The following is a 115,343-nucleotide window of genomic DNA, read 5'->3' on the forward strand; positions in this document are numbered from 1 at the left end:
TGGGCGGCTTTAATGCACATGCGGTACACCACCTGCTTCCTAACGTATGCCATGTACACTACCTTGAGATTATTCCAGTTTTTAAAGCGCTGGCTAAAAAACACGGGCTTACTTATATGGAAGTGTCTTATGGCGAATCGCTGGCCTCTCATTTCAGGTTCTTGAAAATGATGGGCAGAAATGGAAACTTAATCCCGATGCGATATGAAGGATAAACATATTCATGTGGCGGCTGATAGTCAGTTGCTAAAAGCGATATACAAACGCGTTAGCGAAGAAGTGGTAGCTGATCAATCTGCATTTATTAGGATCATCGCGGTTAAATTTGTGGTGTATTTCTTACTCACCTTGTTGACCTATTTAGCTTTGTACCATATCGCTAATCCGACTGGTTTTGTGGGTTGCTTTGCGATCTATGGTTTTATCTCGCTGCTCTTTGCTTTTAACTTTTCACACGACTTTTCGCACAATACCATCTTTAAAAGCAAGCGACTTAACCACATTTGCTTTGTAGTTATTTATACATTGGTTGGGGCGCATGCTGAGGCTTGGAAACTGCGCCATGTTAATTCTCATCATTATGCGCCAAATGTAGAAGATTATGATTCAGACCTTAAAATATCGAAATTGATTCGCGTGGTTCCAGGCAGCAAACATTATTGGTTTCATGCGTACCAACACCTGTATGCGCCATTAGCTTATACAAGCTATTCGCTGTTCTGGATTTTCATTAAAGATTTTGTGATTCTATTTAGTGATGATGCTTATGGCGCCAAAAAGAACATGAGGTATTACTTGTCGTTTGTGTTCCAAAAAACTATCTATATCAGTTTGTTGCTCGTTTTGCCAATGATTTTTGCAATCCAGCCCTGGTATGTGGTGTTACTTGGTTTTTTAATGATGCACTTAAGCCAGTCGTTATTCTTATTGTTTACGTTTTTTATGACTCATCATGTAGAGGAAACACAATATCCGAAAGCTGATGCGCGGGGTTATATTAATGCCTCCTGGTTAATGAACCAGATCAGGAGTTCAAACGACATGCATCCTTTCAGTAAAACGGCAAACTTTATTTTAGGCGGTTTTAATAACCACATTGCCCATCATTTATTTCCGCACTATCATCATATGTATTATCCGCAGATCAGTAAAATATTGTACGAAATGTTAAACGAAAGTGGCATAACGCCTAATTGCACCAGTTATTTTGGGGGAATAAAATCTCATTTAAAGCTGTTGAAGAGAATGGGAGAGGCAGCGTTTTGAATGAGTGAAATAATTGAGTTTTGAATGAGAGAATGGTTTGGATTTTCTCATTCTGTCATTCACTTATTCAAAAAGTTGCCGCGCAGGTCTTTGAATTAACGGCACAGACCCTTGATAATAAACCTGATGGAAACGGCAGCCCGAGCTTTTTTTGCGAGGCTATAGTGTACAGCAGGGCTGACTATTTTTGCTTACACCTACTTTCATTTTCTAAAATTTAGCTGGCAACTCATTTTGAATGATTGAGTTTTGAATGAGAGAATGACTTGTATTTTCTTATCCACTCATGCAATCATTCTGTAATCCTCTCATTCAAAATTAATGAAAAGAAGTGACTGGTACTTTAACTTCTTCGGTTGCACCTTGATTGCTCTTAATCAGCCAGAAGGCAAAAAACGCACCAACCAAAGCCATTGCGGCACCAACATAGGCTGGCGAGGTATAATCGTAGCCATACACTAACGGAAGTCCGCCAAAGAATGCGCCTAAAGCATTACCAATATTAAAACTCGCCTGACTTGCCGAAGCCGCCAACATTTCGGAGCCTTTGGCACTCTGGATCATCAACATCTGGATGGGGGCCGCCAATGAAAAAGCTACGGCACCGGTAATAAAAGTCATGATTAAGGCCAGCGGCTGACTTGCAGACACAAAGTGAACGATGGTTAAGGTAACCACCATAGTGAGTAACAAAGCTGCAGATGCTTTTGCCGGGGAAAATTTATCGGCCAAGCGTCCACCAATGTAATTGCCGAACATCATGCCCAAACCCGCCAGCATTAATATATAAGTTACAGCATTTGACGAAAAGCCTGCAACATCTGTCATTAATGGAGCGATATAACTGTACCAGGTAAATAACCCGCCTGTTCCGATCGAGATCATGAAAATGATGATCCATGCTTCTCTTTTTTTGAAGAAACTTAATTCCGCTTTTAAATCGCGGTTTTTTGTCGCTTCTAAAGCGGGTAACCATAATTTTAAACTTAATAAGGTTACCAAACCTACAAATACCACCACGGCAAAAGATATGCGCCAGGAGAAATTGTGTCCAATATAGGTGCCCAATGGTACGCCTACAATATTGGCAATGGTTAAACCCATAAACATTAATGATACGGCCTGTGCGGCTTTCCCTTTCTCTGCAATTCTGCTGGCTACTACCGAGCCTACACCGAAAAATGCCCCGTGAGGTAAACCCGAAAGCAACCTGGCGATAAATAAAGTATTAAAAGTTGGGGCAAAGGCAGAGAAAGCGTTAAAAACGGTAAACATAACCATCAAAGCGATCAAGATCTTTTTTGGTGGATATTTGCCTGCAATCATAATTAATAAAGGTGCACCGATTACTACACCCAATGCATAAGCAGAGATTAAATGCCCGGCCTGCGGAATGGTTACTGCTAAATCTTTTGAAATATCGGGCAGCAGGCCCATCATTACAAATTCAGTGATCCCAATGCCTAAACCGCCTAAAGTAAGTGGAAGTAAGTTCTTGTTCATAGCGCCCTTAGTGTTAAAATTACACTATGCAAAGGTATGGCTTTTTATGGAAGGAGATTGTAAAAATTAGGACATTTATAGGGGGATGGAAGATGTGGGGTGGGAGAGGGATGAGTTAAGAGGTGGTAGGATGGTTCATTGTTGATAGACAATAGTTCATTGCTAGATTGCTTTATGGTTGAATTGTTCAGGGTTATAGTCAGATGGTTCATGGTTGATAGGCCATAGTTCATTGCTAGATTGGCTCATGGTTGAATTGTTGAGGGCTAGTTCATTTTTAGATTGCTTTGAATTGTTGAGGACTTATAGTCAGATGGTTCATGGTTGATAGGCAATAGTTCATTGCTAGATTGCTTCATGGTTGAATTGTTTAGGGCTTATAGTCAGATGGTTCATGGTTGATAGGCGATAGTTCATTGCTAGATTGCTTCATGGTTGAATTGTTGAGGGCTTATAGTCAGATGGTTCATGGTTGAGGCAATAGTTCATTGCTAGATTGCTTCATGGTTGAATTGTTGAGGGCTTATAGTCAGATGGTTCATGGTTGAGGCAATAGTTCATTGCTAGATTGCTTTGAATTGTTGAGGGTTTATAGTCAGATGGTTCATGGTTGATCGCCAAATAGTTTATGTCCTTATCGCTTAGGCCGTTCGCCAATGAACTATTAACCCATAACCCAGCGAGTTTACAATAACCAATGAACCAATGGCAAATTGACTAATGAACCATCTGGTCTTCCGTTGGTAATGACAAATGAACCAATGGCTAGTGAACCAATGAACTATCACCCATTTTCCATACACAAAAAAAAAGGTTGCCCCACCCTGTGGAACAACCTTTTTTAACTATTGTAAATTTTATAAGGACCTACTGTAAGCTAAAATCTTGCTGATGGTTTCATCTTTAGGATCTTTAGCCAGTCTATCTAACTTACCTTTTATTTGATCATAAAATAAGTCGATTTCTGCGTCCGATTCAATATCAGTTCTAGGCTGAAACATATTGGGTGTAGGTGAATTTACATTGTTTTGTGATGTAGAGGTTTTTGTCATAAGCAACTAAATGTGATAAGTTTTATAAACTTAACGATTGTTCAGATGCTTTATTTCAAGTCTTCAAAAAAACTATGTAACTTTTTTACTACCCTTTATAGGTCATCTCTTTTGTTTTAAGCATCTTACGTAAATTACTAAGGGCATAGCGCATGCGGCCCAAGGCTGTATTAATGCTGACATCAGTTAAATCTGCGATCTCTTTGAAGCTTAAATCTGCGTAATGACGCATAAGGAGCACTTCTTTCTGTTCATCAGGTAATAAATGGATCATTGCTTTTAAATCTTTATGGGTTTGATCGCGAAGCATTTTATCTTCTGCGCTCTCATCATAAAACTGTAGCATATTGAATACATCCATTCCATCAGCACTGGTGATGATTGGTGTTCTCTTTTCTTTTCGGAAGTAATCAATAACCAGGTTATGTGCAATGCGCATTACCCAAGGTAAAAACTTACCTTCTTCATTGTATCTTCCCGATCGCAGGGTATTGATAACCTTTATAAAAGCGTCCTGAAAAATATCCTCTGCCAGATATTGGTCTTTCACCAATAAATATATAGAGGTATAAATTTTACTTTTATGTCTTCTTAAAAGTTCCTGCAATCCATTCTCGTTCCCGGTAATATATACCTTCACCAGGTCCTGATCATTATATGATTGTAAATTCATAGGTTTACCTACACTAAATCCCGTACTATTTGCTAAAAATTAATTAGTAAATGTTTAATTTCTATAGCTGCTCTCCTATGTTTTTTGAAATGTGTTAGTTTGGTTTTGAGGTTGTTAATGTTCAAAGAAAGTTATTTTTTTATCAAAAAACAAAAAATAAAATGTTAAAAAATAAATTAACCGTCTTAGTACCCTATTTTTGTATCTTCTTAAAACCCTAACCACATTCTGGGGTTATACATTTATATTCGTTACCATACATGAGCAAAAAAGAGGCCGAAAAAGATCCGCATAAAAATATTATCATAAAAGGTGCCCGTGTGCACAACCTAAAAAACATTGATGTTGCCATTCCAAAAAATAAACTTGTGGTGGTAACGGGTATGTCTGGTTCGGGGAAATCCTCGCTTGCATTTGATACTTTATATGCAGAGGGACAACGCCGATATGTTGAAAGTTTATCATCGTATGCCCGTCAGTTTATGGGTAGGATGAATAAACCCGATGTTGATTATATTAAAGGTATTGCTCCGGCAATTGCCATCGAACAAAAGGTGATTACTTCCAATCCACGTTCTACCGTGGGTACCTCAACTGAAATTTACGATTACCTAAAACTGCTTTTCTCGCGGATAGGTAAAACCATTTCGCCTGTTTCAGGCAAAGAAGTAAAAAAGGACTCGGTAAGCACGGTGGTAGACTACGTAAATGCGATGCCTGAAGATACAACGGTCACTATTTTTTGTCCGTTATATCCGCATAACAACCGTACAATTAAAGAAGAACTGGCTATTTTATTACAGAAAGGGTTTTTACGTGTCCTGATTAATGATAAAATAGAAAAGATAGAAGCTGTTTTAGACGATGCTGATTTTAAAGATGCTGAGCTTACAGATGATAAAACTGTTCAGATCCTGATCGATCGTATTGTAACTAACCAGGAAGAAGAAACATTAAGCAGACTGGCCGATTCGGCCCAGACCGCTTTTTTTGAAGGTAAAGGCGATTGTTATGTAGAAGCCCAGGGTAAAACGAAACATTTTAGCGATCGTTTTGAACTGGATGGAATCAAATTCGAAGAACCTACACCAAACTTTTTCTCTTTTAACAACCCTTACGGCGCCTGTAAACGTTGCGAAGGTTATGGAAACGTAATCGGGATTGATGAAGATCTGGTTATTCCGGATAAGAGCAAAAGTGTTTACGATAATGCCATTGCCCCATGGCGAGGCGAAAAAATGAACGTTTGGTTGCAAAACTTTATTAAAGCAGCTCCGAAATTCGATTTTCCTATTCACCGTTCATATAGCGCGCTTACTGAAAAAGAGCAGCAATTGCTTTGGACGGGCAATAAATATTTTGCTGGTTTGGATGCTTTTTTCAAGGAACTGGAAGAGCAGACGTATAAAATCCAGTACCGGGTAATGTTATCACGCTACCGTGGAAAAACCACCTGTCCTGATTGTAAAGGCTCGCGTTTGCGTAAGGATGCATCGTATGTTAAAATTGCTGAAAAGTCAATTATCGATGTGGTACTGATGCCGTTATCAAAGGCACTGGTTTTCTTTAATGGCTTAAAATTAAGTGTGAACGACGCCAAAATTGCCAAACGTTTGCTCACAGAGATTGATAACCGTTTCCTGTATTTAAACAATGTTGGTTTGGGTTATCTTACCTTAAACCGTTTATCAAACACCCTATCAGGAGGAGAATCGCAAAGAATCAACCTGGCAACTTCATTGGGAAGTAGTTTGGTGGGGTCTATTTACGTTTTAGACGAGCCGAGCATTGGTTTGCACCCAAGGGATACGAATAAACTGATTGAAGTATTGATTTCGTTGCGTAATGTAGGTAATACGGTTATTGTGGTTGAGCACGAAGAAGAAATGATGCGCGCGGCCGATTACATTATTGATATTGGCCCTGAGGCCGGTACACATGGAGGTAACCTGGTTTTCAGTGGTAATTACGAGGAAATTTTAAAGGATAAAAATAGTTTAACCGGCCGTTATCTTTCTGGCATAGAAAAAATTGCCATTCCGGATAAACGCCGTAAGTGGAAAGATCATATCCTGATTAAAGGAGCAAGAGAAAACAATCTTCAGAATATTGATGTGAAGTTCCCGTTAGGTGTTTTTACTGCAGTAAGTGGGGTTTCCGGTTCGGGTAAAACCAGTTTGGTTAAAAAGATTTTATACCCGGCTTTACAAAAAGCGATCGGGAATTATGCTGGTGAACTAACAGGTGCTTACGATGGCATTTTCGGTAATTACGATCTGGTAAGTGCCGTAGAAATGGTTGATCAGAACCCGATTGGCCGTTCCAGCCGTTCAAATCCGGTTACTTATGTAAAAGCCTGGGATGATATCCGCGCACTTTTTTCAGGCTTGCCAGCTGCAAAGGCTGCCGGACTGAAGCCTGCTGCTTTCTCTTTTAACGTAGAAGGTGGCCGCTGTGATGTTTGTCAGGGCGAAGGTGAGGTGAAGATTGAAATGCAGTTTATGGCTGATATTTATCTGCCTTGTGAGGCTTGCAACGGCAAACGGTTTAAACAACAGGTGTTAGATATCACTTATAAAGAGAAAAATGTTTCCGAGATTTTGGACATGACCATCGATGAAGCAGTTGATTTCTTTAAGGATGAACAAAAAATCCTGAATAAATTAAATCCTTTGGTTGATGTGGGTTTAGGTTATGTGCATTTGGGGCAATCATCTAATACTTTATCGGGTGGTGAGGCGCAGCGGATTAAGCTGGCTTCTTTCCTGATTAAGGGCAATAATGCCAATAAAACGGTATTTATTTTTGATGAGCCAACTACTGGTTTGCACTTCCATGATATTAAAAAACTCTTGAAAGCATTAAATACACTTATTGAACAAGGGAATACCATTTTGGTTATCGAACACAATATGGATATGATTAAATGTGCCGACTGGGTAATCGATATTGGTCCTGAAGGAGGTGATGGCGGTGGTAATGTGGTGTTTGAAGGACTGCCTGAAGAACTGGTTAAAGTAGAAAATTCGTATACCGGAAAATATTTAGCATCGCATTTAAATTTAAATCCATAATTTCGGCAATGCTTTTTCTAACGTTTTTCATCGGCATCGCTCTCAATGCCATGGGGTATATTCCCCCGGGCAACATCAATCTTACTGTTGCGCAGCTGGCCATTAACAAGGGTATGCGCCAGGTTTGGTATTTTATTCTATCCTTCTCCTGCGTAGAAGTGTTTTTTACTTTCGGGATGATGCGTTTTGCGAGATGGGCCATGAGCGATATCAATCCAAATGAGGCCGTTAGCGAGGTGCGGCTGAGCACTTTGGTAGATTGTTTTATGATAGTAATGTTTCTGGTAATGGGCACCATTACCTGGAGAAACCGAAAGAAAGTACCTAAAACAAGCAATAAAAAAGAGGATAAACGCAGTGGAAGTGTTTTATACGGATTAATTCTGGGCGTTTTAAACCCTGTTCAGATTCCATTCTGGCTGTTTTTTGGTAATTACGTAATTTTACACCAATGGATCCAAACCGATTACCTTTCACTGGTAATATTTAGTTTGGGCTCGGGTGTAGGCTCTTCTTTGGCGCTTTATGTATATGCTCATTTTGCAACGTATATTCAGGAAAAATTTGCACTAAGCAGTTTGATTATCAATAAATCTATAGCGATATTTTTGTTCGCATTGGCCGCCTATCTGGTTGTCAAACAGGTAATCGTTATTCTATAAATCTAATTCAAGGTCTGTGTTTCCACAGGCCTTTTATTTTTGCCATTTTAAAGACTTTTTTCATTACGAAACTATATTTTCCGTTCTGTGAGGACACAGACCGGGGAATAATTAGGGGATTTGTCATCCTGAATGCAATGAAGGATCTTTCTCCTTTAGTAGCAATAGCAATAAAAAACTGGGCGCAAGGTTTCGGTAGTTTCAATCATTAATCCAAAGTCTGTGTCTCCACAGACCTTTTGTTTTAGGTTTTTTAATTAATTTGTTCATTACGACACTATTATTTTTCATTCTGTGAGGACACAGACCGAGGAATATTTTGGGGATTTGTCATCCTGAATGCAATGAAGGATCTTTCTCCTTTAGTAGCAATAGCAATAAAAAACTGGGCGCAAGGTTTCGGTAGTTTCAATCATTAATCCAAAGTCTGTGTCCCCACAGGCCATTTGTTTTTAGCCTTTTTAATTAATTTGTTCATCACGAAACTATTATTTTCAGTTCTGTGAGGACACAGACCGAGGAATATTTTGGGGATTTGTCATCCTGAATGCAATGAAGGATCTTTCTCCTTTAGTAGCAATAGCAATAAAAAACTGGGCGCAAGGTTTCGGTAGTTTCAATCATTAATCCAAAGTCTGTGTCTACACAGACCATTTGTTTTTAGCCTTTTGAATTAATTTGTTCATTACGACACTATTATTTTTCATTCTGTGAGGACACAGACCGGGGAATATTTTGGGGATTTGTCATCCTGAATGCAATGAAGGATCTTTCTCCTTTAGTAGCAATAGCAATAAAAAACTGGGCGCAAGGTTTCGGTAGTTTCAATCATTAATCCAAAGTCTGTGTCCCCACAGACCATTTGTTTTTAGCCTTTTTAATTAATTTGTTCATTACGACACTATTATTTTTCGTTCTGTGGGGACACAGACCGAGGAATATTTTGGGGATTTGTCATCCTGAATGCAATGAAGGATCTTTATCCTTTAGTAGCAATAGCAATGAAAAACTGGGGGCAAGGTTTCAGTAGTTTCAATCATTAATCCAAAGTCTGTGTCCCAACAGACCATTTGTTTTTAGCCTTTTTAATTAATTTGTTCATTACGACACTATTATTTTTCGTTCTGTGGGGACACAGACCGAGGAGTAATAATCTAATCCAAGGTCTGTGTCTCCACAGACCTTTTGTTTTTAAGTCTTTTTAATCAATTTTTTATTGCCAGACTATTGTTTTTCGTTCTGTGAGGACACAGACCATGGAATAAATAGTTGATCGTTATTTTATAATCCATCCAGTTTCTGTGCCAGCGATGCTGATGAATTGATAATTACCAAAAGTACCCAAAAGGTTTACGGTTTGTCCTTCTTTTAAAGTTGTTTTAACCGCTGCTAAACTATCGGATTTATCGTAAACTTTTTGCTGAAGTAAATTTATTTTAAGCTTTTTTAAAGGCTCAGCAATTTCTACAAGGCTGTTGCTTTGAATAAAACCAGTGCTTCCATCTGGCAGTTCTGCCTTGTAATAATTTCCTGTTGCAGCATTTACCTGTACAATTGTTCCTTTATTAATTGTGGCCAAAACAGTTGCTTTACCTTGTGGTGAAGAGAACATTTTAACGACAGATACGGTTCTTAAGGTTTTATTTAACTTACTGCTCGAAGCGGTAACGGCAGCTGGGGTTTTGGTTACAGGATCAATAAAAGGAAGTGGATTTACCGCACCATTAAAAGTATAAATGCCAAAATGTAAATGCGTAGGGGTAGTACGGGCATTGCCGGTGTTGCCCATAAGTCCCAAAGTATCGCCAATTTTTACTTCCTGTCCTTCTACCGCGATCTGTTCATCTAAATGGGCATAATATAACGTGTAATCTTTTCCTTTCGGGCGCATCCAAACCACTTTTCCACCCAAGTTGTTTTCGTTTACCCGAGTTACCGTTCCTTCCGAAATTGCCAGAACAGGTGTTCTGAAATTGCCGAAAATGTCTACACCTTCATGTTTTCTAGCATCATTATCCCTGCCATCTCCCCAATAGCCTTTTATATTGTTGGTGTTTTTCGATTTGATAGGAAAAGCAAGAGATGGGCCAGCGGTAATTTCTAATTCATATGATACATTCTGCAACAGTTCTGGTTGCAGCCTGATCAGATAAGTACCCGTTTCATCAATATCAAAAACAATCGGATTATTTAAAGTATCGGCAGAGGCAATAAGTTTTTGGGTTTGATCTGTGTTATACCAAACGTCAATATAAATCAAGGCAGTACCCGAAGGTGTTTTGTTTAGCTTAATATTCAGTTTTTGTCCTTTGGTTGCACTGAATTTATAAGCAGTAGCCGGAACTTTATCCGCAGCAAAATAACCGTTTTCTTTATAGGGGATATTAATGTTTAATGCTTTTTGTGTACTCATAGTGGCAGCATTTAACCATGCTGCACCCATTGCCGTTTTATCCAGACCAACATTTACTAACTTTTTTTGATATTGCTCATGTGGAGTAGCAGCCTTAAACAGATTAACAGATCCTGTTTTGCAGGAAAGTAAGCCCGTTGTAAAAGCAATGGAAAAAAGCCACCACAAGGATCGGAAAGTTTTCATTATGCTAAGCCTTTTTTAAGCGGTTAAAAACAGCTGCCGTTACCAGCCCGCCGATTACATACCACGCTACCGTTAATATTTTGGTTTTATCCGTTTTAGTGACAGGAGTATCATCTAATCCAACTTGATCAGGGATGTTTATTGCGCCCAAACCAGCGGTAACACCGGCGATTGCACCTTTCAAATAAATGTTTTTGCTGTCTCCAGCACCAATAGCACTATAATATAAACTGTTGCTTATGATGTCACCTGCCAGGGTGGCCAGATAAAGATTGTTTCCGACAGGAGCTTCAAGGTTTAAACGGTTCATCGATTTGGATAAGGCTTGTTTGCCTAAAAGATCAATCCTGGGTGCATCAGGATCAAGCCGCCTAACGCTTTCATGCAATATATTCAAGGCTGCAGCACCTGCAAAGCCAGCGAGTAAGGATTTAAGTACTTTCATAATAGAATAATCCCTGCAAGCGGTAAATTGTTTTATCAGTCTAAACATTATGCCTTGCATAGCTGTTTCCGGTCTTTTTCTGTTATAAAATTGATACACAGATAAGGTTCTGTTAACCTAATGATAACATAAAATTTATGTTTAAGAAGCTTGGTCACCCTAATATTGGGCTTTAATACAAAACATATTTTATCCTTATGTCTAACAGACGGTTTTTTCTGAAAAATAGTCTGGCTGCTGCGGTTGTGGCCAGTATTTCGCCGGTTTTATCCTCATTTGCCGATGAACAACATCCTGCTTCTGCTAAATCTGGTAAAGCACCCAAATTGCGTTTTGCCATCGCATCCGATGGTCACTATGGCCAGCCGGGGACCGAATATAAACTCCATCATGAAAATATTGTAAAATGGCTGAACGAAGCACACGATAAAAATCCACTGAACTTTGTGATCATCAATGGCGATCTGGTACATGATCGTCCTGATTTGTTGCCCGAAGTTAAAAAGGATTATTACGATAAACTTAAAGTTCCTTTTTATGCTATCCCTGGTAATCACGATCACGCCGACACCAAAATCTGGCAATCAGTTTTTGGATACGAGGACAATTTTTCTTTTGAAAAAAATGGAGTAGGTTTTGTTCTGGCCAATACTTCTGATACCAAAGGAACTTATTTATGCCCTAATAACGATTTTTTAAAACAGGAACTAGACAAATTTAAAAACCTGAAAACTGTTTTTGTGGTATTGCATATTCCACCACATTTTTGGGTGCCGGAAAGTCCGTTTGTCGATTGTCCGGACACCATTAAACTGCTGCATAGCCATGCTAATGTAAAAGCAGTATTCCATGGGCACGACCACAGTCTTGATGCTGTTTTTTATACCGATAAATTACCTCATTTTTTTGATGCACATATAGGTGGAAACTGGGGCACGGCTTATAAAGGCTACCGGATTGTAGAGGTTGATGAAAACGATAAGATCCAAACTTATCAGGTAAATGCAAGCCAGTCGCCATTATTAAATGAAACCAAATTTTAATTGATAGATCATCGCAATGAAAAAGACATTTTTGATACTCATTTTGGCGGGTGCCGTTTTAAATTGTGCCGCACAGAAAATAAATGAGACCACACCTGAAATTAAAATAGGAACTGATGCCGCTCAGCCCTTTCTGTTTTCGCTGAACACCTTAACGGCAGAAAATCCACGTTGGAATGTTCATTATTCGGGGAGTTATGGCGAAAGAACGAATGGACAATTCGGCTATGATGGCTTAGGGCAGCAGTTTGGTGTTAAAGGGTATTTAGGCAGCAGGCTTACCTTGTATGCAACAGCAGCAATCGGTTTTGCCAATTCAGGAGGTGTAACCTCTGCCGAACAGGCTGAAGTAATCAGAGATTTGGTGGGTGGTAAAGGCATTGCAGGCTTTAGGCTCGGTGCGGGATTAGGTCTAAGCAGAGACTGGTCTAACGTAGGCTCAGCGATTAGCCGGATTACTGCTTCATTTGACCGCACAAACTGGAGAATGGCGGGTAACCTTCGTTTCGAAAAAGCTTTTGATAAAAGCAGGGATAAGCTTGATTTTATCAGCAGTTTTGGCTATCAGCACCGTGTTTCCAGCGTGTTGTATCTTGGATTCGAAGCGTTAGGGCAGGATTTGGAAGGGTTTTGGGAAAAAGACGAGGCAGAAGGTGGCGCAAAAGTAATGATCGGGCCATCAATCAATCTGGAGCCGAACCATTCAAAACTTTCGTTCTCTATTTCTGGCGGACCTGTTTTTTACGCAACCCATAGTCAGGTTATTCCATCAGAGGCCATCCGCGAAATCGGTTCGGTAGCATCAGGCAATGGTTACACCATCAGGGCCCTGGTTAATTTTAATCTTCATCGCTAGTGCTACCACCTTCAATTTAAGAAAAATGAAAAAATCATATTTATTATTACTGCTGTGTTCCCTTTTTATCCGGAATGGATTTGCACAAAAGCCAGGCAAAAACGAAAGCACTCAACAGATTTTATTGCCCAATGGATGGAAGCTGAGTCCGGCGGGGCATTCGCTGCAACTGGGCGATTTGCCTTTGAATATGCAATTGAGTGCTTCGGGTAAATATCTTGCGATTACCAACAACGGACAAAGCACGCAGTCGTTGCAGCTGCTTGATGCCAGAACAGAAAAGATTATTGATGAAAAAGTGCTAAGCAAATCGTGGTATGGCATTGCTTTTAGTAAAGATGAAAAACACCTGTATGCCTCTGGCGGTAACGACAACTGGATTTTGGATTTTAATATCCAGAACAATAAACTTGGCAAAAGCGATACGATTAAACTTGGCCCGGTTTGGCCAAAAGGAAAAATCAGTCCGGCGGGGATTGCGGTTAACAAAAACAACAGTAAATTATATACGGTAACTAAAGAAGACAGCAGTTTATACATTATCAATCCTGTTGAAAAGCAGATCCTGAAAAAAATCCAGCTCCCTGCAATTGCCTACAGTTGTGTTTTATCGGCAGATGAAAGCAAACTTTATGTTTCACTTTGGGGTGGGAAATCGGTTGCGGTTATCGATCTGGCTGCTGAAAACATTGAAAGGCTCATTCCTGTAGGCGATCATCCAAACGAACTTTTACTCAATAAAAAAGGAAATACCTTGTTTGTGGCCAATGCGAATGATAATACCGTTTCAGTAATCAACACCCTAAACAATAAGGTAATCGAAACCATTGCCACTACACTTTATGCCACGCAGTTAACCGGTTCGACCACCAACGGTTTGGCTTTAAGCGCCAATGAGAAAACCTTGTACATCGCCAATGCCGATAACAACTGTTTGGCCGTGTTTGATGTGAGCAAGCCAGGTGTAAGCCAGAGCCAGGGTTTTATCCCGGTAGGCTGGTACCCAACAAGTGTTAAGGTATTGGGCTCGAAAATTTTGGTGACCAACGGAAAAGGCAATACCTCTATGGCCAATCCACAGGGGCCGCAACCCATTTCTAAGGTAGATAACAGTGGTTACCAGATGGGAAGTACCGCCAATAGCCGGCTGCAATATATAGCAGGATTGTTTAAAGGAACCTTATCTTTTATAGATGCGCCAAAACCTGAACAATTAAAAATATACACCAAACAAGTTTATGCCAATACTCCATTTACTGATAAACGCACGGCTACTGCCGATGGTGAAGCCGGAAATCCAATTCCGCGTAAACTGGGCGGAAAATCGCCAATTAAACACGTTTTTTATATTATTAAAGAAAACAGAACCTACGACCAGGTACTTGGAGATATACAAAAAGGAAACGGCGATTCTAGCTTAACACTTTTTGGGAGAAAAATTACACCCAACCAGCACGCCTTTGCCGAAAACTATGTTTTATTGGATAATTTTTATGTTGATGCCGAAGTTAGTGCCGATGGGCACAACTGGAGTATGGCCGCTTATGCCACAGATGTGGTAGAGAAAACCTGGCCTACCAGTTACGGGGCACGCGGTGGCAGTACATCTTTTGAAGGAGGTCGGCCAGTTACCTATCCAAAAGGAGGTTTTATCTGGGATTACTGTCAGCGGGCAGGCGTAAGCTACCGCAGTTATGGCGAGTTTGGCGATTATGGCAAAGCGAATATTAAATCGCTGCAAGGCCACATGTGTGCTGCGTCGCCAGGTTTTGATATGGACATTAAAGATCAGGTGCGGGTGGATGCCTGGCAGCACGATTTCGATTCCTTATTGGTGGCAGGTGTTGTGCCGCAGTTTAATACTTTAAGGATTTCTAACGACCATACCAGCGGACAAAAGAAAGGGAAATACTCACCTCAGGCCGCAGTTGCAGATAACGATTTAGCCGTTGGCCGGATCCTGGAACATTTATCAAATAGTAAAATCTGGAAAGAATCGGTTGTGTTTATTTTGGAAGATGATGCACAAAACGGTCCTGATCATGTTGATGCGCACCGTTCGCCAGCTTATGTGGTTGGACCTTATGTAAAAAGAAATACGCCTGTCCATACCATGTATTCTACATCAGGCTTTTTAAGAACAATGGAGCTTATTTTAGGTTTGCCGCCAATGAGCCAGTACGACGCTGCTGCCATGCCGCTGTATGAGTGTTTTACCGCTAAACCAGATTTTACGCCTTATAAAGTGATTCAGCCGCTTATTGATTTGGATACGCGGAATGTAGCGGTGAATGAAAGCAGCAAACGCTCTGAACTGTTCAACTTTGCCAAAGAAGATGCTGCACCAGATTTAGATTTAAATGAAGTAGTTTGGAAATCGGTTAGAGGGGAACAATCGGTAATGCCGGCGCCAAAGCGAAGTGCTTTCGTGATTTTGGAGAAGAAGAAAAAAGATGACGATGATTAGTCGTTATTTATAATGACATTTTTAGATTAATCGTCGTTGCTAGATACGAAGCAATCTTACAACGATCGCTATGCTAAAGCGTTAGGATTATTCATTTTTGCAGTTGTTTTTAAAGGCATTCATGAGCTCAATCGTTCGGTTATCTTCGTGCTTTATAATGATATTTATATAAACAACTGATATTTATTGTTTTTTTTGACCATATAAGACATTTAAGAACCACATAAGCTTACATGTTCTTTATGGTGTGAAAGCCTAAAGGATTATTTAATGAATTAGATGCTCTTAGGTGTCTAAGGTGGTTAATTAAACTGCCTAGTTTTTAATTTTTACAACCACCTTAGACATCTTAGCTCAATTGAGTTTTACAGGATGCAAATTTTAAGCCTACTAAGTTAGAAGGCGCATATAGGACGTCATTCCTGTTTTTTCCAGGCCACAGACGTGATGGTTACTCGCAACGACGGATTTTTTGAGCTGCTTTCTGGTCTGTGTCCTCACAGACCATTTTGTTTTTATACATTACATCAAGGATTTCTCCTCCACAGGAGCTCCTTTGGAGCAATGCGGTCTAAATGATGATCTGATTTAATACCAGTTGTTAATTCAATTTCCAGTCTGGTCTTTCGAAATGGCAGGTATAACCGTAAGGGTTTTTCTGTAAATAATCCTGGTGTTCTTCCTCAGCATTCCAGAAATCGGTTTCAGGTACCACCTCGGTTACAATTTTGCCCGGCCATTTGCCAGAAGCATCCAATTCTGCAATTAATGCATCGGCCGTATTTTTTTGTTCTTCACTATTGTAAAAAATGGCAGATCGGTACGAGGTGCCCACATCATTTCCCTGTCTGTTGCGTGTGCTCGGATCGTGGATCTGGAAGAAATATTCCAATAACTTACGGTAGCTTAAAACAGTGGGATCAAAGGTAACTTCAATGGCTTCGGCATGTGTGCCATGGTTCCGGTAAGTGGCATTGGGAACATCACCACCAGTATAACCTACAACTGTAGAAATTACACCTGGGTAATGACGGATGAGTTCTTCTACTCCCCAAAAGCAGCCGCCTGCAAGAATGGCTTTTTCAGTATTCATATGTCTTTCCTTTTTTTTGATTAATAAAGATACGACGAAGATGTGTAAAAGGAAAGTAAAGAAGGGTTGCTGTTTAGTTGTATGGTTTAGTAGATGATGACTCCATGATAGGATAAGCCGCTTAGTCATCCTGAGCGGAGTCGAAGGATCTTTTACTAGATCAACTTACATGATCTTATATTTCTTCTATGGTTAAACGTATCCAAGGATCTTCGACTCCGCTCAGACTGACAAAATGTGGTAAGTGCAAGCTTATGTTTTGGAGCGCAAGGCTTCTGCAACACAAAAAGTTTTCTCCCGTTTTACGCTTTTACGCTTCGCTTCCTCGTACCTCGTTGCTGCAGGGTAAACGCTTCAACCGGGGCTAGGTGGCTAAGGCAGTATTTCATTTGTAAGGTTGTAGGGAGCACAATCCGTAGTTTATAAACCCGATTGCAATGCAAAGCCCGTAAGCGAGGTACGAGTGCGGACTTGAAATGGAAAGCGGGACCACAATACCCCAAGAACCACAAGCCCTCCATTTCCTAATTTGAAGAAATAGTGAGTATGTTTATTTCGGTCGGTGAGACACCAACCGATAGGATAAATTTATTGCTGTATTGTTTTATTGTTGGGATTGTCGCTAATGGCTACCCGCCAAACGTGAAATCCATAAAACTCACATTATTTTTACGAGCAGAGCTTACGGCGATCCCTTTGTTGTCTTTATCAGTAAAGGTAAAACCTTCCAGTTCATCCAGTTTGTCGGTTTCTATCACTTTGATAACAGATTCCTGCCCGCTGGCAAGCGATTTTTCCAGATTTAGAAAGGTCAGTCGCCATTTGCGGCCTTCCACTTGGTTCTGGATTAAAACGAGTATACCTTTATCTGCTATCCAATGCAGGTTCTGTACCCATGGCGAGCAGGTGAATTTTTTAAAGAGAATTCCCTTTTCACTTGTTTTATTGGCTTTAGACAAGGCTTCAGGATTGTACAAACGCACTTCGTTAGCTCTATTGCCATAATCAGCTGTTGCTACAAACCATTTGCCTTTGTAATTTACATATTCTGGTCGCGTACCCTGGATACAGGCATCATCTTCAATGCTTTTAATCAGGTTTCCATCTAATTTTCTGGTTTTTAAAAAACCTTCCCAGTTAATGCAATTAATTACGGCTTTCCAGATGGTGCCTGCTGCATTTTGTTTAACCGAATTGCCCACAAATGTTGGTAAACCCTTATGGTAGGCAATGCCTGTAGGATGTTTGATGATATTTTCGCCTTTAACGGTAAATTGGTATTCCTTATCTAGGTAAATCAAGGAGTCTTTGCGGAGCTGATATTCGCGCATTACGCCTACTTCTCTGTCGCCGTAAAGAAAATAACGGCCATTCTGGTGAGAAATCCCCTGGCATGCACCTAATGAGTCGATTGTAACTGTTTTCGTAATTTTTCCTTCCGTTTTGCTGTACCTCGCTACAAAAAACATCATCATAAGGACTAAAACAGGATTTAATGTTTTCATGATTATGGATCTAATGGTTCATCAAAATCAATTTGTAAGGATGCTGTATTTAAGTAGAATTCTGATTCGGTATCACTTAAACGTTTTCCGTTTTTATAAGGATAGTACCCGAGTTCTTTTTTGCAGCGCTCGGGGAGGAGATTGGTGATATTATAACTTTGCGATTTTACGGTACAAACCATTCCAACTTTATCTATCGGCATACCGTACCTGAACATCAGTCTTGCGCAGTTACGCAGGTTGGTGGTGGTATGGCGGGCATGTGGTTCCATAATAATGGCACTTTCGGGGATTTGAAGCACTTCCATCAGGAATTTCTTCATTTCGTAGGCTTCACTGAATTTGGTTTTGTAGGGATGTACCCGTCCGCCCGAAACCACGATGAATGGGGCCATGCCTTTCTGGTATTGCAAAGCTGATAATCGGCAACGGATCATTCCGCCCGCACTTAAGGCTACTTCTTTTTCCTCCGGACCAGCACCAGGAACCAGTATTACGCTGTAAGGATATTTTTTCCAGTCTGTTTTTTTGATCTGGTTAATGGCGGCAAGGTTTACGCCTTTAGCCATCGGTTCGTAATCGGCGGCATCATTGCGTTCGTTCAATTCTAAAGCTTCCAGTGCAAATAACATGGCAGGTTCGAAAAAGAGCTTAGTATTGCCTTGTAGCGATAACAATGCACTGGCAGAGGTGAGTTCTGCATATTCTTTATCCCTTAAACTAAAGCTTATGGAATCTATTTTCGGGTAATTGGGCTTGTTTCCTTCTACGTAAACACCAATTGCATAATTTACGGCACTGGCATCTTGTTCCCAGGCCTTAACTAAAAGGGCTTTGTGTTGCTCTTTGGCAAACATGGAATAACACCCTGAGGGGATCAGATGATTGTTTGCCAAATCTCCCAATGGATTATTTTCTGTATAAAGCAGCGCCAAACGGTTTCCAATACGGGCTATTTCTTCATTGTTGAATTTTAAAGCGTCTGCATAACAACTAATATCTGTTTTGCAGGTTTTTACCGCTTCATTTACCTGCGTGGTTTTTGTTTTGTAGATGTTATTCAGTACCGTATCTGTACTAAGCATTTTGCGTAGTCCGGGCAATTGCTGAAAAAGCGTAAGCAGGTAATAATTTTTGTATTGTACTTCGTTTCTGGCCTTAATTAATTGATAAGATTGTTGCGGTGCATCCTGTGCAGCTAAACCTGTGCAGAACAGGCAGAGCATAAGGAAAGAATAGAGGGATTTCATCGAAAAGGTTTTGGAAGCAAATTTAAAGACCTCCCATTAAAGAAACATTAAGAGGGTGTTATGCTTTAATTCCTCAATAAACCGATTTAGGTGTCGTTTAATTTGGCTTAATGTTAATTTAAAGTATACGTCGTGATTGGTGTGAAGAGTTAACGCAGGGGATACATAGTGTTAAAAATACACTCATACTTTTGTCGCCGTAGAACGCTCCGCAAATTAACCTGTTAACGATAAAGGATAAGCCTATGTAAATGTGAAAATCTACGTTTCTACTTAAAAACACAAAACCCAATTATATTTCAAAACCATTACTAAGAACAAAAAGATGACATCATTTTTTTTAACCGCAGGTATAAAAAATACCTGCCGGAAATTGCTTTTGCCTTTAGGCTTACTGGCCATCTGTAATTCAGAAGCAATAGCCGTAAACCACTGTATGCTTGCCTCAGGATTACACCGTAAAACCTTTGCTTCGGTAAGTGGAACGGTTACCGACCAAAACAACCAACCTTTACCAGGTGTAAGTGTATTTGAAAAAAAGACCAAAAAAACAACGGTTACCGATGCTAATGGTAAATACGCTATTTCGGTTGAGGATGGGGCAATTTTAGTATTCTCTTATATCGGTTACGATAACCAGGAAGTTGCGGTTAACGGACGCCAAAATATTAATGTTACTTTAAAAGAAAGCAGCAACACCCTAAATGAGGTTGTGGCCATTGGTTATCAGAAGATCAGAAAATCGGACGTAACAGGTGCCATTAGCAGCGTTAAAGCCAGCGAAATGAATTTAACTTCTCCAACTGTTGGTCAGGCCCTGGTGGGTAAAGTTGCCGGTGTACAGGTATCGCAAACCAGTGGTGCGCCATATTCGGGCACTAAAATCAGGGTGAGGGGTATTGGTTCGATTAACGCCAGTTCTGATCCCTTATACGTAATTGATGGTTATCCGGCGGGAAACAACGTATCCATCAATCCGGAGGATATTGAAACCATCGACATTTTAAAGGATGCGGCCTCCGCAGCCATTTATGGTTCAAGGGCTTCTGGCGGGGTTGTGCTAATTACCACCAAAAGAGGTGCAGATGGAAAAGGAAAGTTTGAATACGATGTTCAGGGCGGTATTTCTCAGTTGGCTAAAAAAGTAAAGCTACTGGATGCCAATCAGTTTATCCAATTGTTAATTGATGGAAGGAACAATGCCTATAAAGATTTATGGGTAAACTCGGGCAAAACCTGGAATGATGCGATGTTTAGCGACAACAATACTACCCGTATTGCCAATGTAGGTAATGGAAGTAGCGTAAGCATACCAGGCGATCTTTATAATTTCAGCACGCAACAGGCTATTCCGGCTACCTATAATACCGATTGGCAGGATGAACTTTACCGCAATGCTGCTTTTCAACGTCATAACCTTTCCTTTTCTGGCGGTACCAAAGATGTAAAATACTTTTTAAGCGGTGGTTACCAGAACAACGATGGTATTGTAACCAACACCAATCAAAAGGTAACCAACTTCAGGGGTAATATTGATGGCAAGGTGAGCGAGCGTTTACGTGTAGGCGCGAATATTTCATATACGCAAAACGATAACCGCGAGGTGAGAGAAGGTCGTTACGATTTAAGTCCGATGATGTCGGCTTTGATTTACCTGCCTTACCTGCCAGCAAGGGATGCCAATGGAAATCCGATCCAGTTTGGCATGGGCGCATTAGCTTCCCAATACGGTATCCAGAACCCAGAGAATCCTTTGGCTACAGTTGAGCAAGTAAAAATTACCAGAAAAGGGGCGAGAAGTACCTATAATGCCAACGCTACTTATAAAATATTGGAAGGATTAGATTTTAAAGCCAATTTAGGTACGCAAACTTACAATGAAAAATATGATTTTTATCTGCCAACCAGTTTAAGTAATGGCAATAATCCGCCTTATTCTACTGCTGCGATATCGGCGGCGAATGCCATTGCACAAACGCTTAGTCAGGTTGATCAGCTTGGTGAGTTTACACTAAACTACAATAAAACCTTTGGTAAACATAAAATTGATGTGCTTGGAGGATATTCTGCTCAAAAAACAACCAGCGATCTGATCCGTATTTCTGCCAGTGGTTTCCAGAATGATAATATTGGTGAAATTACAGATAAAGGTGCTGATGCAGGATTTTTAACTTTAATAACAGATGGATCGAATAAAACAGCTAAAGCCACCAATACCTTACTTTCTTATTTCGGCCGTTTCAGTTATAACTATGCTGGCAAATATTTTTTAACCGGTTCATTTCGCCGTGATGGTTCATCAAGGTTTGGTCCGTTGAATAAATATGGTAATTTCCCTTCGGTAGCCGCAGGATGGAACCTATCGGAAGAAGATTTCTACAACAGTTTTCTTGGCGAACAATCAACCGTTAAGTTAAGGGCAAGCTGGGGTTTAAGTGGAAACAATAATATTCCGAATTACAGGACACAGCAGGAAATGAGTGCGCCAAATGGTGTTGTATTCGGTAGCGCCATATCTACTGCTATCTGGCCAAATGCCATCCAGGATCCGAAATTAGGCTGGGAATCTACATCCCAATACAACTTTGGTACCGATATCAGCCTGTTCCGCAACCGTGTATCCATTATTGCCAATTATTACCTGAGTTATTCTTACAACCTGTTGTTCAATCAGCCGGTTTCCGGAATTTCAGGTACCTCATCTATCCTGACCAATCTGGCCGATAGTAAAATCCGCAATAAAGGTTTCGATTTACAGTTGGATGGAAGAATTATCCAAAACCAGGATTTTACCTTGGGCTTAAGCGGAAATATTGCCGTTAACCGGAACAAAGTATTAAATATGGGTGGTGCGAGTACCATTTTAACCAATGGCGCCGAGCGTTCATATTTAACGCACATTACACAAGAAGGACAGCCTGTAGGGATGTTCTACGGATTTAAGGCATTGGGTAGAATTACTGCCGATAATTTAGGCAAGGTTGCTCCATCAGCTTCAGCAACCAATCCTGCAAAAATCGGAGACTTGTACTTTCAGGATACCGATGGAAATGGCATTGTAAACGATGCGGATAAAACGGTAATCGGAACACCATATCCGAAATTTACCTATGGTTTTGCCTTAAACACCTCTTACAAAACGTTTGATTTAAGGGCATCTTTTAACGGATCGTATGGAAACCAGGTTTTAGACGGACAGGATTATTACCTGTATAATTTTGAAGGTTCGGGAAACCAATATGTAGAGGCTGCCGATCGTTACAGAAACGAGGCCAATCCGGGTAGTGGCTTAAATTACCGTGCATCGCGTGCAGGTACGCAAAGTAACAGTACCCGTTTATCGTCTTTCTACATTCAGGATGGTTCTTATTTCAGGTGTACCAACATCACCATGGGTTATACTTTTCCAAAATCGCTTGCCAGTACGCTTAAAGTGAATAATATCCGCGTTTATGCCAGTGTAGATAACGCATTTACCATTACTAAATACAAAGGTTATAACCCTGAAGTGGATTATAGCGGAGGTTCCAATTTAACTCCTGGTGTGGATTATGGTAACTATCCGCTAGCCAGAACCTATAATCTTGGCATTAAATTAACTTTTTAAAATTCAGAACATGAGAAAAAATATTTATATCGTTTTAGCCCTGGCTTTTGTGGTTGGCCTTGGTGCTTGTAAAAAGGATTTTCTGGATCAAAAGAATCCAAATGCAGTAGCACCTGAAAATTATTTTAAAACAGAAAATGATGTTTTACTGGCTGTAAATGGTGCTTATCAATCGTTGAGAAGCAGCAACACTATGGGTGAGAACAGTGGTTTATTTACCGATGAACGCTCGGACGATGCGGGAAGAAATGATAACCAGAGTAATGCGGGAGAACCTTTTCAGTTTAACGATTTTTCCCTGCTGCCAAGTAACTCCTATCTGAAAGCCCATTGGTTAGCCCTTTACAATGCGATAACCAGAAGCAATTTTATTTTATCCAACATTGATAAAGCGAATTTTACCACTCAAGCTAATAAGGCAAATTACGCTGCAGAAGCTAAATTTATAAGGGCAATTATGTATTTCGAACTGGTACGGAAGTGGGGTGCGGTACCGTTGGTAACAAAACAATTATCAACTAATGAAGAGGTGATACCCTTTGTTTTCCGTGCGCCTGAAGCAGATGTTTATAACCAGATTGTAGCCGATTTAAAAGACGGGTTAAACAGTACGTTACCCAATTTTCCGGCAACAGCGAATATCGGAAGAACATCTAAAGCCGCCATAAATGCGTATTTGGGTAAGGTTTATTTAACGATGGCGGCCACCCTGCCAAATAATAAAGCCGAAAACCTAAGCAATGCCAATACTTACTTATTGGCCGCTTATAATATGAAAGCTTTTGGGAACCTTTCTGAAATTCCCTATACTGATGTTTTCGACGTAACGAAAAAAACAACCTGTAAAGAATTGATTTTCCAGATTTCTAACAAACAGGGCGATATTAATTACAGCTCTAGCATCGCCGCCAACAACCAGGCGAAAGGCGAAACCATTAATTCGTTAAAGGTTTCTACCGGTGTCGGTGGCAATGTAAAGTTAGATTTGATCAATGAATATGAAACAAGTGATTTAAGGAAAGATTTTTCTGTAAAGTTTGCAAATGATGCTACGGTAAAAGATTGGTTTATTACCAAATTTCGCGATGCGAGTGAATTCGCTTCGAAAAACGGTTATGGAGGCAATGACTGGATTTTAATGCGCTATGCCGATGTAATTTTAATGCTTGCTGAAGTTAATATGTTGCAGGGCAATGATGCCATAGCTATTCAATATTTGGATATGGTGAGAACAAGAGCAGGTATGCCAATTTATGCGGTTGCCAAAACGGATGCTACCTATGCCGCTAAATTCCCGACTTTAAAACTAGCCATTTTACACGAGCGCAGGGTAGAGTTTGCTTTCGAACACCAAAGATGGTTTGATTTAATCAGGAATTTTACTGCTGCAGAGTTGGTTACTTACTTAAAAGCGAAGCCACAATCATCGTATGGAATTGCTAAGCTGTCTAACGTAACCATAAAGGACAGGTATTATCCTATTCCTTTTGATGAAGTGAAATTAGATCCGGTTAAAATGTATCAGAATCCGGGTTACTAAGCGGATTATAATGTATAAGAAAAGCGGGCTGATCATTGATCGGACCGCTTTTTTAGTTTAGAGCTCTGAGCGTGTGTTTTATCTCTAAGTCTATTCAATAAACTGTGCGATTGATTAAATTTTCCCCGATTTTCTCGGGAGGTGACCATCGCAGATTTTAAAGAGCGGTCGTCATTCTCGCGCATGCGGGAATCTTAAGGCAACATAAAAAACCTGCTAAGGCATTACGATTCCCAATCAAGTTGGGAATGACGATATCTCGCGGCCTTTCCTCTTCCCTACAATGTTTTTCTGAAAAGCTGAATTATCAGGATAACAATTTTAATGCAAGCTTATATATAGCTTTCTAAAATCTGCGAAAATCTGCTGATCTGCGGGAGCCCTCTTTATTTATTCCCGCTGATTAAAGATGATAAACGCAGATTCTGCTTGCGAATCCCACTCATATTTGTAATTCACTCCGAATTTGTCACATTGAATTCGTCGAAATGCCTTAAGATATTAATCAGGTCCTTCGACAAGCTACCATTGACAGACTCCAATAGAAAAATCGTCATCTCGACCGGAGCAACGCGAAGCGGAGAGATCTTTGTAATAAGTTTATTGAAATCAAATTTAAAAGATTTCTCCACTGCGGTCGAAATGACGATGCTTTGAGACCATTTATCTCCTTAAACCCACTATTATTTATATTGATTTTATACAATAAATTATCCTCAGAATGACAAGACTCTTATAAGGCCTTTTAATCTGCGAAAATCTGCTGATCTGCGGGAACCTTTTTATTTAGTCCCGCTGATTAAAGATGATAAACGCAGATTCTGCTTGCGAATCTCACTCATATTTGTAATTCACTCCGAATTTGTCACGTTGAGCCCGTCGAAACGCCTTGAGATTTTAATCAGGTCCTTCGACAAGCTCAGGATGACATATTACTTTACCTAAATAATATTCCTGGTAATTTTGCCTTTTATAAGGTAAAGTGCCAGGATATTTTTTTTGCTGACTACGGTATCGCCTTTAAAATTTGGATTAGAAGAACGGAGGATTAGTTTGGTATCATCAGTATGCTGAAAAATTAGTTTTATGGTACGCAGACTGTTACTATCTTCATCCGTCATTACCACATAAGCTTCTCCCCATTGTAAAATTTCGTAGTTGGTAATTTCTTTTATCGCTATAATTTCGCCTGCGGCATATTGAGGATACATACTATCGCCATATACCGGTAAATAGGCCGTGCAATCGTTAAAAGGAAGGTAATTTACCAGGTATTCTGCCCGCTGTTCTTCTACGATGCGGTCTTTCGCATCTGATAGGCTCATATCAAAGTAAGGAACGCCCTCCTTGCTTTCGCCAACGGCTGGTTTCTTTTTGAAAAATGGTTCGCCAATTCCATCTTCCAGCCAGGGTAAATTGACGTCGAATTTCATTTCTAACCTGTCTTTAATAGCGTTAGATACGTTGACCCTTTCTCTTAAAATATCTGATAAAGAACCTTGCTGAATATTCAATGCAGCAGCAAAATCCTTTTGAGTCTTAAAATGCAGTAATTCCATTAAATTTTTTAAGCGCTGATTCTCATTCATAAGTAATATGTTAATAAGTTTTATGTATAAATATTAGTTAAACTTATTTTATTTTGCTAAATTCGTTAGCTAATATAATCATTTAAAAAATATACACTATGGAAGGGAACTTAAATTTTAAAAAAGAAACTGTGGCATTTATTGGTGCAATTGAAAGCTTTTTTTCATCTAATGGCGTAAGCTACCATTTAAATTTTTTAAAAAACTGGTTAATCCCTCCACAGAACGAATTCGATTTTTCGCCCCAAAAGCACCCGGCACAGCTGTTGGTTTTTTACGAAAAACTGGTACCGCTTTTCGATTATTCGGATTTAATTTTTAACCACATTGAAACCGATACCGCATTTGTGAAAGCAATTGGGGCTGATGAATGTGGTGTGGAACGCGAAACGGTATTGCTCGATTACTATCCGAAACTGTTAAGCAGCGGAGAAATGCAAAACCCAAAACTTACCTTTCTTGATATTTTCCTGTTTTTTCAATCAGATACCTATAAGCTGGTTTACAAAGAATGGCTGTTGGCCGCGTTGGAAAATAACCTCGATCTGGATTGGGACCATTATGTTGCGGAGTTTTACGAAAATACCAAAAAAATGCTGGAGGCTTGCTGGCTCATCCACGAAAGGATTATTACCAGAAATAGTTTTAAAAAGATCGATCGCTACTACCATATGGCCATATTCGAAAGTACATCGCCTTTGGCTTTCGAACAGGAATTATTTAACGATCCATTTAAAGCAGTTGAATTTTTCTTTAGCCTGGATAACCTTAGCGGGCATAAAGCTTATTTAAAAAACTGGTATAAAGCCGCCTTGGCAGAAGAGCAATGTGTGAGCGATGTGGCCGATTATTTTTTCTTTTATAACCAATTTACAAAACTGCTTAATGCGGGTTATTTAATCACGGCTAAAAAACTAACTTATCAGGGCACTCCTCCCGAAGGTTTGCTTGCTGCTCAAGATCAATTTGTAAACAGCGATGCCTACCGCAAAGAACTGTGTGAGGTAAATACGCTGACTGCGGTACACATAGAAAATCCTTACCTGTTTGTGGAGTCCTTTTTTATTCCCGAAAAAATTAAACAGCTGCGGTTAGGTCTTTTAGAGTGGTTATATGCGGCTTTCAGTACCAGGAGCAGCATTAAACTAATGGATAAGGAATTTTTGTTTGAACAGTATGAAAGCATGATGATGATTATGGAAGCTTTTTTTGTAATGATCAATACTCCTGCATTAATTGAAAATGATGAAGGGGGTTATTATGTGGAGTAAATCTTTAAACCCGGGTCACGATGCGCTAAAAGATGAAAGCATAGTGCGTTTATTAAAGGGCATTACGGCTGCGGTACCTGCTCAGTATATTTATCTCCATAATAACTTTTTGGCTGGTAAGGCAGCACCAGAAATGCTGATTATGGTTTCGTTTAAACACGTGCGTATTTTAAACGAATTAACGCCGGTATTAAATATTGTGTTTAACGGGCAAATGGAATTGAGTTACCGGGTTTTCCATGTACATGAGGTGGAGCAGGCATTACTGCAGGGAAGTTTGTTTTTTTACTATGCCACTACCGCTCAAAATTGTTTATTCAGTATTTCCGGAAATTTTCTAAACGGGGGCACACCGGAACTTGTTGCAGATCAGGTGAGCACTACGTATCAGCAGGGAATTGATAAGGCCAATAAATTTTTATCGGGCGCAACATTCTATTTTAAACAGCAACATTTAGCCTACTGCGCTTTTATGTTGCATCAGGTTTTCGATCTGATGTATGGGGCCATTGAAACTCTGGTAATGGGAAAGGATAAAAAAACACACCGCATTAAAGTTCATCAATTGTATATTAAACCTTATGTAAAGCCGCTTTCCGAGCTATTTAATGATAGGGAAGAAGAGGTTAGCCTGTTGCATTTGCTTGATGAGGCTTATCTGGCTGTTCGCTACGAAAACAATTACATGATCAGCGAACCAGACTTGTTACGCCTGTTTGAGAAGGCAGATTTGTTGTATGTGCTTGCAGAACAGGTTTATCAGCGTATGATGAACAATCATTTCGATCAACAGCTTAGCAGAATAGGCATGGGTTAAGTGTTGTGGGTAAACTCAGTCGGTTTTTTTAAAATTCTAAACGAAATATTTACGCCGTATAATAAAAATAAATCCATTGTTTTGTTCAGGAAATGAGTGTTTAGTATTTCTTCGGCAACAGCAGCCCCGTTATTCGCTATAGCTCCGATGAAGAATCGGAGGCTGCCGCTACTACCGGGTTTATGAATAAGGGGTTGTGCAAAAACTGCGAAAATTGATGTTTGCCGGCTGTGCGATTAACCAGTAATAGTAATGCCTGCCTTGCCATCTAGACCCGATTGGAGTGAGCACGAGCCCGATATTTCATCGGGTGAAGTAAAACGGAAAGCGGGAAGAAACCTGAATAATTGTACTGAATTTGCTCTCCAAATAATTGGAAAAAAAACTCACTTTAGCTATTAACGCACATATTTAACGAAAATGAAATATAAACTTGTTTTTTCTGTCTTGTTGATCTGTTTGTAGTTAGTTTCACTTTTTAACCTTAGGACTGCCTGGCGATCATAAATTCTGAACAGATGCACCCGCACCATTGACCAGTTTAAAAGCCTGGAGAGAACAAACCACAAAAAAGGATTATAAAGTTGAGTATTAATACCAATAATAAATATCGTATAAATATATTTGCCATAGGATCTGTTATGAGTTCAGGTCCTGATCTCAAAACTCAATATTTAACCAATGAATAAATTCGAAAGCCGTTACGCTCAAAGCCCTAAGGAAGTTAAACAAATGGATACCGCAGCTTTGCGGGAAAATTTCTTAATTGAAAACGTATTTGAGGCCAACCAAGTAAACCTAACCTTATCTCATTTTGATAGGTATATTGTTGGTGGTGCAATGCCAGTTGATCAGAAAATAGCACTTTCAAACCCTGATGATTTAAAAGCAACTTACTTTTTAGAACGCAGGGAACTGGGTATCATCAATGTTGGTGGAAAAGCTATTGTTACTGCTGACGGCGAAAAATACGAACTGGATTATAAAGAAGCCTTGTACATTGGCAAGGGTACTAAAGAGGTATTTTTTGAATCTGCCACACCAGGCGAAGCCGCTAAATTATACATCAATTCTGCCCCTGCGCATCATACTTACCCTACTAAAAAGGTAAGCAAAGCTGAAGCGGAGATTGTAGAGTTGGGTACACCAGAAACAGCAAATCATAGAATAATTAACAAATTGTTGGTGAACAGTGTTTTGCCAACCTGCCAGTTGCAAATGGGTATGACCGAGTTAAAATCGGGCAGTGTTTGGAATACCATGCCTGCACATACGCACGATAGGAGGATGGAAGCCTATTTCTATTTCGAAGTTCCAAAAGGGCAGAGTGTTTGTCACTTTATGGGTCAGCCACAAGAAACCCGTCACATCTGGATGCAGAGCGATCAGGCGGTAATTTCGCCAAACTGGTCTATCCATTCCGGAGCAGGTACAAGCAACTATACTTTTATCTGGGGGATGGCCGGCGAAAACTTAGATTATGGCGATATGGATCATTGTGCCATTAACGAACTGAAATAATAATTTCTTACCGTTATCTCGATCCGATAGCTATCGGATGAAGCGTAGCGGAATGGAGAGATCTAAAAACTGAATTTTAAACATCATGTCTGACATATTTAATTTAGCAGGTAAAACTGCATTAGTTACTGGCTGTAAAAGAGGAATAGGGAAAGCTATGGCTTTAGCTTTGGCCGAGGCAGGTGCCGATATTATCGGTGTTTCTGCAAGTCTCGAACTTCAGGGCAGTATCGTTGAGAAAGAAATTTTAGCACTGGGTAGAAAATTTTATGCTTACCAGTGCGATTTTAGTAAACGCGAAAAGACCCTGGCTTTTGCGGCCCAGGTAAAAGCAGATCATCCTGTTATTGATATTTTGGTAAATAACGCCGGAACAATTTTGCGTCAGCCAATTGCCGAACATTCAGATGAATATTGGGATGAAGTAATTGCGGTAAACCAAACGGCGCCGTTTATTTTAACACGCGAAATTGGCAGGGAGATGATTGCCAGAGGAAGTGGAAAAGTAATTTTCACGGCATCATTACTATCATTCCAGGGTGGTATTACCGTTCCTGGTTATGCCGCCAGTAAAGGTGCAATTGCTTCTTTAACCAAGGCTTTTGCAAATGAATGGGCTTCAAAGGGTGTAAATGTAAATGCAATAGCTCCCGGATATATTGCAACCGATAATACTTCTGCTTTACGCGAAGATCAGGATAGAAGCACTTCTATATTATCCCGTATACCTGCCGGAAGATGGGGAACACCAGAAGATTTTAAAGGACCAACAATATTCCTGGCCTCGCCGGCTAGTGATTATGTGCATGGAACAATTTTGACCGTTGATGGCGGTTGGATGGGACGTTAGTTAGTCAAGAGTCTTGAGTCCTTAGTCCTGAGTCGACAGTTTGGGATTTATATTTAAAGAAGTCAAGTTTTTGAAACTTGACTTCTTTTCTTATTTCGAAAGCCTGGAAAGTTTTTATGCGTTTCGAACGCCAAACGCTCAACGCCCAAACGCTGAACTAGTAAAGATTATAAATCTCCTTAATATCTTTCAGAATAGCTTCAAAATCGATTTTAAGGTCGATTAATTTACCTGTATGGATATCGAAAACCCAGCCATGTACCGTTATCCCACGGTTGGTTATTGCTTCCTGTACTGCTGCGGTTTTTAACAGGTTTACGCATTGTTCCTGCACGTTAAGTTCTACAAGGCGGTTATAGCGTGTGCCTTCATCCTCAATAGCATTTAGCTCATCTCTATGGATGCGGTAAACATCACGGATATTTCTTAACCATGGATTAAGTATGCCCATATCTGCAGGTTGCATTGCCGCCTTAACACCTCCGCAGTTGTAGTGACCGCAAACCACAATATGGTTCACTTTCAAATGGCGCACAGCATAGTTTAAAACCGTCATTACGTTTAAATCTACGTTGTTTACCAGGTTCGCTACATTCCGGTGTACAAAAGCTTGACCTGGTTGTATGCCCATTAAATCTTCTGCTGTAACACGGCTATCTGAACATCCGATATATAAAAACTCCGGACTCTGTCCTTTTGATAGTTCAGTAAAGTAATCAGGATTAATAGCCAGTTTATCGGCGATCCATTTTTCGTTGTTCTTAAAAACGTCTTCTACATTCATATTTGTGCTTTAAATAGCCTTTTTAAGGTATATAAATTATGTTAAGCTGTTATTTATGCGGATATAAAATTAACAAAGATTTTCTGATTCCGGCAGCATTCTTCGTCTGTGATTGTTGTATTCAAATTGAAATAAATGGGCCATGCAGATTTTCTTTTATAGTTTGTTCTAACAAATTTTATGCTTAAATGTTTGCTGATTTTGAGCAATTGAGGAAGGAAACGCAAGGTAGAAATTGTTGAGGGGTGTAGTCCTGGTACAGTTATCTTAATCTTTCCAGCAGCTTTTTCATACTGGTTAGCTGCAGGATGTTTTTAAATTCAGGTGTATCAAAACCACCTTTAGCGATTACCTGCTTCAGGCTTCTGTTAAAACTTCTTACAGAGATACCCAGATAGGCGGCCATGTCTTCCTTAGAGATGGAAATATGCTCATCAGCCTGCAATTTAAGCAATTTTAAAAGCGCATATTCTAAAGTGTATAACTGTTGAAACGATGCCCGCGTACTGGTCTGGATAATTCTGGTAGACAATTCCTGGAGTAAGATGGTAGTAAACTCAACACTTTTATTAATCAGCGAAAGGAAAAGATGATCAGGTATCACATAGGCAGTAACCTCACTTATTGCGGCTACATTGCACAAACAATTGATCTTTTTTATAGCTTCTAATTCGCCAACCACTTCGCCCTTACCTAAAAATTCGATAATAAAATCTTTACCGTTTTCTTCAGAAATAAAACATTTGCTAATCCCATCTTTAATAATGTAAATGTTGCTGATTTTTTCACCCTGCTCAATAAATCTATACCCTGCTTTAAAGTTTTTAAGCGTAATGGCCTCTTCTTTGTTTTCAGTGCTAAAACGCTCAATAAATGACAAGAAAGTAAGGTTGGTACGTAGCATATTTATTTAGTCGAGACAATTGTCCTTTTTTAAAGGTAGTTGTTGCTTTACTTTTGTGGTGCTAAAGTAAGCATAACCATGAAAAATCAAATTACTGTAATTGCTTTTGATGCTGATGATACCCTTTGGGTAAATGAACCCTATTTCCGCGAAACCGAAGAGCAGTTTGCAGGCCTTTTAGAAGATTTTATGCCGCGGCACAACATCCTGGCAGAGCTTTACAAAACAGAAATAGCCAATTTACCACTTTATGGTTATGGAATTAAAGGTTTTGTATTGAGTATGATCGAAACCGTTTTAAGGATAACAGCAGGTAAAATAGACCCTGTTGTGATTAGCAGGGCAATAGCACTCGGGCAGGAAATGCTCAATAAACCGGTAGAACTGCTTGATGGGGTAGAAGAAGTACTGAAAGCCCTGCATGGAAAATATAAACTGGTAGTGGCTACCAAAGGCGATTTGCTTGATCAGCAACGGAAATTGACCAAATCGGGACTGGATCATTATTTTCACCATATCGAAATTATGAGTGATAAACAGGAAAGCGATTATCAAAAACTGCTCAAACACCTGGATTGTAAACCTGAAGCATTTTTAATGCTGGGCAATTCCTTAAAATCGGATGTTTTACCGGTACTAAATATTGGTGGACATGCCGTTCACATCCCTTTTCACACTACATGGGTGCATGAGCACATTGATCATACCATTGAACATATAAATTTTTACCAGATGGAAAGTCTATCTGATGTTTTACCAAAATTAATTGAATGAAAGAAAAAATAGATATCAATACCTGGATCAGAAAAGATCATTTTAAATTTTTTAGCGTCTTTGAAGAACCATTTTTCGGCGTAACCGTAGAGGTAGATTGTACCGCTACCTACGAAGAAGCAAAAGAAAACAATGTTTCTTTTTTCCTGCTTTACCTGCACAAATCGCTGGTAGCTGCCAATCAGGTAGAGCCTTTTAGCTACCGCATTATAAATGGTGAAGTTTGGAAATACGATACCGTAAATGCTTCGGTTACCATTAACCGGCCAAACGGAACTTTTGGGTTTGGTTATATGGATTTCTATGAGGATTTTGAAGATTTTAGAACAGCAGCCAATCAGGAGATTGAAAAAGTACAGGCCAGCACTGGTTTAATCCCTTCCTCATCGGGCGAAAATGTAATCCATTATTCGGCACTGCCCTGGTTAAATTTTACTTCTTTATCGCATGCCCGAAATTATGCTTACCAGGATAGCTGTCCTAAAATATCTTTTGGCAAGCTTAGAGATGAAAATGAAAGAAAAATAATGTCGGTTTCTATACATGTAAACCATGCTTTGATGGATGGATTTAACGTTGCCCAGTTTGTAGACTGCTATCAGGCGCTGTTAAACCGCAAAGAAGTTAATGCTTACGGCTAATCTAAGCCTTGAATGAATAAAATCTAAAGGGGATTTAATATCCGGTTAATATTAGGATTTTATTTTCGGGTGATGTTTATAATTGCCGTTGCTGTTCCGTTTTACCTTTTGGCTATCGTAGCCATCTGTTATATGGATACGGCTTTTAAGGCCATTATGTTTTTTGTAATGTTGCTCATTGCCACATTTGTACTTTTTTTATTCATCAATTATCCTATGCAATCGGCATTTGGTGTAATCTGTTTAATGGCATTGTTTGCTGTTAAAATTAAAGATTAATTAAAAAGATAAATTATCATTTGCATTCGAGAAAGTATTTGCTATTTTTGCTGCTCAAGCCGGAAGCTTGTTTTCAATAATTGATTTGGTCATTCTCACTTTGGTTATTGAATATTTAAATTTTGGGGGATTAGCTCATTTGGCTAGAGCGCTTCGCTGGCAGTGAAGAGGTGATCGGTTCGAATCCGATATTCTCCACCATGATTAAAAAGCTCCGAAAGGGGCTTTTTTTATGCCCTGACCGTAATTAACCAGTAATTTTGATGGTCAATTCTAATAATAGTATGATAGTTTTATAAGTAATTAATATCAACTTATGACAAATTTTCATACTATTGCCCGACTAAAAACCTACCATGGCAACCATCAACTTTAAAGTATTTAAGAAGCACAAAAATATAACGTTAAGTTGAATGATTTACCACAATAAAAAGAGAGTGTATTTGGGCACTTCTCATTTTGTCGTTGATGGACAGTTGAAAAAAGATTATACAATAAAGGATAAGGATTTACTGGCACTACTTACCTCTGAACTGGGGGATTATAGAAAACGGATTAGTGAGTTTGGAAATACCATAAATCATTTAAGTGCAATTGAATTGGGTAAGTTAGGCGGACAATCAGTTGAAAAAATAGCTAGGACAAAGTTCAGCATTGTAACTACAAACGCAAATACCAAATCGCTGGTCAAACCGTCATTAAACAATGGCTTAACTCAAATGAATCTTGAGTTTTTTAGTTTCCTATTAAATTGATTAAGACCTTAACACAAAGATGAGAACTGATGATTTCAGCCAAACTGTAAAAGATAAAGTTGCAGAACGAGCAGCACATATTTGTTCAAACCCAACCTGTAATCGGATAACAATTGGACCGGATAATACAAATCCGATGGCCTCAACTAAGGGAGGTATTGCAGCTCATATTTGTGCAGCAAGTCCGGGCGGGGCAAGATATGATATGTCACAAACACCGGCACAGCGTTCAAGCATCGCCAACGCAATATGGCTCTGTGCATCATGTGCGCTAATTATAGATAAAAATAATGGGTTAGATTATCCAGCACCGGATTTAAGAAAGTGGAAAATTGATCATGAAAAATTAATTAAAGAATGCCTTGAGGGAAGCAGGCGTGTAATTTTCCAATTCCAAAAGCTAACCGATCAAGCAGGTTCCTGCAGGCAAATCATAAAATTCCTGGAACAACGGGGTGCATTGTTTGTAGATTTAAACCATGAAATTCCATATTACGTTTTTGAAAGCGTAAAGGAAATCCGGACATTTCTAACACAAATGCAAACCAACATAATTCCTGAGTCTCCTTTGGAAGTAATGATAGACTCTATTAACATGGCTTGTAGAGTTTTCATGAATACTACTACACCGAACATATCAATGACCGAGTTGAGCTATAGCTTAGGGGCAATGAGAAAGATCGTTGGCCTAAATCTTTTAGATATGGGCAAGGTGTATGGTGTAAAAATTACTGGAGATTTAAATAAAATTTTACTTGTCAACTAATCGAACCTTAGTTATCGGTTTTACCTGCTTCAACGAATTCTGTCTGCGTAAAAATGGATGGGTTTCTTACAAAATTTTCAATGCGATGGGTAAGTAAGGCATCAAAGCGATCTTTGCTATCTCTGGCATATCCAATGTAGCGCATAAATTCTTTCATGTCCATAACATGAATCCAAATCTTAACCTCGATCATGGCGTTGAGTAAGGTCAAGATAGTTTTTTCCCATTCCCCAAATGGTAACAGTTCAGAAACTAAAATAATACCATGTGGCAATAGTTGCCTATCGAATATAATTTCATTCCCTTTGGTGTCATAAATTGGAACATTCTCTATAATCTTTTTCGTTGTGCCAATGAGTTGCTTAGTTGCCTTTGCAATTTGATTTTGCAACCCGGCAACTTTTCTTTCCATTGTCCGCTCTTTCTCAAGGTTATTTACACCCAGTGCCTTTGCCTCAATTAAGAAAATCCCATATTGGGAGTAAGCGAGAACATCTATAAGTTCCCGGGTATTTGCTTTATGCGGTATTCGTGGTCCCCGGTGTATATCTTCGCCGAATATCGATCCAAGGGTAACCAAAATTTCCTTTTCTAAAATGCCACCCTCATCATCATCTGCAATATAAGTGTCTGCTTTTTCATGCTCCGCCAAAAAGGTATTTTCCATAATTATCCAGTCGCTTAAGGTACCCACAATTGCTAAAGTTTGTATTTGATTCGGGTCTGTATAAGATCTATCCAGGCCAAGGCTATACTGAAAGCAATCTAAAGAATTATGCAACTTTTCTGTAAAATCTCCTTTGTGCAATTGTTTCGCATTTCCTAATAGGGCAAGCACATCATGTTTAGCTTTTTCAGTTAGGGCTAATGTCGCTGTAGCCTGGCATACGTTTAATTCATTATGAAAGTGAATATACACTTTATCCAAATTCATGATCTTAGCAATTGATAAATGTTCGTCCAAAAATCGCTGAGCACAGGATAAAACAAGATAATGAACAGGATCGTCATAAATACGAAGACCGACATGGAATATATTAGGTGTTTGATTTTCATCCCTGCCAAAAAGGAATTCAATCTTACAGCCTTTTATTAACGCTTTGATAGATGGAGAGGTAGTTTTTACCATTATCTTCGATCCGTACTCATCGCTGATATACCATATTGCTGCCTGCTCATGGCGCAACTCTTGATAAATTCTTTCTGCAGTTTCCATACCTCTAATCTTCTATTCCCCGATCTTTGAGGTTTTTCACTTTTTCCAACATCTCTAAAATATGTGGTGGGTAACTTCCCTCAAAATATTCAAATACCAAAGGATTACCCCAAAGAAAATGCGAAGTAAATTCAATCCATAAATCCACGCTAACTACCCCATTTAACTTAAATAATTTTTCAGAGTAAGTTTTAATGTGGCTGCTGTTCTTTGCATTAAAATTAAAATCATCATCCCGTCTTCTGTAATATTCATCTGTTGTGTAAAAATGTATTGCACCATCAAAGTGCCTGAAATAGCCTTTATCCAATACATATTCGGCATGAACATACCTTACAGGATAGTATTCTACTCCATCAATCTCAACTTTAGTTTCTTCTGTTTTAAATTCTTCCGCCTGGAAACTTTTTATACCCTCTTTGGATGACCACTTAATATCCAAAGAATAAATATCCGCAAAGAAAAAGGAGATATGATGCGGGGCTAAGTCTAAAGGTGGCCGTAGTTTTGTATTGCCATCGCTCATCTTACCAATATCCTTGTTAAATTTTGCACCATACCAAGTATCCAATTCCATGTAGCCCAATCCCTCTGTATTTAAGCTCAGGGCATCAAAATCAATGGAAATGTATGACTCGATATTGGGTTCTTTTATATTCCAGAAGAATTCTACGAACCGTGGGGCAAAATTATTGTGCAAGGTATAGGCTCGCCTGAAATATCGACTGGCCAGCAATACGCTACTCTTACCATAAAGATTGCCATTGGCGAAACGACGCCTTTCAAAACTGGCTAATAAAGTATTGAAATCAAGCAAACCCTCTTTGTCCTTTTCTAAGTTCGGATATATAAGGCCAACGATATTTGGACAGCAAACTACTATTCCAATAGTTCTAAAAAGTTTAAAATTATCTGTGGTTAGCTGAACGCCCTTTTTACCAGCCTCAACTATAAAAACTTCTATCTTCTCTGCATTCTTTGATAATTCTTCCTTTTCTTTTTCAAGCTGCCTTTGTTTTTGCACTTCAAAGAAATTTTCTTCTGAATCCATTTTCTAAAATGTGTAACTGTCGACATTGAATACGTAAACAACATTCTTGATAAAAATAAACATATTGGAAAAAGTTAACTATAAGTTTTGCTGGACTTTTCCCAAAGAATTCATCTTCAACTGTAGTAAAAATTCGCACTGCAGCAAGTTTTGCGAAGTTGCATTGAAGTAGAGAATTATTCTCCTGTGCTTAATAGCTTAGTAGTTACGAGCGTTGATTTTTTCATGTTTTTGATTTATTGGTGGCAATTTAAAGAATAAAGTCAAGAATTAATTACGCAAAAGTTCACGATGTAAATCATCAGCATTTTTAAAGTACCCAATAAATACCACTATTAATTTTACAATGATCAAAGCGAATGAAAATGTAATTCCGATAGCAATCAGAAATCCGCCCAAATGAAGTGGTTCTCTGAATAACATAGTCCCGAAGCCTAAAAGAAAAAATACACAGATAATTGGTAGGGCTCGTAAAAAGCCAACTTGGTAAGAATCAAATTCGTACTTGCTATAGAATACGATTATGGCTACGATCACTATCCCAGTGAGAAATAAAACCATTAATAATTGCTCATAGTTGTTTATAATAAACGGTATATAATGTAAATTTCCTTTCTTTTCCAAAACGTTATAAATGTATAAATTTTCAATCCAGATTCCTTTCATCAATTGACCCACAAGGGCTATAACTGAGATAAAAATCGAAAGCTTGGCAAGTTTCTTGGTGTCATTGTTTGCTTTAATTGAGCTTAAATAGTAAGCATCTTCTAATCGGTTTTCCATAATAATTAGGTCTTGGTTTATCTCCGCCAATTTAAAACGTAAATAGGATTATTGCAACGATAATATTATCACCAATCTTCTGTGCCAAGGTAGAAGAAAACTCAGCCAAATTACCCAAAATGATAAATAAAAAACCGCTTTTAAACCATCAAAAACAGCGTTTAAGCAACGCAATTGATGAAATTTCAAATCCGATATTCTCCACTTAAACGCTTAATTGTTTGTTTTTCAAATGATTAATCGTTTTTTTTTGTTTAATGGTTGTCTGAGTTTTCTAAGTTTCATCATGCTGTGTGCTTTGTAAACATTGCAGTAGTCTGCCTGATTTTTAGATGTGGATCTTCATGGCTGTAATTCATTTCTCGATAGCAATTTCAAATAGGTTAAAATTTTCCCGCTGTGCTCTGCTTCGTGATAGTTAGCGGCTTGCAATGCCTGGATATGATTTTTCACTTGAAATCCGATAGGTAACTCAAAGGGTTCATAATTGATAAATAATCCAGATTCCAGATCTAATTCAAGGTGGTTAACTGTTTCAATCAATAACCGTTTCACCTCATTAACATCTGGAGTAGTTTTCCAGGTACCTGGAGACGATCCAATTTTGAAGGACTCCATAAATTCTTTAGTTATATACATTGGTAATCCGCTACGCATGTACATATGCCGCTGTTGAGAAGTGATGCAATGACCAATTTGCCAAATTATATTATTGTTAAAACCTTCTGGAATTTTAAATAATATTTCGGAATTAGTTGTTTCCATTAATTGGTAAAGCCTCATCCTGCTTGCCCTTAAAATTTCACATTCGAAACGCTCAATAATCATTTAAGTTTGGTTTAAGTCCTTCGTTACAGAAGAAACCGTAATGTTCTCTAAAGTAAACTTTTCAATATCAAAGTTTAAAATTTATCTCACTAGAAATCCTGGCGCAAAAGGATTGTATGATGGTTGCATCTATTGTGTGGTTAATACAGGCAGCCCATGCCTGTTCTGGTTTTAGCATATTGCCTGATCAGGAATGCAAATTCCCACTATACATGCCGCCGTCAAAATGACCTGCGGTTGTCTGCGTAATGAACAGCACAATATCAGTAGTTTGAATAGCCAGAAAGGTCGGACTTTCCATTTCAACCCATGCACTTTCGCCGCTGGCAAGCACTATAGTTTCATTGATTTTTATTCTGCCGTCAAATACATAGAACAGGAAGCTGCAATTTTCGGCTGGTGCTTCCGGCAGTGTAATGGCTTCGCCTGTTTCCAGCCTCACATCAATGAGCCAGGTATTGCTCCTGATCTGAAGTGGATAATCCTCACCCTTGCCTGCTATCTTTCGCCATAGGTTTTTACTGTAGGTTTCAGGCATTTGATAGAACTGAACCTGGGATGGCAAGCCTGCAGTTTCCGGCCGGATAAAAATCTGCAGCCCCTCTAAAATACCGCCTTCCGCGAGCACCCGCTCTTCATGTTCATATTTTGCTCCTGCATTCATTAACATCAGTCTCTGGCTAGAGATTACATCGGTGAATCCTTCAGAGTCCAGATGTTTTACTTTGCCATTTCTCAAATAGGTCAGGATCTCATCGTCGCGATGTGGATGCATTGGAATCAGTGTGCCTGGTGTTATCCTGGCGTGGTCAATCCGTCCGATTGTAGCAAAACCACTATCGTTTAGCTCGGGCCGGATAAGCCCGGGATATAAAATTTGTATGCCAAAGCCACCATGTTGTTTACCATATTTTATGGCATTTTCTATTTTCGTTATCATGTTCTGAATATCAGCTGTGAGGTGAATGATTAGTTGAGTTCCACTACAACTTTGCCGATGTAGCCACCTTGCTCAGCGTATTGATAGGCTTCTTTATATTGTGAAAATGGAAATACCTTGTTAACTTCAATCTCCAGTCCTTTCTTTATGGCTTCTAGTAAAATATCCGTGTATTTGGCAGATGGGGCAGAAAGTATGACCACGTGTTTTTTAGACCTGAATAAGTTCATGAAAAGTGATACCGGGATCTCAATTGGTTGAGGTGTAGGGTTTAGGAACAGCGCTTTGGCTTTCATGATTGATTTGGCCGTTTTGTAGCCCATTTTGCCTGAAAGATCAATCACAATATCGTAGGTGGCTGTGTTGGAAAGCACATTTTCTTTGGTATAGTCTATCACGGTATTTGCGCCCCATTTTTTTGCAAATGCTGTTCCTTTATTACTCGTAACAGCTGTTACGTTTGCACCCCTTTGTTTTAATAACTGTAATAAAAACATACCAAAACCTCCGGTTGCACCATTTACCAGGATATTTGTTTCGGAATTGATGTTCCCCATTTTTTCTAATGAAGTAACTGCTGCGGTACCCACTACCGGGATAGCGGCGGCCTGGGCAAAGCTGATTTGGGAAGGCTTTTTCCATACCAATGAAGCGGTTACCGCAACATATTCGGCTGATACGCCCTCTTTCATCATGTTTTTTACTACACCAAAAACTTCATCGCCTTTTTTAAGGCCGGTAACAGCAGCTCCGGTTTCTTCTACGATACCCGCAAAATCGGTTCCTGTATATTTTGGAAATTTTGAACCAGACATTAATGTCATTTCACCTTTCCTGATTTTCCAGTCCATTGGATTGATGGAAAATGCTTTTACTTTAACCAGTACCTGATTTGCTTTGATAGCAGGTACTGGTTGTTCTGTTGCTTGCAACACTTCTGTAGTTCCGAATTTTTGATATACGATTGCTTTCATGATATTTTTTTTAATTGTTTAAATTGATATCACAAAATTGCAAATAGCTACCCCATCAAACTTGTATCAGATCACTGTTATGAACCTTCGTGAAATTTGTGGCGTTCGATTATAGGATTATCTTTGTTAAAAAAATAATGTTATGAAAAACCCTGCTCAACTATTAGAAGACAGTTTACTGATCATCTGGAATAATCTAAATTCAGTTGAAAGACTTCAGGCTATGCAGCAGATTTACCACCAGGATATTCAGTTTTTTGAAAGTGATTCAGGCCGTGCAATTAGTGGATATGAAGCCATCAATAATCTCATAACGGGTTTGCAATCGGAGTGGGCACCTGAATTTTCTTTTCAGTTGAGTAAACCAGGTCAGACCAATCATAATATTCAAATCGCTTCGTGGACACTCGGCATTCCGGGCGAGCAGCCTGTTGCGAGTGGAACGGATGTAGCCATTATAGAAAATGAAAAAATCAAATCACTCCATTTATATCTGGATTAATGGAAGCAGTGGCTAAAAAATGTAAGCCTGTTTTACCTCAGTAAATTTCTATCAGATCGCTATTATACTTTAAGGCCTTTGGCGGCATGCCGAACATTTCGTACATGTACTTATTAAACTGTGGGAGATCGTAAAAACCGGTGTCGTAGGCAATATCCGTAAGGCTTCGGTCTTTGTCTGCGAGGGTAAGGTATATGGCTTGGCGCAATCTTGTCCATAACAAATATTTAGATAGGCTACTGCCTGTTTGCTGCTTAAATATGGACGCCAGACGGGATGGTGAAAGAAAAACGATATCAGCAAATGTTTGCGGCGTGATGTGCTGCTCAAAATAGTTCGCCTTGATATAATCAACTATTTTTGTAACCCTTTCATCGTAATCAGCAGAAGGCAATTTAGCGATTAGGGCATCAATGACCATGTTTATAGCTAAACTGTCTTTTGGTGTCTGAAAAAACATATTGGTTTCAGAAGGCGAGTCAAAAACAATATGATCCTGATTTGGTTTAAACCTGCTGGCCAGTTCCAGGCCAATGGTTGAATAAGGTTCAATATTCAGGACGTTCAATGTTCCTGTTTCCGCAATGCAAAAATGTGGAACATGCGGCTTGATCAGAAAACCATGGATACGCTCATGGAGTATTCTGCTGATTGTTGAGTTAAATGGGGTATCGTTTGATAAAACAATTTGGTAGGCAGAATGGTGAGTGATGGATCTCTACAGTGAGATTGCGGGCTTTAAGCGCTAAAATGAAAGGGTTATTATGGTGTTTGATCATGTAAATAATGACGTTGATACGATACAGGAAATTTACAAATTATAAGCGGTTATTCAGCTATCTGAACGCTAGCCCTCATGATATGATGGCGACCTGCCATTCGATGCCAATGGTCTAAGAATGAAATTTAAGTTTGTCAATCGCTTTATCAACTTTTTTATTCTCCCCGTATATTATGATTCCCGCCAGGTTGAGATCAGAATCTGCATGTTTTACGATTTCGCTGATATTGCCTTCTTCATTTTTCGTTGCAAAAAGTTCTTTGGTGTAAATGCCTATGTTTAATTCCCTTTCTGCTGCACGGTTAAAAGCACGTTTCAATTGCTCATCCGATTCAGCAGCATAAACAAGAATGGGATGCTTTATAAAAGGGAGGTATGGTGTGCCGGATGCACTTACCAGCGGTGCGCCGTGGGTTTCCGGAAAAGCTATTGCTATTGAACTTGCCAGGAAAGCGGTAACATTTAATTTTTGCCAGTCTTCTAAACTGTTTAGAATAACTACAGCTATCTTTTTATCATACATCTGATTTTATTTTTGGTTTATAGGAAACGAACTGATATCCATCGGTAAGTATCTGCTACCTATTGACCTGATGCCAGCCGTTACAACAACTTCATGCATTGTTAATTACGTAACCAGTTACGCAAATGTAAATAACTATTTTATTATTTGCAAAAAGCGTTGTTGAAATTTATTTTCCTGCCCAACCCAAACTTGTATGTTTGAAATCATCTGGAAATTTCAGGCCATAACCCAGCATACGGTCAAACGATGAATGTGCAACCAGTAGTAATCCTATGGAGATAATTACATCTATGTGCATCGTAAAACCAGCTGCGAGCAGCGCTATTGCTACTGCACGATGATGAAATAAGTTATAGGTGAAAGCACCTACGCGGGTATTCACCAGGTAACCTATCATAGAAAGATCAGGCGAAAAAAATAGCAATAGCCACAGCCAAACTGATAATCCCATATTATATTTCGTTAAGAAATAAATAGCTATTGCAGTTATGGCTGCTTCTTCAATTCTGATGGTGAAATCCATCACTTTTTGCTGATTCATGACAATGATTTTTGTTAGCTCAAATGTATGCCTGAAACAATGGGTAAGCTCTTGACAAAAATCAAGAAACCATTTTCCTCCGTATCCGGCTAAAAGTTTCAGGTGTCATGCCGAGCATAGAGGCCAGGTATTGAAGCGGTACCTGATTAAAAAGTTCGCGGTTGTGCTCGAAGAGTTTTTGATAACGGTCTTCGGCGGTCAGGGAAATGAGGTCCATGATCCGGTTCTCCATCATCACAAAACATTTACCCGTAAACAGTTTTTCAAATTCATGCCATTTGGGCACCAGTCTTCCCATCGTTAAATACGCTTCGTAATCGATCGTAAACAAACGCGTTTGTGTGAGTGCCTGGATATCAAACCGAGAGGCATTCCTGAACATAAAACCCTGGAGATCTGTGATGAAATAACCGGCAGTTCCTATCCATTGGGTAACTTCTTTTTCTGGCAGCTTTACAAAAACTCTCAAAATACCACTTTCTATAAAACTAAGTTTATTGCAGAATTTACCTGTTCTTAAGAAATAGTTTCCCTTTTCAATCACCTCGGGTTTAAATAATCCGCTCACTTTTTGACAGTCATCCGGACTAATGCCGAAATGGTGGTGGATATAACTTTCAAGTTCGTTCATCTATATTTTTTTATGATAAAGGTAGCTGCATTAAAATGCTCCAGGCCAAAACAGTGATCTGATACAAGTTTCCGTTTTTTGATCGTAGCATATTTGCATAGTCAATTATAAACAACAATTAAAAAATACAAAGATGAAAAAGAAAATAGTAATCCTTGGGGCTACCGGAACAGTAGGCAGTAAAATTTCAGAAATCCTTTTAAGCGAAGGACATGAGGTGACATTGATAGCCAGGCATACCGAAAAATTAGAAAGTTACCAGAGCCTGGGCGCTGAAATAATAGCAGGTGACATCACCGATGTTGAAACACTGACCGAAACCTTCAAAAATGCCGATAGCGCATTTGTGCTAATGCCCGATAATGTGAAGGCGGAAAATACCAGGGCCTACCAGCGAATGGTAACCAGTAAACTGATCGAAGCCATTGAGCACTCGGGCATCAAATATATTGTAAACATGAGTAGCCTTGGCTCTCACATGCACGAAGGCAATGGGATTATGGCGGGTAGCGGCGAGCAGGAAGTGAGGCTGAACCAGTTGAATGACGTGAATGTGCTGCACATCCGTTCCGCTTACTTTATGGAAAACTTCTTGAGAACAATTCCCCTGGTAAAAAACAAAGGGATCAACGGTACAGTCGCCGATGGCGATCACGCCATACCAATGGTGGCCACTCAGGATGTTGCAAAGATTGCCGCCCGTCATTTGGCCAACCTCGACTTTAGTGGTAAAAGTGTCCATGCCGTAATGGGTCCGAGAAATTATACCTATCGGGAATTTACCGGCATTATTGGTGAGGCCATTGGTAATACAGCGTTGCCCTATGTGCAGGTACCCGTTGAGCAAATGACCCAGACCTTTTTAGGCAATGGTTTTTCAGCCGATTTTGTAGCTAATTTATTAGAAATGGGAACAGCAATTAAAACTGGTTTTATGAATTATCAAAAAAGGGATGATGCTACTACCACGCCGACAACGGCAGAAGAATTTGTAAAAGCGTTCTACCTGCCACTTTACAATAAATAATCAAACGAATTATAAAATAGAAAAAATGAAAACAGCATTCATTACAGGAGCCAATAAAGGTATTGGCCTTGAAACCGCAAAGCAATTGTTGAAAGAAGGGTTTAGGGTTTATCTCGGAAGCCGTGACTTGGCGAGTGGACTGGAAGCAGCCGGCAAATTAAGATCGGAAGGACTTACCGATGTAGAAGCAGTACAGATAGACGTAACAGATGAAAATTCTGTAGCTGCCGCACGCACGGAAATCGGAAAGCGGACGGCTGTTCTGGATGTGCTGATCAACAATGCAGGCATCAATGGAGGGCAGCCACCATACACTGCCCTTAGCGCCACCCATGATGAGTTAACTGCAGCCTTTAATACCAATGTTATCGGAGTGGCAAGGGTTACAAACGTCTTTATTGATCTATTGAGAAAGTCGCCCAAACCGAGAATTGTGAATGTAAGCACCAGCGTGGCGTCGCTATCCCTCCAGAGCAATCCCGAATGGGCAGCTTATAACCATGCAAAATATGCGGTATATGCTGTATCAAAAGCTGCGCTGAACATGTACACCGTTCAATTGGCCTATGCGCTGCAGGGAACGCCATTTAAAGTGAATTCCGTTTGTCCTGGGTACACAAAAACAGATTTTACAGGAAATAACGGGGGCGATGTTGAAGTTGCCGGAAGTCGTATTGTAAAGTATGCTTTGATTGGAGACGACGGGCCAACAGGGAAATTTATCAGCGAAGAAACCAATCCACAAACGGGCGAAATTCCCTGGTAAAACACATTCATTATTGATTTACTGAATGAAAAACAACGATCTGGTACAAGTTTATCCCTTCGGATGTCGACACTTTTGTATCAGAGATTAGGAAACAATTAAAATCATAATTACCATGAAATTATTAGAACAAACACAGTTTGGAAAGCTAACCTTAAAGAACAAAATGGCCATGGCTGCCATGACCAGAAGCCGTGCGGACATCAACGGTATAGTGGCTGATATGACCGTTGAATACTATACCCAGAGAGCTGGTGCGGGCCTGATGTTTACCGAAGCCATCAGGATAAGTGAAGAGGCTACGGGCAGTCCGCTTACACCTGGGATTTACACAAATGATCAAATCGAAGCATGGAAAAAAGTCACAAAATCAGTGCACGAGCACGGTGGGCTTATCATTGCCCAGCTCTGGCATACTGGCCGTGCAGGACACTCAATCGACAGGAATGGTAAACTGCCACTGGCCCCGTCTCCACTAGCTATCCAGGGCATGCAGCATTTTACTTCGCAGGGACTGAAAGATTACGAAACGCCCCAGGAAATTACCCTGGCCGAAATCGGCCAAACGATCAGGGATTATGGGCAAGCTGCCAGAAATGCAATCGCGGCTGGTTTTGATGGTGTAGAACTTCATGCGGCAAACGGATATCTGCCAAGCCAGTTTCTGGCAGAAAGTGCAAATCAGCGTACGGATGATTATGGAGGCAGTATTCCCAAAAAAGCCCGTTTTGTGCTGGAAGTGATGCAGGAATTGATCCTTGCGGTTGGCGGAGATAAGGTAGGGATTAAGATTTCACCTTTCCATCCCTATGGTGATATGGTACTGGATGACCCTAAAGGCACCTACACTTACCTGGTGCAAGAGTTGAACAAGTTAGATTTTGCCTATATAGAACTGATGAAGCGTAGCCCGTACTTCCCTTCACCCGCTCATTACCCGGCAGATGACGAAATAGAACTATTCGGCAGCATGATTAAACAAGCGGTTATTGCAAATGCAGGCTATGACAAGGCTTCTGCAGAAGCAGAACTGGAAAAGGGAATAGCAGGTCTTATTTCATTTGGTACCCTGTTCCTGGCCAATCCAGATCTGCCAATACGATTTGAAAAAGAGGCAATACTCAACGAACCGGACAGGGCTACCATGTTTGGGGGCGGAGCGCATGGCTATGTCGATTATCCATTTTTAAATGATTAAATACATTGGCAGATATCCAACGTGATGATCAAAAAAAATGTACAGACGCAGCCTGTTTGCGTCTGTTTCATTTCCGTTTGCTTTGGTAACGGGTAGCCTGCATTTCTGAGTACCGTTGATGATTATTGGAGTTTAAAAGCAGGCGAAAAACTGTTGGTTATGATTATCTTTCTCCTAGCCGCTTTGTGACAGCCAGGATTTGGGATGAAAGCTGGACCTATGCATCGGGTGGTATTTACAGTCCGGTGGGTGATGTGGTAAAATGGAATGATGCGCTCAAGCAAAATAAGGTTATTTCTTCGAGGGCTCTTACTGAATGTTATACGCCAGGTAAGGGCGATTATGGCTACGGTTGGTTCAATACGGCAAAAAGATTGCTTACCATCCCGGGAACCTTGAAGGCGCAAAAAGCTACTTTGCCCGGATACCACAATTTTCAATCTTAGTAAGGATGGGAAACAAACATTGACAATTAGATCGGGGTTATCTACTAAAATTGGTGATAGATTGAATTGAAATTAAGTTTGGAATAATACGGCTCGTTCTAATAACCATATACTTCCGCTTGAATGATTTGTGCATTATTGCTATCTTAGATTTTGCGAATGTCTGGAGTGCAATGGGCAGCTGGTGAATAGAACATTAAATACCAAACGTGTTGACTGTTGTTTTTGAAAAATTAATTATGACAACCTTACATAGCAAATGCATATTGGTTTAATTTAAGCTAATCTCCAAAACGAATACTTACGATGAGCGACGACAATTTGAAACATTTAGGTGAGATGACTACATTGAGCGAGGTAATGAATCACTTATCCAAAGAAGGCTATACTTTCGATTTTAATACAGCTGCAAAATCCGTGGATGAACAAAATGCACTTGCGCAGCATCCGGAGAATTTTCTGATTGATAAATTTTACAGGTTTGAGGGGGCCTCAGATCCTGAAGATGAATCTATCTTATACGCTATATCATCAACAGACGGAAAAATAAAAGGATTACTTGTGGATGGTTATGGTATCTCCGCTGAGTATCTGGTAGAAGAAATTATTAAAAGAATAAAAACCAGGACAAAGTAGCGTATGGACAAACTTAAACTATACTGCATTCCCGATTCTCAGGAAATTTATCCGATCAGGGATTTTTTAAAAAGAAGTGTTGTTGATTTCGACTGGTTTGACCTCTCGCATGACGAGCAGGGCCAGGGAATTACTTCTTTCGACAATCCACAAAAGCATCCGGTAATAGAGTTTCCGGATGGAAAAATAATTATTAATCCTTCTTTAGAAGAGATTGCCTGTAACCTGGGCTGGATTACGGAACCTAAGTACGATGAATATGATCTGTCCATATACGGTGCAGGTCCGGCGGGATTAAGTGCTGCAGTTTACGCTGCATCAGAAGGATTAAAAACCATTCTTATTGAAAGGGAAGCGGTAGGTGGACAAGCAGGTACCAGCTCTTTAATTGAGAATTATCTTGGCTTTCCGGAGGGCATATCGGGTGCAAATCTGGCTGAGCGGGCGAGGCAGCAGGTTTTAAAGTTTGGTGTGGAAATTTTACTGCTTAAAGAAGGGATTAAGGGCACTTTTTATGACAACAAGATTCATGTCGACTTTGCTTCTGGTGAAAAACTGGTCGCGAAGGCTAATATTTGTGCAACAGGAGTGGAATATGCAAGATTGAACCTGCCGGATGAAGAACGGTTTTTTCATAAAGGCGTTTACTACGGAGCCGGTGCCAGCGAAGCTTTTTTTTGCCAGGACAAGGATTTATACATCATAGGCGGGGGAAATTCCGCCGGCCAGGCCGCAACTTATTTTTCAGGATTTGCAAAACGCGTCTTTATGGTCATCAGAAAAGGAAATCTTGCCGAAACCTTGTCAGAATACCTCATTCAAAGAATTGCAAGCATCAAAAACATTTTTGTTTTGTATCATTCACAGGTTACTGCGCTAGAAGGCGGGGATTACCTGCAACGGATTAAAATAGCCAATAGCGAACAGGAGACGGAATCCTGGCATGAAACATCAAAACTGTTTATTTGCATAGGCGGAAAGCCCAACACAGAGTGGGCCTCGGAAACAGCCATTTGCAGGGACAGGAATGGATACCTATATACCGGAAATGATGTGATGGCGCTGGATCAATATAGAACATGCTGGGAACTTGACAGGCCTCCCTTTCACCTGGAAACCAGCGTGCCCGGATCTTTTGCCGCGGGAGACGTACGATTCAATTCAGTAAAGCGTGTCGCATCAGCCGTTGGAGAGGGTGCAATGGCCGTTACCCAAGTCCATCAATATCTATCAAAACTATAATTATGGAAAACAATCAACCATGCAGCCATTTATCGGCGATTAAAGAATTGAAGTTGGCGAAACAGCCTGTTTGTGAAGAATGCGTAAAGCAGGGCACAGATTGGGTTCATTTACGCACCTGCCAAACTTGCGGCATAACTTTGTGCTGCGATTCCTCTCCAAAACAACACATGTCTCACCACTTTCAAATCAAGGAGCATCCTGTAGTGATTTCTTCAGAGCCCGGAGAGCGATGGTTATACTGTTATGTTGATGATCAGGTTGCAGAATACTAAATCCTATCATAAAAAAAACATTACAGATTACCCGCTTTCTCTTATACACTAAAGTTATATTCCCTTTTTACTTATAATTAATTGCCGTGTTTTAAGGTCGCAAAGGCCTGATTACTAGGTGAAACTCTGCTTATCGTCAGATTAATGCTCAAACCAATCAATTTTTTAACTTGCGGTGTGATGCTTTTATTTTGGATGATACGGCTCACGCACGCAAATCAAAAGTGCTTTAACCTAACGGAAATATCGAAAACCATTTGCTGCCGGGCCGTGTTAGGATAGAGGTTATATAATAAGTTTTAATAAGAAAAATATGAATACAGGAAAAATAGATTACGTTAACCTTGATGAATTATCAAATAGTAGTTATAAGATAGTTGAAGGTCAGGCCGACATTACCCATTGGCCTGTTGTAGATGAAAGTGGTACTACAGTTGGCAAGGTTAGGGATCTTTTATTTGATGCTTCACAAGATGCGATTCGTTACATTATTGTCGATCTGGATAAAACGGTGGCAGGTATTGAGGAAAAGGCGGTATTGATTCCGATAGGCTATGCGAACCTGGCCGAAAACAGCAAAGAAGTTGTCGTACCTGTAATGAGTGAGCAGCAATATGCTTCAATGCCCCGTTATATTATAGGCGAGGTAACGAGGGAAACAGAAATGAAGATCAGATCGGCTATAGGAAGTCCTGCCGCTTTGAGAATAGAAGAAGAAATAATGGAGATGGACCATCCAGAGTTTTACAAGCACCATCATTTTGACAGGGGGAACATTATTTCAAAAGGAGTGGGTTCTATCTCTCCCGAAACTCAATTTTCTGCTGAATCACAAAGCCGTGAAGAAGAAAGTAAAAGAATACATGAACTCATTGAGCACGCACACACAAATGATCCCCTGGCGCATGAAGTTGAGAACGGAAAAACTCCGGCTGAAGCGCATGAAAATTTCTACATTAATATAGATAACAGGGCCTTTAAAATAGAACCTCAGGAGAATGGTATTTATAGGATCTTTGACAATGAGGTAAAAGTTGGGGCAATTTACGCTCAGCCAGGCGAAAGGGGTGTTAAGTGGGCTACAATGGATCAGCTTGATGACCGGTTTGTGGAAGTGCTGGGTGAGGCCATTACACAGCATAACGCTTTGTAACGAATTGTTACGCTAACAGGTGGAATCAAACTAATCTGATATAGGAGGCTGATGAAATGGCGGCCATCGAATCTAAAGTTTGGACAACGGTTCGGGTAAGCCAAAAAATCCTTAAAAAGTCGTATAAATAATACGGATATAACCAATATCTGTATTTTTGTTACATTTATAAAACTACTAATAAGCTGACTCAGGGCACTTTGTTGATAATTATCAAGGTTCATTTTTTGTTAAGTAAACTTTAAGAAATAATTAATCTTATCTTCGGCTCCCATGAAAAACGCTCTAACAATCATGGTGTTATCTTTGTTAATAATTAGCGCTAAAGCGCAATCTGTTAAACAATTGTCAGCCGACTTGTTATCAACTGCCCGTGCAGACTTTAACAAAAATTTAATGAAATTGGATTCGGTTGATATTGATGATCTACCTTCATCTGTTTATTTGTTCTCCAGAGATGGTAAAAACGAAATAAACATTGACGGTGTTACGGTTATAACTGATCAAAAAGTTATTACTGGTATTAAAGACATGGATCTGTCAGCAGAGTCATTGAGAAATATCAGCGACAGACTAAAAGTTCTTGATAAACTCCAGAAAGCCTATAGCGATGCATCCAATGATGAATATAGGTCTAACAATAGAAACAAGAATAACATCGTTTTCTATGATCGTAGGTTTTTTGTAATTCTACAAGCAATGAAAGCAACCTTGAAAGACTTTAAAAAGATGTATGCTGCAAATCAGACTGATAAAACTAAAACGATATCAGTTGCAGCAATGAAAAACCCCAAGGTTGACTGGAAGTTCTATAATCGTTTGATAGAAGTTGAGCAAGAAAAGATAATAGCACTAACCAAATAACTGTTGTCCCGGTTAAAACCAGCCATCTGTAGCGAAAGTTGTAGGTGGTTTTTTGTTTTACGGGCATGTCTGGAGATGCAATTTTTAGGGTAATTTATTAAAATTAATTTTTGAGTACAGGTCTGATACTAAAAATTTAACTCTATCTGAGTCCATCTGCTTAAAAAAATAAATAACGTGATTTTTTTATATCTGATTATAAGTTTTTTATGAAATATTCTCTCATTGCGAGGTAGGATATAAGCAAACTGATGCAATCTATCATGTATTTACTATCAAAAAAGATTGTTTCACTCCAACGCAAAGCCCTTCTTCAGTTCGCAACGGCGAAACAAGACCCAAAACTCACGTTAAATAGCTTGATTATTTTCTTTGTAGTATTATCTAAAAAAACGTTAACCTAGTATACTGGATATTTTTATAATGCTAATTATCGCCATCTGTATACAGGTCTTGACACTTCCGTCCAGCATTTATTGTGTATTTTAAAGAAGTTTTTTAGTCCGTTCTGGATCCAAAATGTATGTAAATTTTGATTGCAAGACAACTACCTAAATTGTCCCTTTTCCGTTGAACGCATTGGATAGAGAAGACTCAAATTTCTTTCCTACTAAAAGCTTCTCCGTCATTCCGGTTCAATCAGATATTACACCCTTTCTCCGACGTCAGCAAAGCACCGCACCCCGAAAACGCAGCTGAATATCATTAAAAGATACATTAAGGTGTACATACCCCTTTCTATAGACTAAATATGATATCTGACATGTCTGCATCTTTTAATGTGGAATGAACTTTTAAAAATCAAGATTTAAAAAGTCGGATTAGTACAAAAAAAAGTCAATTAGATATAAAGATCCCAATCCTTATTATAATAAATTTGTTTTCAGATTAGATCATGCTAACCAAATTTATATGAATCGTAGAAAACTTATCCAAAGTCTTGCCATTGGTATCCCAACAATATTACTCACTAACAAGCTTTCTGCATTAGCAATGAAAGATGATGCCGCAAAAGAATTTGTAGAGAAGGTTTTAGCAGGACCATTTTCACCGACATGGGAATCTCTTTCCAATTATCAAACACCCGAATGGTTCAGAGATGCAAAATTTGGCATGTGGGCACACTGGGGGCCGCAATGCCAGCCAGAAGCAGGGGACTGGTATGCAAGGAACATGTACATGGAAGACAACTGGAAATATAAATACCATGTTAAAAAATATGGACATCCCTCAAAATTTGGCTTCAAAGATGTAATCAATATATGGAAGGCAGAAAAATGGGATCCGGATGCTTTGGTTTCCTTATATAAGAGTGCAGGTGCTAAATATTTTATGGCCTTAGCCAACCATCACGACAATTTAGACCTTTACGATAGCAAGTACCAGAAAAACTGGAACTCGGTAAAACAGGGGCCTAGAAAGGATATCATTGGTGGATGGGCGGCCGCCGCAAAAAAACACGGACTTCCTTTTGCAGTAAGTGTTCATGCGGCACATGCATGGAGCTGGTTTGAAACCGCTCAGCGAGCTGACAAAACCGGCCCATTGGCCGGCGTACCGTATGACGGAAAATTAACTAAAAAGGATGGTAAAGGCAAATGGTGGGATGGACTCGATCCACAGGAACTTTATGCCCAAAATCATCCGCCAAGCGAAAATAGCCAGGATAACGGAATGATACACAGGCAATGGGATTGGGGTAATGGTGTTACGCCACCTACAACTGCCTATGTAAATAAATTTTATAATCGAACCATCGACCTCATAAATAAATACAATCCTGATATGATTTATTTCGATGATTCGCAGCTTCCGATGTGGCCCATTAGTAATGTAGGGTTGAAGATAGCGGCACACTTGTATAACAAAAGCATTAAAGATAAGGGCAAACTTACTGCAGTAATTACGGGTAAAATTCTTACCGAAGCACAACGTAAGGCTATGGTTTGGGATATTGAGCGTGGGCAGAGTAATAGCATAGAACCACTACCATGGCAAACTGATACCTGTATTGGCGACTGGCATTATGATAGAGGGATCTATGATAGAAAGGCTTACAAAACCCCAAAAATGATTATACATACCCTGATTGATGTAGTGAGTAAAAATGGCAATCTGATGTTGAATATTCCTGTTCGTGGTGATGGTTCAATTGATGAGCTAGAGCGTAAAACGGTTGAGGATATCGGTATCTGGATGGACGCAAATGGAGATAGTATTTACGGAACCAGGCCATGGAAAATATTTGGAGAGGGGCCGGCGCAGAAACAAGCTGCAGCATTGTCCGCACAAGGGTTTAATGAAGGGAAAGGCAAACCTTTCACACAGGAAGATATACGTTTTACCACAAAAGGTAAAACACTTTTCGCCACAGTAATGGCCTGGCCGGCTAATGGATGGGTTTTAATTACCAGTTTAGCTGAAGGATCGTCAAACTATCCTGAAAAAATAAATACAGTACAACTTGTTGCCACAGGCCAAAACCTGCGTTTTGAAAGAAGTGCTGAAGGATTAAAAGTTTATTTTCCGGATAATCAGCCACCTGCTAATTATGCCAACCCGTTGAGGATTGCCTAATCGGAAAAAACCTTGTAATTAATAGCTAACCATTTAGGGAGCCGTCTGAATAATTATGAAAAAAATTGCGCTCGCACTCAAACTTGTCGATGATGCAGTATTATTAGTGAGTATGAAAGTTATCATAACCAGCCGCCTGTAGCAGTAAGAGAGAGTATTGTGGCTGCCGGAATTTTAAAAATGAAAATCTTTAGGGTTTCGATCCGTTTTTTATGCTCATGGTAACTGTTTGGTGTTAGCTTTGAAAAGAAAAAAGAAATGGGTGAAAGTAACGAAGTAGTGCAGTTGTAGGAAAATTGGTGTGGAAATTTCAGCAGCCCATGCCTTGGCAAACGAAGATGAAAAATGGGGTTTAATGGATAAAACATATGATATGGAACTCCAATTGAGAAAAAAATAACTATTTCTTAATAAGTCGCAAATCGATAGCTATTATACATCATTTGGTAAAATGATTTGTTTTTTGTCTTATTAAATCAACGGATTATGTTTGCAAGCACTATATTCGCATTTAGTAATTCTACCATATCTCTACAACCAAGTATTTTGTATGATGTTTAATGTCAGAATGTTTTTTTCATTTTGTCTAATTATCTTAAGCCATCAGCTTTCTGTTGCCCAGTCTGTAAGCATAAATACTCCAAAATATCAGTTAGCAGGGATTAAGGCTTATACCATCAGTGATGGACTTCCCTCGAAAAATACCACAGCTACAATAAAAGATAGCAGGGGCTTTATATGGGTTGGAACAGAAAACGGACTGTGTCGTTTTGACGGTTTCAATTTTAAAGTTTTTTCGAGTAAGACAGGTGATCGTAACACCCTTACCAACAATTATATAAATGCGCTTTGCGAAGATCGTAATGGAAAGATATGGATTGCTACCATGGATGGTCTCAATCTTTTTGATCCGCTATCAGAAACTTTTCAAAGGTTTTTTCATAATGATAGTCAACCAGGATCGCTAAGCAATAATAAAGTTTGGGCTATTTTATGCGATAAGGCCGGTGTGGTATGGATTGGAACCGATGATGGATTTAATAGATATTTACCGTCAAAAAAAGAATTTTTGGTTTATCGGCCAAATGCTGCTGCAGCCGGAAGCATGTTAGGTAAATCGGTAAATGCTATTATTGAGGATAAAGATAGCAACCTTTGGCTGGGTAACTGGAGCGGAGGGTTAAATAAGTTTAATAAGAAAACCAGTACGTTTATAAACTTTTTGCAATACCATAACCCCGGAGAGAAAAATCCAAATGATATCTGGGCATTAAGCTATGCTTCTAATGGCAGTATATGGGTAGGCACTTACTGGGCTGGCCTTTTTAATTTCGATCCAAAAACCAGTAAATTCTTAAAGGTTGAGGCTGTTGATCAAAAAATGCATTCAGTCTTCAGTATTACGAACATTGATAATGAATCCATTCTTGTGGGTGGGAGCAATGGTTTTTATTTCTATAACATAGTATCAAAAGACTGGAAAAAAGTTGGTGATATTAAAAACTATGATTACAGTAGTTCTTATAAAGATAAGGACGGGATTATTTGGATGAATGCAAAGGATGGTTTTTTTAAAATAGAAAACAAGCAATACAAGTTTCATCTGAATCCATGGCAGCTAGGCAATAGAGGCATAAGAAGTGTGGTTATTGATAAGGCAATTGTATGGCTGGGTACCGATAATGGTCTTTTTAAACTAGACCGAAATGCAGGCACTTTTAAGATTTTCACACAAGGTGTTGACGGGGCTGGGTTAACCAACAATAATATTAGTAAGCTTTATTTAGATCGCGAGGGTACATTGTGGGTGTTAACAGAAAATGGTTTCTTTAACTACGATAAAAATCAGAACCGCTTTGTACACCATTATCACCATTCTGTACTGGGCAATCTTTTTAATGAGGATGTTTTCAGGGATATTCTTGAAATAGAAAAGGGAATTTATGTGTTGGCCACTGACGCAGGCATTAAAATTTACGACAGCAATAAAAACCAGTTTACCCATTACTACAATCAGCAAAATAATCCATTATCGTTAAATAATAACCACACTTACAATTTAGCCATGGCGCCTGATGGAAAGATCTGGATTGGTACCTATGGTGGTGGTATCAATATATTTAATAGGCAAAATGGTCAGTTTGAATCGATAAAAACCCAGGCTAGCAATATTAAAGGCTTGAGCAATAATGTAATCAATGCCATTTACACCGACCTTAAAAAAAATATATGGGTATGCACGCCCGATGGATTAAATAAATACGATGCGCATCAACGCCATTTTCTTGTATACGCTAAAAGAGATGGCTTTTCCAGCAATATTTTTAAAGAAATTGCGGAAGATAATGATGGAACAATCTGGCTGACTACCGAAAACGGGATCTCCAGCTTTAATCCCTCAAGAAAACTAATAAGAAACTATGATGAGTTCGATGGGGCATCGGTAAATTCAGTAGTTACAGCTAGCGGGCGCTCTGTTTTCGTGGCCGGAAATAAAGGTTATCTGTCTTTTATTCCACAACAGATAAAAACAAATAACAAGGCGGTATCTGTATACCTCATCGATTTTCAGGTATTTAATAAAACAGTGTTGCCAAATGCTGGTGGGGCATTAAGGGAAAATCTGAATACGGCAAAAGAAATTACACTTAACTATGATCAAAGCGTTTTTTCACTTGAATTTGTGGCACTTAACTACATATATCCTTCTAAAAACGAATATGCTTACCGGCTCGTCGGTTTTGACAAAAAATGGAACTTTATTGGCAATCAGCGAAAAGCGATCTATACCAACTTAAACCCTGGTACTTATCAGTTTCAGGTTAAAGCATCAAATAATGATGGGGTTTGGAACCAGCAGGTAACCACCATAAACATTAAAATTAATCCACCATGGTACCTTAGCTGGTGGGCTTACTTTTGCTATGCAGGTCTGCTGGTTTTGGGAGTTTATCTTTATATTTATTATCGGCGTGGACAGGAAAAACTTAAATATGAGCTAAGAATAATGCACATTGAAAGCGAAAAAGAAAAGGAGCTCAATGAGCGGAAACTTTCATTTTTTACCAACATTTCGCATGAGTTTAGAACACCGCTCACCCTGATTATAAACCCTGTAAAAGATTTGCTCGAACAAGCAGAGGGAAACGCAGACATTGGCAGTATGAATATTGTTTATCGCAATGCGAAGCGGTTGTTAAGCCTCGTAGATCAGTTGTTGCTATTTAGAAAGGCTGATGCCCAGTTAGATGCACTACAGGTTTCAAAATTGAATGTTGTAGCGCTTATTAAAGAAGTTTTTTTATGTTTCTCAAACCAGGCAAAAACAAATAAAATAAATTATGATTTCCATGCAGATGCAGATTTTATTGAAATTTATGCAGATCAGGAGAAGCTCGAAATAGCAATCTTCAACATACTTTCTAATGCATTTAAGTTTACGCCCCACAATGGAAATATAGGCATAACCATAACAGAAAATGAAACCCGCGTACTTATCGAAATTGCAGATTCGGGCTGTGGTATACCAACACAATCAATAGAAAAAATTTTTAACCGGTTTTACCAGGAACCTGTCCAAAGCAAGTCGTTGGGCAGTGGTTTCGGGATAGGACTTTTCCTGGTTAAGAACTTTATCGACATGCATAGTGGTACAATAAACTGTCAGAGCGATGGCTTTAGCGGTACATCATTCTATGTTGAGTTGCTTAAAGGAAAAAAACACTTTGAAGCCGGGAGTATTGTATCATACCAGGAGGAAAGATCTTCATTTCTCAACGAACTTAAACAAAACGACCAGGAGTTGAGTGCTGTGAAACGAAAAGAGCTAACGCCAGTTGATGCACTTTCGGAGGAAAAGAAAACGATCCTTATTATTGATGATAACGAAGAAATTGCCAATTATCTTAGTGAGATGTTTGCCAAACAGTACCATATTTTGCAGGCTTGGGATGGCGAAACCGGATTGACTATTATTAGGGATTTGCTACCAGATGTGGTAATTAGTGATGTAGTGATGAACGGAATGGGTGGGGTAGAGCTATGTAGAACAGTAAAAAAAGATGAGTCGATTTGCCACATTCCGGTAGTACTCCTCACAGCTAGTACCTCATCAGAAGTGAAATTAGAGGGTATAGAAAGTGGAGCCGACGATTTTATAAGTAAACCTTTTGATAAAGAGTTATTAAATGCTCGGATTGCCAGCATTTTGAAAAGTAAAAACAGCCTTCAAAAATATTTTTATAGTGAAATTACACTTAATCCAAGCAGCTCAAAAATATCACCAGCATATAAAGATTTTTTAAAGAGTTGTATAAGAATCGTTGAACAACATATAGATAATCCTGATTTTAATATTCAAATCCTGGCTGATGAAATTGGGATGTCAAGACCCAACCTTTTTAATAAAATTAAGTCCATTTCAGGTCATTCATCAAATAGTTTCATCAGGTTTATCCGGCTCAGAAAAGCAGCAGAAATTTTTATAAGTACCGATAATACTATATTGCAAACCATGTATATGGTGGGCATTAATGATATTAAATATTTTAGGGCGCAGTTTAAAAAAATATTTGAGATGAACCCTTCGGATTACATAAAAAAATACCGCAATACCTTTTCAAAAAATATTTCTCTGGGGCAGGAAATAAGGAAGAGCAAAAAGTAATAAAAGCCATTTTTTATCTTTATCGAATTCTACCTGTAGATTACGAATGTCTCAATACATTCGTTAAGTAATCATTGAATGTATTTTACCCCGCTAATTTTAGCTGTTTACCCCCTGCCTTTTTTCTTTGTTTTGTGGAATTTAGCCATGTTTTTAAAGAGAACTAATTGTGTTTTTGCAATTAATAATTCTCCTTTTGGTAATGGTTTTTCGACTAAAGTATTATAGCGGGCAAAAAGCAAGCTTTAACAGTTCGATATTTCTAGATAATCAGATACTATAACATATGATTATTTCGCTCTTCACAAATAACGACAGGCTGTAAACTGGAGTTAATTTCAATAGTGTAAAAAGATTTCAGCCAATTTGGCAATAAATAAGTACGCTTAGTATATAAGCTGCAAGGCGAATTTAAGGTAATATGACAATGAATAAAAAGCTTATTAAGCATTCTTTTCAGCTTTTGAATATAGACTATGTAAAGTTGGGCAATAAATGGAATTTTAAAAATGTCATTAGCCCATATTACAGGTTATATTATATTGATGAAGGGGAGGGGTTGATTTCTGGACCAGGTGGTTCGTTAACCTTACGCCCTGGTTTTTTATATCTGGTGCCAAGTTTTACACTGTGCAACCTTTACTGCGATCGCTTTTTAAGCCAGTATTTTGTTCAGTTCTTCGAAGAATCTGCAGATGGCGTTTCGCTATTCTCTAATTGCAAGGAGAGTTTAGAAGTTGAGGCAACTGCAGGCGATATTGCCAATATTAAAAGATTAATTTCGATTAATCCGGGCAGGGGGATAAATAGGTCCCAAGATCCTTTAGTTTATGAGAAGGATGAGTATTACAAGGAATATACCGAGTTGAATAACCTCCAGAGTATCTCTGTGCAATATGAAACACAGGGTGTCATTTTTCAATTGATTTCTAAATTTCTGAAACCCGAAATTTTCCTTAAGGATAAATTAACCGTTAAACCATCTGCTGTTATGGATGCTATCGGATATATACAAATTAATCTGAAAACAAACTTAAAGGTAAGTCAGCTGGCAGACAGGGCTAATTTAAATACCGATTATTTCTCCAGGCTTTTTCATCGCTATACAGGCCAGAGTCCAGTTAATTACATTCTTCAAAAAAGGATAGAACGGGCGCAATATTTAATTATTACCACTAAAAAACAGCAGGACGAAATAGCAGAGTTGACTGGATTTGAGAATGTGCACTATTTCTCCAGGGTTTTTAAAAAATTAACCAACCTTACACCTGGTGCTTACAGGGCCCAGAATAAAACACTCAATTTTATAGAATAGCGAAGCTTAAATTATTTTGCATTGGCAGTTACAGTTGGCGATTTGCAGGAGCCAGGTCTAAAGCTGCAGTAGTAGTTTGTACAATAAGTTGCCAAAGGCACTTATCTATTAAGCAGGTAAGTCTGGGGAAGACTAATAGGTTCTGAAGTATAAAAAACGGCTCTTTGGTTGACCGAATATGTGCCTGTTCGCAATTAAGGTGTTTCGGAATAGCGACTACCTATAGCATCTTAACTTTTAACCATGATTTATCATAGTCCCTTATGCAAAAGTCGGAAAATTATAAAAAGTAGTCTGAATAAATCAAAATAAGCAGTGTTGTTGGATTTTATATTTGATCATGTTCTTTGATAATTTATTAAAGGATATTAAACCAAATATATCACGTTCAAAAGCGCGTTCGCAAAAGCTTATTATTATGATGTTGTCTTCCTTCGATATACTAAATCTATTTTTAAAATTTTAGAAAATCCGTCCATAAATTTAAAACTAACAAATGTGTCTATGATGATAAACAAACGCTAAAATGATGTTTACCCGCGTGCCTGTTTAACATGGGCCGACCGCTGGTTTTCACTTCTTTAAAAATAAGCTATTTAAAACGAAAGCCATGTAATTTAATCAATAAATAATAATACTTAACTAACCAAATATGGAAATAATACCAAAGTCGCCAAAAAAATGGCGCAGACTACTCACACTATTAATCTTTGGTTCGATACTTTCTACTACTCCTTTTATGAAGGCGGTGGCCAGTGCTGAAGTAAGTGCTTTGGAAAGCAAAAAAAATGATGTCAATATAAAAGGTAAAGTTACCGACCAGGCCGGTAGAGCTATCCCAGGCGCTGTGGTAAAGCACAAAGAATCTGGTAAAGTAACACAAACCGATACGCAGGGTAATTATTCGCTCAGTATTCCCGATGATAAGGGAACATTAATTTTTAGTTTTGTGGGCTTTGCTACAAAGGAGGTTGTCATCGGCGAGCAAACACAGATTAATGTTCAGCTATCGGATGATAATAAGAAACTTGATGAGGTGGTGATTGTAGGTTACGGCACGCAGAAAAAAGTTAACCTAACGGGTGCGGTAAGTACCGTTTCTTCAAAAGACCTCGATAATAGACCAATCACCCAGGCATCGCAGGCTTTGTCAGGCCTTTCGCCAGGTGTGCAGGTAAATCAGGGAGGTGGCCGCCCGGGCAGTGATGGCGCGAGGGTAATTATTAGGGGCGTAGGAACGTTCAACGCAGGTAGCAGTCCGTTAGTATTGATTGATGGGATTGCAGGTTCATTGGATGATGTAGCACCTGATAATATAGCCAGTATGACGGTGCTGAAAGATGCGGCCTCAGCAGCAATTTATGGCAACAGGGCGGCAAACGGCGTAATATTAATTACCACTAAACGCGGGCAAAAAGGAAAAACCGTAATTAGTTATAACAACTATTTTGGTTGGGAAAAAATAACGAGCTTGCCCCAGTTTGTTGATTCTTGGACTTATGCAGAACTAACCGGCGCAACCGCTGATGTGGTAGCAAAATATAAGAGTGGTTCCGATCCGGATAATTTCCCGAATGTACCCCATCTGAAAAATTTATTAAATACTGGTTCTGGTTTCCAGCAATACCACAATGTCAATGTATCAGGAGGTGAAGGTAACAACGTTTATTACCTTTCCGGTAGTTATCGCGATCATAGTGGGTTAACGGCAGAAACAAACAACAAAAGATACGATATTCAGGCCAATATTGATACCCGTATTAAAGATAATCTGAATCTTAAAACCAGTATCCTTGGTTTTTCTCAGTTTCAGACACAACCTCAGTCCAATTCGGCAGGAATAGGCGGAATTATTGGATTTTCGGTTCGTGAGCCCAATACCATTGCCGGGTTAAAATCAGACGGTACCTATGGTCGTCAGGATTTCTATTCACCCGAAGCATGGCTGGCCAGCGAAGGTTTTAATAATTTTCGTGCGAAGAATTTTTATGGAAATTCTACCCTATCCTGGGATATTATTCCGGGTTTAAACTTGAGTGGAACAGCTGGTTATCATTACTATACCAGTGTAAATACGACTTATGTGGCAGATATAAATATTGATAAGAACACCTATGTGGGGCCGAATAGCTTAAACATAGGGAATACGGATGGTAACGAGGTAACCTTGAATATGCTTTTGAAATATGTTAAAAGCTTTGGCAAAAATAATTTCTCCATTTTAGGTGGTTACCAGCAAGAGGCACACCGTGATAATTATACCAGCGCTTACCGCGATAAATTCCCAAATAATTTGCTTTATCAATTGGATGCCGGTGCGACAACTAATATGCAGAACTCCGGATCAGCAAACGAGTATGCATTTCGGTCTTATTTTGCACGTTTTAATTACGATTTTGGCGGAAAATACCTTTTTGAAGCTAATGTCCGCTACGATGGTTCATCAAGATTTGCTCCTAAAAATAGATTTGGTGTTTTTCCTGCCGTTTCTGCAGGTTGGAGACTTTCAGAAGAATCTTTTATAAAGGATAATATCAGTTGGATTAATGAATTGAAAATCAGGGCGTCTTATGGTTCCCTGGGTAATGCGAATATTTCGGATAGAAATGGTAATATTTTAAACTATCCATACCAATACACCTTTACTACAGGAACAAGGTATAATTTTGGAGGTGTTATTGCACCGGGCGCCGCTGTTACCTCTGCTGTAAATACCGATATTCAATGGGAGACAACCACCACAACCAATTTTGGGCTTGATTTTACCTTATTTAAAAATCGCCTAAGCGGTACTGTAGATGTTTATGACAGGACAGCGAAGGATATTCTGTATCTGGTTCCGGTATCCTCAACATTAGGCCTAACGCCGCCAATACAAAATGCGGGTTCCATTCAGAACAGGGGTGTTGAGCTAAGCTTAACTTACAATGCAAAAATTGGTCAGGTAAATTTAGGCGTATCTCCAAATTTTTCTTATAACAATCAAAAAGTAATCAAAATAGCGGGTGATATTCAAAGTGTAGTCCCTAATTTCTTTCTTGGGCAGCCCCTAAATCCAATTTATGGGTTTGTAGCCGATGGCCTTTTTGTTGATGCTGCAGATGTAGCCAGCTATCCTACACAGCCAAATGGAGGTGCACCTGGTAACATCAGATTCAAAGATATCAGTGGGCCAAACGGTGTTCCCGATGGAAAGGTTGATGCTACCTACGATAGAGCAATTCTGGGCAATACAAATCCAAAAACATCTTATGGGTTAAATTTAACTGCTGCTTACAAAGGATTTGATTTATCGGTATTATTTTCTGGTCTTGGTGGCTATACTGTACAGATGGGCTCATACCAGGCCTATGCCTTATACAATGGTGGAAACATTCAGCAGTGGCAATATGAAAATGCATGGACGCCACAGAACCCTGACAGAAATGCCACTTATCCCCGGATTACCAACTTAAGCCAGGGTAGTGCCAATGTGCAAACCAACTCTTACTGGAACCGCTCTGGAACTTTCTTGAGGCTAAAGAATGCGCAGATTGGCTATACTATACCAGCTAACCTGACTAAGAAAATCAGTTTGAATAAGGTGAGGATCTTCGCGGGAGGTCAAAACCTTTTCACCTTAAATGATTTTTATAAGGGATGGGACCCGGAAAACGGTCAGGGTTCAGGAGACAGTCCGAACTTCTATCCACTCACTGCCATTTATACTTTTGGGATAAATGTGAAATTGTAATCTGCTGTTGTTAGGATCATTAAATAAAACAAAATGAAAAATTATATATATAAATTAACAGTTTTGGTGGGATGTACTTTTCTGACTGTGATCGCAGGATGTAAAAAAGATTTGCTCAATACACAGCCACTTTCGTCGATATCAGATGCTACTTTCTGGAAAAAGGCTAATGATGCCACACTTGCATTAAACGGTGTATATGATAGCGGGGCCGGGTTTACAGGATATAATTTCTGGGCTGCTACATCAATGGTAAATTTAGATTTTATGGCTGGAAATGGCTCGGAAAAAGAATCTATTCCAGATAATTTTACCAATGGAACGCTAAATTCTACTTATGGCTTTGTGGGTTCCTATTATTCTCAGGCCTATTCACAAATTGGAAGGTGCAATAACTTTTTGGCCAATATCGGTCTTGTCACCATGGATCCTGCGCAAAAAGCAGTAATGGTTGGAGAGGTAAAGACAATCAGGGCATACAATTACTTCAATCTCGCTTTATATTTCGGCGATGTTCCCCTTGTACAAAAACTGTTGACGGTAGATGAGGCAAATTCTGTATCCCGCACACCTAAAGCAGAGGTTTGGACATTTTGCGAAAGTGAGCTTAAGGCTGCAGCGGCTGCACTTCCTGTTTCTGTAAGTGAAGATCGTCTAGGTCACATGACCTCTGCTTCGGCACTGGCAATTCTGGGCCGTTTACAGCTCGCTCAGAAAAAGTGGACAGAGGCGGCCACTACCTACAAAACCATTATCGATTTTAACTATTATTCAATTGATCCAAGGTATCGTGAACTTTTCTTAAATGCAGGGGAAACCAGTCGCGAAATTATCATGTCGATGCAGTACATCAGAGATACTTACAACCATGCATTGTTGCAATACCTTACTCCTGAAACCTGGGGGGGATGGCACCAGTATTCTCCCTTTAATGAACTCGTGGAAGCATATGAGTGCAAGGATGGTAAAACTATAGCGGATTCACCTTTGTTTGATAAAAATAATCCGTATAACAACCGTGACCCAAGGATGGATTTCAATATTATGATCTCTGATCGTACAAGTTTTCGTGGAAAAGTTTACTCCGCAAAGCCTGGGACAACGCTTCCTGACCGCTTGAACCAATACCCTGGCGTTTGGAGCGGATATGCTATCTATAAATTTCTTGAAGATGATCCAGCAGTGGCAACAACCAACAATACCGGTAACAATTTTCCTCTGATCAGGTATGCGGAAGTTCTACTAGGATATTTGGAAGCGAGGTTAGAATCAGGAAATGCAATAGATCAGACCTTGCTTGATGCGACTATTAACAAAGTAAGAGGAAGGGCTGCCGTGGCAATGCCAGCTGTGACCACTACTGACCCTACCGCCCTCAGAACAATTATAAGGAGAGAACGCAGAGTAGAATTTGCTTTCGAGGGGATCAGGTACTTTGATTGTTTGAGATGGGGAATTATTGGTACAGAAAATAACCAACAGTTCACAGGGATGAAGCTAACAAACGATCCTGCCAATTATAAGGATTACCCGGTAAATGCAAATGGCTACTACATTTATAGGAAGCGCAATTTTATTGTGGGTAAAAATGAGCTTTGGCCAATTCCTCAATCAGAAAGAGATTTGAATAAAAACCTCACTCAAAACCCTGGTTATTGAGTGCAGGTTTGGGGATTGTTTTATGTTTATAGATCCAAAACAAGCCGCATATCAGTAATAAAAATTAGAAACGGTTAGTTTCATAGCGTCATTCCTTTGGGAATGGCGTTTTTTTTATTGTGGGTAAAAGGGGCAAAGGATTTTGTGTATAATAGCTGTGATTAAAATCAGGATAAAATTTAAAATTGCTTTTTTACGATCGTGCATTTTTCATTACCAGACAGTACCTTTAATTTCTGAAATTGAATTTTGCATAAAGTATAATAAAACAATTGCTCGTTTAAGACCTGCTTTTGTAATCGAACCAACTAAAATTAAACCATTTATTTGCTTATTTTAACATTGTTCTTTCCTGATGTTGGTAAGCACTGTTTTAACATTTAGATTTGAGGATGAGTACAATCAAAAGATCATCATTTCTGGGTTTATCGTTATTGTTAACTGTGCTGTTTTGTGGAGCAGTACATGGTCAGGGCAGGACAGAATACCTGCTGGAAAAAAACTGGAAGTTTAGCAAAGGTGATTTTCCTGAATCCAAAAATCCTGCTTTTGATGATACCAAATGGGAAACGGTAAGTATACCTCATGATTGGGCAATAAAAGGATCTTTTGATGGGAATAACGATAGCCAAAATGTACAGATTGTACAGAACGGCGAGAAAACGGCATCATTAAAAACAGGAAGAACAGGCGGCTTGCCTTTTGTTGGTAAAGCCTGGTACCGGAATACTTTTGTTGCGCCTGCCTTTACAAAAGGGAAAAAGGCCGTTATATTAATTGATGGTGCCATGAGCTACCCCAAAGTGTTCCTGAATGGAGAAGCGGTTGGCCACTGGGCCTATGGCTACAATGCTTTCTCCATTGACGTAACCGACAAAATGAAAGTAGGTAAGAATGCACTCGCCATCAGCCTGGAAAATTTACCTGAAGCCTCACGCTGGTATCCCGGCGCTGGTTTGTACCGGAACGTGCATGTCATTATTACGGATGAGGTAAGTATCCCGGTTTGGGGCACTTATATTACCACGCCTGTAATCAACAAAGATTTTGCTCGGGTAAAGGTAAGAACTCAGGTAAGTTCACTTAGTGGCAACTACACTGCTTTGAGCCTGCAAACAACTATTGTAAACGCCAAAGGCGAAAAGGTAGCTTCGGCAACCAGGACTTTGAATGAGGGCGATTTGAACGAGTTTGAACAGGATTTATTGGTCAGAAATCCAGAGCTGTGGTCTCCTGAAACGCCAAATTTGTATTCAGCCGTAACAAAATTATATGCCGGGAATACCTTAAAAGACGAGTATACCACTACTTTTGGAATCCGTTCCATTAAATATGAAGCCCAAAAGGGCTTCTCGTTAAATGGGGTTTACCGTAAGTTTAAGGGAGTTTGCAACCACCATGATCTTGGGCCGCTTGGAGCCGCCATAAATGTCGCTGCCCTGCGCAGGCAACTTACATTATTGAAAGATATGGGTTGTGATGCCATCAGGACCTCACACAATATGCCTGCACCCGAGCTGGTAAAATTATGCGATGAAATGGGATTTATGCTCATGGTCGAATCTTTTGATGAATGGAAGGCACCAAAGGTTTTAAACGGCTACAGCCACCTTTTTGATGAGTGGGCCGAAAAAGATATCGTGAACATGATCCATGCCAACAGGAATAATCCTTCTGTGGTAATGTGGAGTATTGGAAACGAAGTGCCCGATCAATCTACCAAAGAAGGTGGTAAGATCGTAAAGTTTTTGCAGGATATATGCCACCGGGAAGATCCAACCAGGCCGGTAACTGCTGGTATGGACAGGATCAAAGATGCCCTGGAGAATAACTTTGCCTCGGTATTGGATATTCCTGGGTTTAATTATAAGCCACTTTGGTACGGAAATGCCTACACCCGCTTGCCCCAAGGTATGATTCTGGGTTCAGAAACGTCTTCTACTGTGAGTTCAAGAGGTGTGTATAAGTTCCCTGTTGTGCCTCAGAAGATGAAAATGTATGATGACAATCAAAGTTCATCATACGATCTTGAATATTGTAACTGGTCGCAAATTCCGGATGATGAATTTGTGATGCAGGATTCGCTCAAATATGTAATCGGCGAATTTGTTTGGACGGGTTTTGATTATTTGGGCGAACCAACACCTTACGATGAAAAATGGCCGTCTCACAGTTCTTATTTCGGGATTATTGATTTGGCAGGCATTCCTAAAGATCGTTTTTACCTCTACCGAAGCAAATGGAATACCGAAAAACCCACCCTGCATATTGTTCCCCACTGGACTTTCCCCGGCCGTGAAGGGCAGGTTACGCCGGTATTTGTGTACACCAGTTATCCATCAGCGGAGTTGTTTATTAACAACAAAAGCCAGGGCAGGCAAAGTAAAAATAAAACCACTAATACCAGCAGGTACCGGTTGATGTGGAACGATGTAAAATATGAGCCAGGAGAAATAAAGGTAGTTGCCTATGACGGGAATGGTAAGCCTGTTGCAGAACAAACGGTTAAAACAGCTGGCAAACCTCACCATATCCTGTTGGAATCCGATCGTAAAACCTTGGTGGCCGACGGGAAGGACCTTGCTTATATTACAGCAAGCGTGGTAGATGCTAATGGTACCTTATGCCCTGGTGCAGAGAATAGCCTGTCTTTTAAGGTTACCGGAGATGGAACCTATAAAGTGGTGGCCAATGGTGATGCGACCAGCCTGGAATTGTTTCACCTGCCAAAGATGAAGGCCTTTAAAGGCAAACTGGTTGTTACCGTTCAATCAACAGAACAGGCAGGGAAATTAAATCTGAGTGTTTCGTCTAAAGGTTTAAAAACCGCTATGCTGCCGATTCAGACGCAATAACAATAGGATTGGAAGATATTTGTTGGGAATGCATTATTTTATGAAAATCAAAGTGAATGACAGTAGAATTAATGGAAATAAATCTCCCCGAGGAACCGTCATCGGATGACGGTCTTTTTTTGGAGTCCGACTACGCTCAGACTAACGACCGCTTGCTTAACTTAATGATATTGCTCGCCTGGAATTTTATGCTAAATACATAATTAGTGAAGAAAAATTAATCCTTAACTTTCTCGTATTTATAAATTTGAGTTCTGCCACTGGCATTAAAGATACTATCTTGTTGTATATTTTTGCGGTGTTCAGTTAAATTAACATTGCTTGAACTTAAAAAGATGGCATCTTGATTCATTGAAACATTTGGATCTTTTGAATAGAAGACTGCGGGACCTTCGCTTTGGACGCGCGCCCGGTAAAGATCTCTCTTCCAACGGTAAGTGGTAATATCATCATCACTATTTTTTTTACAGCCCAATGTGATAACGAATAGCATTACAATTAAAAAGTTTTTTGCCATATTTTTTTTATTGAAAATATAGAAAAAAAAACGATTTCGCAAAGTTTTCAGGGCGGAATTTTATTAGAGTTATCAAGTAATCAGGTCTTTAACAAGTATTTTGTGAATGCTATCACCAGGTATGCTCATCCTTTATACACTTCCGATAGCGACCACAATTTGTGAAAAAATACGGAAATTGATCGCGTAATTTGCCCTATAAGCCATTGAAACGGCATTTGAAAAACAATAACTAGGAAATCGTTTTATAAAGTGTATAAACTGCCCCTAACTCTGCTTAATGTTTCGTTACGCATTCCTAAATAGCTGGCGAGATAATGAAGGGGCATCCGGTTAAAAATCTTCGGATAATTTTTCATCAATATTTCGTAACGGTCTGAAGCTTTTGGGATTCTGGCCAGATTAGCTCTTTCTGATGCTTTAAAGGATTCTATTGCCATTAATTTCCGTCCTATGATGTTGCTTTCAGGGAATCTATCGTAAAGGCTGTCTAGCAACACATAGGGAATGGCAATCAGGATACAGTTTTCCATAGCCTGAATATATTCTACAGAATATTTTTCCTGTTTAGCAGGATTGTTTATTGCACAAACAAACTCATCCTCGAGACTGATCCGCGTGGTGATATCCTTTCCTCTATGCCTGATAAAGCTCCTTAATAAGCCTTTAACGATAAAATACATACATTCATTGGCATGAAGAGGTGATAGTACAAATTTAGTTTTTTTGATGGTTAACTCATGCGCTGATCCGATGTAAGCATCCATATATTCTTGTGATATTGGAGAGTATTGTTGCAAGTAATTGAAGAGGGGAGTGAGATCTGGAGGTTGTATGATGGACATTGACTATTGTTTATTCGACAGAATTATCTGTAGTTCTTATTATTGTCAGCTAACAACATTTTTTTTACAAAAAAATCTATGTCTTTTCTTGATACGCATATCTCCAAAAACCTATAACATTGTGTCGCTGAAAAAATGATGCGTTATAAAAAATAAAAAAATAAAAAAAATCAACATAAACAAGTACCATTTTTTCCCGTTGCTTTTATAGGAATTGTTACCATATTTTGTAAATTATTTTTGTTTCTTATCTGTAAGAAATTCCGACAAAATTTGTCGATGCTGTATACGAGCACTTACTTATAGAGACTGAATCTAATTTCTGCGAAAGTAACGGGTTATTTACGTTGGCTGAAGTGTTTTTGATAAATATCAAGGCTTTTTGTTTCGAAATGATATAATCTACTAATATTATACGTGAAAGGTAGGGTAAGGTTTTGTAAATCTTGATTAAAATATCAAATACAGGTTTTGAAATTGTTTTTTAGCTTCAAGAAATGTTTTACAGTAGCCTGTTACTATTTTTAATAATGGTATTTTTCAGGTAAGTGGGTAAAGAGCGGAAATGACCAGGCTGATTATATGCTAAGACAATGTAAATAATAAGGTCATACAGGAAATGTAGTTGGAACTGGCAAAGTCTCCTGGCTAAGGATGGCCGTCGAAAATTTTTTTCAATAGGGGCTTAGATACAATTAATTGCTGCGGAGATAGTGAGTAGAGCGAGATGTTATACAAGCCTGGTCAAATAACCAGACTTGTATTATTTAAAAGCAATTTCACAAAATCAGAGTGGTATCGATAAATTAAGATGCCAACTGGCTGAACAGTCAGTATACCAAACCTGATGAAAACAGGTTGTAGCGTTTCTGGAAACCCTGTTAGATCTATTTGTAATTGCTTTGACTTTTTATGTGGAATTACGGTTCTTTTGTTATAAACAAATATTATTCAATGGTAATTAAAAACTTAAATGTAGCGGTAACTTTTTTATTGGTTTCATATTCATAAACGAGCGCCTGGCTGATTGTAAATTGATCGCCTTTAGCTACATGCTGTGGAAATTGACCCAGATCAAAACTTAATTTTGCACCATCCAGTTCTGAAAAAACTTTTGCATCAGCACCCCAATTAATTACATTTCCACTTGCATCGAACCAATGCCCATAACCATTTGCTGTTGTTTGGGCATTCAAGCTACCATTGCTTTCTACCGCGTAGAACTTTATTGTTTTATTGGCTAAACCTTCAGTAATTTTAGCAGGTAAAAGCGTAAAAGCCTGAACCAGTTTATCCTGATCAAAATTTACTGTAGTTCTGGTGTAGTTAGTTAAATCAAGCGGTATTTTAACTGGAATAGAGATGGTAACATCCTTTGGAGTTGCTCCTGGATTCACAGAAAGGTCATTTAAAAGTGTCGTATTTGTAAACTTAACCTTGTAAGGCCATTGGTCATCGTTAGTATTATCATCATCCCATGCGTGTTGTGTATAGGTTTTCGGGGCACCAGACACTACAAACCAGAGTTTACTGCAATCAGCCGGCATGGTAAAGGTTGCATTCCCATTTGTACCTTCGAACATATTGCTGTACACTCTTGTACCGTTGTTAAGCAATGCAACATAACCATATCGCCAGCCCGCCCTGGATGCATCGACCTGGTTATAGCCTGACGCATTTGCTAAACCGGTAAATTGGGCATTTAAAACAGTACCTGCTGCTGGTATTTTCAATGGCACCAGATTATATCCGGTAGTGCCTGGGCAGCGCGCATATTTTACCTGGAAACTTCCGTCTGTCAACTTATCAAACTCGTAAGGCTGCTTTCCGATATAGTCGGCCCCTAAGGTTTTTATACTTGGGATATCCCAGGTTGCAAATTTGGTTGCAGCGTCGTAAATTTCATCATTTAGCTGTTTAACATTAATGCCGGTTAAACGCATATAAGCCTCAATCGGATCTTCTGGTTTTATTGCGCCTCGCCAGATTCTTCCAATAATATCAATACCATGTTTAGATGCCCAGTAATAGTGGATAAAGTAGCTGGCATACCGCTGCCCTTCATGGTTGATATGGCGATGAGCATTATCCATATAAACCCCGAAATTGTAGGAGGTAAATGCTTCGGAAGGATAGCTTTGAAATGATTGCCATTGTGCGGTTTGTTCCCAAAACCCATTATTAGGTTTACCACCAAAACCATATCTAAATCCAGTTTGGCCGCCCTGATCGCAAAAAACCTGATATTGAAAACAGTGGCCAATTTCATGTGCAAGTACTGAACCCACAGGTTGTACGGCTTGCGGATTGATCCATAAAGCACCGATGGTATCATCGTAACCAGACCCGGTTGCGCGCCACTCATCCTGATAATATAAAAAGATAAGCATCTTATATTTATCTAGTTTTGACTTTCCAAGTTCTGCAAACTTTAGTGTATTAATGTTGATCTGATAAAAACTTTCTGCCTTTTTAAGTAATTCAACTAGGTCTACCCTATATTTTGCGGGTACATTTTGGGAACCTGGGTTATCACTACCATATTTGAGGTCCCAAAAAACAATAAAATGTTCTGATTGACTACTTCTTGCATAACTCCATGCGCTATTTTTATTGTTAAAATCCATTTCTTTATATTCATTTGGAATATAAATAGATAGTGTATCCTTCCCCTTCAAAGGTGTAGTGGAAATTTCTTCAACTGGTTTATTTTTTTTGCAGCCAGTAAAGATAAACATAGGTGAAAGCAGTAGTAAAAAAAATGCTAATTTCATAAGCCCAAGGGGCTTGTACAGGTCTGTTTTTAGTTTCATATAAGTTATAGGTTGTTTACTCAAACATAAGTAATAATACAAGGTTGTATTCTTGTATTTTACCAATTAATAACCTGATATTGACATTGTTATGATTTTTTTTGACCTATTTATTATTAAAAAGGCCGTCATTGCGAGGAGGAACGACGAAGCAATCTATCATGCTCGTGATTCTTGCTCGTCGGCTGAAAAAGCCTTCTTGTATCCAATAGCTATCGTATGACGGCCGTACTGATAGATTCTGTCTATGATAGCGTAATGGATTGCTTTTATTATTTCGATTTGAGTATTTCCCTAATTGCTTATTTTAAGGTCACATCCAGGTAAACAGAATGACGGCCGTATGTTTCATAAAATGGTTTAAAAACAACATTGTCAATCGTGAATCTTAGCTGTTGTGGATCGCCTTTAATGGTTTTGCTAATGTCCTGTGCATTTAAGGTGATTTTACGCCATTCTTTTCTTGCTTCCGGCTCTTGCGCAGCAAGTAGTATGGGGCCGTAAAATAAGCTCGCTATGTTCTGCTGGTCCATAACCGGATCAAGGTGGAATTGGAATGGCATTTTTAATTCTATCATATCGCCATCTTTCCAATTACGGCTAATTTTCAGGTAACTGCCCGGGCTAGCCACAAGCTTTTGTTCTTTTCCATTAATTTTTACAAAAAAGCCTTTAGTTGCCCACCCCGGTACCCGCACATTGAGGTCAAATTTTCCACTCCCTTTAATCGTCAGTTTGGTGTGGTCTTCTTTTGGGAAATCTGTTGTTTGTTCTATTCTTATATTGCGCGCTTTCCAGTCTAGTGTAGAAGGGATATACAGGTTCACGTAAAGCGCCTGGTTATCCTTGCTTTTAAAATAAATCGAATTTTGTAGCTTGGTACTGCTCTCTAATGCTGTACCATTACAGCAGGTAAAGCCTTTCATGTCCGGATTGCTAAATTGTTTAACAGAACCTGGTCTTAGCGGAACGTGATAAGTATTTGCCGGACTTTTTTCGGCAACTGATGCCAGGATATGATTGTACAGGCCACGTTCATAATAATCCATTAACTCTGCCTTTTGATCGAAGAGGAACAGATCGCCCGTTAACTTAAGCATATTGTAGGTAGCACAGGTTTCATTCTGGCCCCCTTCAGAGAAACCATTTTCGTACAAGGTTGATGGCTGGGCAGTAAAACACTCTGCATTAGCCGGATTACGTGCACCTGCAACGCCTCCGATACTATACATGTATTCATTCACCATTTTGTGCCAAAAATTATCTGCCACTTTGTAATACTCAGGATTGTTGGCAACACGATACATTTCTATACTTCCCACCACCTGTGGGATGTGTTGATTGGCATGCAACCCACGGAAATTGTCGACATTTTTCGCCAGGCCATTCGAATGTGCGGTATCGCCAAAGAATACTTTAATATTATCAAATAATTGTGCTGTTTTAAGGTAGCGCTGTTCGCCAGTAATGCTGTACATCCGGGCCATCGACTCGTTCATTCCGCCATACTCACCGGCAATGTAGGTGTTCCACATCTTGATGAGCGTTTCTTGTGGCAACTGGCTTAAACGGGCATATACCCAGTCACTCATGTTTTGCGCTATTTCGAGGGCTTTTTTATTGCCACTTACTTCGTAAACATCAATTAAGCCTGCCAGGATTTTATGCAAAGTATAATAAGGTGCCCAGATCTGGTTATTCTGCCCGCCGTATTTAGCGCCTTTTTCCAGCATGATAAATTGATCGGGAGGGTAAGCGCTGATAAACCCTTTTCCCCAGTTCCAGTAATCGGTGCGGATGCCCTTATCGCTAAGGTCTGAATCAAAATCCGATTTTCCGGGTCCATGCGGAACAGCTGTAGGATCGGATACATAGGGGCTGCCAGGGTTTTGTGGCTTTCCTGATAACATCGACAATTCGTAAAGTGTATTGACCATATCGTCAATCTTTTTAGCGAAATTAGCGTGGAGTGCCTTATCATAACCTGTACTGGCATAAGCCTGTGCAATGGCAGAAAGGTAATGGCCTGTAGCATGCCCTCTTAATTTAGTATCCTGACTATCCCATACACCTAAGGGTTCTGCACCTTGAGGTTGTTTTTGACCAAAAGCGTGGCGAAACATATACAAAAAGGAATTTGGATCGGTTTGAGCTAATGTTCTAATAAATTTATCACGGTTTTCGATAAATTTAGTTTCGTGTCCATGCGCATCGGTTTTAAGTGAAACCTGGTCCAGATGAAAAGCCTCCAGATTTGAAACCGGGGTGATCTGCTCTTTTGACGCATTTATGGTAACAAATGCCTTTGGTTTAAAATCTGTTCCGGAAACCCGTCCGGTTACAGTATATTTTCCTGGTTTGAGAACAGTCGTATTGTCTATGTCAGAAGGCCACAATACCCGTACTTTTGGGCCTTTCAATCCGTTCTTGTAAGTCCCTGGAAGGTAAACTGGTAATCGCGGTAAATTCCCAACTGCTGTTTCTATTTCAATATCCGCAACCTGCGTGAGGTAAGTATTGTAAAGCTGTGCCTTGTCTTTGTTAAAGCGTGGAAGATCGTCCTCGCTTTTACCGACATTCACTGCAGTCTGCTGCGTGCCTTTCTGTGAATTGTTGTAAATCCCGGCAATCTGTCTGCCGGTAAGGGGAATACGATAAATGCGGAAATCGTGCAACAAGGCATTAAGATAAGGCGCATCTGGCAACATCGATTTTCCGATATAGAGCAGTTTTTTGTCTTTTGATTGCTGATCAAACACGGCCGTTAGTTCTTGTGTGATATCTTTTGCTTCGGCTACAGGCTTGCCATTTACATAAGTGTTCATTGATTTTGAAGGCGCATCAATGACTACCGTAAGATAGACCCACTTGTTCATTTCGATGGCTGCAGAAACTGCTTCCTTGCTGTTGCGCTCATTCGCTTTTAGCTGCGCCAGAAAGCCTTTCTGGGTTTTTGTGCCTAGTGGTGCTGCAAAAAAATGTTTGCCGGCATCCTTTCCAAAATCAAAAAGCGATTGCCCAACCAGGCCCGACCGTAGGTAGATCCATCCGGATATGCTGAGCGATTCAACATCCGCCAGTACCTCTGATGGGATTGTAACAAAGGAATTGTCGTTCCCGGAAAGCGATAAAACCTTTCCAAAACGATTATCATTAACAAACTCAGGGTTGGAGCCCTGAAATTTGGCATGCAGGTTATTTCTTGACCAGTCTTTTAAATCTCCATTAAAGATATAGCGTGCACTCATTCCAGTTTCACCGATGCCATCAAGTATCTGATCACCATTTTGTGCCAGAGCTGTGTTACTTGCCGCTATAAAAACAGCAAGATATAGAATGGAGCGGAGCGCTTTGTAAATTTTCATATTTAATCTATTGTCAATAATGAGGTTGTATCATAAAATAAGTTTCCCTGAGCGTTGTTACCCTGCGCTAAACCTTTACTGAGTTTGACGATGAATCGAAATGCCTCAGGTGGTATTATGGCAGGTTTATAAAGCTAGCGATGACAATTCTATATGATGATGCTCCCCGTAAATGTATCTGTCTATGCTATTTTAGTTCATAAGGTTTTTTGCCCATCACCTTAATGGAGTTTAAAAGGCTATTTCCTAAAGATAAAATTAAGCAAAAGGAGTAAGGTATAAAGCACTATAAATTGCAGGTATTGTGCATATTTTAACCTTATTTTATGCCAGGGATCCAAAATTATTACCAATACGATATGAATTGATTCACTTTGATCTTTTTTGTATCGTATTATTCAGACTGCTATTCCCAGATACAAAAGGTTAAAATATTGATACTTTACATTAATATACAACGGTAATCTGGGGTTTACTTAGTCTATATTTACATGCAGACCTATACAGCCGTTTCCTAAAATTTGAGGAATACTTAACCATGAAGAAAAAATATCTAAAGCCATTCATTTTATTTCTAATTTGCTCTACTTTTCAAATAGTGCTGGCGCAATCTGCAAAGGAGGCTGTGGTACCTGGAAATCCAATTATACCGGGTTATTTTGCAGATCCAACGGTAAAGAAGTTCGGAGATACCTATTACATATATGCTACAACAGATGGTAACGGTGGTGGTTTCGGTCCTTCTCAGGTATGGACATCTAAAGATTTTGTGAATTGGACCATGCAGGATATGAACTGGCCAACCACGCACTACTACTGGGCGCCGGATGTAACCCAGGGTGCTGATAGTAAATACTATCTGTATTACTGCCAGCCTGTTGAAATTTTTGGTGCTTCATCTGATACTCCTGTTGGTCCCTGGACATCGCTATTGCCTAAAGGTAAACCGATTGTATCTAATTTTATGGTGCCAAATGTGATTACGCTTGATGGACAGACTTTTAAGGATGATGATGGCCAGTATTATATGTATTGGGGCACCTGGGGCATTTATCCCAACCATGGTTGTGGTGTTGGTCTTTTAAATAAAGATATGAAATCCTTTTCCAGGCTGGCGCAGATTCCCAATACTGATGCAAAAGAGTTTTTCGAAGCACCCTTTGTGTTTAAAAGAAAAGGAATTTATTATTTGACCTATTCCTCTGGTTATTGTGAGGATGGCACTTATAGGGTTCAATATGCAACCGCAACCAACCCGATGGGGCCTTTTAAATATGCCACTAATAACCCGATTTTATCTACAAATAAAGACGGAACGGTGCACGGGCCAGGGCACCAATCTGTATTGCAACAGGGTGATGATTTTTATCTGGTTTATCACCGGCATAATAATCCGCATAATGATGGCGGTTACCACAGGCAGGTTGCAGTTGATAAAATGCTGTTTGATGATGAAGGGAATATATTGAAGATTTTACCTACACATACCGGAATCGGTTATCTGGCGAAAAATGCCAATCCACATCCAAATTTAGCACAAGGTAAAAAAGTGTCCGCATCCTCCACCTATGATGAAAATTTTAAAGCAGAATTTGCCTTTGATGATGACAACGGAACATTATGGAAAGGCAAAAGCAATGTAGGGCCTGCCTGGGTGCAGGTAGATTTGGGAAAAACAGAACATGTTAAAAGTATCCATACGCAGTTTGAATACGCCACCTGGTACTATCAATATAAGATCATGTATTCGGTTGACGGGAAAACATGGAGAATTTATGCCGATCGCAGTAGAAATACACAACACGGCAGCCCGATGATTGATTTCGGGAATATTAAGGCGAGGTATCTCCGTACAATGGTTTTACAGACTGAATATCCGGGATTGAATAAAGCGATATGGAATATTAAGGTTTTCGATGATGCGGAATATCATCCGGTAATGAATACCAGAATTAAAAAATGGCAACCTTTAAAAGCTTTTGAACCAAAAGGTTTATTGGTAGACCTGGCATTAGATAATCTCCGTACAGGCGCCGTTGTAGCAAACGTTCAAAATAAAGGGAAGTTGGGAGGACATTTTGTGGCTGGTGGAATAACTAAACCCATTACCTCCATGATCGGAGGCAAAAAAGCATTAATTTTTACTGGTCAGGAGCGCTTATCTTCATCAGTTCCTGCACCACAGTCTCTGCTTGGAAACAGCAGTTTTAGTGTAAATATGTGGGTTTTAAATCCAGAGATTGATAAAGAAGAAACCATTATTTCGTGGACAGGGAGGGGAGGGGTTAATTTAAGTAATGCGGCCGTTGGTTATGGGAATAGTAAAACTGCCGGTGCAATAACCCACCTGGGATGGGCAGATTTAGGATACAAGCATTTACCAAAGGCTAATGAATGGCATCTGATCAGCATTGTTTTTGATGGTACAATGGAGCACATCTATGTTGACGGAGAATTGGATAGGAGCGAAAGAAGGATGCTTTTTATCAATAAGCTCAAACATTTTCTCATCGGCGGAAATGAAGATGGAAGCGCAGGATTTTCAGGTGCATTGGCTTCATTAAAAATTTATGATGTGCCGCTAAGCCATGAAGAAATTAAAGCAGCCTATAAAAAAGGGCTGCGCAATAATACCGTGCTGCAGGTAGAGGCGAAAAATCTAGACTATGGCAGTTTAGATAAATGGACCAACAACGGGGCTGCTTTGGGGGCAATTGTAAGTAGGGGAAAGGCAGAAGTTGCTGATGTAAATGGGAAAATAGCGGTGGTGTTGCACAGTAAGGGTAAATTGCTTCTTAGCAATGAAATGGCTGAAACACCAGATTTTTCAAAACCTTTTAGCGCCATTTTTTCATTGTATTCGCAAGCCGGATCAAAAACAGATTTATTTTTTGGCAAAGGAGATAAATCGGCCAGGATAACAGGTACCGGAAAGTGGGAGCAGGTGATCTGTACTTATTTTAAAGGGAAATTTAAGGTTTTTATAAATGGTAAACTAGCCGGAAATATTGATGCCCCTAAAAGGCAAAAAGATCAGCTTATTTTAATCGGATCTGCAACAGAAGGGGCATCAATAGCCATATCTTCAATTTCTGTGTTTAATTATGGTCTTGATGATCGCAGTTGCGTGCAGGAATTTGATTTTTGGAAACAGACACTAAATAACCACCTTAAAAATGCATCATTCGCTTCTAAACCATCAGCTATTACGCCAAATATGGTTGATATGGCTGCGGATAAACCAGCTTTGCCGGGTACCAATTTTGAGTACCTTTTTGAACGTGATGGGGATGAAAATGCCCAAAAATGGTTAAGGTCTTCAGATTATACTGATTTTACTGTTAGGCCAGAAAAGCGTTATACTTATACTATAAAGGTTAGAGATAACTTTGGTAATGTTACCCAAACCTCCTTGCCTTCCGTTGTTACAACAGATTCTGCACTTTTTGTAATCAGAAAGCAAAATGGAACGGCGTTATCGGTTCCGGCAAGTGCAGATGGTTTGAAAGGAACTTCCTGGGACGGTTTGATGGGAAATGCGGATACCGTTGCCCAGCATTCAGGGGTATTGAAGTTGGTCTCGCACAATACATTTTGGGATGGATCAATGGCAACAGGGCCATTTGCTTACAACAAAGTGGAAGGCGATTTTACTGCCGAGGTGGTGCTGTCGGATATGTTAGGGCTGAACCAAAAGAAAGCTTATGGGGCAAATGAGGCCGGTATAATGGTTAAAGAACCATCAAGTAGGGCAAAGCTTGTGCAAAATGGTGTTATGCCAGGCTGGGGTGTCGGAAACATTGTTACTGACTTTAATTCCGGGGAACGCAAACAGTTGAATAACCTAGCGGGATGGGCTTTTTATCGTCATTTACAAATACGAAGGCAGGGAAATCTATTTTTTATGCGTGGCAGCCATGATGGAAAGGCCTGGGTAAATCTTCCCGGCAGTCCGATCAAAAGAGATGATATGAATAGCAGAGTTTTAGAAGTGGGCGTTTATCATGCTACCTATGGTGATATTTCTGGTTATGCATCATTCAGTGATTTTAAGATCATCCAAAAGAAATAAAAGAGAAAAATAAATAATTGTTATTGAGAATGGCTGACCAAATTTGTCGTTAAGTTAAGCGCCGCGGTTCGTCAGTCTGAGCGTAGTCGAAGACTCCTTGAGATTTTGATAAATTGCAAATAAATGTCCTTCGAATACGATACCATAGACTGACTCTATAAAAAAAAGGTCGTCATTGCGAGGAGGAACGACGAAGCAATCTATCATGCTAGTAACCCTTGCTATAAAGATTGCCTCGTCGGCTGAAAAAGCCTTCTTATAATGACGTTTATGTAAACAACTGATATTTAGTGTTATTTTTTGACCATATAAGACATTTAAGGATCATATAAGCTTACATGTTCTTATATGGTGTAAAAACCTAAAGGATTATTTAATGAATTAGATGTTATTAGGTATCTAAGGTGGTTAATTAAACTGCGTACTATTTAATTAACCACCTTAGACATCTTATCCCACTTGAGTTTTGCAGGATGCAAAATCTTAAACCTAATACGTTAGAAAGCGCATATAGGAAGTCATTCCTGTTTTTTTTAGGCCATAGACCTGATGGTTACTCGCAATGACGATCCCTTGGGGAGATTTATCCCTTAACTTAATGAGATTGTCTGAAGGCTCTGAGAAGCAAAATCTTTTAAATTGATATATAACTTGGTCCAAAGATCTCTCCACTCTGCGTTGCTCCAATCGAGATGACTACCACTCTATTGAAATCTGTTAATGAAAGCCTTAAAATGGCCATGTCGTAAACAAAAAACCCAGGGCGCTTTTACACGACCTGGGCCTCATCATTGTTAACTTAACTAACTAAGGTTTCTTCGTAACTGTGGGTATTTGGATCGCTACGGTATAGCTGCCTGCTGCTAAAGCCTTGAAACCAAAAAAAACTGGATTAGCATTTCTATTCTCTACAGTAAATCTGGCGGGGATCCGGTAATAATTTCCGGTTCCGTTGGCGCCATCTTTAATCGGAAAGCCGTTAGGAAGATCAAGAAACTCCCATTCTAATGCAGAGGATGTTCTCACAAGTGGAAAATAGGGGTTCATCTGAGAAAAGTTACCTCTATCGCCTCTGGTAGTCACCTGTCCGGCAGAAGCATCAAAAGCCACACCATTTTTGTCCAAAAATACAAATCTGATCTTATTAGGGCCTTTATTGTCGTAAGTAACGGTTATGGGTAGGTTTATCCTGTCGCTGAAGCCTGTTTCAGCATCCGGATCAGAGGTGGTCACAAATGCGCCAGCGTCGAGGGCAAAATACGTCTTTGGCAATAGCTGTATCCTGCATGCATTTAAAATCTGGCGGGTACCTTTGATGTTGCTTACCTCCACATCAATTACATAATTGCCGGTAGCAACAAATGCTGTTGCCTGGGAGAGTGATATTCTTCCCCCAATCTCACTCACCTCCAGGGGTAAAGCAGGTTTAAGTACAATTTTTTTGTTTACTAAAGCAACGGTTGAATCGGCACTGGTAATCTGACCAAGAAACTGTTTAATGGTAAACTCTTTTGTCATTTCGGGGGCTGGTTGCCCGGTATCTGAGTTCCTAACGGCAAGAAGTTTAACCTTTACCGGTCCGGTGGTTCCGTCTAATTCAATCGAGTTAGAATTTGTTACATTTCCCTGGGTAGCAATTAAAGGGTTTGGACTGTAAAACATATAGTCGCTGATGAAACCCTTTTCCACCTTTTTACAGCCAAAAAAAATGCCGGTCAAAGTTAGCGCAGATATGGATGAAATTAATAATATTTTCTTCATGATTTTTACCTGTTATGATTCCACGTTAGAATCTGATGAATGTATGGTTGTTGCTCAGCACATGTAGCATGCCGCCAGATGATGGTTCTATATCGGTGGTCTGGCATTGTGCTTTAAGGTCTACGTTTGGATCATTGGGTTGTGCAGTTGCATTTGGCGGATCCAGACTCCCCCTTACCCTGATGTAATAAAGATAATATATCGGTGCTGATGACCAGGATTCAGAAGGTTTTGGTTGAAGAATGCGTTGTACCGCCGTTTTTGTATTCGCTGCATTACTCACAATGGTCGCCTGTAAAGGTGTTGTTATTAACGCTATCCTTGATTTGGAGATGTACATCCTGAGCGAATCTGCGCTAATATCCTTATACATATCGGCCAGGCCATAGTTATTGTTTTCATTAATAAGTCTAACAGAATCTCTTTTTATTTTCAGATAGCTGTTGATGGAGTAGTTGGTCGGGGCAAAAAAAGTTGCTGCGCCATTTACTTCCTGCTTCATGTTGTAATGATCAATCACCATAATCAGCGTATCAAACAAGTGGTACTTGTGCTGTTTAAGATAATCGTAGGTTGTTAATGGGGTTTTGGCGGTACTTAATCCGCCATCTGTCAGGTATTCACTTTTCTTGCAGCTTGTAAAATAGGCAAGCCCCAGACAGCATATTATGAAATAGAATATTTTATTTTTCATTATTTTACATCTTTGAGCTCCAGAATGGAGTTTGGGTTAACTTTTTGTTTATAATCATTAACGCTGGGTCTATTGGCCAATAATATTTGCCTGCATCGAAGTCACCTTTGTTCATCTTGTCATCACCGAATTTAATAGTACCGGTTTTTCTACCGAGTCTAACCAGGTCGTAAAAACGGTGTCCTTCCATGAACAGCTCTCTTCCACGCTCATTTATAATGGCTTCAAACAAGTTGGCATTATCGCCATTCCAGGCACCCGCACCCGCTATGCCCCTTACTTCGTTTAGTATGGCCCTGGATTCATCAAACTGGTTTAATGCTGCAAGTGCTTCGGCCTTTAAAAGTTTTATATCTGCAAGCCTAAAAATAATGATGTTATTATGGGCTACCGGAATAATGACGTTTTGCCCGTTAATATAAGTGATATTCGAATACTTGATGCAGATCGGGTCTGTTGAATTGGTCAATGCAAAGGCTTTTGAATACCGTTTATCGTTAAGATCATCGAAAAGGTTCTTTAACGTAGTGGTATTAAGCGAAAAAACAGCATTTCCGGTATTTGTTGTTAAATAAGGGCTTTTTAATGTGTATTTTGCTATGTTATTTACATTTCCTTCATTTTCATCGCTTTGAGCAATCTCAAAAATGCCCTCATTAGATTTGCCTTTGTATATGTCAAGATAACTATCTCTGCTTACATACTGATAAAAGTTTTGGTCGATAATCTTGCTGGTTGTCAGATTACAGTTTTGGTAATCGCCCTGCCAGGCATAAATGTGTGCCAGAAGGGCATAAGCCGAACCTTTATTTGCCCTTACCGCTCTATTTGCAGAATTCTCATAATCCCAGTTCAAAAGGCTTATTGCCATGTTAACATCGCTTAAACACTGCGCTAACACTTCAGCTGCCTTATTGCGTGGTACATCTACTGCATCTGTAATCACTGCGGTTTGCGTAACCAGGGGAACATCTCCCCAGATTCTGGTCATGTAGAAATAATTGAAAGCCCTTAAAAAATAGGCTTCGCCTAACAGGTTGTTTTTTGATGTAGCTGAGGAAAATTTATCATCTGGTATTGTGGGGATAAATTTGATACATCTGTTGGCCTGGTCTATGGCGCTATAAAAGCTATCATATCTTCTCATTTGCATCATTGGATCTCCGGTATCTGAAGTAGCAACAGCTATAGACCACTTGATCGAAGCAATGTTGTCGAACCGATAAAAATTTGCGGCAGAGAATTCATCAGTTGGCAGATCTCCGTAGGCATAAAATGCAAGTCCGTTAGCCTTATTCAAGGTTTTTCTCAAGAGTGCGTAACCTCCTGCTATACCTTTGTCTGCATCGTTTTCATTTTTCCAGAAAGTAAGGTCGGTAGATACGCTAATGGGTTTCTCATCAAGAAATTTCTTGCATGAAGTAGCCATGCATAATCCTATTGCACAGCATATGTATATTGTTAGTCTTTTCATTGTAGTAATGTTTAAAATGTTAAATCAATGCCAAATGTGTACTTTTTGGGAATGGGATAGTCGTTTCCGTCTGAATACCCAGTTACGCCCACCGCTTCCGGATCAGGTACTGTAGATTTGGACCATACTTTTACATTGTCCATTACACCGTAAAACCTAATCATGTTCATTCCTAGTTTTTTGGTAAGTTTTTGAGGCAAAGCATAGCCCAAACGGATATTTTTGATGCGTAAGAAACTTGCGTCCTCTACAAACATGCTCTGGCCAATATGCCATTTGTCTACTGTATTGGTAATCAGCCCCGGGTATTTGGCAATATCTCCCGGTTTAGACCAGAAATCCGAAACGTTAAAGTTTGATGCAGGTCCTGATCTTGGCCCCCAATCGAAGTATGGATTCGAAGTTCCTGCATCCTGAAACTTATCAGAGAGGTATCCATTACGCAGGCTGCGGCCGGAAATGAAAGTAACCAGTACATCAAGAGAAAATCCTTTATATGAAAATGAATTGTTCATGCCGCCCGTAATGTCCGGATTTGGGTTTCCATACGATACATAATCATTATAATCGATATTGTAATCCCCGTTCTGATCCGCCCTTGCCGGATCACCTGCACTATATTGTGCTCCTCCGAAGTGCGTAATCCGTTTGCCTGTTTTCGGATCTACAGGAACATCTGCATCTTTTGAATAGATTCCTCTTACGTCCCAAACCTTATAGGTGAACAATGGTTCGCCAACGCTCAGGGTCTGTTGCATCCAAGGATCTCCGAATGTGAAATCTCTTCCCCCGTTTGGCAGTTTGGTAATATAATTATCGTTATAAGCTATGTTGAAATTAGTTGTCCACTGAAATTTTGACTTTGGCCCAAAATTTCTCGTGGTTAAAGTTAACTCAATACCCGAATTGCGCAGATCAACAAAATTGTTTGATATTTGAGAATAACCAGTAGTAAGTGGTACGGCAACCTGAAACACCTTACTTTTAGAATCCCGTACATAGTAATCGGCTGTTAAGGTTATTCTGTCCTTAAGCAAGCCCATGTCGATTCCCGCGTTGAACTGCGGACTTCTTTCCCAGCTGATCGAACTTGATGAAGCTGCCCCATAATAATCCGGGTATAATACTGGTGTGCCATTATAGGTATTCTGAAAACCACCTACACCATTTCCCAATACTGATGTTGGATAACCTGCATCTCCTATTAAAGATTGGTACTGGGCATAATAAGCGCCGGGATCATTTCCGGTTATGCCATAACTGGCCCTGAACTTTAAGTAGGAAACAATATTTTTCAGCGGTGAGAAGAAATGCTCTTCAGATGCATTCCAGCCTGCTGAAACTGAAGGGAATGAGCCCCAACGACTGTCAGCACTATATCTTGAAGAGGCATCGGCACGGTATACAGCCTGTAAAAGGTATTTTCCCTTGTAATCATAAACAAAACTTCCCATCCAGGATAAACGCGAGCGCTCCTGGATATCGTTACTTACATATAAATTTGGACCAGCAGCAATTCCCGTAACGGTTTTTACCGCATCCGAGTTTCCTATACTGGAGCTATAAGTATTGTTGAGGATGTTTTTTTCCATTCCCTGTAGCAGGACGATGTTGAAATTATGTCCGCTCTTCAATGACTTGTAGTAGTTTAACGTGTTCTCCAATTCCCAACGGTTGGTTTGATAGATATATCCGTAAGCTTCATTCTGGCCGCTGGAACTTAGAAGGTTTGGTTTAAAATAGCTTCTGGTATTATTATTTACATTGTACGATATCGTGCTTTTTAAGTTTAAACCAGGTATAATAGTATATTGAGCCATGGTGTTACCATTCAAACTGGTGGTTTTGTCATCGTCCCTAAGTTCATCATATCTGCCGGTATATAACGCCTGTTCAGTGGGGCCGATGCTCCAAAAAGATGATGGGAAACCCCAGGTTGTGAATGGGTATTTCCTTTGGTCGCCTTGTCCGTGCCTGGCTTTGGTAAGGCCGACAAAGAGATTAGTCTGGACCAGCAATTTTTCAGTAGGAGACACCTGGAAGAACAGGCTAGGGGTAACCCTGTTGATATCATAACCTTTCATTACCCCTTCCTCAAAGTAACGGTTGAAAGAGAATCTATAAGAATATTTATCTGTTGCCCCCGATATGCTTGCATCAATATTGCTGATATTTCCCGTTTGGAGAAATAATCCCTGCCAGTCTGTATTGTTGTTGAAAGCAGTATTTAAACTGTCGGTTAACATCATATTCAGATTTTTGAGCTGGGTATATGATGCATTGCCGCCATAGAGTAAATCCATTTTCAGTCTTCTCTCTGCAGTCCCAGTCTGGATTGGTTTCAGTGCCGGTTTGTTCGCAATACCAAAATAACTGGCTACCCTGATCTGAGGTGGAGCGCCAATAACTGCACGTTTTGTTTTTACAATAATAACGCCGTTTGCCGCCCTGGCACCATAAACGGCTGAAGCAGATGCATCCTTAAGTACATCAACAGATTCGATGTCGTTAGGGTTGATTGCCTGTAATGGACTGCTTCCATAGGCTGACCCAATATCATTAACATCATAAATCACTCCATCGATAACGTATAAGGGCGAACTGCTTTGGCCTAAGTTTACATTACTTGCACCACGGATGTTGACGATGTTATTTCCTCCGGGTTCGCCCGAAGTACTCAAGACCGTAAGGCCCGCAACCCTTCCCTGCAGCATGGCATCAAATGTAGAGTAAGGCGTATTTTCAAAATCTTTTCCTTTTACAGAAGATATAGCACCAGCTGTTTTTTTTCTTTGAATATTCTGATAACCTATGGCAACCACCTCATCCAAAGCGTTGTTGTCTTCAGTAAGCTCAATATTAATGCTTGTCTGGCCTGCAGCAGAAACTTCTTTTGACTTGTAGCCAACAATGCTTACCGTCAATATTGAAGAGCCTTCTTTTAAGGTCAAAGAAAAGTTTCCTTTGGTATCCGAAGAGGTACCGTTTGTTGTGCCCTTTTGTTTGATAGATGCCCCGGGTAAAGGCTGGTTTTTCCCGTCAGTTACTGTCCCGGTAACTTTGGTTTGTGCGAAGCTAAGAAAGGGTACCATGAGGAATATGATGATGCCCAGGAACTTACTCCGCCCTAAAGTAAGATTTAATTTCATTAGTTTGTTGGTTAGTTTAAACGTTGAAGTAACGTTTATAAATTTACTCATTAATGATTTGATTGTAATGAATATTTTACCCTATTTGAATCATTTTTTAACCAGTTTAAAGGAAAATAAATCTCATCTCATTGGTACACTTATAATCTGGTTTAAGCTTTTCTATTATATTGATACCAGATATTATCGAAAGTATTTCTAACAAAAAAACTTCCTATTTCTTTAATGGAATAGGAAGTTTTTTGTCTTTAGTGATTATTCCACCGTCCACTCATGTACGCCTGTTGCTTGTTCTACCGGAAGCCTTATTTCCATTCTTAAAGCAGAAGTACTTACCGGTTTGAATTTTAAAACATTCCATTTATCTTTACTGATCTCATAAGGAGATATTGACTCTACAGGGATCCATAGCTCGCCTTTCTTGTAAAGCAGCCTGAAAGAGGCTGGAATTCGACAGCCGCCCCAGGGACCATCATCATACCAGTAAACTTTAGATTCGCTGACAGTCTGCTCCGATTCAAAATTATATTGCAGAAATTCGTTGGTGTTTTTTGCGGGCCACCAGTGCAGGTAGGGGAAATTTGTATCTTTTGAACTGGCAGGTTCGTACTGATCTTTGATTGCCGAGAGCATTCTCTTGTTTTTTATTGAGCCTGATACCTGACTTCTGCTTGCTATGGTTGGTGCAGGTTTTGGCATGGCCGCTGATTGCTCATAAGGTATCCACACTGTCATTTCGCTTGCGCCCCTGTTTGCCCAGGCATAATATGGAATCGCCTTAACATCCTGAGCGGTTACCAAAAGGCTGTCGCTTTTTATTTGCCGTTTTGTGCTTTGGCCTTTAATATCGATTACTTCTACACCATTGAGAAGGTTTTGCTCGTAATGAGAAGAGGCAATTGCATTCTTACCGATCATGATATTCTGTACCAGGCTGTCTTTGTTGTCTGGGCCTTCAAGGCAGTAAACCACAGGGCCGCGTTGCAGTACAAAACGTGAAGCATCGTCTTTAACGTTTTTGTTTGCGATCACTTTGTCGGTTTCCATGGGTAGGTTTAAGAAAACTTTATCGCCTTTTTTCCATTTTCTTGTTAAAACAGCATAGCCTTTTTCTGTAATAAACGAAGTGGCCTCCCCATTGATTGAAATCTTTACCGGAGTTGTTTTTTTATCCATAAATGAATAAAGACTTCCAGGCGATGCCTCATGGGCTGCCCAGCCCGGAACCCGGATTTTTAAAGTAAAAACAGAAGTTTTTACCGGATCGATATTGATGGTTACCTCTCCTTTCCACGGATAGTCAGTAGTTTGTGTGATTTCTACATTTGTAGCGGCAAGGGCAATTGTACTGGTGTTGCCCATAAAAAGGTTTACATACAGGTCGTTTTTATCCTGTGCATACACATAGCCCGGCAGAGAAGGTAAAAAGCGGGCCATATTACTAATGCAACATGCGCAACTGATCCATGCGCTCCGCTGATGTTGAAACATGGATGCCAATGGGTTTGGATAAAAGAAACGATCGCCACTTAACGAAACGCTCCAATGGCGGCGCAGGTTTCTGCATAAGCGGACATATTTGGTAATTGGTAAGCTTCTCCGAAAGCCTCACCAGCTCCTGTAGCGCCAATACCACCAGTAATATATAATTTTCTATTTACTACGTCTCCCCAAATATCGTCAATAGCAGACAGGTATTTTGTATCTCCGGTAAGCGCGGCAATATCTGCCATTCCTGTATACATATAAGCTGCTCTCACTGCATGTCCAACAGCTGTATGCTGATCAGTAACTTTTTCATGCCCCTGATTATATTCATCGCCTTTCGGTCCCCTCACGTCCAGGAAGAACTTTGCAAGGTCCAAATATTTTTGATTACCGGTAACCCGGTACATTTTAGATAGCCCGATCTCTACAATCTGGTGGCCCGGGTATTCTTCTATTTTTCCGGGACCGAAGGTTTTTACCAAAAGGTTTGCATTTCTAATGGCAATGTTTAATAGTGTTTTTTTACCGGTTGCCTGATAATGTGCCACAGCAGCCTCATAAAGATGCCCAGCATTATAAAGCTCATGACTTAATACCTCTTCCTTCTCCCAGCGTTTAGCGCCGATCCATTCGTGCGGTTTTTTTGCATTCACCGTCCTGAAAGTAAATAAATATCCATCGGGTTCTTGTGCACCGCCAATTATGCTGATAAGTGTATCAATATAAGCTTCAAGCTTTGGGTTTGCTTTATTCTGAATCGAATAAGATGCGCCCTCAATTGCTTTGTATACATCGGTATCATCAAACGGAAATTCACTCATCTTATCTCCACTCATTTTTTTTCCTGCTCTCAGAAAATTATCCATTCTGCCATTTGCTTTACATTGTGCAATTACATAGGGAATGGTTACTTGTGCATTGATCTCCATCTTTGGCTGCCAAAAGTTATCCTCAACATGGACCTTTGTAAACGCCACGGGCTTGATGGGGTAATCTTTCTTTTGCGCAAACGTATTGAATGCCAATGAGATTAATAATGTGCAAAATAGGAGTAACTGATTTGTTTTATTCTTCATGCCTATCTGGTTATTTATTTATATATAAAGCTGACTATTCAAAATGGTACATAAGCAGTACAGCTTTATCCCTATATTTTGAACCACCCGAAGCTAGCGCATTTGAAAATAAAATTCTTAGTGTTTTTTTGCAGGTCGTAGCAAGATTTTACCTCAATCTGGGGATGTGAAAACATTCTACTGCTTTGATTTGCCAAAATATGACCTTAAAGCTTTGGCTGTAATAAACTGATTTAAGATGCGACGATGGTAAAGACAAAATTCAGCTCAGGTAAAGCAAGTCCTGAGCGTTGTTTTTACACTTGAGCTGGGTAGTTTTTTACAGGTTGAACATACTTGACCGTAGAACAATCAAATATGTTTTTTTCAAAAATATAATGAAAATGGATTGGTATTGGTTTATATGTCAGATAACCAGGGAAATTTATGATTATGATCTTATTGTTGTTTTAGTGTGTTGGCTTTACGGGAATAATATTCCCTGCATCGTCGAAATACATGCGATCCATACAAACTTCACGGTTAAACCCTGCTGCTTCGCCCATGTTTATCCCATTAGGATAATTGAACCTGTGGTAAATGATATACCATTCGTCTTTACCAGGAACTTGCAGTACAGAATTGTGGCCTGTTCCAAAAATACCGGATCCGGGATCTTTCTGTAGAACCAGGTTGTTTTGCTGAATGCTGATCGGGCCTAATGGTGATTTGGAAGTTCCATAACGCACACGGTAATTCTCGCTGCGGGTATCGTCTTCTGACCACATGAAATAATAGGTGTCTTTTCTATAAAATACATAACAGCCCTCTCTGAAAGTTTCATCTGTTTTTAAAACCTTGGTGGAATTAGGTTTTAAAGAAATCATATCCTTATTTAGTTCGGCCACAGCCAGATAGCCATTCCCCCAGTAGAGGTAGCTTTTTCCGGTTTTAGGGTCTGTAAATACAGCAGGATCGATTTCCTGCCCGTTCTTAATTCCTTCAGGCTTAAAGTTAATCAGGGGCTTCCCTGAATCTGTAAAGGGGCCTGTAGGAAGATTCGAAGAGGCTACGCCGATTTTCTGTGCTGCAGTAAAGTAGTAGAAGTATTTATAGTCTTTGCCTATCTTTTTTTCGGTAATAGTTGGTGCCCAGGCATTGCGGTTACCCCATTTCACATCTTTTTTGAGGTTGAGGATTACACCTTCATCCTTCCAGTTAATAAGGTCGGTAGAGGAGAAGGTTTTGAAATAATACCCACTCCAGCCGTCGAAACCATCGCTGGTAGGGTAAATGTAATACTTTTTAGTTTTGTTCGCGTAAAGTACATCCGGATCGGCGTAAAAACCATCGAGTATGGGGTTTTTGGCCAGTTTTAATTCCATGCCTAATGGAATTCCCCATTTAGCGGTTAAGTTTCTTAGCTCATTGCGCGAAATTGGAATAATGGTACCATGGCGGGGATGGAAATCCATTTTTACTTCATGATCAATCACTTTAAATCGATCTAAATCTGTGCTCTCGCAAAACTGGTATTTACCTTTGCCGTAAACATCGTACATCAGGATGTATTTGTCTGACCTGTTGAGTTTGAATACAGACGAACCTTCTACTGCATCATGGGTTTGTTGTTTGTAGCCCGGTTGTTCGATCCATTTTCCCGAAGTCAATGAATCGGTCATGGCGAGTTTAATTCCGTTTCCATTACCCTCGGTTTTATAAAAGAGGTGGAAGATTCCGTTTTTATTGATGATATCACCATCAATGCAGGATTTGCCGTTTTTGGGATTAAACAGCACTTTAGGCTCTTCCTCAAAATCTGTAAAGTCTTTGTTGGCGTAGGCATAGTAAATAATATCCGGGCCAGTGCCATGCTGCATCGAAAAGTAAACCATATACTTTCCTTTCGCGGGGTCAAATATGGTTTGGGGTGCCCATACGCGTTTAAGATCATCATGGCCTTTAAAACGTTTCTGGATATTGATGATGCTGTGTTTCCAGTTAATCAGGTCGTCTGATTTTAATAAAGTCATTGCCCTGTTAGAATCCCAGCCTTTGGAGGATGTCATATCGGTTACCACCATGTAAAAAGAACGGCCATCTTCAGAACGTAAAATATGGGGATCTCGGATGCCGCCAGTCGAACTGATCTGTTTTGAATCGAGCACGGGTTCATTGCTATTCAATGCACGGTAATTGTAACCATCGGTGCTGATCGCAAAGCAAAGGGCTTCGTCTTTTACTGCATTTCCTTTAAAATAGGTAAATAAATATCCGGCAAAATCTTTTTCTGCCGGCCCTGATTTATATTCCTGACTGAATAAATTTCCAATAAAAGCAATATGTAAAAAAGAAAGAAGGATCAGGCGTTGACATGGAAGTCTTTTCATGTTTAAGAATTGAGTTTTATTACAGGTATTCAATAAGCAGGGTGTAGTTAATTTAAAAACCACACCCTGTTTATATTATTTTAAAGCTATTTTTTGCACAGGTGAGTAAACATACTCGCCAGCAATTGTGGTTTTTACCCCAAGTCGTGCGTAAATAAAGTCGAGCGATTTAAGGTTGTCGGGAATATCAGCCGACAATGTAGTTTGTGCACCAAATACAAGTGAGGGAACACTACCATCCACGCGAACTTCACGCTGCACCTGATCGGTTAAAACTGATTTTCCCAAGTACAAGCTTACCAGTTCCACATTGGCGGTAGTAACCACCTTGTTCACTATAAAATTGGCATTGATGGTATTACCTGATTTTGTAAAGGTTTCATTAGTGATGGTAAAGTAGGGTGTTACCGGCACATCAATATTGGTATTTTCTGTAAGATTTACCCTGATGGTATCAGTTGCCTGTTGCAACCAGGGCGCATCAGCACGACGCACCAATTTGTATTGACCGGCAAATAATTTTGCCGAGAAGCTCCCGTCCTGATTCATGTATACATAAACAGGAGATTTGAGGGGATAGCCGTCCTGCCACAGTTCCAGTTGCGGGCCGTTGTTACGTACGCCTAAAGCCTTACCCTGATAAACAACCTTACCTGATAAGGTTAATTCGGGTGCATCAAAATTATCGTATTCGCCGCAGCTGGCCATGAATAAACTGACTGCTGCTATTATCGTTAAAAATTTAGTTTTCATCGTGGTAAGAATTAATTGAATGGATTACGAACAATTTTAGGGTTGTTGTTTAATACTGCCTGATCAATTGATGAGTAGTAGTTTGCCATACGGAATAACCTTGCACGACGGAAGCGGGTTGGGCGTACCCGTGCATAAATGTATTTTCCGTTGTCGGGATGGCCGGGTCTTACCACACGGTATGAATATAAACCCATCACTACTGCATTCGGATCAGTTTCTGTACCATCCCAAACCAAATGGGCAATTCTCCATCTTTTCAGGTCGAAATAACGGTGATCTTCGAACGCAAGTTCCACGCGCCGCTCATTGCGGATGATGTCGTTTGTTAATGCACTTAAGCTGTTGGCCGGAAATCCTGCACGTGCACGAACTGTATTAACATAACCCAGTCCTTCCGGACGGCCCAATTCAAAAGCAGCTTCTGCTGCATTTAAGTAAATTTCACCTAATCGGAACCATGGCCACCAGTTTATTGAAGATGTTCCGCGGGTACTTGCGGCTGGTGCATCACTTACCATTTTGCGGATGTAAAAACCAGTATTGCTTACATCTACGGCATCATCTTTCGGACCGTCAAAGCCCGTCCAAACTTGTCCGTCGCTATAGTTGCCACCCAATACTGTAGAGGTGGTTAACTGATAACTACCATTGTTCCATACTGCTACTCCGGCCTGTATTCTTACTGCATTGTTTTTGAATGTTGTACCTGGATAAATAACGGTTCCAAATAAGCGACCATCTTTATTTGCAAAAATATCGGCAGGGTTTGTATAAGCGATGTAGTTACCATTCGCATCTTTGTCTTTTAATGTACCTCTGCTTCCGTCTAAATAGTTGAAGCTTTCTACCAGACTCAGGGATGGTGAAATTGCAGACGATGATTCGGTATCCTCGGTCATGCTTTTGATGATGTTATCATAGGTAAAGCGTTGTATTTTGGTACCTAAGGCAAAATCTTTTGCAAAGATTACTTCACTAACCGGTTTTTTGTTCAGCATATCATAGAAATTAGCCCCTTTATCTGCATTCACGTTATATAAAGCATAAGGACCCGCAATCACTTCTTTCGAAGCCGCAAGCGATTTATTGTAATAATCGGTCGCCATAGATGCCGGGATACCTACTTCGCCACCGGTGGTGCTGATTGGCGCTGCCATTAAACTATTGTATTTGGCGATAGATGCGGCGTAAAGCATAGCTCTGCTTTCCAGTGCCAGCGCAGTATACTTGTTGGCACGAGTTGGTATGCCGTTATTGGCTGATAGGTCAGTTTTGATTTCTTCAAGTTCCTTGTAAATGAAATCGTAAACTTCTGATTCTTTAGCACGTGGTACCTGTAATGGAGTAGGATCACCGCTGAAATCGTAAATTAATTGTTTTGTAACCAATGGCACACCGCCCATTCGTTTTACCATTTCGAAATAAACGAAGGCGCGGATAAAGCGCATTTCACCTATAAATTGGCTTTTTTGGGTGGGTGTTAACTTAACCCCTAATGTGTTTATATTTTCGAGTGAGAGGTTAATATCGCGGATTAATCCATAATCCCAATAACGCCCATAATCGTTGCCAAACTGAAAGTCATTTTTGCCGTTCTGATCACGTGTACCCGACCACATGGCGTCGTCCAGCTCAGTCATTCCCCCGGTATTGAAAACACCATGCAAGGAAGGCAGGCGGTCATAGTAATTCGCCAGAAGGGAAGTAATTAAATTTGGGTCGTTCCACAATTGTTCATCGGTAATGGTGGTTTTAGATTCACGGTAAAACCAGTCATCATGTTTACAGCTGTTCATGGTTAAACCAATAAGCAGTGCAAAAGCTATATAAATTTTTTTCATCTTAATCTTTGTTTAAAATGTGATGTTAAATCCGGCCATAAATACTCTTTGCTGCGGATATACTACAGCTGCTGCTGCTTCGATTTCCGGATCAATCTGGAAATTTTTTACGTTATCGAATGAAATCATATTCGATGCGTTTACATAGAAACGAATTTTCTGTGCTTTGATTTTCTCGGTAATGGTTTTAGGAAGACTATAAGCCAGTTCCATATTTCTAACACGCAGGTATCTCACGTTTTTTAACCAGAAACTGTTGTTTCTACCGTTTGGCCCTGTGTTACCGCTACGGATGGCAGGATAGTAGCCAGGAATCCATGCGCTATTTCTATCATAAGGATCAGCACGGTGCCATCTGTCTTCCAGCAAATAGGCTGGGGAGTTTCCACCGCCATGAAATGGATTTCTCAATTCATAATCCTGGTTCCAAGATTGCATGGCGCCACCGGCTAAATCGATGTTCAGGTCAATCCCTTTATAGCTTAAACCAATACGTCCACCGAAAGACATCATTGGTGCCCAGCCAGTAGGATAACCAATCGGGCGCTCATCAAGATCATTGATCACACCATCACCGTTTACATCTTTGTAAATAAAATCACCTGGTAGTTGTGTTCTATTGTTCTGACCATCGTTGTTTATGCCATAGCTTCGGATTTCTGCTTCAGACTGGAAGCGGCCTACCACCTCGTAACCCCACCAGATGCCTCCCCACCGGTTTTCATTTGATTTGGTGTATTCATTATATGAATTGCTGAAACGTGGCTTGTATGAATCCAATATTTTATACCTTGAGAAAGTAAAGTTTCCACTAACAGTATAATTTAATTCGCCCACTTTACTGGCATAAGTGATGATTCCTTCCGCACCATAGTAACCATTACTGTTCAGGTTTTCGTTTGGTAAATCGTAACCGATTTCAGATGGTAACAGCACATCGTATTTTTTGCCCGGATAACCTGTACGGATAATTTTAAATGCGTCGGCTGTAAAGGTTAGTTTGTTATCAAACATTCCAACATCGATCCCTACATTATAATTGGTGTTTTTTACCCAGGAAAGGTTGCGAATGGGAAGCCCCTTAGGTTGAATACCCGGATAGTACGTTCCGTTTAATACGGCATTTCCTGAACCCCAGTTATAACCTGATAAGTAATCATGCATAATTACACCTTCTTCCAATCCGGTTTGACCAACAGAGACGCGAAGTTTCATGTCGTTTACGACCCCTTTTAATGGTTTGAAAAATGGCTCATCAGAGATCCGCCATCCTAAACTTCCCCCTGGAAATAATCCCCATTCCTTGCCTGAATAATACAGGTAAGAACCATCATAACGTCCTAATATTTCTAATAAATATTTTCCTTTATAATTATAGTTGAAACGACCAATAAAACCAGCCCTTGCTTCATATAACCATTCATCACCAATGCCGTTGAGTTCGGAAATGGTGTTTACCAAAGGAATATAGTTATTGGTAGGGTTAGAGCCGATGGTAGTTAGTGTTCTGTCCCAATCAGAGCGTTCATATCCTGCCATTGCAGAGAAGTTATGATCGCCGATTTGTTTGGTATAATCCAATTGAAACTGTGCAGATCTCGCTATAGCCACACGGTCGGTTTTATAGCGCCATCTCGAATTGTTTCCGTTACTACGTACGTAGTTGCCGTTTTCATATCTGTACACGTCATAGCTGTACTGAAATGCATCAAATTTATTGTTAGTGTAATTATAAGACACTATTCCTTTTGCTGATAAACCAAACTTGGTTTTGTAGGTTGCAGTCATGTTTACATTCCCGCTCATAAAGCTATTGTCTTTATAACCTGCAATATCGCGGCTAAAAACTGCCGGGTTATAGGCAAACTCGTTGGTTTGATTAGGATATAACGGATTGTCATTGGCATAAGGCCCAACAGTAGGCCTGTTTTTAAAGATCGCCAGGATAGAAGAGAAATAGCCATCGCCGCCAGGTAAACCCACATCCTGTGTTTTTTCCTGTCTGGCTGAGATTTGTGTACCAATGGTAAGCCCTTCCAGCACGGTTGCTTCAAGATTGGCCTGCAGGTTTGTACGTTTATAGTTGAAATCTTTGATCATGGCATCCTGCTGCAGGTTACCTACTGATAGAAAGTAATTTGATTTTTTGCCACCACCGGTGATGTTGGCATTGATGTATCGCTGAGGAATGTTTTTGCGGATAACCATATCAGCATAGTTGTATCCCTGATAACCAGGTTCGGTACCCGCTTGCCACTTGGCCAGTTCTGCAGGAGTATATACCTGTGTTGGGTTACCGTTTGGATCGTTCTGCGCTGCTTCTACCAAACCTCTGGTGTATTGTGCTGCTGTAGCCATTTCAGGGAAACGGGTAAGGTTTTGCCAACCCAGATAGCCATTTACATTTATTTTTACGGATTCATCTTTTGAACCTTTTTTTGTGGTAATTAATACCACACCTTTCGATGCCCTAAAACCATATACAGCTGCGGAAGCATCTTTTAGGATAGATATACTTTCAATATCTTCGAGGTTTAAGGAATTGAATATATCTGCACCAGAGCCATTCTGAGTGCCTACCCAATCTGTTCCGGTTTGGCCGCCATAGGCAACACCATCGATTACAAATAGCGGATTACCCATATTACGAACTTCGATACTGGCTCCGCGCCCGGGGCGCGCATCTTTGGCCCTTACAGAAATACCCTGTACCTTACCTGCAAGTGCTCCTGCGGTAGAAGTAGAGGATGTGCGTACCACGTCTTCTGATTTCAGGTTACTTACTGCTCCGGTAATGTTGCGTTTGGATTGTTTACCATAACCAACTACCACCACATCTTCCAGTCCCTGGTCGTCGCTTTCCATTTTAATGGTAAACTGGGTTTTGTCGCCAATGGTGATGGTTTGGTTTTTGTAGCCGATGTAGGTTACCAGGAAGGTACCCTTGCTTGCGCTAAGGGTAAAGCGTCCCTGACCATCAGTTGTTGTAATCTCTTTCGGGACTGCACCTGGAACGACAATGGTTACGCCGGTTAGGGGTTCATTGTTTTCGCTTAGTACTTGTCCGGAAATCTTGCGTTGCGCATAAGTGTATGAAGGGATTCCCCATACCATCAGGCAGAAAAAGAAAATTTTCAGGATTCTCATGTTATATTTGGTTTTTGTTTAAAAGCGGTACTGGTTATTCATTATCAATCCATAAAGGCGATGTTAGATTCTACTCTGTATGAAGCAGAGGTTGATCAACAGGAACGCTTTCCATGGAAGACGCAAATGATTCATCGATGAAGGATTTATAGTTGGTTATAGGGATCAAACATAGTGGATTGACCGATCTGCAGACATATACAAATCCGTCAATTAACGATTAATATTTCGTCAAAAACTGTGTTTTTTATGCTTGGGGCTTCTTTTTTTGGTATTCGGAAGGCAGTTGACCAAATTCTTCCCTGAAGCATTGCCGAAAATAAATGGAACTGTTGATGCCCACCATTAAGGCTACTTCGGTTACGTTATACTGACCTGAACGCAGTAGCTGAGCAGCCTTCTGGATTCTGATTTTGCGTACCAGCTGGTTAATATTTTTGCCGGTGAGTCCTTTTAGTTTTCGGTAGAGCGTAGACTGGCTCATGTTCATTTTTTCGGCGAGGGTTCCCGCATCAAGGATTTCATCCTGAATGCATTCTTCTACGAGGTTAACAAATTCCTGTACAAAAGCGTTTTCGCGCCAAAGGTCCTGATCTGTTTGTGTATTGGTTGCCACTACACCTTTTTCCGCTGTAGAAAGCCGACCCAGCACTTCAGCATATACTGCTCTGCGTTTGAGGAGCAGATTTTCTATCCTTTTGTGGAGTAGTTTTGGACTTACGGGTTTAGTGAGGTAAGAATCCACCCCGAGGCTATAGCCCAGTTCTTTGTCGGCTTCGGTATCTTTTGCGGTTAAAAATATCGTTGTGATATGACTTGTTTCCCGTTGTTGCTTAATTTTTTTGAGCATGGTAAAACCATCCATGTCCGGCATCATTATATCACTTAAGATTAAATCAGGTATGTGACTCTTTGCCAGTTCAAAACCCTGGCTTCCATTTTCGGCAGCAATTACTTCATAGTTTACAGCGAGTACAGCTGTTAAATACTCGCGCAGGTCGTGTTCATCTTCAACCAGCAGCAGTACCTGGCGACTATCGGAGTTTGTTGGCAGAATAGCTGAATCTTTTTCGGCTTGTGCTGAGGCAGTTGCAACAGCACTGGTGAGTAAGCGTACGCAAAACTCACTTCCTTTTCCGGGCTCACTCTTTACTGAGATTTTACCATGGTGTATAGCAGACAGTTCTTTAACGAGGGCAAGGCCTACGCCGGTGCCCTGGCTAACTGATTTTGGAACCTGATAATAGCGGTCGAATATTTTATTGATATGTTCGGCAGGAATTCCACATCCTGTATCTTCTACACAAATGAGTGCACAGGTACTCAGGCGTTCCTGTTCATAGTGAAGGCTAACTTTGATAGTGCCCGAGGTGGTATATTTGCAGGCATTAGAGAGGAGATTATCCAGAATCAGTTGCACGATTTCTGCATCAAAAATGGTTTTAATGTCATTCTGATCAATATTGCAGGCAATCTGCAGGTTGCTGTTAGTATTGGCTTCCGTATATTTTTGAGCAATGTGCTGCACCAGTTCACCTAAAAAGCCTTCACCCAGAACCAAAGGTTTGTATTGGGATTCTACCTTACGGAACTCAAGCAATTGGTTGACAAGTGAAAAAAGTCTGTTGGCATTTTTTTGTACCATCAATACCCCTTTTTTGTGTTTAGCGGCCAACTTCTCTTCATGAAGGAGATCTTCGAGTGGCCCAAGAATGAGGGTTAGTGGTGTGCGCAGTTCGTGGGTGATGTTGGTGTAAAAATTCATCCTTTCCATGTGTAATTTCCCATCCTGTTCTATCTGGAGTTTTTTTATCCGGAGCTCGGCCTCTGCATAAACTTTTCTGATGTGAAATACCACAAGCGTTATGATGACAGAAATAATCACCAGGGCATACAGCAGAATGGCCACGTTACTAAGGTAAAAAGGAGCGGATATTTTGATAAACAGTTTCTTGTAGTCCTGCGACCATGTTTCATTTTTTTGTCTTGTGCGGATACGCAGCTCATAACTGCCATGAGGGATATTTCTGAAATCGAGATTTTTCTCATCACCTAAAAATACCCACTTTTCATCCCGTCGGTGGAGCTGATAGCTAAACTCTACCATATCATGGAGCGCATAGTCCATTACGGCCAACTCTACACGAAAGCTGTTTTCATCGTGTTTGAGATTGATTTCTTCGGCGAGGCCAGGGTGTTTTTCTGATTGCGCATGCGTTTCGCCTGTGTTGAATACCATGAACCGGCTGATCTTAATCGGAGATTTGGGAAGGGTGAGCGGAATATCTTTTGGATTGAAATAGCAGACACCAGCAGGCATTCCGAAGAAAATTTTTCCGCCGGAATCTTTACCCACGCTATTGATAGTGAAACCGCCGAGTGGTAAACCGAATGACTGATCGTAGCTTAAGAACCGTTTTTGCTTCGGTAAATACCGTAGAATTCCGGATCGGGTAGAGCACCAGATGTTTCCATTATTGTCTTCTGCAATAGCATTGATGGTTAACCAGGCTTTGCCACCTGGGGGAACGATGATTTCCAATTCGCCCGTTTTTTTTGTGGCGGCTTGCAGGCCTAAACCTTCATTGGTAGCGATCCAGATATTATTTTTCCGATCGGCAAATAAATAGTTAATGGTGTTGCTGTTGATACCCTGGCCTTTTACTATTCTTTTAATTAGCTTTCTGGCAGGGTCAAAAATGTAAATTCCTTGGCCGTATGTGCCTATCCACCTGTTGCCACTTTGGTCTTCTACCATTGTGCGTGGCGCATAATCTCCGAGTATGGGGCTATTGGTGATCAGTTTACTGAATACTCCGGTTTTGGAATCGCGGATAAACAGCCCTTCCTGGGCAGCGAAAGAGATGTTGCCTGCTTTATCTTGTACGATCGCTCTAACAGCCGACATTTTTTCAACGGTTTCTACCTTCTTCCATACCTTGGTTGTTGCGTTGAAAAAAGATACTCCACCATTTTGCAGACCAAACCATTTATTGTTGTCGCTATCCTGTAATCCGGAAAGAAGAAAATCGTCACCTATCGCACTGTTTTGGGTGTTAATTTTATTTACCTGGCCATTTGGTTTAACTTGTAATATTCCATCGCCAACGGTACCCAGCCATATACTTTTGTCACGGTCGTTTAAAATGCTGGTAACAGTTGCAGGTTTCCCCTGTTCAGGGAATAATGCCTGCGTTGAAAGGATAGAGAAGAAGGGTTTAATATGGCTTGTAAAGGCAATTCCACCACCGTAAATCCCCATCCATATATTACCAAACCCATCCTGGTCAATGCTTTGGACCGATGAGGCTTTGCCACGGTTTAAATTAGCACAGGTGATGCTTGTCATCTGCGAAAGTGTTCCGTCGCCGAGGTATTCGGGATTCAGGATAAATAGCTGTGATGACTCTGCGCCTAGCCATATCGAACCGTTAACTGCTTTAATGGAGTAGATAAATGGTTCCCTTCCATTACAGCTTTTTGCAGAAAGGTTTATTTTTTTTAGGATTTTTGTTTTTGGGTTAAAGATGGCCAGGCCTTTTCTGGTTCCGATCCAGATGTTGTTAAACTGATCACAAAATAATGATTTAACCTCATTGTCCGGCAGCATACCCTTGCTATTACTGACGTTGATAACCGTTACACTGCGGTTTTTAAGGTTCACAATCGAAAATCCCTTATTTACATGGCCAATGTAAAGGGTGCCGTCTTTGCCTTCAGCGAGCGCCCAGGTACTGTTTTCTGGCAGGTTAGGAAGGTTCTTTTTGCTAAAGCGCTCGAATGTTTTAGTAGAAGTGTTGAAACGTTGTACCCCCTGATGGTAAGTGGCCAGCCAAAGGTTCCCGGTCTGCGATTTAATAATATCAGTAATATCGTTAGTGGCCAGCGATTTCGGATTTTTATCATCATGAAGGTAATATGAAAAGCGATTGGTTTTTAAATCATAAACATTTAAGCCATTTGCGCGTGTACCTATAAAAACCTGATCATTATCATATAACAGTGTATTGATTTCATTACTGTTTACTGAAGAGCCGTCTGCCTTTTCTGATTTATAAAACTGTTTAAAAGAATTGCTGGCAAAACGGTTAAGCCCAAATTCGGTTGCAATCCAAATAAATCCATATTTATCATGTACAACTTTTATAACCTGCTCGCTGGATAATCCTTCCTGAAGAGATAAAAACTTAGCCTGATTGGTTTGCGCCACCAACGCTGTACTGTATAAAAAAAGTATTAATAATAGCTTCGATCCCATTTTCATAGCCATCCCCTCCTGTAGCGCTATTTTATTTTGCCACGATTACATTTGCTCCGCCTGGTAAAAGTTTTACTTTCAATTGTTTTGCCTTGTTTAATTTCAGCTGTTTTATTTGAGGTGAACGGTCATCGGCATCTGAGTATAAGGTAACTTCAGTACCAGATAACATTGGCAGCGAAATGTCGATTGTTTTCTCCGTGGTTTCAGCATTTATAGCTGTAATATACCAGGTATCGCCATGGCGACGTGCCAATACACAATATTTTCCGGGATATCCATCAAGAAAAACAGTATTGTCCCAGGTTGTTGGCACATTTTTCATAAAATCGATCACATGAGGCGCAACATCGCTGAGGTTATTTGGGGTGATGCCAAAATTCTGCACTGGATTCTGGAAAAGAATAGCGGTTGCCAATTGGAAAGTTTCTGTTGTTTTTCTAATTGTTCCTCCGTCATTTTTCTTGTTGTGGCGCTTGTTTAAAAGAACTGGTCCGAAATCCATTGCGCCTATAGCATTTCGGATAAAGGGATGAAGGCTGGCATTGATGGCTTCGGTATCATTTGCATGTTGGGTGAATATCAGGTTCTCTGATGCCAATACCGCCTCACTTCCAACATAATTTGGATACATTCTTTCCCAACCTCTAGGCACTGTGCAGCCATGAAAGATTACCGTTAAGCCAAAAGTGTTGGCATCAGATAAAATATCTTCATAAAGTTTCATGGTTTCCTGTTTGTCGCCACCAAAGAAATCTACCTTAATTCCTTTCACACCAATCTGCTGCATCCACGCCATTTCTTGTTTCCTCGCCGAGGCTGTATTCATTTTATATTTAGGTCCTTGTGGGGCATCATTCCAAAAACCATTAGAGTTATACCATAAGGAAATACCAACTTTTTTCTCTTTTCCGTAGGCAACCAGTTCCTCGATTTTTTTCCGTCCGATTTTGGTATCCCACCAGTTATCAATCAGCACAAACTCATAACCCATTGCCGCAGAAAGATCGATAAACTTTTTCTGATCTTCGAAATTAATACTTTCATCTTGCCATAACAGCCAGCTCCAGGTAGACCGGCCAAAGGTATAGTTCTTCGATGCGGCATATTGTGGCGCTACAACATCGAATGGAACAGTAGTTTCAACAATCGGTTTAAGTGTACGTCCGACAGTAATGGTACGCCAGGGCGTATTGCCGGGTAATGATATCGTTGGATTTGCACTACCGATGCCGTTATTTTCTCCCTTCTCCGGAAAAGCAATTTTGTAATTTCCATCTTTAGTGCCTTCGCTTAGTCTGGAGCCACAGTATAGTGAATTTACACCAGTTTCTGAGAGTAATACCCACCCATCATTCCCCAAATGGAAAAGGGCAGGAAAAGTATAACCTATGCCATATTTTGAAGGGACACCCATGGCCTGATCGCGGTTATATTCTTCTTCGTAGCTGGGTTTGGTTTTCATCCAGCCAATCATTGGGGTAGCCTGCGGGCTTAAAAATGTAGTGGTGTTTGCCGGAAATTTGTATCCGCTCAATTCTTCTTCAATGACAAAGCTTGCAGCTTCACCGGTCTGCGGAACCTGATATCTAAAGGCAATGTCGTTATTGCTCACGCGGAATACTACTTCAATCTGGTTCTTTTTGGCATTCTCAAATTTGCAGATCAGCTCATTTGCCTGGTAGTTTACATTACTGATCTTGATTTTTGGTTCATTGTAACGCTCATCAATTCGTCGTAATTGCTTACCGGTTAGCTTGAGGCCAGAGGATAAATCCATCTGGCTTCCGCGAAGCCCCAGAGGAGAGCGCTCAATCATTTCTTTTCCCTGTAATACTACATTGTAATAAAGTTTACCCTCGTTTAAATAAAGTTTAACCATCAATTTCTGATCTGGACTTGTAACGTTCAGGTCTTGGGCAAAAGATAAAAAGTGGCTGGCAACCAATGCCATTACCAGTAAAATGCCTTTAAAATAATTCATAGCTAAAGATTTGCGGAGTAATTTTGGGGTATTCATCACAACGGAATAAACTTATTTGGGTTAGATTTATCTGATCAGTTTTCGAAAACGAAAATTAGGCAATATTTTTAAATGTTATGGTAACGTTTATTATTTTTTTTCCATAATCCATTAAAAACAGCGTTTAAGCAACGCAATTAAAATCAGATATTCTCAAAATCCTCAAAGTTATTTCGCTGTAACTAAGAGCCTGTTTAAATTTTTACAGCAAATTTTACACAGTATTTTGCTGTCACGCTGAGCGTAACGGATTGCTTTATTAATGCGTTGAAATGGTCTTCGAATACGCTACCATTGACAGATCTTATAAAGAAAGGTCGTCATTGCGAGGCACGAAGCAATCTTAAAGCGCACGCTGTTAGCGATCGTTGTAAGATTGCTTCGTCGGCTGAAAAAGCCTTCTCGCAATGACGAATCCTCGCCAGAACATAGCAATAGAACCCTCTGGCACTCATATTGATTTTAAACAATTAATTAACCCTCAGACTGACATGCGAATTAATTTTATTTAATTTTTAAACAGGCTCTAAAATAATTAACTGAATAGGATTAGATTAAGCAATATTCCGTTTTTATGACTTTAAAACAATTTTGGATAGTTAATCCCTCGAACGATTAAAATAGAATAAAACAATTCGAAATTAGCATTTAACTCAAAGGCTCCCCCAACCAACAGTTTATCAATCCGGATTTACTTTTTTATCATCTTCCACCAGTCTAAAATGAATATCCCCTCTTTAAATATCAGAAATAGGTCGTGTTCGCCCTTTACCTTATTAAGCGTACAGGAGATTGTTTCCCATGTAATATCTTTACTTTTTACGGGAAGCGTTCCGATTAACCTGCCATTTTGATCATCAATCCTGATTTCCAGCTTTCCTCCGCCGGTAAGGGAAGTTAAACTGGCTTCAAACTTTTTAGCACCACTTTTAAAATCGACACCTTTAATTTTGATGAAGGCACCTTCCTGTTTATTGGTGGTAAAAATACGCCCGTTTACAGCGTCTTTTTCTGCTTTAATGCCTTCAGCCCAGTTTATTGTTTCAGCTTCGGTACGTTTGAAAGGATTCAAATTACCGACTTGTTTCACTCCGGTTTCCGACCACCATGGCAACTCCTGGATGGTGCCATCCTGGTTGTAGCTGAGTTCTTCCACGCAAACCGAGCGCCTTTCATGGTGTTTATCGGTGATCATAAAATTTAACCGGAAATTAAAACCAAACAAATATGATTTACCCTTGTAATCAATAATTCCGGGGTGATTTCCTGAAGATTTTTCATTTGGTTTCATCAGATAACCCTTATAGTCCCAGGGACCCGTTGCATTTTTGCTCATCGCGTAAGCAATCCCTTCCGGGCAACAGGTAGAAGCATAGGCGAGATAGTAGTGGTCATTACGTTTATAAGTCCACGGACCTTCCTGGTAGTGGTAAGCATCAGCCTTGGTTTGCCCTTTTTCTTTACCTACATCTTTTACTTTAACGATTTCCCCAGAATAGGAAATCATGTCTTTATTTAACTTTACATACCAGAGGTTTGGATTGCCCCAATACAGATAGGCTTGTCCGTCATCATCAATAAACACAGTGGGATCAATATCATTCCACAGATGGTCATCATCAATAAGCCTTTTTCCTATAGGGTCTTTGAATGGTCCATAAGGACTGTCTGCTACCAAGACCCCAATGCCACTTCCCTGTATCGGACAATACAGGTAGAATTTTCCATTACGCTCGATACATTGGGGTGCCCAGGCTCCGTTATCCTGCTTTCCCCAGGCGAAGTTTTTCAGAGATGCAATAGCGCCGTGGTCTGTCCAGTTTACCATATCTGTTGAAGTATAAAGAAGCCAATCCTTCATCAGGAATTTACCCATTCCAGGACCGGCATTATCTTCATCATGGGAGGTGTACAGGTATACGGTATCTTTATATACCATTGGTGCCGGGTCGGCCGTAAATTTAGTCTGTATAATAGGATTTTGGGCTAAAGTGCCGAGCGTTATGAAACTTAAAAGTAAGCTTGCGCCTATTCTGAATTTCTTTACCATTTTTATAGGTGTTATTTCCATTTAGTTTTATTTTAAGGGCTGATTGGATTTTTCTATCCATCATCCATTTAATTTGCTTAGTTCCTGATAAAGAAACCGCAGTTAAACATGAGCTTCACAGTGCTGGAACCTGAGGTGATTAATAACCAGTTATTAGCGGATCAAACGCCAGGAGTCAAAATTAAACAGGTTATTACCCTCACCTTTGAATACCAAATACAGGTCGTGTACACCGGTAATCTGGTTTATTTTACAAAGCAGGGCTTTCCAATCCTGAGTATTTTTGGTTGATTTTACTTCCAGTTTTCCCAGCAGCTTGCCGCTTAAACTGTCTGCCCGAAGTTCAATATTTCCTTTTGAGGATAAGGAGGCTACGGTTGCTTCAAACTGAGTTGCGCCTTTGCCAAAATCTACACTGCGGATTTTGATATAATCGCCATTGTCAATATTGGATACATAAATAGCGCCTGTTAAGCTATCTTTGGCAGTTTTTACACCTTCAGACCAGGCTATGGTTTCAGCTTCAACACGGGTAAAAGGATCTAAGTTTGAGGCGCTTTTCAGTACACCTGCTTTTGTGCGGTGAATTCTCGGAATGGATCCATCAGGGTTAAAACTGAAAGGTTCGATACATACCGAACGTTTGAAGCCTCCGCCACCAGGTAAAGCCCCGTCATGATAAAATAAATAAGACTGACCTTTAAAATCAATATAGCCGGGGTGATTGGTGAACGCACCACGATCTTCGATCACTGTCATAATGGTATCTCCATATATCCATGGCCCTGTTGGGCCTCTGCTTGTAGAATAAGCCAAATGTTCTGGAACGCCACCGGCCGGATAAAGCAGGTAATATTTGCTTTTTCGTTTAAAGAACCATGGGCCTTCCTCATATTCTGATGGTCTTTTTTCCGGATCTTTTTTTCTGGCACTAAATCCTTCCTTGTTTAGCGGCACTTTCACAATGCCAACTTTTTCATCATAAGAGACCATATCCTTATTCAGTTTTACATAATATAATTGGGGATTGCCCCAATATAGATAGGCCTGTCCGTCATTATCGATAAAAACAGTTGGATCAATGTAGCCAAAGCCTGAAAGCAATGGCTTGCCTATTGCATCTTTAAAACCTGTTGTCGGAGTGTCTGAAATGGCAACACCAATGGCGTTCCCGCCATTTTTTTGGTTAACGGGTAAGTAGTAGTAGAATTTTCCATCCCTGAATATGCACTGGCCTGCCCATGCGTCACCGCGCGACCAGCTAAAAGCTTTATAGGATAAAATGGCTCCATGATCAGTCCAGTTAACCATATCCTTTGAAGAATAACAACGCCAATCGTTCATGGTGAAAAAGTTTTTCACCGTAACATCTTCATCATGCGAAGTGTATAGATAAACGGTTCCATTATGTACCATTGGTGCCGGGTCGGCTGTATAGTAGGTCTGAACAATCGGGTTTTGGGCAAAACTTGCCAATACTGACAGCAGGCCAGTCAAAAGTGATACTCCAAATATTTTTTTCTGCATTTTTTGATGTTATTTTAATAGGGAAAGCATGGTTTTAGCATAACGCTCGCCAAGCATGCGGTAACCCTGTGCATTGAAATGTAGATTATCTGCCGCATCGGTACAGCCAGCTGATGATATGATGTGTGCATTGGGAATTGTTTTTGGCAAGCTTGCAATAATTTTATTCATCGATGCGCATACCCCTCCCTGATCCGCATTAACTACCTCGCCGGTAAGGAGTGGCGTGGATGCCGGATTTAAATTCAAATCCTTGATCAGATTCTCATAAACTGCCTTCACTTTTTTTGGCCATTCCTGATCGCCAGTGTTGGATTCGCCCTGGTGCATCAGGATACCTTTGATAACCCCTGATTGCTGGGCAACTTTGGCTAACTCCACCAAACGGCCGTATGGATTTCCGCCGTATTCATTTAAGGCTGACTTCATCCATTCTGGTGCAGTGGCGGTATAGGTCTGATAAGTATCTTTATCAAATAACTCAATTTTGCAACCACCAACTGCTACATTAATAATCCCGATGCGCACATCTTTGGGAAGTGAATCCAGTAGGGTTCTTCCGAAATAGTCCATTGGCGTTAAACCAGTTTTGCACCGGCACAAAGGTGGTTTAGCCGTGTACCAGTTTCCTTTTGTTCTGCCTAACTCCGGACAGTCAACTGCCTGCAGAACGCTGAATCTGTTATTTACTGTTGTATCCTGAGGTTCGAAAGGCGCATTTCCTTCCATGTTAGATTGACCGAAGCTCAGGAAAACATATAATTTAGGGTTCTGAGCGTATGATTTTTCGCTATTGCACCACAAACATGCAAGCAACAAGGCAATTCCTAAGCATCTGCTGTAAGCTTTAGGTTTGATCAATTTCAGAGCAACGTTATTCAGGTTGGTGCCTATCGTTTTTATCGAATATTTTAGTCCTTTTGTGATGATTTGTTTCATATTAATTTCCATCGTTTAACCTGAAGCTAAAATATTAAACACTACAGATTGTGAATAGCATTTTTCATCATAAAAAATGCTCAAATGGGCAAAATTAAAGGCCAGCCTGATAGCTGCGATAAATTAATTCAGCCAGTTTAAATAAAAGATTATAAGCTAAAGCATTAAAAAAAGCGGGCACTATACTTGTTTTTTAAGTTTATAATCAACATTTCTGCTATCATATTATTCAAAGTTTCCATACTAAATTCTTCTTTTAACATAGTTTTATCCTTTGCCTATCCTATAGTTTTCGAATCTGTTTTATCCGAAAAATTGCGGCAAAATTTTAACCAAATAAATGAACATTAAAGGTGAGATGGTGCATTTCAAAAGATTGAGAATTGCTGTTCATCCTTAATAAGTTTGTGATCAGGAAAACAACACATAATTAGAATATTAAAATAATTAAAGCAAATGGAAGCAGTGTCAATAAAAGTTGCCATCGTAACTGGTGGTGCATCCAGACTGGGGCTGGCAATTTCGAGGTTACTTTATGTAAACCATCGCGCATCCTAAATGGAATAATTTTTTATAACAGTATTTAACCAAAAATGAATAATAATGAATCTAAAAATTAAAAGTCAATCTATTTTGGCCGTTGCACTAATTGCTGCTTTAGGTAGTTCGTGCCAGGAACGAAGTAAGCACTCAGAAAAAAATGAAGCTGCAAAAACTAAAGAAAAACATTACCTTTCTGAGCCATTGGTGAAGGAAATTTATACTGCAGATCCTTCTGCACATGTTTTCAATGGTAAAATTTACATCTACCCATCGCACGATATAGAATCGGGCGTAAAGGAAAATGACAACGGGGATCATTTTAATATGAAAGATTATCGGGTACTCAGTATGGATAGTATTGGTGGCAAGGTTACTATTCATGACCCTGCACTATCTGTGAGTGATATTCCATGGGCGGGCAGGCAATTATGGGCACCAGATGCGGCCTATAAAAATGGTACTTACTATCTCTATTTTCCTTTGAAGGATAAAAATGATGTCTTCAGGATAGGGGTAGCAACTTCCAAGGATCCGGCTGGGCCATTCAAAGCAGCTAAAGAACCAATTGAAGGTAGTTTTAGTATTGATCCTGCGGTTTTTACCGATACTGACGGCAGCAGTTACATGTATTTTGGTGGAATCTGGGGCGGACAGCTTCAACGCTGGAAAGACGGAAAATATGATCCGAATGGTTCTAAAACTGATTCTGAAAAGGAAAACGAACCTGCTTTGAGTGCAAAAGTTGTAAAACTAAGCAAGGATATGACTGCTTTTGACGGTAAAGTAAAAGATGTTGTAATCTTAGATCAGCAAGGCAAACCTTTTCTTACCAAGGATCATGACCGTAGATTCTTTGAAGGTGCCTGGATGCACAAATATAACGGAAAGTATTATTTTACTTATTCAACAGGCGACACTCATTTTCTGGCATCGGCAATATCGGATAATCCATGGGGTCCCTTTAAATATCAGGGCACTTTCATGACTCCTGTTGAAGGCTGGACTACTCATCATTCCATTGTTGAAGTCAAAGGTAAGTGGTATATCTTTTATCATGATACACAACTCTCAGGAAAAACACATTTAAGAAACGTGAAAGTTACTGAACTTAATCACCTTAAAGATGGCACAATTGAGTTGATAAAACCCAATAAGGATTAAGTTAGCAAGTATGAATTAAGTTAAACCTTTCTAAAAAAGAAAGCGCTGTTATTGCAAAACCAGGTTTTCTGAATTTTTATCTTCAGAGGCTGTATTATAACTTGTAATTCATTTTGAATTTGTCACGTTGAGCTCAGCCTGTACTGAGCTTGACGAATGTATCGAAACGCCTTGGAAGAAATTTAAAATAGGTCCTTCGACAGGCTCAGGATGACAATTATGCATTCATGAGATAGCCTCTAAAGAATTATCAAAATGTTCTCGTATTATCGAAGGAACTTCAACGCGCTATCATAGAAAGGTTCCAATAGAAAAATCGTCATTGCGAGGAACGAAGCAATCTTAATGCGCACGCTGGTAGCGATCGTTGTAAGATTGCTTCGTCGGCTGAAAAAGCCTTCTCGCAATTGACGATTTATCGGAGCGTAGAGTTCGTTAAAATTCTCCTGTTTCTTATATTAATTTTTTGAAATAGGCACTTGATAAATACTAATATAATTAGTAAATTAGGTTTATGGAAAAGCGATTTAAAAGTCTATCAATATTTGAATTTCAGGCTAAGTTTCCTGATGACTTGAGTTGTATTAAGTATTTGTCTGATTTGAAATGGGAAGATGGATATAGCTGTAGGAAGTGCGCCCACACTCATTATTGTAAAGGAAACCGAGCTTATGACCGGCAATGCACACATTGTAGATATATCGAATCAGCTACAGCGGGTACATTATTTCACGATTGTAAGTTCTCTATTTTAAAAGCATTCTACATCATTTTCTATGTTTCGACTAATAAGAATGGTATTAGCAGTACTGAATTGAGCAGAAAGCTTGAGCTAAGACAAAAAACCTGCTGGTTATTTAAGCAAAAAGCAATGAAAGCAATGGAAAGTAGTGGGGAATTTCCGATGGAGGGCAAGGTAGATGTTGATGAAACTTATATAGGTGGCCAAGATGATGGGATTATCGGGCGTAAAGGTGGTAACAAAAAAATAGTGGTTCTTGGCATAGAAAAACAAGGAAAAGGCGTCTCCAGGATGTATGCGAAGGTTATTGATTCTGCCAGCAAAGAGAACCTTAAAGCGTTTATGCAACATCACATCAAAAAAGAGGCCTTGGTACGTACCGATAAATGGGCAGGATATAAGGGGATGGAAAAGGAATTTCCAAATATAATCCAAGAAAAATCAGAAAAGAAAGGTAAGAATTTTATTCAACTGCACCGTTGCATCATGATGTTCAAAGCTTGGTTAAGGGGCGCTCATCATTCGGTTAGGCATCTACAATCCTATATCAATGAATACACATATAGGTTTAACAGACACAAGATGAAAGAGGGCATTTTTGAAAACCTTATGAATAGAATGATCAAAAAACCACCGCACACATATAAAATGATTATCAATTAAACGCCTATTTCAATAAATTTTATTCCATAAATTACCTCTCAGGATGTCAATTAGAAAGGCCCTGCTCTCCATCCGATAGCTAGTGAATGGAGAGCAGGGCCTTTCTAATTATACGACTTAGTGTCGCCTGTTATTTTGAGTGATAGATTTTATCGTTACCGCTATAATCCAGCCACTTAAAGCTTGCGGTATTATTGCTCTGCTGACCGGAAGACGTTGCGTACAAGGCGAACAGCGATCCGATAAACCCGCCGGCAGCCTGTGTGCTTAAATATTTACCATCAACATCGTTTTTTAACGTAAGCCAGCTTTCGTTCCCTTGTTTATATTTAAAATCATATAAACCTCCCTTAGCTTCAATTTCAAGCTGTATAGCTGCGGATGGATTTGAAAGTGGTAATTCAGTAATTAATATCATATTTCCGGCCTTTTTATCGCCTTTAAAAAGCTGAATGACCGTTTTGTTTTCTTTAATGGATTTGCACATGAAGTAAAAATTAAATTCTCCCTGGAAAATCATTAATCCTGCTTTCTCATTTTCGGATTTTGGAGTGAATTGAAGCGCTGTGCTGGCTTTACAGAACATGTGCTGCTGACGTTTTCCAAGAAATGCCGGATTGGTTTTCTCCATAACGGTTTCAGGCTTAAGTTTCATCGTGAACCCATTTTTCTTGCTTAAGCTATACCATGAGCTGTCGTTTTTCCTTAAAAAAAGTAAAGATTGGTCTAACTTTTTATCAAAGGTAGTCCTGTAAGAGAAATTTCCGTTTTGTGGTGGCGTACCTGCTTGTTTGATTTCTTTATAATCCGCTGAATACTGATATTGAACTTCCTTAAAATCAGGATTAATTACAGGCCATCCATTTGTCCATTTAACCGGTGCAATAAAGGTTTCTCTTCCGGTATTGTAAAAATTTCCCTCGTATGGACGCACAGCAAGAAAAATAGCGTAAGTTTTTCCATCGGGTCCTTCCACCAGTTCTGCGTGGCCTGTAGAGGTTATCGGATTCGGACGGTTTGGATCTAAATCCCGCTGGGTTAGGATCGGATTGTTTTCGTAAGGAACATATGGGCCAGTAGCTGATTTGCTTCTAAGGATAACCTGGGAATGATTTACACTTGTTCCACCCTCAGCAGCACATATATAATACCAATCTTCGCGTTTAAAAATGTGTGGTCCCTCAATCCATACCGGTTTTTTAGAAATATCCACTCCGCCGTTTACAAGTAAATGTTCTTCTCCGCTAACTTTGAGTGTTACAGGGTCGAATTCATACGTCCGGATGGTACGGTGGCCACTGTAAAGTGGTTTATTGTCCGGGGCATCACTATTGTAAACGATATAGGCTTTATCCTGATCAAAAAATAAAGAAGGATCGATCCCTTTTACATCGCGAAGCCATACCGGATCGCTCCATGGGCCTGCAGGATTTTTAGCAGTCATCACAAAATTTCCGCCCTTATCTATATTGGTACAAGTCATATAAAAGGTTCCTTTATGGTAATTAATGGAAGGCGCGAACAAACCACGCGAGGTTCCATCGCCCAGAAAAGTCATCTGCGTATTTCGTTCAATTACATTTCCAATCTGTTTCCAGTTTTTTAAATCCTTGCTGTGGAAAACAGGGATGCCGGGGAAATAGGAAAAAGTAGAGTTAACCAGGTAATAGTCAGTACCTACTTTAGTGATACTTGGATCTGGATAAAAACCAGCAAGAATTGGATTTGTAAATTTTATTTGTGCAAATGCTTGTGAGGTGAAGCATAGCAAGAATAAATAAAGGAGTTTTTTCATAATTGTATATTTGGCTATTGAAGAAAATATGGTCAAGATTTTTATTGATTTTTTTACTTTTAATCTCAACCTAAAAATTGCTGCATGTATTTAATGATGTAACTTTTCGGTTTTTAAAGTTTCGCTGATCCCTAATTCTAGTCCCCTTAGTTCGGCAAGTCCTTTCAGTCTTCCTATGGCAGAATAGCCGGGGTAGGGGCTTTTATCCAGATCATCAAGCATTTGGTGGCCATGATCAGGTCGCATATGGATAGATCTATCCTCTGCGCTCATGAGTTTTACGATTGCAGTGACCAAAGCACTCATGTCTGCATTTCCTTCCAGGTGATTGGCCTCATAAAAATTGCCATTGTCTTCTCGTTGAACGCTTCGCAGGTGTAGAAAATGTATTTTGTTTCCCAGCCGTTCAATCATTCCCTTTAAGTCATTATCTGGCCGGGCACCAAAAGAACCGCTGCAAAAACAAATTCCATTGGACGGTGCAGGCACAGCTTTTAATATTTTATGCGCATGCTCTTCCGTACTCATAATTCTTGGTAAACCTAAAATCGGGTAGGGAGGATCATCCGGATGAATGGCTAACTGTAGCCCGCTTTGATCAGCCGTAGGGGTGATTTCCTGCAAAAAACTGATTAAATTATTGCTCAGTATTTCTGCAGAAATGTTTTTATATCCATCCAGTAAAGTAAGCACCTGATCTTTAGTGAAATGATCTTTGCTTCCCGGAAGGCCCTGCAGGCAATTACTCATTAAAGTGCGCTGCTCTTGTGGATTAAGTTTAATAAAGAAGCTTTTGGCATCTTCCAATTCCTGGGGTGTATAGTCATTGGCAGCTCCGGGTCGGTTTAACAAATAAAGGTCAAAAGCAATGAATGCCGTTTTCTCAAATCTTAAAGCAAGTGCGCCGGTGTGGGTTTTAAAGTTTAAATCGGTCCGCATCCAGTCTAACACCGGCATGAAATTGTAGGTGATTACTTTGATTCCGCAGTTTGCCAGATTTTTCAGGCTGACTTTATAATTTTCAATCCATAACTGATATTCGCCCTGCCTTTTTTTGATGTCCTCATGTACCGGCAGACTTTCGACCACCTCCCAGGTTAGTCCACTGGACTCAATAATCGCCTTGCGGGCCAATATTTCTTCCTCCGGCCAGATTTCGCCAACGGCGATGTGATGTAAAGCAGTTACCACTCCTGTACAGCCTGCTTGCAGAATATCGGCTAGCGTAACAATATCATCGGGGCCATACCAGCGCATTGTCTGAGTCATTTTCATAGCAGTGCGGTGTTGTTTTGAAGTATCTTTTGATTGCAAATCATCATATTTCTAATTTGCTTTTTTAAGTTGATCTGTAATATTTTCCATTTCTTTTTTAATGGTCTGTTTCATATTTGGTCCTTTAGCTCTTGGTCTTATAAAGAAAAGATATTTCGCCTGCAGTTTATGCCATGCAATCGATTGCCAAAAACGTTGCATAGCTTTTAATTTTTTCTTAGCTTAGTGA

Annotated in this window: 79 protein-coding genes, 1 tRNA gene and 1 pseudogene (1 of these 81 only partly in view); 39 read left to right on the top strand and 42 right to left on the bottom strand. The window is 39.8% G+C overall.

Annotated elements, in window-relative coordinates; all coding sequences use genetic code 11:
* Together ACUN24_RS09305 and ACUN24_RS09310 are read left to right on the top strand one after the other, a co-directional pair.
* On the top strand, nucleotides 1–215 hold the 3' end of the coding sequence (locus ACUN24_RS09305; RefSeq protein WP_445562240.1) for a fatty acid desaturase family protein. It extends 883 nt beyond the left edge of the window; the window shows 215 of its 1,098 coding nt (coding positions 884–1,098); its start codon lies off the left edge, out of view; its stop codon occupies nucleotides 213–215.
* Nucleotides 205–1,266, top strand: a complete 1,062-nt coding sequence (locus tag ACUN24_RS09310; RefSeq protein ID WP_445562241.1) for a fatty acid desaturase family protein — start codon at nucleotides 205–207, stop codon at nucleotides 1,264–1,266. The genes ACUN24_RS09305 and ACUN24_RS09310 overlap by 11 nt, the downstream gene beginning before the upstream one ends.
* Before the next feature lie 318 nt (nucleotides 1,267–1,584).
* Here ACUN24_RS09310 and ACUN24_RS09315 read toward each other — a convergent pair whose 3' ends face one another.
* Nucleotides 1,585–2,769 carry an MFS transporter gene (locus tag ACUN24_RS09315; RefSeq protein ID WP_445562242.1) on the bottom strand — a complete coding sequence of 395 codons (1,185 nt, stop codon included), beginning with the start codon at nucleotides 2,767–2,769 and terminating at the stop codon, nucleotides 1,585–1,587.
* A 1,140-nt stretch (nucleotides 2,770–3,909) separates the two neighbouring features.
* Nucleotides 3,910–4,494, bottom strand: coding sequence for an RNA polymerase sigma factor (locus ACUN24_RS09320; RefSeq protein WP_132403189.1), 585 nt, complete (start codon nucleotides 4,492–4,494; stop codon nucleotides 3,910–3,912).
* Between the two features lie 260 nt (nucleotides 4,495–4,754).
* On the opposite strand from ACUN24_RS09320, the gene uvrA reads away from it, so the two are divergent.
* Nucleotides 4,755–7,568, top strand: a complete 2,814-nt coding sequence (gene uvrA / locus ACUN24_RS09325; protein WP_445562243.1) for an excinuclease ABC subunit UvrA — start codon at nucleotides 4,755–4,757, stop codon at nucleotides 7,566–7,568.
* Nucleotides 7,569–7,576: 8 nt separating this feature from the next.
* Nucleotides 7,577–8,230, top strand: coding sequence for a LysE family transporter (locus tag ACUN24_RS09330; RefSeq protein WP_193424072.1), 654 nt, complete (start codon nucleotides 7,577–7,579; stop codon nucleotides 8,228–8,230).
* Between the two features lie 1,276 nt (nucleotides 8,231–9,506).
* Here the strand turns inward: ACUN24_RS09330 and ACUN24_RS09335 are convergent.
* Nucleotides 9,507–10,829: a peptidoglycan DD-metalloendopeptidase family protein gene (locus ACUN24_RS09335; RefSeq protein ID WP_445562244.1), complete on the bottom strand. Its 1,323-nt coding sequence runs from the start codon at nucleotides 10,827–10,829 to the stop codon at nucleotides 9,507–9,509.
* A 4-nt stretch (nucleotides 10,830–10,833) separates the two neighbouring features.
* A complete protein-coding gene (locus ACUN24_RS09340) occupies nucleotides 10,834–11,274 on the bottom strand; it encodes a hypothetical protein (protein ID WP_445562245.1) in 441 nt (146 codons plus the stop codon).
* 197 nt (nucleotides 11,275–11,471) lie between these two features.
* Here ACUN24_RS09340 and ACUN24_RS09345 point away from each other — a divergent pair, with 197 nt between their 5' ends.
* The 3 genes from ACUN24_RS09345 to ACUN24_RS09355 are packed head-to-tail and all read left to right on the top strand — an operon-like array spanning nucleotide 11,472 to nucleotide 15,640.
* Complete coding sequence (locus tag ACUN24_RS09345) at nucleotides 11,472–12,317, top strand: metallophosphoesterase family protein (protein ID WP_445562246.1); 846 nt, start codon at nucleotides 11,472–11,474, stop codon at nucleotides 12,315–12,317.
* A 16-nt stretch (nucleotides 12,318–12,333) separates the two neighbouring features.
* Nucleotides 12,334–13,173, top strand: coding sequence for a hypothetical protein (locus ACUN24_RS09350; protein ID WP_445562247.1), 840 nt, complete (start codon nucleotides 12,334–12,336; stop codon nucleotides 13,171–13,173).
* A 25-nt stretch (nucleotides 13,174–13,198) separates the two neighbouring features.
* Nucleotides 13,199–15,640, top strand: coding sequence for a bifunctional YncE family protein/alkaline phosphatase family protein (locus ACUN24_RS09355; protein ID WP_445562248.1), 2,442 nt, complete (start codon nucleotides 13,199–13,201; stop codon nucleotides 15,638–15,640).
* Nucleotides 15,641–16,241: 601 nt separating this feature from the next.
* Here the strand turns inward: ACUN24_RS09355 and msrA are convergent.
* From msrA to ACUN24_RS09370, 3 genes are all read right to left on the bottom strand, one after another.
* Nucleotides 16,242–16,733, bottom strand: coding sequence for a peptide-methionine (S)-S-oxide reductase MsrA (gene msrA / locus ACUN24_RS09360; RefSeq protein ID WP_445562249.1), 492 nt, complete (start codon nucleotides 16,731–16,733; stop codon nucleotides 16,242–16,244).
* Nucleotides 16,734–17,362: 629 nt separating this feature from the next.
* Nucleotides 17,363–18,238, bottom strand: a complete 876-nt coding sequence (locus ACUN24_RS09365; RefSeq protein WP_445562250.1) for a hypothetical protein — start codon at nucleotides 18,236–18,238, stop codon at nucleotides 17,363–17,365.
* 2 nt (nucleotides 18,239–18,240) lie between these two features.
* Nucleotides 18,241–19,488 (bottom strand): YdcF family protein, encoded by a 1,248-nt coding sequence (locus ACUN24_RS09370; protein WP_445562251.1) that lies wholly within the window; start codon nucleotides 19,486–19,488, stop codon nucleotides 18,241–18,243.
* A 325-nt stretch (nucleotides 19,489–19,813) separates the two neighbouring features.
* On the opposite strand from ACUN24_RS09370, the gene ACUN24_RS09375 reads away from it, so the two are divergent.
* Entirely contained in the window at nucleotides 19,814–23,095 is a 3,282-nt protein-coding gene (locus tag ACUN24_RS09375) for a SusC/RagA family TonB-linked outer membrane protein (protein ID WP_445562252.1), read from the top strand.
* A gap of 10 nt (nucleotides 23,096–23,105) precedes the next feature.
* On the top strand, nucleotides 23,106–24,635 hold the full coding sequence (locus tag ACUN24_RS09380) for a RagB/SusD family nutrient uptake outer membrane protein (protein ID WP_445562253.1): 1,530 nt from the start codon (nucleotides 23,106–23,108) through the stop codon (nucleotides 24,633–24,635).
* 941 nt (nucleotides 24,636–25,576) lie between these two features.
* Here ACUN24_RS09380 and ACUN24_RS09385 read toward each other — a convergent pair.
* Entirely contained in the window at nucleotides 25,577–26,224 is a 648-nt protein-coding gene (locus ACUN24_RS09385; protein WP_445562254.1) for a LexA family transcriptional regulator, read from the bottom strand.
* Between the two features lie 98 nt (nucleotides 26,225–26,322).
* On the opposite strand from ACUN24_RS09385, the gene ACUN24_RS09390 reads away from it, so the two are divergent.
* From ACUN24_RS09390 to ACUN24_RS09405, 4 genes are all read left to right on the top strand, one after another.
* Entirely contained in the window at nucleotides 26,323–27,495 is a 1,173-nt protein-coding gene (locus tag ACUN24_RS09390) for a hypothetical protein (protein WP_445562255.1), read from the top strand.
* Nucleotides 27,467–28,312 carry a HEPN domain-containing protein gene (locus ACUN24_RS09395; protein ID WP_445562256.1) on the top strand — a complete coding sequence of 282 codons (846 nt, stop codon included), beginning with the start codon at nucleotides 27,467–27,469 and terminating at the stop codon, nucleotides 28,310–28,312. Before ACUN24_RS09390 ends, ACUN24_RS09395 begins: the two co-directional genes overlap by 29 nt.
* A 681-nt stretch (nucleotides 28,313–28,993) precedes the next feature.
* Nucleotides 28,994–29,833, top strand: coding sequence for a 5-dehydro-4-deoxy-D-glucuronate isomerase (kduI, locus tag ACUN24_RS09400; protein WP_445562257.1), 840 nt, complete (start codon nucleotides 28,994–28,996; stop codon nucleotides 29,831–29,833).
* Between the two features lie 85 nt (nucleotides 29,834–29,918).
* Nucleotides 29,919–30,683 carry an SDR family NAD(P)-dependent oxidoreductase gene (locus ACUN24_RS09405; RefSeq protein WP_445562258.1) on the top strand — a complete coding sequence of 255 codons (765 nt, stop codon included), beginning with the start codon at nucleotides 29,919–29,921 and terminating at the stop codon, nucleotides 30,681–30,683.
* Nucleotides 30,684–30,840: 157 nt separating this feature from the next.
* Here ACUN24_RS09405 and ACUN24_RS09410 read toward each other — a convergent pair whose 3' ends face one another.
* Nucleotides 30,841–31,467 carry a carbonic anhydrase gene (locus ACUN24_RS09410; RefSeq protein WP_445562259.1) on the bottom strand — a complete coding sequence of 209 codons (627 nt, stop codon included), beginning with the start codon at nucleotides 31,465–31,467 and terminating at the stop codon, nucleotides 30,841–30,843.
* Nucleotides 31,468–31,729: 262 nt separating this feature from the next.
* Nucleotides 31,730–32,371: a Crp/Fnr family transcriptional regulator gene (locus ACUN24_RS09415; protein WP_445562260.1), complete on the bottom strand. Its 642-nt coding sequence runs from the start codon at nucleotides 32,369–32,371 to the stop codon at nucleotides 31,730–31,732.
* Nucleotides 32,372–32,449: 78 nt separating this feature from the next.
* Here ACUN24_RS09415 and ACUN24_RS09420 point away from each other — a divergent pair, with 78 nt between their 5' ends.
* From ACUN24_RS09420 to ACUN24_RS09445, 6 genes are all read left to right on the top strand, one after another.
* The gene (locus tag ACUN24_RS09420; protein WP_445562261.1) at nucleotides 32,450–33,145 is read left to right on the top strand and encodes an HAD family hydrolase; all 696 of its coding nucleotides are present in this window, start codon (nucleotides 32,450–32,452) and stop codon (nucleotides 33,143–33,145) included.
* Nucleotides 33,142–33,786 (top strand): CatA-like O-acetyltransferase, encoded by a 645-nt coding sequence (locus ACUN24_RS09425; protein WP_445562262.1) that lies wholly within the window; start codon nucleotides 33,142–33,144, stop codon nucleotides 33,784–33,786. Before ACUN24_RS09420 ends, ACUN24_RS09425 begins: the two co-directional genes overlap by 4 nt.
* Before the next feature lie 72 nt (nucleotides 33,787–33,858).
* Entirely contained in the window at nucleotides 33,859–34,065 is a 207-nt protein-coding gene (locus ACUN24_RS09430) for a hypothetical protein (protein WP_445562263.1), read from the top strand.
* A gap of 124 nt (nucleotides 34,066–34,189) precedes the next feature.
* Nucleotides 34,190–34,266, top strand: a tRNA-Ala gene (locus ACUN24_RS09435).
* 212 nt (nucleotides 34,267–34,478) lie between these two features.
* Nucleotides 34,479–34,820 (top strand): hypothetical protein, encoded by a 342-nt coding sequence (locus ACUN24_RS09440; RefSeq protein ID WP_445562264.1) that lies wholly within the window; start codon nucleotides 34,479–34,481, stop codon nucleotides 34,818–34,820.
* Nucleotides 34,821–34,839: 19 nt separating this feature from the next.
* Nucleotides 34,840–35,586: a hypothetical protein gene (locus ACUN24_RS09445; RefSeq protein ID WP_445562265.1), complete on the top strand. Its 747-nt coding sequence runs from the start codon at nucleotides 34,840–34,842 to the stop codon at nucleotides 35,584–35,586.
* A 7-nt stretch (nucleotides 35,587–35,593) separates the two neighbouring features.
* Here ACUN24_RS09445 and ACUN24_RS09450 read toward each other — a convergent pair whose 3' ends face one another.
* From ACUN24_RS09450 to ACUN24_RS09475, 6 genes are all read right to left on the bottom strand, one after another.
* Entirely contained in the window at nucleotides 35,594–36,802 is a 1,209-nt protein-coding gene (locus tag ACUN24_RS09450; RefSeq protein WP_445562266.1) for a hypothetical protein, read from the bottom strand.
* Between the two features lie 4 nt (nucleotides 36,803–36,806).
* Nucleotides 36,807–37,853: a hypothetical protein gene (locus ACUN24_RS09455; RefSeq protein WP_445562267.1), complete on the bottom strand. Its 1,047-nt coding sequence runs from the start codon at nucleotides 37,851–37,853 to the stop codon at nucleotides 36,807–36,809.
* Between the two features lie 270 nt (nucleotides 37,854–38,123).
* The gene (locus tag ACUN24_RS09460) at nucleotides 38,124–38,636 is read right to left on the bottom strand and encodes a hypothetical protein (RefSeq protein ID WP_445562268.1); all 513 of its coding nucleotides are present in this window, start codon (nucleotides 38,634–38,636) and stop codon (nucleotides 38,124–38,126) included.
* A 342-nt stretch (nucleotides 38,637–38,978) separates the two neighbouring features.
* Nucleotides 38,979–39,464 (bottom strand): DinB family protein, encoded by a 486-nt coding sequence (locus ACUN24_RS09465; protein ID WP_445562269.1) that lies wholly within the window; start codon nucleotides 39,462–39,464, stop codon nucleotides 38,979–38,981.
* 187 nt (nucleotides 39,465–39,651) lie between these two features.
* Nucleotides 39,652–40,404 carry a pirin family protein gene (locus tag ACUN24_RS09470; protein ID WP_445562270.1) on the bottom strand — a complete coding sequence of 251 codons (753 nt, stop codon included), beginning with the start codon at nucleotides 40,402–40,404 and terminating at the stop codon, nucleotides 39,652–39,654.
* Between the two features lie 29 nt (nucleotides 40,405–40,433).
* Nucleotides 40,434–41,378: an NAD(P)-dependent alcohol dehydrogenase gene (locus ACUN24_RS09475; protein ID WP_445562271.1), complete on the bottom strand. Its 945-nt coding sequence runs from the start codon at nucleotides 41,376–41,378 to the stop codon at nucleotides 40,434–40,436.
* 142 nt (nucleotides 41,379–41,520) lie between these two features.
* Between ACUN24_RS09475 and ACUN24_RS09480 the strand changes: the two genes are divergently transcribed.
* Nucleotides 41,521–41,880: a hypothetical protein gene (locus tag ACUN24_RS09480; RefSeq protein WP_445562272.1), complete on the top strand. Its 360-nt coding sequence runs from the start codon at nucleotides 41,521–41,523 to the stop codon at nucleotides 41,878–41,880.
* Between the two features lie 37 nt (nucleotides 41,881–41,917).
* Here ACUN24_RS09480 and ACUN24_RS09485 read toward each other — a convergent pair whose 3' ends face one another.
* The 4 genes from ACUN24_RS09485 to ACUN24_RS09500 form a co-directional block, all read right to left on the bottom strand.
* A complete protein-coding gene (locus ACUN24_RS09485) occupies nucleotides 41,918–42,448 on the bottom strand; it encodes a helix-turn-helix domain-containing protein (protein WP_445562273.1) in 531 nt (176 codons plus the stop codon).
* A gap of 325 nt (nucleotides 42,449–42,773) precedes the next feature.
* Nucleotides 42,774–43,184: a DUF2000 family protein gene (locus ACUN24_RS09490; RefSeq protein WP_445562274.1), complete on the bottom strand. Its 411-nt coding sequence runs from the start codon at nucleotides 43,182–43,184 to the stop codon at nucleotides 42,774–42,776.
* Nucleotides 43,185–43,353: 169 nt separating this feature from the next.
* Nucleotides 43,354–43,728, bottom strand: a complete 375-nt coding sequence (locus ACUN24_RS09495) for a DUF4260 domain-containing protein (RefSeq protein WP_445562275.1) — start codon at nucleotides 43,726–43,728, stop codon at nucleotides 43,354–43,356.
* Nucleotides 43,729–43,789: 61 nt separating this feature from the next.
* On the bottom strand, nucleotides 43,790–44,359 hold the full coding sequence (locus tag ACUN24_RS09500) for a Crp/Fnr family transcriptional regulator (protein ID WP_445562276.1): 570 nt from the start codon (nucleotides 44,357–44,359) through the stop codon (nucleotides 43,790–43,792).
* A gap of 133 nt (nucleotides 44,360–44,492) precedes the next feature.
* Between ACUN24_RS09500 and ACUN24_RS09505 the strand changes: the two genes are divergently transcribed.
* From ACUN24_RS09505 to galB, 16 genes are all read left to right on the top strand, one after another.
* Complete coding sequence (locus tag ACUN24_RS09505) at nucleotides 44,493–45,386, top strand: NmrA family NAD(P)-binding protein (protein ID WP_445562277.1); 894 nt, start codon at nucleotides 44,493–44,495, stop codon at nucleotides 45,384–45,386.
* 25 nt (nucleotides 45,387–45,411) lie between these two features.
* Entirely contained in the window at nucleotides 45,412–46,152 is a 741-nt protein-coding gene (locus ACUN24_RS09510) for an SDR family oxidoreductase (protein ID WP_445562278.1), read from the top strand.
* 115 nt (nucleotides 46,153–46,267) lie between these two features.
* Nucleotides 46,268–47,350 carry an alkene reductase gene (locus ACUN24_RS09515; protein WP_445562279.1) on the top strand — a complete coding sequence of 361 codons (1,083 nt, stop codon included), beginning with the start codon at nucleotides 46,268–46,270 and terminating at the stop codon, nucleotides 47,348–47,350.
* Nucleotides 47,351–47,535: 185 nt separating this feature from the next.
* Nucleotides 47,536–47,796 (top strand): hypothetical protein, encoded by a 261-nt coding sequence (locus tag ACUN24_RS09520; RefSeq protein WP_445562280.1) that lies wholly within the window; start codon nucleotides 47,536–47,538, stop codon nucleotides 47,794–47,796.
* Nucleotides 47,797–48,102: 306 nt separating this feature from the next.
* Entirely contained in the window at nucleotides 48,103–48,432 is a 330-nt protein-coding gene (locus ACUN24_RS09525) for a phosphoribosylpyrophosphate synthetase (protein ID WP_445562281.1), read from the top strand.
* A gap of 3 nt (nucleotides 48,433–48,435) precedes the next feature.
* On the top strand, nucleotides 48,436–49,674 hold the full coding sequence (locus ACUN24_RS09530) for an NAD(P)/FAD-dependent oxidoreductase (RefSeq protein ID WP_445562282.1): 1,239 nt from the start codon (nucleotides 48,436–48,438) through the stop codon (nucleotides 49,672–49,674).
* A 2-nt stretch (nucleotides 49,675–49,676) separates the two neighbouring features.
* Nucleotides 49,677–49,949 carry a UBP-type zinc finger domain-containing protein gene (locus tag ACUN24_RS09535; RefSeq protein WP_445562283.1) on the top strand — a complete coding sequence of 91 codons (273 nt, stop codon included), beginning with the start codon at nucleotides 49,677–49,679 and terminating at the stop codon, nucleotides 49,947–49,949.
* A 313-nt stretch (nucleotides 49,950–50,262) separates the two neighbouring features.
* Entirely contained in the window at nucleotides 50,263–51,102 is an 840-nt protein-coding gene (locus ACUN24_RS09540) for a PRC-barrel domain-containing protein (protein WP_445562284.1), read from the top strand.
* A gap of 273 nt (nucleotides 51,103–51,375) precedes the next feature.
* On the top strand, nucleotides 51,376–51,966 hold the full coding sequence (locus ACUN24_RS09545; RefSeq protein WP_445562285.1) for a hypothetical protein: 591 nt from the start codon (nucleotides 51,376–51,378) through the stop codon (nucleotides 51,964–51,966).
* A 912-nt stretch (nucleotides 51,967–52,878) separates the two neighbouring features.
* On the top strand, nucleotides 52,879–54,543 hold the full coding sequence (locus tag ACUN24_RS09550) for an alpha-L-fucosidase (RefSeq protein ID WP_445562286.1): 1,665 nt from the start codon (nucleotides 52,879–52,881) through the stop codon (nucleotides 54,541–54,543).
* Between the two features lie 102 nt (nucleotides 54,544–54,645).
* Complete coding sequence (locus tag ACUN24_RS09555) at nucleotides 54,646–54,768, top strand: hypothetical protein (RefSeq protein WP_445565130.1); 123 nt, start codon at nucleotides 54,646–54,648, stop codon at nucleotides 54,766–54,768.
* A 343-nt stretch (nucleotides 54,769–55,111) separates the two neighbouring features.
* Nucleotides 55,112–59,209, top strand: coding sequence for a hybrid sensor histidine kinase/response regulator (locus ACUN24_RS09560; RefSeq protein ID WP_445562287.1), 4,098 nt, complete (start codon nucleotides 55,112–55,114; stop codon nucleotides 59,207–59,209).
* A gap of 427 nt (nucleotides 59,210–59,636) precedes the next feature.
* Nucleotides 59,637–60,524: a helix-turn-helix domain-containing protein gene (locus tag ACUN24_RS09565; RefSeq protein WP_445562288.1), complete on the top strand. Its 888-nt coding sequence runs from the start codon at nucleotides 59,637–59,639 to the stop codon at nucleotides 60,522–60,524.
* 652 nt (nucleotides 60,525–61,176) lie between these two features.
* Nucleotides 61,177–64,257 carry a SusC/RagA family TonB-linked outer membrane protein gene (locus ACUN24_RS09570; RefSeq protein ID WP_445562289.1) on the top strand — a complete coding sequence of 1,027 codons (3,081 nt, stop codon included), beginning with the start codon at nucleotides 61,177–61,179 and terminating at the stop codon, nucleotides 64,255–64,257.
* A 33-nt stretch (nucleotides 64,258–64,290) separates the two neighbouring features.
* Nucleotides 64,291–65,916, top strand: a complete 1,626-nt coding sequence (locus ACUN24_RS09575; RefSeq protein WP_445562290.1) for a RagB/SusD family nutrient uptake outer membrane protein — start codon at nucleotides 64,291–64,293, stop codon at nucleotides 65,914–65,916.
* Nucleotides 65,917–66,308: 392 nt separating this feature from the next.
* Nucleotides 66,309–68,771 (top strand): beta-galactosidase GalB, encoded by a 2,463-nt coding sequence (galB, locus tag ACUN24_RS09580; protein WP_445562291.1) that lies wholly within the window; start codon nucleotides 66,309–66,311, stop codon nucleotides 68,769–68,771.
* Nucleotides 68,772–68,988: 217 nt separating this feature from the next.
* Here galB and ACUN24_RS09585 read toward each other — a convergent pair whose 3' ends face one another.
* The 4 genes from ACUN24_RS09585 to ACUN24_RS09600 all read right to left on the bottom strand — a co-directional run bounded on the left by ACUN24_RS09585 (nucleotide 68,989) and on the right by ACUN24_RS09600 (nucleotide 76,311).
* Nucleotides 68,989–69,288 carry a hypothetical protein gene (locus ACUN24_RS09585; RefSeq protein WP_445562292.1) on the bottom strand — a complete coding sequence of 100 codons (300 nt, stop codon included), beginning with the start codon at nucleotides 69,286–69,288 and terminating at the stop codon, nucleotides 68,989–68,991.
* Nucleotides 69,289–69,533: 245 nt separating this feature from the next.
* Nucleotides 69,534–70,133 carry a Crp/Fnr family transcriptional regulator gene (locus tag ACUN24_RS09590; RefSeq protein WP_445562293.1) on the bottom strand — a complete coding sequence of 200 codons (600 nt, stop codon included), beginning with the start codon at nucleotides 70,131–70,133 and terminating at the stop codon, nucleotides 69,534–69,536.
* Nucleotides 70,134–71,080: 947 nt separating this feature from the next.
* Nucleotides 71,081–72,907 carry a DUF4859 domain-containing protein gene (locus ACUN24_RS09595; protein ID WP_445562294.1) on the bottom strand — a complete coding sequence of 609 codons (1,827 nt, stop codon included), beginning with the start codon at nucleotides 72,905–72,907 and terminating at the stop codon, nucleotides 71,081–71,083.
* A 341-nt stretch (nucleotides 72,908–73,248) separates the two neighbouring features.
* Nucleotides 73,249–76,311 carry a beta-L-arabinofuranosidase domain-containing protein gene (locus tag ACUN24_RS09600; RefSeq protein WP_445562295.1) on the bottom strand — a complete coding sequence of 1,021 codons (3,063 nt, stop codon included), beginning with the start codon at nucleotides 76,309–76,311 and terminating at the stop codon, nucleotides 73,249–73,251.
* 538 nt (nucleotides 76,312–76,849) lie between these two features.
* Here ACUN24_RS09600 and ACUN24_RS09605 point away from each other — a divergent pair.
* Nucleotides 76,850–80,383, top strand: coding sequence for a family 43 glycosylhydrolase (locus ACUN24_RS09605; RefSeq protein WP_445562296.1), 3,534 nt, complete (start codon nucleotides 76,850–76,852; stop codon nucleotides 80,381–80,383).
* An 807-nt stretch (nucleotides 80,384–81,190) separates the two neighbouring features.
* On the opposite strand, the gene ACUN24_RS09610 is transcribed toward ACUN24_RS09605, so the two are convergent.
* The 15 genes and pseudogenes from ACUN24_RS09610 to ACUN24_RS09680 all read right to left on the bottom strand — a co-directional run bounded on the left by ACUN24_RS09610 (nucleotide 81,191) and on the right by ACUN24_RS09680 (nucleotide 108,935).
* On the bottom strand, nucleotides 81,191–82,144 hold the full coding sequence (locus tag ACUN24_RS09610) for a hypothetical protein (RefSeq protein ID WP_132400343.1): 954 nt from the start codon (nucleotides 82,142–82,144) through the stop codon (nucleotides 81,191–81,193).
* 25 nt (nucleotides 82,145–82,169) lie between these two features.
* Complete coding sequence (locus tag ACUN24_RS09615; protein ID WP_445562297.1) at nucleotides 82,170–82,838, bottom strand: hypothetical protein; 669 nt, start codon at nucleotides 82,836–82,838, stop codon at nucleotides 82,170–82,172.
* A 4-nt stretch (nucleotides 82,839–82,842) separates the two neighbouring features.
* On the bottom strand, nucleotides 82,843–84,312 hold the full coding sequence (locus ACUN24_RS09620; protein ID WP_445562298.1) for a RagB/SusD family nutrient uptake outer membrane protein: 1,470 nt from the start codon (nucleotides 84,310–84,312) through the stop codon (nucleotides 82,843–82,845).
* 11 nt (nucleotides 84,313–84,323) lie between these two features.
* Nucleotides 84,324–87,461 (bottom strand): SusC/RagA family TonB-linked outer membrane protein, encoded by a 3,138-nt coding sequence (locus ACUN24_RS09625; RefSeq protein ID WP_445562299.1) that lies wholly within the window; start codon nucleotides 87,459–87,461, stop codon nucleotides 84,324–84,326.
* Nucleotides 87,462–87,716: 255 nt separating this feature from the next.
* Nucleotides 87,717–88,898: a hypothetical protein gene (locus ACUN24_RS09630; RefSeq protein WP_445565131.1), complete on the bottom strand. Its 1,182-nt coding sequence runs from the start codon at nucleotides 88,896–88,898 to the stop codon at nucleotides 87,717–87,719.
* A gap of 33 nt (nucleotides 88,899–88,931) precedes the next feature.
* Nucleotides 88,932–90,025 (bottom strand): annotated as a pseudogene (locus tag ACUN24_RS09635) (glycoside hydrolase family 127 protein); the annotation flags it as partial.
* Between the two features lie 449 nt (nucleotides 90,026–90,474).
* The gene (locus tag ACUN24_RS09640) at nucleotides 90,475–92,394 is read right to left on the bottom strand and encodes a family 43 glycosylhydrolase (RefSeq protein ID WP_445562300.1); all 1,920 of its coding nucleotides are present in this window, start codon (nucleotides 92,392–92,394) and stop codon (nucleotides 90,475–90,477) included.
* A 75-nt stretch (nucleotides 92,395–92,469) separates the two neighbouring features.
* Nucleotides 92,470–93,147 carry a DUF3823 domain-containing protein gene (locus ACUN24_RS09645; protein WP_445562301.1) on the bottom strand — a complete coding sequence of 226 codons (678 nt, stop codon included), beginning with the start codon at nucleotides 93,145–93,147 and terminating at the stop codon, nucleotides 92,470–92,472.
* Between the two features lie 11 nt (nucleotides 93,148–93,158).
* Entirely contained in the window at nucleotides 93,159–94,991 is a 1,833-nt protein-coding gene (locus tag ACUN24_RS09650; protein ID WP_445562302.1) for a RagB/SusD family nutrient uptake outer membrane protein, read from the bottom strand.
* 12 nt (nucleotides 94,992–95,003) lie between these two features.
* The gene (locus ACUN24_RS09655; RefSeq protein ID WP_445562303.1) at nucleotides 95,004–98,138 is read right to left on the bottom strand and encodes a SusC/RagA family TonB-linked outer membrane protein; all 3,135 of its coding nucleotides are present in this window, start codon (nucleotides 98,136–98,138) and stop codon (nucleotides 95,004–95,006) included.
* A 247-nt stretch (nucleotides 98,139–98,385) separates the two neighbouring features.
* Nucleotides 98,386–102,396 carry a hybrid sensor histidine kinase/response regulator transcription factor gene (locus ACUN24_RS09660; RefSeq protein WP_445562304.1) on the bottom strand — a complete coding sequence of 1,337 codons (4,011 nt, stop codon included), beginning with the start codon at nucleotides 102,394–102,396 and terminating at the stop codon, nucleotides 98,386–98,388.
* 31 nt (nucleotides 102,397–102,427) lie between these two features.
* Complete coding sequence (locus tag ACUN24_RS09665; RefSeq protein WP_445562305.1) at nucleotides 102,428–104,380, bottom strand: glycoside hydrolase family 97 catalytic domain-containing protein; 1,953 nt, start codon at nucleotides 104,378–104,380, stop codon at nucleotides 102,428–102,430.
* A gap of 730 nt (nucleotides 104,381–105,110) precedes the next feature.
* On the bottom strand, nucleotides 105,111–106,490 hold the full coding sequence (locus ACUN24_RS09670) for a glycoside hydrolase family 43 protein (RefSeq protein WP_445562306.1): 1,380 nt from the start codon (nucleotides 106,488–106,490) through the stop codon (nucleotides 105,111–105,113).
* Nucleotides 106,491–106,622: 132 nt separating this feature from the next.
* Entirely contained in the window at nucleotides 106,623–107,996 is a 1,374-nt protein-coding gene (locus ACUN24_RS09675; RefSeq protein ID WP_445562307.1) for a glycoside hydrolase family 43 protein, read from the bottom strand.
* A 9-nt stretch (nucleotides 107,997–108,005) separates the two neighbouring features.
* Complete coding sequence (locus ACUN24_RS09680; protein ID WP_445562308.1) at nucleotides 108,006–108,935, bottom strand: sialate O-acetylesterase; 930 nt, start codon at nucleotides 108,933–108,935, stop codon at nucleotides 108,006–108,008.
* Nucleotides 108,936–109,538: 603 nt separating this feature from the next.
* Between ACUN24_RS09680 and ACUN24_RS09685 the strand changes: the two genes are divergently transcribed.
* Both ACUN24_RS09685 and ACUN24_RS09690 read left to right on the top strand, forming a co-directional pair.
* Nucleotides 109,539–110,639 carry a glycoside hydrolase family 43 protein gene (locus ACUN24_RS09685; RefSeq protein WP_445562309.1) on the top strand — a complete coding sequence of 367 codons (1,101 nt, stop codon included), beginning with the start codon at nucleotides 109,539–109,541 and terminating at the stop codon, nucleotides 110,637–110,639.
* 514 nt (nucleotides 110,640–111,153) lie between these two features.
* The gene (locus tag ACUN24_RS09690; protein WP_445562310.1) at nucleotides 111,154–112,044 is read left to right on the top strand and encodes an IS1595 family transposase; all 891 of its coding nucleotides are present in this window, start codon (nucleotides 111,154–111,156) and stop codon (nucleotides 112,042–112,044) included.
* Nucleotides 112,045–112,174: 130 nt separating this feature from the next.
* Here ACUN24_RS09690 and ACUN24_RS09695 read toward each other — a convergent pair whose 3' ends face one another.
* The 3 genes from ACUN24_RS09695 to ACUN24_RS09705 all read right to left on the bottom strand — a co-directional run bounded on the left by ACUN24_RS09695 (nucleotide 112,175) and on the right by ACUN24_RS09705 (nucleotide 115,315).
* On the bottom strand, nucleotides 112,175–113,839 hold the full coding sequence (locus tag ACUN24_RS09695; protein WP_445562311.1) for a glycoside hydrolase family 43 protein: 1,665 nt from the start codon (nucleotides 113,837–113,839) through the stop codon (nucleotides 112,175–112,177).
* A gap of 90 nt (nucleotides 113,840–113,929) precedes the next feature.
* Entirely contained in the window at nucleotides 113,930–115,114 is a 1,185-nt protein-coding gene (gene uxuA, locus ACUN24_RS09700; RefSeq protein WP_445562312.1) for a mannonate dehydratase, read from the bottom strand.
* Nucleotides 115,115–115,165: 51 nt separating this feature from the next.
* A complete protein-coding gene (locus ACUN24_RS09705; protein WP_445562313.1) occupies nucleotides 115,166–115,315 on the bottom strand; it encodes a hypothetical protein in 150 nt (49 codons plus the stop codon).
* Nucleotides 115,316–115,343 lie beyond the last annotated feature (28 nt).

Source organism: Pedobacter sp. WC2501 (genome assembly GCF_052682415.1).

Coding starts and splice junctions, on each gene's coding strand:
- ACUN24_RS09530 (WP_445562282.1), top strand. CDS start 48,436: ATGGACAAACTTAAACTATACTGCATTCCCGATTCTCAGGAAATTTAT.
- ACUN24_RS09585 (WP_445562292.1), bottom strand. CDS start 69,288: ATGGCAAAAAACTTTTTAATTGTAATGCTATTCGTTATCACATTGGGC.
- ACUN24_RS09675 (WP_445562307.1), bottom strand. CDS start 107,996: ATGCAGAAAAAAATATTTGGAGTATCACTTTTGACTGGCCTGCTGTCA.
- ACUN24_RS09550 (WP_445562286.1), top strand. CDS start 52,879: ATGAATCGTAGAAAACTTATCCAAAGTCTTGCCATTGGTATCCCAACA.
- ACUN24_RS09630 (WP_445565131.1), bottom strand. CDS start 88,898: ATGGCCCGCTTTTTACCTTCTCTGCCGGGCTATGTGTATGCACAGGAT.
- ACUN24_RS09680 (WP_445562308.1), bottom strand. CDS start 108,935: ATGAAACAAATCATCACAAAAGGACTAAAATATTCGATAAAAACGATA.
- ACUN24_RS09390 (WP_445562255.1), top strand. CDS start 26,323: ATGGAAGGGAACTTAAATTTTAAAAAAGAAACTGTGGCATTTATTGGT.
- ACUN24_RS09380 (WP_445562253.1), top strand. CDS start 23,106: ATGAGAAAAAATATTTATATCGTTTTAGCCCTGGCTTTTGTGGTTGGC.
- ACUN24_RS09610 (WP_132400343.1), bottom strand. CDS start 82,144: ATGAAGAAAATATTATTAATTTCATCCATATCTGCGCTAACTTTGACC.
- ACUN24_RS09330 (WP_193424072.1), top strand. CDS start 7,577: ATGCTTTTTCTAACGTTTTTCATCGGCATCGCTCTCAATGCCATGGGG.
- kduI (WP_445562257.1), top strand. CDS start 28,994: ATGAATAAATTCGAAAGCCGTTACGCTCAAAGCCCTAAGGAAGTTAAA.
- ACUN24_RS09695 (WP_445562311.1), bottom strand. CDS start 113,839: ATGAAAAAACTCCTTTATTTATTCTTGCTATGCTTCACCTCACAAGCA.
- uvrA (WP_445562243.1), top strand. CDS start 4,755: ATGAGCAAAAAAGAGGCCGAAAAAGATCCGCATAAAAATATTATCATA.
- ACUN24_RS09460 (WP_445562268.1), bottom strand. CDS start 38,636: ATGGAAAACCGATTAGAAGATGCTTACTATTTAAGCTCAATTAAAGCA.
- ACUN24_RS09320 (WP_132403189.1), bottom strand. CDS start 4,494: ATGAATTTACAATCATATAATGATCAGGACCTGGTGAAGGTATATATT.
- ACUN24_RS09575 (WP_445562290.1), top strand. CDS start 64,291: ATGAAAAATTATATATATAAATTAACAGTTTTGGTGGGATGTACTTTT.
- ACUN24_RS09570 (WP_445562289.1), top strand. CDS start 61,177: ATGGAAATAATACCAAAGTCGCCAAAAAAATGGCGCAGACTACTCACA.
- ACUN24_RS09620 (WP_445562298.1), bottom strand. CDS start 84,312: ATGAAAAGACTAACAATATACATATGCTGTGCAATAGGATTATGCATG.
- ACUN24_RS09690 (WP_445562310.1), top strand. CDS start 111,154: ATGGAAAAGCGATTTAAAAGTCTATCAATATTTGAATTTCAGGCTAAG.
- ACUN24_RS09565 (WP_445562288.1), top strand. CDS start 59,637: ATGAATAAAAAGCTTATTAAGCATTCTTTTCAGCTTTTGAATATAGAC.
- ACUN24_RS09590 (WP_445562293.1), bottom strand. CDS start 70,133: ATGTCCATCATACAACCTCCAGATCTCACTCCCCTCTTCAATTACTTG.
- ACUN24_RS09480 (WP_445562272.1), top strand. CDS start 41,521: ATGAAAAACCCTGCTCAACTATTAGAAGACAGTTTACTGATCATCTGG.
- ACUN24_RS09705 (WP_445562313.1), bottom strand. CDS start 115,315: ATGCAACGTTTTTGGCAATCGATTGCATGGCATAAACTGCAGGCGAAA.
- ACUN24_RS09410 (WP_445562259.1), bottom strand. CDS start 31,467: ATGAATGTAGAAGACGTTTTTAAGAACAACGAAAAATGGATCGCCGAT.
- ACUN24_RS09370 (WP_445562251.1), bottom strand. CDS start 19,488: ATGAAATCCCTCTATTCTTTCCTTATGCTCTGCCTGTTCTGCACAGGT.
- ACUN24_RS09355 (WP_445562248.1), top strand. CDS start 13,199: ATGAAAAAATCATATTTATTATTACTGCTGTGTTCCCTTTTTATCCGG.
- msrA (WP_445562249.1), bottom strand. CDS start 16,733: ATGAATACTGAAAAAGCCATTCTTGCAGGCGGCTGCTTTTGGGGAGTA.
- ACUN24_RS09445 (WP_445562265.1), top strand. CDS start 34,840: ATGAGAACTGATGATTTCAGCCAAACTGTAAAAGATAAAGTTGCAGAA.
- ACUN24_RS09650 (WP_445562302.1), bottom strand. CDS start 94,991: ATGAAAAAAATTTATATAGCTTTTGCACTGCTTATTGGTTTAACCATG.
- ACUN24_RS09420 (WP_445562261.1), top strand. CDS start 32,450: ATGAAAAATCAAATTACTGTAATTGCTTTTGATGCTGATGATACCCTT.
- ACUN24_RS09500 (WP_445562276.1), bottom strand. CDS start 44,359: ATGAACGAACTTGAAAGTTATATCCACCACCATTTCGGCATTAGTCCG.
- ACUN24_RS09540 (WP_445562284.1), top strand. CDS start 50,263: ATGAATACAGGAAAAATAGATTACGTTAACCTTGATGAATTATCAAAT.
- ACUN24_RS09495 (WP_445562275.1), bottom strand. CDS start 43,728: ATGAATCAGCAAAAAGTGATGGATTTCACCATCAGAATTGAAGAAGCA.
- ACUN24_RS09595 (WP_445562294.1), bottom strand. CDS start 72,907: ATGAAATTAGCATTTTTTTTACTACTGCTTTCACCTATGTTTATCTTT.
- ACUN24_RS09600 (WP_445562295.1), bottom strand. CDS start 76,311: ATGAAAATTTACAAAGCGCTCCGCTCCATTCTATATCTTGCTGTTTTT.
- ACUN24_RS09475 (WP_445562271.1), bottom strand. CDS start 41,378: ATGAAAGCAATCGTATATCAAAAATTCGGAACTACAGAAGTGTTGCAA.
- ACUN24_RS09515 (WP_445562279.1), top strand. CDS start 46,268: ATGAAATTATTAGAACAAACACAGTTTGGAAAGCTAACCTTAAAGAAC.
- ACUN24_RS09465 (WP_445562269.1), bottom strand. CDS start 39,464: ATGATTATTGAGCGTTTCGAATGTGAAATTTTAAGGGCAAGCAGGATG.
- ACUN24_RS09340 (WP_445562245.1), bottom strand. CDS start 11,274: ATGAAAGTACTTAAATCCTTACTCGCTGGCTTTGCAGGTGCTGCAGCC.
- ACUN24_RS09615 (WP_445562297.1), bottom strand. CDS start 82,838: ATGAAAAATAAAATATTCTATTTCATAATATGCTGTCTGGGGCTTGCC.
- ACUN24_RS09655 (WP_445562303.1), bottom strand. CDS start 98,138: ATGAGAATCCTGAAAATTTTCTTTTTCTGCCTGATGGTATGGGGAATC.
- ACUN24_RS09670 (WP_445562306.1), bottom strand. CDS start 106,490: ATGGAAATAACACCTATAAAAATGGTAAAGAAATTCAGAATAGGCGCA.
- ACUN24_RS09625 (WP_445562299.1), bottom strand. CDS start 87,461: ATGAAATTAAATCTTACTTTAGGGCGGAGTAAGTTCCTGGGCATCATC.
- ACUN24_RS09425 (WP_445562262.1), top strand. CDS start 33,142: ATGAAAGAAAAAATAGATATCAATACCTGGATCAGAAAAGATCATTTT.
- ACUN24_RS09415 (WP_445562260.1), bottom strand. CDS start 32,371: ATGCTACGTACCAACCTTACTTTCTTGTCATTTATTGAGCGTTTTAGC.
- ACUN24_RS09335 (WP_445562244.1), bottom strand. CDS start 10,829: ATGAAAACTTTCCGATCCTTGTGGTGGCTTTTTTCCATTGCTTTTACA.
- ACUN24_RS09455 (WP_445562267.1), bottom strand. CDS start 37,853: ATGGATTCAGAAGAAAATTTCTTTGAAGTGCAAAAACAAAGGCAGCTT.
- ACUN24_RS09505 (WP_445562277.1), top strand. CDS start 44,493: ATGAAAAAGAAAATAGTAATCCTTGGGGCTACCGGAACAGTAGGCAGT.
- ACUN24_RS09560 (WP_445562287.1), top strand. CDS start 55,112: ATGTTTTTTTCATTTTGTCTAATTATCTTAAGCCATCAGCTTTCTGTT.
- ACUN24_RS09350 (WP_445562247.1), top strand. CDS start 12,334: ATGAAAAAGACATTTTTGATACTCATTTTGGCGGGTGCCGTTTTAAAT.
- uxuA (WP_445562312.1), bottom strand. CDS start 115,114: ATGAAAATGACTCAGACAATGCGCTGGTATGGCCCCGATGATATTGTT.
- ACUN24_RS09345 (WP_445562246.1), top strand. CDS start 11,472: ATGTCTAACAGACGGTTTTTTCTGAAAAATAGTCTGGCTGCTGCGGTT.
- ACUN24_RS09450 (WP_445562266.1), bottom strand. CDS start 36,802: ATGGAAACTGCAGAAAGAATTTATCAAGAGTTGCGCCATGAGCAGGCA.
- ACUN24_RS09665 (WP_445562305.1), bottom strand. CDS start 104,380: ATGAATTATTTTAAAGGCATTTTACTGGTAATGGCATTGGTTGCCAGC.
- ACUN24_RS09645 (WP_445562301.1), bottom strand. CDS start 93,147: ATGAAAACTAAATTTTTAACGATAATAGCAGCAGTCAGTTTATTCATG.
- ACUN24_RS09535 (WP_445562283.1), top strand. CDS start 49,677: ATGGAAAACAATCAACCATGCAGCCATTTATCGGCGATTAAAGAATTG.
- ACUN24_RS09660 (WP_445562304.1), bottom strand. CDS start 102,396: ATGGGATCGAAGCTATTATTAATACTTTTTTTATACAGTACAGCGTTG.
- ACUN24_RS09315 (WP_445562242.1), bottom strand. CDS start 2,769: ATGAACAAGAACTTACTTCCACTTACTTTAGGCGGTTTAGGCATTGGG.
- ACUN24_RS09545 (WP_445562285.1), top strand. CDS start 51,376: ATGAAAAACGCTCTAACAATCATGGTGTTATCTTTGTTAATAATTAGC.
- ACUN24_RS09375 (WP_445562252.1), top strand. CDS start 19,814: ATGACATCATTTTTTTTAACCGCAGGTATAAAAAATACCTGCCGGAAA.
- ACUN24_RS09365 (WP_445562250.1), bottom strand. CDS start 18,238: ATGAAAACATTAAATCCTGTTTTAGTCCTTATGATGATGTTTTTTGTA.
- ACUN24_RS09490 (WP_445562274.1), bottom strand. CDS start 43,184: ATGTATGATAAAAAGATAGCTGTAGTTATTCTAAACAGTTTAGAAGAC.
- ACUN24_RS09385 (WP_445562254.1), bottom strand. CDS start 26,224: ATGAATGAGAATCAGCGCTTAAAAAATTTAATGGAATTACTGCATTTT.
- ACUN24_RS09685 (WP_445562309.1), top strand. CDS start 109,539: ATGAATCTAAAAATTAAAAGTCAATCTATTTTGGCCGTTGCACTAATT.
- ACUN24_RS09405 (WP_445562258.1), top strand. CDS start 29,919: ATGTCTGACATATTTAATTTAGCAGGTAAAACTGCATTAGTTACTGGC.
- ACUN24_RS09640 (WP_445562300.1), bottom strand. CDS start 92,394: ATGAAAAGACTTCCATGTCAACGCCTGATCCTTCTTTCTTTTTTACAT.
- ACUN24_RS09605 (WP_445562296.1), top strand. CDS start 76,850: ATGAAGAAAAAATATCTAAAGCCATTCATTTTATTTCTAATTTGCTCT.
- ACUN24_RS09430 (WP_445562263.1), top strand. CDS start 33,859: ATGTTTATAATTGCCGTTGCTGTTCCGTTTTACCTTTTGGCTATCGTA.
- ACUN24_RS09440 (WP_445562264.1), top strand. CDS start 34,479: ATGATTTACCACAATAAAAAGAGAGTGTATTTGGGCACTTCTCATTTT.
- galB (WP_445562291.1), top strand. CDS start 66,309: ATGAGTACAATCAAAAGATCATCATTTCTGGGTTTATCGTTATTGTTA.
- ACUN24_RS09395 (WP_445562256.1), top strand. CDS start 27,467: ATGATGAAGGGGGTTATTATGTGGAGTAAATCTTTAAACCCGGGTCAC.
- ACUN24_RS09470 (WP_445562270.1), bottom strand. CDS start 40,404: ATGATAACGAAAATAGAAAATGCCATAAAATATGGTAAACAACATGGT.
- ACUN24_RS09510 (WP_445562278.1), top strand. CDS start 45,412: ATGAAAACAGCATTCATTACAGGAGCCAATAAAGGTATTGGCCTTGAA.
- ACUN24_RS09525 (WP_445562281.1), top strand. CDS start 48,103: ATGAGCGACGACAATTTGAAACATTTAGGTGAGATGACTACATTGAGC.
- ACUN24_RS09310 (WP_445562241.1), top strand. CDS start 205: ATGAAGGATAAACATATTCATGTGGCGGCTGATAGTCAGTTGCTAAAA.